General features: G+C 70.2%; 106 protein-coding genes, 2 tRNA genes and 3 pseudogenes (2 of these 111 cut by a window edge). 66 read left to right on the top strand and 45 right to left on the bottom strand.

Features of this window, described 5'->3' with window-relative positions; translation table 11 throughout:
• The 11 genes from nadD to QSK34_RS13605 all read left to right on the top strand — a co-directional run.
• Positions 1 to 483, top strand: partial view of a nicotinate-nucleotide adenylyltransferase gene (gene nadD, locus QSK34_RS13655; protein WP_161478721.1) — the 3' portion only. Its footprint begins 117 nt before the window's first position; 483 of the gene's 600 nt are visible here — the last part of the coding sequence; its start codon lies off the left edge, out of view; its stop codon occupies positions 481 to 483.
• An 80-nt stretch (positions 484 to 563) separates the two neighbouring features.
• Positions 564 to 965 carry a ribosome silencing factor gene (gene rsfS / locus QSK34_RS13650; protein ID WP_030454810.1) on the top strand — a complete coding sequence of 134 codons (402 nt, stop codon included), beginning with the start codon at positions 564 to 566 and terminating at the stop codon, positions 963 to 965.
• Positions 962 to 1603, top strand: a complete 642-nt coding sequence (locus QSK34_RS13645) for a histidine phosphatase family protein (protein WP_161478722.1) — start codon at positions 962 to 964, stop codon at positions 1601 to 1603. The genes rsfS and QSK34_RS13645 overlap by 4 nt, the downstream gene beginning before the upstream one ends.
• A gap of 51 nt (positions 1604 to 1654) precedes the next feature.
• Positions 1655 to 3370: an ABC transporter ATP-binding protein gene (locus QSK34_RS13640; RefSeq protein WP_285583884.1), complete on the top strand. Its 1716-nt coding sequence runs from the start codon at positions 1655 to 1657 to the stop codon at positions 3368 to 3370.
• Positions 3367 to 5151, top strand: coding sequence for an ABC transporter ATP-binding protein (locus QSK34_RS13635; protein WP_285583874.1), 1785 nt, complete (start codon positions 3367 to 3369; stop codon positions 5149 to 5151). Before QSK34_RS13640 ends, QSK34_RS13635 begins: the two co-directional genes overlap by 4 nt.
• A 39-nt stretch (positions 5152 to 5190) precedes the next feature.
• Positions 5191 to 6285: a carboxylate-amine ligase gene (locus QSK34_RS13630; RefSeq protein ID WP_285583862.1), complete on the top strand. Its 1095-nt coding sequence runs from the start codon at positions 5191 to 5193 to the stop codon at positions 6283 to 6285.
• Positions 6286 to 6356: 71 nt separating this feature from the next.
• Entirely contained in the window at positions 6357 to 6707 is a 351-nt protein-coding gene (locus tag QSK34_RS13625; RefSeq protein WP_285583856.1) for a hypothetical protein, read from the top strand.
• Entirely contained in the window at positions 6704 to 7096 is a 393-nt protein-coding gene (locus QSK34_RS13620) for a hypothetical protein (protein WP_285583835.1), read from the top strand. The genes QSK34_RS13625 and QSK34_RS13620 overlap by 4 nt, the downstream gene beginning before the upstream one ends.
• A gap of 31 nt (positions 7097 to 7127) precedes the next feature.
• Positions 7128 to 7700, top strand: coding sequence for an SRPBCC family protein (locus tag QSK34_RS13615; protein WP_285583830.1), 573 nt, complete (start codon positions 7128 to 7130; stop codon positions 7698 to 7700).
• A 123-nt stretch (positions 7701 to 7823) separates the two neighbouring features.
• On the top strand, positions 7824 to 9242 hold the full coding sequence (locus QSK34_RS13610; RefSeq protein WP_285583825.1) for a CynX/NimT family MFS transporter: 1419 nt from the start codon (positions 7824 to 7826) through the stop codon (positions 9240 to 9242).
• Positions 9133 to 9855, top strand: coding sequence for an alanyl-tRNA editing protein (locus QSK34_RS13605; protein ID WP_161478730.1), 723 nt, complete (start codon positions 9133 to 9135; stop codon positions 9853 to 9855). The genes QSK34_RS13610 and QSK34_RS13605 overlap by 110 nt, the downstream gene beginning before the upstream one ends.
• A 640-nt stretch (positions 9856 to 10495) precedes the next feature.
• Here the strand turns inward: QSK34_RS13605 and sigJ are convergent.
• Together sigJ and QSK34_RS13590 are read right to left on the bottom strand one after the other, a co-directional pair.
• Positions 10496 to 11359: an RNA polymerase sigma factor SigJ gene (sigJ, locus tag QSK34_RS13595; protein WP_285583821.1), complete on the bottom strand. Its 864-nt coding sequence runs from the start codon at positions 11357 to 11359 to the stop codon at positions 10496 to 10498.
• On the bottom strand, positions 11356 to 11967 hold the full coding sequence (locus QSK34_RS13590; protein WP_285583818.1) for a hemerythrin domain-containing protein: 612 nt from the start codon (positions 11965 to 11967) through the stop codon (positions 11356 to 11358). Before QSK34_RS13590 ends, sigJ begins: the two co-directional genes overlap by 4 nt.
• A gap of 62 nt (positions 11968 to 12029) precedes the next feature.
• On the opposite strand from QSK34_RS13590, the gene QSK34_RS13585 reads away from it, so the two are divergent.
• Together QSK34_RS13585 and QSK34_RS13580 are read left to right on the top strand one after the other, a co-directional pair.
• Positions 12030 to 12812: a MarR family winged helix-turn-helix transcriptional regulator gene (locus QSK34_RS13585; protein ID WP_285583816.1), complete on the top strand. Its 783-nt coding sequence runs from the start codon at positions 12030 to 12032 to the stop codon at positions 12810 to 12812.
• Positions 12809 to 13267 carry a DnaJ family domain-containing protein gene (locus QSK34_RS13580; RefSeq protein ID WP_285583813.1) on the top strand — a complete coding sequence of 153 codons (459 nt, stop codon included), beginning with the start codon at positions 12809 to 12811 and terminating at the stop codon, positions 13265 to 13267. Before QSK34_RS13585 ends, QSK34_RS13580 begins: the two co-directional genes overlap by 4 nt.
• Here the strand turns inward: QSK34_RS13580 and QSK34_RS13575 are convergent.
• Positions 13253 to 13912, bottom strand: a complete 660-nt coding sequence (locus QSK34_RS13575) for a slipin family protein (RefSeq protein ID WP_285583811.1) — start codon at positions 13910 to 13912, stop codon at positions 13253 to 13255. The two genes, QSK34_RS13580 and QSK34_RS13575, sit on opposite strands and share 15 nt — an antisense overlap.
• A 379-nt stretch (positions 13913 to 14291) precedes the next feature.
• Here QSK34_RS13575 and QSK34_RS13570 point away from each other — a divergent pair.
• Positions 14292 to 14364: transfer RNA gene (locus QSK34_RS13570), tRNA-Ala, on the top strand.
• Between the two features lie 391 nt (positions 14365 to 14755).
• On the opposite strand, the gene QSK34_RS13565 is transcribed toward QSK34_RS13570, so the two are convergent.
• Positions 14756 to 15514 carry a neutral zinc metallopeptidase gene (locus tag QSK34_RS13565; protein WP_157519378.1) on the bottom strand — a complete coding sequence of 253 codons (759 nt, stop codon included), beginning with the start codon at positions 15512 to 15514 and terminating at the stop codon, positions 14756 to 14758.
• Positions 15515 to 16216: 702 nt separating this feature from the next.
• Between QSK34_RS13565 and QSK34_RS13560 the strand changes: the two genes are divergently transcribed.
• Positions 16217 to 16645 carry a hypothetical protein gene (locus tag QSK34_RS13560; protein WP_285583806.1) on the top strand — a complete coding sequence of 143 codons (429 nt, stop codon included), beginning with the start codon at positions 16217 to 16219 and terminating at the stop codon, positions 16643 to 16645.
• A gap of 169 nt (positions 16646 to 16814) precedes the next feature.
• Here QSK34_RS13560 and QSK34_RS13555 read toward each other — a convergent pair whose 3' ends face one another.
• Both QSK34_RS13555 and QSK34_RS13550 read right to left on the bottom strand, forming a co-directional pair.
• Positions 16815 to 17042: a hypothetical protein gene (locus QSK34_RS13555; protein WP_285583804.1), complete on the bottom strand. Its 228-nt coding sequence runs from the start codon at positions 17040 to 17042 to the stop codon at positions 16815 to 16817.
• Between the two features lie 144 nt (positions 17043 to 17186).
• A complete protein-coding gene (locus tag QSK34_RS13550) occupies positions 17187 to 17636 on the bottom strand; it encodes a hypothetical protein (RefSeq protein WP_285583802.1) in 450 nt (149 codons plus the stop codon).
• Between QSK34_RS13550 and QSK34_RS13545 the strand changes: the two genes are divergently transcribed.
• Positions 17635 to 18156 (top strand): DUF2199 domain-containing protein, encoded by a 522-nt coding sequence (locus tag QSK34_RS13545; RefSeq protein WP_353051384.1) that lies wholly within the window; start codon positions 17635 to 17637, stop codon positions 18154 to 18156. The genes QSK34_RS13550 and QSK34_RS13545 overlap by 2 nt on opposite strands.
• A gap of 491 nt (positions 18157 to 18647) precedes the next feature.
• Here QSK34_RS13545 and QSK34_RS13540 read toward each other — a convergent pair whose 3' ends face one another.
• The 4 genes from QSK34_RS13540 to QSK34_RS13525 all read right to left on the bottom strand — a co-directional run bounded on the left by QSK34_RS13540 (position 18648) and on the right by QSK34_RS13525 (position 22385).
• Positions 18648 to 19616 carry a DUF1996 domain-containing protein gene (locus tag QSK34_RS13540; RefSeq protein ID WP_285583800.1) on the bottom strand — a complete coding sequence of 323 codons (969 nt, stop codon included), beginning with the start codon at positions 19614 to 19616 and terminating at the stop codon, positions 18648 to 18650.
• 143 nt (positions 19617 to 19759) lie between these two features.
• Entirely contained in the window at positions 19760 to 20425 is a 666-nt protein-coding gene (locus tag QSK34_RS13535; RefSeq protein WP_285583798.1) for a LuxR C-terminal-related transcriptional regulator, read from the bottom strand.
• Positions 20425 to 21588 carry a sensor histidine kinase gene (locus QSK34_RS13530; protein ID WP_285583795.1) on the bottom strand — a complete coding sequence of 388 codons (1164 nt, stop codon included), beginning with the start codon at positions 21586 to 21588 and terminating at the stop codon, positions 20425 to 20427. The genes QSK34_RS13535 and QSK34_RS13530 overlap by 1 nt, the downstream gene beginning before the upstream one ends.
• Positions 21589 to 21596: 8 nt before the next feature.
• Entirely contained in the window at positions 21597 to 22385 is a 789-nt protein-coding gene (locus QSK34_RS13525; protein WP_285583793.1) for a hypothetical protein, read from the bottom strand.
• A gap of 321 nt (positions 22386 to 22706) precedes the next feature.
• Here QSK34_RS13525 and QSK34_RS13520 point away from each other — a divergent pair, with 321 nt between their 5' ends.
• Positions 22707 to 24125, top strand: a complete 1419-nt coding sequence (locus QSK34_RS13520) for an SDR family NAD(P)-dependent oxidoreductase (RefSeq protein WP_285583790.1) — start codon at positions 22707 to 22709, stop codon at positions 24123 to 24125.
• A gap of 217 nt (positions 24126 to 24342) precedes the next feature.
• On the opposite strand, the gene QSK34_RS13515 is transcribed toward QSK34_RS13520, so the two are convergent.
• A complete protein-coding gene (locus QSK34_RS13515) occupies positions 24343 to 24696 on the bottom strand; it encodes a hypothetical protein (RefSeq protein ID WP_161478746.1) in 354 nt (117 codons plus the stop codon).
• A gap of 665 nt (positions 24697 to 25361) precedes the next feature.
• Between QSK34_RS13515 and QSK34_RS13510 the strand changes: the two genes are divergently transcribed.
• Together QSK34_RS13510 and QSK34_RS13505 are read left to right on the top strand one after the other, a co-directional pair.
• The gene (locus QSK34_RS13510; protein WP_285583786.1) at positions 25362 to 26399 is read left to right on the top strand and encodes an aldo/keto reductase; all 1038 of its coding nucleotides are present in this window, start codon (positions 25362 to 25364) and stop codon (positions 26397 to 26399) included.
• Positions 26400 to 26753: 354 nt separating this feature from the next.
• Positions 26754 to 27428 carry a TetR/AcrR family transcriptional regulator gene (locus QSK34_RS13505; protein WP_285583784.1) on the top strand — a complete coding sequence of 225 codons (675 nt, stop codon included), beginning with the start codon at positions 26754 to 26756 and terminating at the stop codon, positions 27426 to 27428.
• A gap of 1 nt (position 27429) precedes the next feature.
• On the opposite strand, the gene QSK34_RS13500 is transcribed toward QSK34_RS13505, so the two are convergent.
• Entirely contained in the window at positions 27430 to 27879 is a 450-nt protein-coding gene (locus tag QSK34_RS13500) for a carboxymuconolactone decarboxylase family protein (protein ID WP_285583782.1), read from the bottom strand.
• 83 nt (positions 27880 to 27962) lie between these two features.
• Here QSK34_RS13500 and QSK34_RS13495 point away from each other — a divergent pair, with 83 nt between their 5' ends.
• The 3 genes from QSK34_RS13495 to QSK34_RS13485 all read left to right on the top strand — a co-directional run bounded on the left by QSK34_RS13495 (position 27963) and on the right by QSK34_RS13485 (position 32707).
• Positions 27963 to 28835, top strand: a complete 873-nt coding sequence (locus QSK34_RS13495; protein ID WP_285583781.1) for a sigma-70 family RNA polymerase sigma factor — start codon at positions 27963 to 27965, stop codon at positions 28833 to 28835.
• Between the two features lie 347 nt (positions 28836 to 29182).
• Complete coding sequence (gene abc-f / locus QSK34_RS13490; protein WP_285583778.1) at positions 29183 to 30829, top strand: ribosomal protection-like ABC-F family protein; 1647 nt, start codon at positions 29183 to 29185, stop codon at positions 30827 to 30829.
• Positions 30830 to 30910: 81 nt separating this feature from the next.
• Complete coding sequence (locus QSK34_RS13485; protein ID WP_285583776.1) at positions 30911 to 32707, top strand: ABC-F family ATP-binding cassette domain-containing protein; 1797 nt, start codon at positions 30911 to 30913, stop codon at positions 32705 to 32707.
• Positions 32708 to 32770: 63 nt separating this feature from the next.
• Here QSK34_RS13485 and QSK34_RS13480 read toward each other — a convergent pair whose 3' ends face one another.
• Positions 32771 to 32992 carry a hypothetical protein gene (locus tag QSK34_RS13480; RefSeq protein WP_081898676.1) on the bottom strand — a complete coding sequence of 74 codons (222 nt, stop codon included), beginning with the start codon at positions 32990 to 32992 and terminating at the stop codon, positions 32771 to 32773.
• Positions 32993 to 33478: 486 nt separating this feature from the next.
• On the opposite strand from QSK34_RS13480, the gene QSK34_RS13475 reads away from it, so the two are divergent.
• The 5 genes from QSK34_RS13475 (at position 33479) to QSK34_RS13455 (ending at position 41175) form a co-directional block, all read left to right on the top strand.
• Positions 33479 to 34759 carry a cellulose binding domain-containing protein gene (locus QSK34_RS13475; protein ID WP_285583771.1) on the top strand — a complete coding sequence of 427 codons (1281 nt, stop codon included), beginning with the start codon at positions 33479 to 33481 and terminating at the stop codon, positions 34757 to 34759.
• A gap of 290 nt (positions 34760 to 35049) precedes the next feature.
• Positions 35050 to 36087, top strand: a complete 1038-nt coding sequence (locus QSK34_RS13470) for a ketoacyl-ACP synthase III family protein (RefSeq protein ID WP_285583769.1) — start codon at positions 35050 to 35052, stop codon at positions 36085 to 36087.
• Complete coding sequence (locus tag QSK34_RS13465; protein WP_161478752.1) at positions 36084 to 36335, top strand: acyl carrier protein; 252 nt, start codon at positions 36084 to 36086, stop codon at positions 36333 to 36335. The genes QSK34_RS13470 and QSK34_RS13465 overlap by 4 nt, the downstream gene beginning before the upstream one ends.
• Positions 36335 to 37378 carry a ketoacyl-ACP synthase III family protein gene (locus QSK34_RS13460; protein WP_285583766.1) on the top strand — a complete coding sequence of 348 codons (1044 nt, stop codon included), beginning with the start codon at positions 36335 to 36337 and terminating at the stop codon, positions 37376 to 37378. Before QSK34_RS13465 ends, QSK34_RS13460 begins: the two co-directional genes overlap by 1 nt.
• 20 nt (positions 37379 to 37398) lie before the next feature.
• Positions 37399 to 41175, top strand: coding sequence for a type I polyketide synthase (locus QSK34_RS13455; protein ID WP_285583765.1), 3777 nt, complete (start codon positions 37399 to 37401; stop codon positions 41173 to 41175).
• 55 nt (positions 41176 to 41230) lie between these two features.
• Here QSK34_RS13455 and QSK34_RS13450 read toward each other — a convergent pair whose 3' ends face one another.
• Together QSK34_RS13450 and QSK34_RS13445 are read right to left on the bottom strand one after the other, a co-directional pair.
• Positions 41231 to 41698 carry an NUDIX hydrolase gene (locus QSK34_RS13450; protein ID WP_285583763.1) on the bottom strand — a complete coding sequence of 156 codons (468 nt, stop codon included), beginning with the start codon at positions 41696 to 41698 and terminating at the stop codon, positions 41231 to 41233.
• Positions 41698 to 42303, bottom strand: coding sequence for a DUF3885 domain-containing protein (locus QSK34_RS13445; protein WP_285583761.1), 606 nt, complete (start codon positions 42301 to 42303; stop codon positions 41698 to 41700). Before QSK34_RS13445 ends, QSK34_RS13450 begins: the two co-directional genes overlap by 1 nt.
• Positions 42304 to 42400: 97 nt before the next feature.
• Here QSK34_RS13445 and QSK34_RS13440 point away from each other — a divergent pair, with 97 nt between their 5' ends.
• The 3 genes from QSK34_RS13440 to QSK34_RS13430 all read left to right on the top strand — a co-directional run bounded on the left by QSK34_RS13440 (position 42401) and on the right by QSK34_RS13430 (position 44338).
• Positions 42401 to 42862 carry a DUF1203 domain-containing protein gene (locus QSK34_RS13440; RefSeq protein WP_285583759.1) on the top strand — a complete coding sequence of 154 codons (462 nt, stop codon included), beginning with the start codon at positions 42401 to 42403 and terminating at the stop codon, positions 42860 to 42862.
• Between the two features lie 61 nt (positions 42863 to 42923).
• Positions 42924 to 44135, top strand: a complete 1212-nt coding sequence (locus tag QSK34_RS13435; RefSeq protein ID WP_285583757.1) for a cytochrome P450 family protein — start codon at positions 42924 to 42926, stop codon at positions 44133 to 44135.
• On the top strand, positions 44135 to 44338 hold the full coding sequence (locus QSK34_RS13430; RefSeq protein ID WP_161478757.1) for a ferredoxin: 204 nt from the start codon (positions 44135 to 44137) through the stop codon (positions 44336 to 44338). The genes QSK34_RS13435 and QSK34_RS13430 overlap by 1 nt, the downstream gene beginning before the upstream one ends.
• On the opposite strand, the gene QSK34_RS13425 is transcribed toward QSK34_RS13430, so the two are convergent.
• From QSK34_RS13425 to QSK34_RS13405, 5 genes are all read right to left on the bottom strand, one after another.
• Positions 44319 to 46220, bottom strand: coding sequence for a HelD family protein (locus tag QSK34_RS13425; protein ID WP_285583754.1), 1902 nt, complete (start codon positions 46218 to 46220; stop codon positions 44319 to 44321). The two genes, QSK34_RS13430 and QSK34_RS13425, sit on opposite strands and share 20 nt — an antisense overlap.
• A 136-nt stretch (positions 46221 to 46356) precedes the next feature.
• Positions 46357 to 47091, bottom strand: coding sequence for a coiled-coil domain-containing protein (locus QSK34_RS13420; protein ID WP_285583752.1), 735 nt, complete (start codon positions 47089 to 47091; stop codon positions 46357 to 46359).
• A gap of 71 nt (positions 47092 to 47162) precedes the next feature.
• The gene (locus QSK34_RS13415) at positions 47163 to 47777 is read right to left on the bottom strand and encodes a hypothetical protein (protein WP_285583748.1); all 615 of its coding nucleotides are present in this window, start codon (positions 47775 to 47777) and stop codon (positions 47163 to 47165) included.
• 292 nt (positions 47778 to 48069) lie between these two features.
• On the bottom strand, positions 48070 to 49536 hold the full coding sequence (locus tag QSK34_RS13410; protein WP_285583746.1) for an ATP-binding SpoIIE family protein phosphatase: 1467 nt from the start codon (positions 49534 to 49536) through the stop codon (positions 48070 to 48072).
• Positions 49537 to 49543: 7 nt separating this feature from the next.
• A complete protein-coding gene (locus tag QSK34_RS13405; protein WP_285583744.1) occupies positions 49544 to 50212 on the bottom strand; it encodes a class I SAM-dependent methyltransferase in 669 nt (222 codons plus the stop codon).
• Between the two features lie 181 nt (positions 50213 to 50393).
• Here QSK34_RS13405 and QSK34_RS13400 point away from each other — a divergent pair, with 181 nt between their 5' ends.
• Positions 50394 to 51122 carry a tyrosine-protein phosphatase gene (locus tag QSK34_RS13400; protein ID WP_285583742.1) on the top strand — a complete coding sequence of 243 codons (729 nt, stop codon included), beginning with the start codon at positions 50394 to 50396 and terminating at the stop codon, positions 51120 to 51122.
• On the opposite strand, the gene QSK34_RS13395 is transcribed toward QSK34_RS13400, so the two are convergent.
• Complete coding sequence (locus QSK34_RS13395) at positions 51109 to 51879, bottom strand: DUF817 family protein (protein ID WP_285583740.1); 771 nt, start codon at positions 51877 to 51879, stop codon at positions 51109 to 51111. The two genes, QSK34_RS13400 and QSK34_RS13395, sit on opposite strands and share 14 nt — an antisense overlap.
• Before the next feature lie 82 nt (positions 51880 to 51961).
• Between QSK34_RS13395 and QSK34_RS13390 the strand changes: the two genes are divergently transcribed.
• The gene (locus QSK34_RS13390; protein ID WP_285583738.1) at positions 51962 to 52951 is read left to right on the top strand and encodes an ADP-ribosylglycohydrolase family protein; all 990 of its coding nucleotides are present in this window, start codon (positions 51962 to 51964) and stop codon (positions 52949 to 52951) included.
• 192 nt (positions 52952 to 53143) lie between these two features.
• Positions 53144 to 55834, top strand: coding sequence for an RICIN domain-containing protein (locus QSK34_RS13385; protein WP_285583736.1), 2691 nt, complete (start codon positions 53144 to 53146; stop codon positions 55832 to 55834).
• A 123-nt stretch (positions 55835 to 55957) separates the two neighbouring features.
• Here QSK34_RS13385 and QSK34_RS13380 read toward each other — a convergent pair whose 3' ends face one another.
• Positions 55958 to 59269 (bottom strand): 3-keto-alpha-glucoside-1,2-lyase-like domain-containing protein, encoded by a 3312-nt coding sequence (locus tag QSK34_RS13380; RefSeq protein ID WP_285583733.1) that lies wholly within the window; start codon positions 59267 to 59269, stop codon positions 55958 to 55960.
• 313 nt (positions 59270 to 59582) lie between these two features.
• Here QSK34_RS13380 and QSK34_RS13375 point away from each other — a divergent pair, with 313 nt between their 5' ends.
• Positions 59583 to 59921 carry a hypothetical protein gene (locus QSK34_RS13375; protein WP_062349121.1) on the top strand — a complete coding sequence of 113 codons (339 nt, stop codon included), beginning with the start codon at positions 59583 to 59585 and terminating at the stop codon, positions 59919 to 59921.
• Positions 59922 to 59925: 4 nt separating this feature from the next.
• On the opposite strand, the gene QSK34_RS13370 is transcribed toward QSK34_RS13375, so the two are convergent.
• Positions 59926 to 61029, bottom strand: coding sequence for an epoxide hydrolase family protein (locus QSK34_RS13370; protein ID WP_285583729.1), 1104 nt, complete (start codon positions 61027 to 61029; stop codon positions 59926 to 59928).
• A gap of 98 nt (positions 61030 to 61127) precedes the next feature.
• On the opposite strand from QSK34_RS13370, the pseudogene QSK34_RS13365 reads away from it, so the two are divergent.
• Together QSK34_RS13365 and QSK34_RS13360 are read left to right on the top strand one after the other, a co-directional pair.
• Positions 61128 to 61831: pseudogene (locus QSK34_RS13365) on the top strand (IS5 family transposase); the annotation flags it as partial.
• Positions 61832 to 61917: 86 nt separating this feature from the next.
• The gene (locus QSK34_RS13360; protein ID WP_285583727.1) at positions 61918 to 62496 is read left to right on the top strand and encodes a hypothetical protein; all 579 of its coding nucleotides are present in this window, start codon (positions 61918 to 61920) and stop codon (positions 62494 to 62496) included.
• A gap of 62 nt (positions 62497 to 62558) precedes the next feature.
• On the opposite strand, the pseudogene QSK34_RS13355 reads toward QSK34_RS13360, so the two are convergent.
• Positions 62559 to 62979: pseudogene (locus tag QSK34_RS13355) on the bottom strand (IS5 family transposase); the annotation flags it as partial.
• 275 nt (positions 62980 to 63254) lie between these two features.
• Between QSK34_RS13355 and QSK34_RS13350 the strand changes: the two are divergent.
• The 3 genes from QSK34_RS13350 to QSK34_RS13340 all read left to right on the top strand — a co-directional run bounded on the left by QSK34_RS13350 (position 63255) and on the right by QSK34_RS13340 (position 66280).
• Entirely contained in the window at positions 63255 to 63872 is a 618-nt protein-coding gene (locus QSK34_RS13350; protein WP_285583725.1) for a neutral zinc metallopeptidase, read from the top strand.
• Between the two features lie 486 nt (positions 63873 to 64358).
• Positions 64359 to 64556: a hypothetical protein gene (locus QSK34_RS13345; RefSeq protein ID WP_285583723.1), complete on the top strand. Its 198-nt coding sequence runs from the start codon at positions 64359 to 64361 to the stop codon at positions 64554 to 64556.
• A gap of 260 nt (positions 64557 to 64816) precedes the next feature.
• Positions 64817 to 66280 carry a hypothetical protein gene (locus tag QSK34_RS13340; RefSeq protein WP_285583721.1) on the top strand — a complete coding sequence of 488 codons (1464 nt, stop codon included), beginning with the start codon at positions 64817 to 64819 and terminating at the stop codon, positions 66278 to 66280.
• 186 nt (positions 66281 to 66466) lie between these two features.
• Here the strand turns inward: QSK34_RS13340 and QSK34_RS13335 are convergent, their stop codons facing one another.
• Positions 66467 to 67267 (bottom strand): transposase family protein, encoded by an 801-nt coding sequence (locus tag QSK34_RS13335; RefSeq protein WP_285583719.1) that lies wholly within the window; start codon positions 67265 to 67267, stop codon positions 66467 to 66469.
• A gap of 720 nt (positions 67268 to 67987) precedes the next feature.
• On the opposite strand from QSK34_RS13335, the gene QSK34_RS13330 reads away from it, so the two are divergent.
• Both QSK34_RS13330 and QSK34_RS13325 read left to right on the top strand, forming a co-directional pair.
• Positions 67988 to 68212, top strand: a complete 225-nt coding sequence (locus tag QSK34_RS13330) for a hypothetical protein (protein WP_285583717.1) — start codon at positions 67988 to 67990, stop codon at positions 68210 to 68212.
• 253 nt (positions 68213 to 68465) lie between these two features.
• Positions 68466 to 68840 carry a hypothetical protein gene (locus QSK34_RS13325; RefSeq protein WP_285583715.1) on the top strand — a complete coding sequence of 125 codons (375 nt, stop codon included), beginning with the start codon at positions 68466 to 68468 and terminating at the stop codon, positions 68838 to 68840.
• A gap of 487 nt (positions 68841 to 69327) precedes the next feature.
• Here QSK34_RS13325 and QSK34_RS13320 read toward each other — a convergent pair.
• Both QSK34_RS13320 and QSK34_RS13315 read right to left on the bottom strand, forming a co-directional pair.
• Positions 69328 to 69400: transfer RNA gene (locus QSK34_RS13320), tRNA-Ala, on the bottom strand.
• 273 nt (positions 69401 to 69673) lie between these two features.
• On the bottom strand, positions 69674 to 70255 hold the full coding sequence (locus tag QSK34_RS13315) for a rhodanese-like domain-containing protein (protein ID WP_353051383.1): 582 nt from the start codon (positions 70253 to 70255) through the stop codon (positions 69674 to 69676).
• A gap of 72 nt (positions 70256 to 70327) precedes the next feature.
• Between QSK34_RS13315 and QSK34_RS13310 the strand changes: the two are divergent.
• Together QSK34_RS13310 and QSK34_RS37765 are read left to right on the top strand one after the other, a co-directional pair.
• Positions 70328 to 71245 (top strand): annotated as a pseudogene (locus QSK34_RS13310) (DJ-1/PfpI family protein); the annotation flags it as partial.
• Positions 71246 to 71315: 70 nt separating this feature from the next.
• Positions 71316 to 71495 carry a DUF6203 family protein gene (locus QSK34_RS37765; RefSeq protein WP_353051382.1) on the top strand — a complete coding sequence of 60 codons (180 nt, stop codon included), beginning with the start codon at positions 71316 to 71318 and terminating at the stop codon, positions 71493 to 71495.
• Here QSK34_RS37765 and QSK34_RS13305 read toward each other — a convergent pair.
• Positions 71449 to 71793: an STAS domain-containing protein gene (locus QSK34_RS13305; RefSeq protein WP_285583711.1), complete on the bottom strand. Its 345-nt coding sequence runs from the start codon at positions 71791 to 71793 to the stop codon at positions 71449 to 71451. The genes QSK34_RS37765 and QSK34_RS13305 overlap by 47 nt on opposite strands.
• Before the next feature lie 133 nt (positions 71794 to 71926).
• On the opposite strand from QSK34_RS13305, the gene QSK34_RS13300 reads away from it, so the two are divergent.
• From QSK34_RS13300 to QSK34_RS13275, 6 genes are read left to right on the top strand one after another with little or no spacing between them, the layout of a single operon-like run.
• Positions 71927 to 72766 carry an STAS domain-containing protein gene (locus QSK34_RS13300; RefSeq protein WP_161478779.1) on the top strand — a complete coding sequence of 280 codons (840 nt, stop codon included), beginning with the start codon at positions 71927 to 71929 and terminating at the stop codon, positions 72764 to 72766.
• The gene (locus tag QSK34_RS13295) at positions 72766 to 73131 is read left to right on the top strand and encodes an STAS domain-containing protein (RefSeq protein WP_285583708.1); all 366 of its coding nucleotides are present in this window, start codon (positions 72766 to 72768) and stop codon (positions 73129 to 73131) included. Before QSK34_RS13300 ends, QSK34_RS13295 begins: the two co-directional genes overlap by 1 nt.
• Positions 73128 to 73526 (top strand): ATP-binding protein, encoded by a 399-nt coding sequence (locus tag QSK34_RS13290; protein WP_285583706.1) that lies wholly within the window; start codon positions 73128 to 73130, stop codon positions 73524 to 73526. The genes QSK34_RS13295 and QSK34_RS13290 overlap by 4 nt, the downstream gene beginning before the upstream one ends.
• Positions 73514 to 74476, top strand: coding sequence for an ATP-binding protein (locus QSK34_RS13285; RefSeq protein WP_285583703.1), 963 nt, complete (start codon positions 73514 to 73516; stop codon positions 74474 to 74476). Before QSK34_RS13290 ends, QSK34_RS13285 begins: the two co-directional genes overlap by 13 nt.
• Positions 74473 to 76113, top strand: a complete 1641-nt coding sequence (locus tag QSK34_RS13280; protein WP_285583701.1) for an ATP-binding protein — start codon at positions 74473 to 74475, stop codon at positions 76111 to 76113. Before QSK34_RS13285 ends, QSK34_RS13280 begins: the two co-directional genes overlap by 4 nt.
• Positions 76106 to 77647 (top strand): SpoIIE family protein phosphatase, encoded by a 1542-nt coding sequence (locus QSK34_RS13275; protein WP_285583700.1) that lies wholly within the window; start codon positions 76106 to 76108, stop codon positions 77645 to 77647. Before QSK34_RS13280 ends, QSK34_RS13275 begins: the two co-directional genes overlap by 8 nt.
• Here the strand turns inward: QSK34_RS13275 and QSK34_RS13270 are convergent.
• Entirely contained in the window at positions 77602 to 78597 is a 996-nt protein-coding gene (locus QSK34_RS13270; RefSeq protein ID WP_161478785.1) for a GlxA family transcriptional regulator, read from the bottom strand. The genes QSK34_RS13275 and QSK34_RS13270 overlap by 46 nt on opposite strands.
• 72 nt (positions 78598 to 78669) lie before the next feature.
• Between QSK34_RS13270 and QSK34_RS13265 the strand changes: the two genes are divergently transcribed.
• Together QSK34_RS13265 and QSK34_RS13260 are read left to right on the top strand one after the other, a co-directional pair.
• On the top strand, positions 78670 to 79944 hold the full coding sequence (locus tag QSK34_RS13265; RefSeq protein ID WP_235966165.1) for an MFS transporter: 1275 nt from the start codon (positions 78670 to 78672) through the stop codon (positions 79942 to 79944).
• Positions 79941 to 80633 (top strand): peptidyl-tRNA hydrolase, encoded by a 693-nt coding sequence (locus tag QSK34_RS13260; RefSeq protein WP_285583693.1) that lies wholly within the window; start codon positions 79941 to 79943, stop codon positions 80631 to 80633. Before QSK34_RS13265 ends, QSK34_RS13260 begins: the two co-directional genes overlap by 4 nt.
• Here QSK34_RS13260 and QSK34_RS13255 read toward each other — a convergent pair.
• Complete coding sequence (locus QSK34_RS13255; RefSeq protein WP_285583691.1) at positions 80630 to 81616, bottom strand: DUF3616 domain-containing protein; 987 nt, start codon at positions 81614 to 81616, stop codon at positions 80630 to 80632. The genes QSK34_RS13260 and QSK34_RS13255 overlap by 4 nt on opposite strands.
• A gap of 221 nt (positions 81617 to 81837) precedes the next feature.
• Here QSK34_RS13255 and QSK34_RS13250 point away from each other — a divergent pair, with 221 nt between their 5' ends.
• From QSK34_RS13250 to ftsH, 3 genes are read left to right on the top strand one after another with little or no spacing between them, the layout of a single operon-like run.
• Positions 81838 to 82623 (top strand): hypothetical protein, encoded by a 786-nt coding sequence (locus tag QSK34_RS13250; protein ID WP_285583688.1) that lies wholly within the window; start codon positions 81838 to 81840, stop codon positions 82621 to 82623.
• Between the two features lie 56 nt (positions 82624 to 82679).
• The gene (locus QSK34_RS13245) at positions 82680 to 83174 is read left to right on the top strand and encodes a DUF1269 domain-containing protein (RefSeq protein WP_161478789.1); all 495 of its coding nucleotides are present in this window, start codon (positions 82680 to 82682) and stop codon (positions 83172 to 83174) included.
• A 27-nt stretch (positions 83175 to 83201) separates the two neighbouring features.
• Positions 83202 to 85145, top strand: coding sequence for an ATP-dependent zinc metalloprotease FtsH (gene ftsH / locus QSK34_RS13240; RefSeq protein ID WP_285583684.1), 1944 nt, complete (start codon positions 83202 to 83204; stop codon positions 85143 to 85145).
• Here ftsH and QSK34_RS13235 read toward each other — a convergent pair.
• The gene (locus QSK34_RS13235; RefSeq protein ID WP_285583682.1) at positions 85115 to 85948 is read right to left on the bottom strand and encodes a CPBP family glutamic-type intramembrane protease; all 834 of its coding nucleotides are present in this window, start codon (positions 85946 to 85948) and stop codon (positions 85115 to 85117) included. The genes ftsH and QSK34_RS13235 overlap by 31 nt on opposite strands.
• Positions 85949 to 86189: 241 nt before the next feature.
• Here QSK34_RS13235 and QSK34_RS13230 point away from each other — a divergent pair, with 241 nt between their 5' ends.
• Together QSK34_RS13230 and QSK34_RS13225 are read left to right on the top strand one after the other, a co-directional pair.
• Positions 86190 to 88094 (top strand): sensor histidine kinase, encoded by a 1905-nt coding sequence (locus QSK34_RS13230; protein WP_285583680.1) that lies wholly within the window; start codon positions 86190 to 86192, stop codon positions 88092 to 88094.
• Positions 88091 to 88720: a response regulator gene (locus tag QSK34_RS13225; protein WP_161478793.1), complete on the top strand. Its 630-nt coding sequence runs from the start codon at positions 88091 to 88093 to the stop codon at positions 88718 to 88720. Before QSK34_RS13230 ends, QSK34_RS13225 begins: the two co-directional genes overlap by 4 nt.
• Here the strand turns inward: QSK34_RS13225 and QSK34_RS13220 are convergent, their stop codons facing one another.
• Positions 88721 to 89851, bottom strand: a complete 1131-nt coding sequence (locus tag QSK34_RS13220) for a methyltransferase domain-containing protein (RefSeq protein WP_285583678.1) — start codon at positions 89849 to 89851, stop codon at positions 88721 to 88723.
• 134 nt (positions 89852 to 89985) lie between these two features.
• Between QSK34_RS13220 and QSK34_RS13215 the strand changes: the two genes are divergently transcribed.
• A complete protein-coding gene (locus tag QSK34_RS13215) occupies positions 89986 to 90558 on the top strand; it encodes a DUF937 domain-containing protein (protein ID WP_268903145.1) in 573 nt (190 codons plus the stop codon).
• Here the strand turns inward: QSK34_RS13215 and QSK34_RS13210 are convergent.
• Complete coding sequence (locus QSK34_RS13210; protein WP_285583674.1) at positions 90555 to 92408, bottom strand: CASTOR/POLLUX-related putative ion channel; 1854 nt, start codon at positions 92406 to 92408, stop codon at positions 90555 to 90557. The two genes, QSK34_RS13215 and QSK34_RS13210, sit on opposite strands and share 4 nt — an antisense overlap.
• A 108-nt stretch (positions 92409 to 92516) precedes the next feature.
• On the opposite strand from QSK34_RS13210, the gene QSK34_RS13205 reads away from it, so the two are divergent.
• The gene (locus QSK34_RS13205) at positions 92517 to 93113 is read left to right on the top strand and encodes a Maf family protein (RefSeq protein WP_285583672.1); all 597 of its coding nucleotides are present in this window, start codon (positions 92517 to 92519) and stop codon (positions 93111 to 93113) included.
• 8 nt (positions 93114 to 93121) lie between these two features.
• Here QSK34_RS13205 and QSK34_RS13200 read toward each other — a convergent pair whose 3' ends face one another.
• Positions 93122 to 93430, bottom strand: coding sequence for a helix-turn-helix domain-containing protein (locus tag QSK34_RS13200; protein WP_285583668.1), 309 nt, complete (start codon positions 93428 to 93430; stop codon positions 93122 to 93124).
• Complete coding sequence (locus QSK34_RS13195) at positions 93430 to 93786, bottom strand: type II toxin-antitoxin system RelE/ParE family toxin (protein ID WP_285583666.1); 357 nt, start codon at positions 93784 to 93786, stop codon at positions 93430 to 93432. Before QSK34_RS13195 ends, QSK34_RS13200 begins: the two co-directional genes overlap by 1 nt.
• A 107-nt stretch (positions 93787 to 93893) precedes the next feature.
• Here QSK34_RS13195 and QSK34_RS13190 point away from each other — a divergent pair, with 107 nt between their 5' ends.
• On the top strand, positions 93894 to 94700 hold the full coding sequence (locus QSK34_RS13190) for an EI24 domain-containing protein (RefSeq protein ID WP_285583664.1): 807 nt from the start codon (positions 93894 to 93896) through the stop codon (positions 94698 to 94700).
• On the opposite strand, the gene QSK34_RS13185 is transcribed toward QSK34_RS13190, so the two are convergent.
• Positions 94647 to 95420, bottom strand: a complete 774-nt coding sequence (locus tag QSK34_RS13185; protein ID WP_285583662.1) for a DUF4326 domain-containing protein — start codon at positions 95418 to 95420, stop codon at positions 94647 to 94649. The genes QSK34_RS13190 and QSK34_RS13185 overlap by 54 nt on opposite strands.
• Positions 95421 to 95529: 109 nt before the next feature.
• On the opposite strand from QSK34_RS13185, the gene QSK34_RS13180 reads away from it, so the two are divergent.
• Positions 95530 to 96621, top strand: coding sequence for a DUF4192 domain-containing protein (locus QSK34_RS13180; protein WP_285583659.1), 1092 nt, complete (start codon positions 95530 to 95532; stop codon positions 96619 to 96621).
• Positions 96622 to 96653: 32 nt separating this feature from the next.
• Here QSK34_RS13180 and QSK34_RS13175 read toward each other — a convergent pair whose 3' ends face one another.
• Positions 96654 to 96995: a hypothetical protein gene (locus QSK34_RS13175; protein ID WP_062334982.1), complete on the bottom strand. Its 342-nt coding sequence runs from the start codon at positions 96993 to 96995 to the stop codon at positions 96654 to 96656.
• Between the two features lie 199 nt (positions 96996 to 97194).
• Between QSK34_RS13175 and QSK34_RS13170 the strand changes: the two genes are divergently transcribed.
• Entirely contained in the window at positions 97195 to 97740 is a 546-nt protein-coding gene (locus QSK34_RS13170; RefSeq protein WP_285583656.1) for a DUF1707 and DUF4870 domain-containing protein, read from the top strand.
• A 141-nt stretch (positions 97741 to 97881) separates the two neighbouring features.
• Here QSK34_RS13170 and QSK34_RS13165 read toward each other — a convergent pair whose 3' ends face one another.
• The 4 genes from QSK34_RS13165 to QSK34_RS13150 form a co-directional block, all read right to left on the bottom strand.
• Positions 97882 to 99402: an ATP-dependent DNA ligase gene (locus QSK34_RS13165; protein ID WP_285583653.1), complete on the bottom strand. Its 1521-nt coding sequence runs from the start codon at positions 99400 to 99402 to the stop codon at positions 97882 to 97884.
• Positions 99403 to 99484: 82 nt separating this feature from the next.
• On the bottom strand, positions 99485 to 99859 hold the full coding sequence (locus QSK34_RS13160) for an FKBP-type peptidyl-prolyl cis-trans isomerase (RefSeq protein ID WP_285583651.1): 375 nt from the start codon (positions 99857 to 99859) through the stop codon (positions 99485 to 99487).
• Positions 99860 to 100017: 158 nt separating this feature from the next.
• Complete coding sequence (locus QSK34_RS13155) at positions 100018 to 100656, bottom strand: YflT domain-containing protein (RefSeq protein ID WP_285583648.1); 639 nt, start codon at positions 100654 to 100656, stop codon at positions 100018 to 100020.
• A 62-nt stretch (positions 100657 to 100718) separates the two neighbouring features.
• Complete coding sequence (locus tag QSK34_RS13150) at positions 100719 to 102158, bottom strand: GuaB1 family IMP dehydrogenase-related protein (RefSeq protein WP_161478800.1); 1440 nt, start codon at positions 102156 to 102158, stop codon at positions 100719 to 100721.
• A 64-nt stretch (positions 102159 to 102222) separates the two neighbouring features.
• Between QSK34_RS13150 and QSK34_RS13145 the strand changes: the two genes are divergently transcribed.
• On the top strand, positions 102223 to 102684 hold the full coding sequence (locus tag QSK34_RS13145) for a GyrI-like domain-containing protein (RefSeq protein ID WP_161478801.1): 462 nt from the start codon (positions 102223 to 102225) through the stop codon (positions 102682 to 102684).
• On the opposite strand, the gene QSK34_RS13140 is transcribed toward QSK34_RS13145, so the two are convergent.
• Positions 102666 to 103325: a nitroreductase family protein gene (locus tag QSK34_RS13140; RefSeq protein ID WP_285583645.1), complete on the bottom strand. Its 660-nt coding sequence runs from the start codon at positions 103323 to 103325 to the stop codon at positions 102666 to 102668. The two genes, QSK34_RS13145 and QSK34_RS13140, sit on opposite strands and share 19 nt — an antisense overlap.
• Positions 103325 to 104437, bottom strand: a complete 1113-nt coding sequence (locus tag QSK34_RS13135; RefSeq protein ID WP_285584010.1) for a CaiB/BaiF CoA transferase family protein — start codon at positions 104435 to 104437, stop codon at positions 103325 to 103327. The genes QSK34_RS13140 and QSK34_RS13135 overlap by 1 nt, the downstream gene beginning before the upstream one ends.
• 85 nt (positions 104438 to 104522) lie before the next feature.
• Between QSK34_RS13135 and QSK34_RS13130 the strand changes: the two genes are divergently transcribed.
• From QSK34_RS13130 to QSK34_RS13120, 3 genes are all read left to right on the top strand, one after another.
• Positions 104523 to 105506, top strand: a complete 984-nt coding sequence (locus QSK34_RS13130) for a 2-hydroxyacid dehydrogenase (RefSeq protein ID WP_285583643.1) — start codon at positions 104523 to 104525, stop codon at positions 105504 to 105506.
• A gap of 135 nt (positions 105507 to 105641) precedes the next feature.
• Complete coding sequence (locus QSK34_RS13125) at positions 105642 to 106991, top strand: FAD-binding oxidoreductase (protein WP_502875452.1); 1350 nt, start codon at positions 105642 to 105644, stop codon at positions 106989 to 106991.
• Positions 106992 to 106998: 7 nt separating this feature from the next.
• Positions 106999 to 108258 carry an SAM-dependent methyltransferase gene (locus QSK34_RS13120; RefSeq protein ID WP_285583642.1) on the top strand — a complete coding sequence of 420 codons (1260 nt, stop codon included), beginning with the start codon at positions 106999 to 107001 and terminating at the stop codon, positions 108256 to 108258.
• A 54-nt stretch (positions 108259 to 108312) separates the two neighbouring features.
• Here the strand turns inward: QSK34_RS13120 and QSK34_RS13115 are convergent, their stop codons facing one another.
• A complete protein-coding gene (locus tag QSK34_RS13115; protein WP_285583640.1) occupies positions 108313 to 110838 on the bottom strand; it encodes a PQQ-dependent sugar dehydrogenase in 2526 nt (841 codons plus the stop codon).
• A 131-nt stretch (positions 110839 to 110969) separates the two neighbouring features.
• Positions 110970 to 112493, bottom strand: coding sequence for a long-chain-fatty-acid--CoA ligase (locus QSK34_RS13110; RefSeq protein ID WP_285583638.1), 1524 nt, complete (start codon positions 112491 to 112493; stop codon positions 110970 to 110972).
• Between the two features lie 94 nt (positions 112494 to 112587).
• Here QSK34_RS13110 and QSK34_RS13105 point away from each other — a divergent pair, with 94 nt between their 5' ends.
• A protein-coding gene (locus QSK34_RS13105; RefSeq protein ID WP_285583636.1) for a GMC family oxidoreductase crosses the window boundary here: on the top strand, positions 112588 to 112867 show its 5' end (the start). 1262 nt of this gene lie beyond the right edge of the window; only the first 280 of its 1542 coding nucleotides appear in the window; the start codon lies at positions 112588 to 112590; the stop codon falls past the right edge of the window.

Raw genomic sequence — 112867 nt, 5'->3', positions numbered from 1 at the left:
GTCGTCTTCGTCCCGACGGGCCAGCCGTGGCAGAAGGCCGACCGCACGGTCTCGGCCGCCGAGGACCGCTACCTGATGACGGTGATCGCGACCGCGTCGAACCCGCGCTTCTCGGTCAGCCGGGTCGACGTCGACCGGCCGGGGCCGACGTACACGATCGACACGCTGCGTGACATCGCGGCGGCGTACGGGCCGGAGACCGAGCTCTACTTCATCACCGGCGCCGACGCGCTGGCCCAGATACTCGGCTGGCGCGACGCCGAGGAGTTGTTCACGATCGCCCACTTCGTCGGCTGCACCCGGCCCGGCCACACCCTGCACGACCCGGGGCTGCCGACGGGCAAGGTCAGCCTGATCGAGGTGCCGGCCCTGTCGATCTCGTCGTCGGAGTGCCGGGAGCGCGTGGCCGCCGGGCAGCCCATCTGGTACCTGGTCCCCGACGGCATCGTCCAGTACATCGGCAAGCGGGGTCTTTACCGATAGGGCGGCAATAGGCTTGAAGAGCCCCCCGAGGGGTGGGCACTCTGGGATCACATCCCCGTCATGGAGGAACAGACCACATCGTGACCGCATCTGAACGATCGATCCAGCTCGTTTCGGTCGCCGCCGAGGCCGCGGCCGACAAGCTCGCCGACGACATCGTCGCCTACGACGTGAGCGACCGGCTGGTGATCACCGACGCATTCGTCGTCTGCTCCGCCTCCAACGACCGCCAGGTCCGCGCCATCGTCGACGAGATCGAGGAGCGCCTGCGCGTCGACGCCGAGGCCAAGCCCGTCCGCCGTGAGGGCGAGCGGGAGGGCCGCTGGGTGCTGCTCGACTACATCGACATCGTGGTCCACGTGCAGCACGAGGAGGAGCGCCACTTCTACGGTCTGGAGCGCCTCTGGAAGGACTGCCCGGCCATCGCGCTGCCCGAGAGCGTCGCGCAGGCCGCCGCCCAGCGGGCGCGGGGTGAGGGGTGAGCCGGCGGATCGTCTGCCTCCGGCACGGCCAGACCCGCTGGAACGTCGAACACCGCTTCCAGGGTCACACCGACATCCCGCTCGACGAGACCGGGGTCGCCCAGGCGGCCCGGTCGGCCTCCCTGCTGGCCGCGCTCAGGCCCACGAAGATCGTGTCGAGCGACCTGAGCCGCGCCCACGACACCGCTCTGGCGCTCGGCCGGGTGACCGGCCTGCCGGTCACCGTCGACAAGGAGCTGCGCGAACGCGGCGGCGGTGAGTGGGAGGGCCTGACGGGCGACGTCCTGGCGGCCCGCTGGCCGGCCGAATACGCCGTCTTCGAGCCGCCGGGCGGCGAGACCGAGGTCGAGGTCGCCGCCCGGGTGTCGGCGGCGATCCTCCGCTGGTCCGAGGAGATCGACGACGACGGGCTGCTCGTGGTCGTCTCCCACGGCGCCGCGCTGCGCCTGGGCATGCTCGCCGTGCTGGGGCTCCCGCGGGAGTTGTGGCACACGCTCGGCGGGCTCGGCAACTGCTCGTGGTCGCTGCTCAAGCAGGGCCGCAAGGGCTGGCGGCTCGGCGAGCACAACGCCGGCACCCTCCCCGAACCCGTGATCAGCGACGACAAACCGGAGTTCCAGGACGACGGCACGCGATAGTGGCCTCCCGGGAAACGGGCTGAGCCTGTAGTCCTTGGGACTATGCACTTGTTGTCCCTCTGGCGACTCAAGTCCTACCTCCGGCCCTTCGCAACCGTCGTCATCGTCAGCTGGATCGCCGCCGTCGCCGGCATCGCCGCCGGGCTCGCGATCCCCATGGTCGGCAAGGAGATCATCGACGGGCCCATCGCCCGCGGTGACCTTGCCGCTCTGATCCCCCTCGGCCTGCTCGCCCTCGCGCTGGGCGTGGTCGAGGCGGTCATGATCTGGTTCCGCCGCTGGACGCAGGGCGTCGCGGTGTTCGGCGTGGAGACCGCCCTCCGCGACGACCTCTACGCCCACCTCCAGCGGCTGCCCATGAGCTTCCACGACGAGTGGCAGTCGGGACAGCTCCTCTCCCGGGCCACCACCGATCTGGGCACCATCCGCCGCTTCGTCGGGTTCGGCGCGCTGTTCCTCGTCATGAACGTCATCCAGCTCGTCGTGGTGACGGTCCTCCTGCTCAACCTCTACTGGCCGCTCGGCCTGCTGGTCGCCCTCGCGGCGGTGCCGATCATCGTGGTGTCCAACCGGTTCGAGCGGCGCTACCGGGCGATCTCCCGCACGCTCCAGGACCGCCAGGGCGACCTCGCCACCCACGTCGAGGAGTCGGCGCTCGGGATCCGCACGATCAAGGCATTCGGCCGCGGGGCCCACGTCTTCTCCCGGTACGACGACCTCGCGGTGACCGTCAAGGAGACCGCGCTGGGCAAGGTGCGGCTATCGTCCCGGTTCTTCACCTTCCTGGAGATCGTGCCCAGCGTCACCCTGGCGCTGGTGCTGCTGCTCGGGGCGACCGCCGTCGGCGGGGGAGCGCTGACGCTGGGCGCCCTGGTGGCGTTCACCTCGTTCGTGCTGCAGCTCGTCTGGCCGGTGTCCTCGCTCGGGTTCATCCTGGCCATGGGCCAGGAGGCGATGACCGCCGCCGACCGGGTGCTGGAGGTGCTCGACACCGAGCCCGCCATCGTCGGCGGCACGCTCGTGCTCGACCGGCCGCGCGGGCACCTGCGGTTCGAGGGCGCCGGGTTCCGCTTCCCCGGGGCCGACCGGCCCGTGCTCGACGACGTCTGGCTGGAGGTCCGGCCCGGCGAGACGCTCGCCGTGGTCGGGGCGACCGGCTCGGGCAAGACCACGCTGACGGCGCTGGTGCCCCGGCTCCTCGACGTCACCTCGGGCCGGGTGACCGTCGACGGTCACGACGTCCGCGACCTGACCCTGCCGTGCCTGCGGTCGATCGTGGCGACGGCGTTCGAGGAGGCGACGCTCTTCTCCATGAGCGTGCGCGAGAACGTGACGCTCGGTCACCGCGACGCCACCGACGCCGAGGTGCGGGCCGCGCTGGAGGTGGCGCAGGCGACCTTCGCCTACGACCTGCCGTGGGGGCTCGACACCCGGATCGGGGAGCAGGGCATGTCGCTCTCGGGCGGGCAGCGGCAGCGGCTCGCGCTGGCCCGCGCGGTGCTCGGGCGGCCCCGCGTCCTGGTGCTCGACGACACCCTGTCGGCGCTCGACGTCGAGACCGAGGCGCTGGTCGAGGACGCGCTGCGCCACGTGCTGGCCGACGCGACCGGGATCGTGGTCGCCCACCGGGCCTCCACGGTGCTGCTCGCCGACCGAGTCGCCCTCCTCGACGGCGGGACGATCACCCACGTCGGCACTCACCGGGAGTTACTGGCCCGGGTGCCGGGGTACCGGGCGCTCCTGGCGGCGGAGGAGGTGCTGAGTTGACCGACTGGCGCGGCGTCGCGGCGGAGAACCGCGACGACCTCGACGAGGCGGCCGACGTCCTGCTCCGGGCCCGGTCGCGGCGGCTGCTCGGCGATCTGCTGCGCCCGCACCGCCGGGCGATCGGGCTGCTCGTCGTGCTGATCGTGGTGGCGAACGCGGCGGGGTTGTCGATCCCCTACCTGGTGAAGGTCGGCATCGACGTCGGCATCCCGCAGGGCCCCCGCACCCTGCTGCTGATCGTGGCGGCGATCCTCGGCTGCGCGCTCACCCAGGCGCTGACCCGGCAGGCGTTCCTCCGGTTCTCCGGCCAGATCGGGCAGGAGACGCTGCTGGAGCTGCGGCGGCGGGTGTTCGCGCAGTTCCAGCGGTTGTCCCCGGCCTTCCACGAGAAGTACACCTCCGGGCGGGTGATCTCGCGGTTGACCTCCGACGTGGAGGCCATCGCCGAACTGGTCGCGGGCGGCTTCGACGGGCTGATCACGGCCGTGCTGACGCTGTTCGGCACGGCCGTGATGCTGCTGGTCCTCGACGTGCGGCTCGGACTGGTCGCGCTGGCGCCGTTCCCGGTGCTGTTCCTGATGGCGCGCTGGTTCCGGCGGGCCTCCCTGGTCACCTACCGGCGCAGCCGCGAGGCGGTCGCCGGGGTGATCGTCCACTTCGTGGAGTCGATGACCGGCATCCGGGCGGCCCAGACCTTCCGCCGCGAGGACCGGAACCAGGAGATCTTCGAGGAGCTCGACGAGCGCTACCGGGCCGCCAACCTGGCCGGCATGCGGCTGATCGCGCTGTTCCAGCCGGGCGTGAAGCTGCTCGGCAACGTCACGATCGCGGCGGTGCTGGTCTACGGTGGCTGGCTGGCCGTGCACGGCGAGGTCACCGTCGGGGTGCTGGCCGCGTTCCTGCTGTACCTGCGCCAGTTCTACGAGCCGATGCAGGAGATCTCGCAGTTCTACAACACCCTCCAGTCGGCGGGGGCGGCGCTGGAGAAGTTGTCGGGCGTGCTGGAGGAGCGTCCCGGCGTGCCCGAACCCCTGGTGCCGGTGCCGCTGCCGGCCCCCCGGGGCGAGGTCAGGTTCCGGGACGTGCGTTTCCACTACCACCCCGACGTCCCGGTGCTGCACCGGCTCGACCTCGTCATCCCCGCCGGTCAGACGGTCGCGGTCGTGGGTGCGACGGGAGCCGGGAAGACGACGCTGGCCAAGCTGATCGCCAGGTTCTACGACCCCGTCACCGGCGCGATCACCCTCGACGGCGTCGACCTGCGCGATCTCTCCGAGGAGGAGCTGCGCCGGGCGGTCGTCATGGTCACCCAGGAGAACTACCTGTTCGGCGGCAGCGTGGCCGACAACATCCGCTTCGGGCGGCCGTCGGCGTCCGAGGCCGAGGTGGAGGCGGCCGCGGCGGCGGTCGGCGTGCGGAGGTTCGTCTCCTCGCTCGACGGCGAGGCCGGGAAACGGGGCGCCCGCATGTCGGCCGGGCAGCGGCAGCTCGTCGCGTTCGCGCGGGTGTTCCTGGCCGACCCGGCCGTGCTCATCCTGGACGAGGCCACCTCCAGCCTCGACGTCCCCAGCGAACGGCTCGTCCAGCGCGCTCTGCGGACCGTGCTGACGGGCCGGACCGCCCTGATCATCGCCCACCGGCTGTCGACCGTGGAGATCGCCGACCGCGTTCTCGTGATCGACGGCGGCCGGGTGGTCGAGGACGGCCCGCCCGGCGAGCTGATCGCCGCCGCGGGCCGGTTCGCGGGCCTGCATCGCGCCTGGCTCGACAGCTTGACCTAGTTCGCACTCATTCACCGGATGATGGGTAGATCACGTCTTATGACTCGCTTGGTGGCGCTGGGCGTGGAAGAGGAATTCCACGTCGTCGACCTCGTCAGCCGCCGGCTGACCCCACAGGCCCATGTCGTCCTCGACGGCCTCCCCGACAAGAGTTTCTCGGCAGAGCTCCAGCAGGCCGTCGTCGAGACCAACAGCACCCCGACCCCCGACCTGGCCGCCCTCCGCGCCGACCTGGTCGACCTGCGCCGTCGCCTGATCGCCAGCGCCGAACCCCACGGCCTGGGCATCCTCGGTTCCGGCACCGCGCCCCTGCACGGCACCGGCGGGTTCGCGCTCACCGCCGACGAACGCTACGAATACCTGCTCGACAGCTACCAGTTCATCGCCCGCGAGCAGTTCATCTGCGGCGGCCAGGTCCACGTGGAGATCACCGACCGCGACCTGGCCGTGCTGGTGGCACAGCGGGTGCAGTCATGGCTGCCCGTCCTGCTGGCCGTCTCGGCGAGTTCGCCCTACTGGTTCGAGACCGACAGCGGCTATGCCAGCAGCCGGGCCATGGCCTGGCAGCGCTGGCCGACCGCCGGGCCGCTCGGGCCGTTCCGGTCGGCGGCCGAATACGACCAGGCCGTCGCCGACCTGGTCACCTCCGGGGTCATCGACGACCCGGGCATGGTCTACTTCGACATCCGGTTGTCGGCGCACGTGCCGACGATGGAGCTGCGGGTCTGCGACTCGGTTCCCCGGGTCGACGACATGGTCCTGCTGGCCGGGCTGTTCCGGGCCCTGGTCGTCCGGGAGACCGACGCCGTCGAGGCCGGGGCCCCGCCCCGGTTCGAGCAGCGGCCCGCGCTCCTGCGGGCGGCGACCTGGCGGGCGGCCCGCTCCGGGCTGGGCGGCGACCTCATCTCGCCGCTCACCGGGAAACCGAGCCCGGCCGGGCTGCTGCTGGAGACGTTGCTGGAGGAGCTGCGCCCGACCCTGGAGGCGCTCGGCGACTGGGAGACGGTCTCGGCGCTGGCCCTGGAGGCGGTGCGACTCGGCGGGTCGGCGGCGCGGCAGCGGGCGGCGTACCGAAGGAACGGGCAGGCCACCGACGTGGTCGATCTGCTGCTGCGGGAGACCGCCGAGGGCTGACCAGATCCTGGTGCGGCCGGCGATCCTGCCGGCCGCACGGACCGGCACAGGCCACCGGTACCCTGCTGGGCATGTTCTCCGCCTATTCCGGATGGGTGATCGGCGCGGCCCTGCTGCTGGCCGTCGTCTCCCTGGTCACGGCGATCCGGAACCGGCCCATGGGGGTGCTCGTCCTGGCCGGGCTGGTCCTGGTCGAGCTCGCTCTCGTCGTGCAGGCCGTGATCGCCTTCCCGAAGGCCGGTCAGGTGACCGAGCAGGCCACCTTCGTCGGCTACCTCATCGGCACGATCGTCATCCCGCCCGCGGCGGTGTGGTGGGGGAAGGCCGAACGCACCCGGTGGGGGCCCGCGGTGATCGCCGTGGCCGCCTTCACGGTCGGGGTCATGACCGGGCGGCTGCTGCAGTTGTGGGACATGCCGTGACGACGCGGGTGAACACCGGTCCTGGCCGGGTGCTCGTCGCGGTCTACGGGGTGTTCGCGCTGGCGGCCTCGGCGCGCGCCGGGGTGCAGATCGCCACGAAGTTCTCCGAGGCGCCGCTGGCCTACTCGTTGTCGGCGTTCGCGGCGCTCGTCTACATCGTGCTCACCGTGGCGCTGGCCAGGGGGAACGGGCGGCTGGCCCTGGCCGCCTGCCTGATCGAGCTGGCCGGGGTGCTGGTCGTCGGGACGCTGTCGATCGTCGACTCCCAGGCGTTCCCGCACGCGACCGTGTGGTCGGGCTTCGGCAGCGGCTATCTGTTCATCCCGCTGGTGCTGCCCGTGATCGGTCTCGTCTGGTTGTTCAGAACGCGCAGACTCGGGCAGGTGTGACCGTTCCCCGACAATCCAGGAGGAACGGCTAGTGAGCACGATCGAGAACACCGTAGACGTGGATGTGCCGGTCCGGACCGCCTACAACCAGTGGACCCAGTTCGAGTCCTTCCCCGAATTCATGGAAGGCGTGGAGTCGGTCAAGCAGCTCGACGACCGGCGGACGCACTGGGTCGTCGAGATCGCCGGCGTCCGGCGCGAGTTCGAGGCCGAGATCACCGAGCAGACCCCCGACCACCGGATCGAGTGGCGGTCGCTGGAGCGTCCCCGCCAGTCCGGCACGGTGACCTTCGAGACCCTCGGGGCGGCGGCCTGCCGGGTCACCCTGCGGATGGAGTACGACCCCGAGGGGTTCACCGAGACCATGGGCGACGCGCTGCAGATCGTCCGCCTGCGGGTCAACGGCGACCTCAACCGGTTCAAGGAGTTCATCGAGTCGCGCGGCGGCGAGACCGGCGGCTGGCGCGGCGACGTCGGCGACCGGCACGAGCCCGGCGGCACCCTGCCGGGCGACACGTCCCTGCCCGCGCCCGGCGCGACGCCCCGGCCCCACGGCAACCCCCGCTACGACGAGGGCCCGCCGCTGACCCCGCCGATCGCCTGATCCCCGTGGGCGGCCCTGTGGGGCCGCCCACTTTTATTACAACCAGTTTGCCTAACTGGACAAAAGGGTCCTAAACTTTGTCGAATCATAGGATGATTCGATGAGTGGGGGATTGAGTTAGGCATGGCAGCGATCGCCGCCCGCCGAAGTCGTACCGGATCGATCGCCTGGCTGGTGGCCGTGGGGATCGTGCTCGCCGCGCTGAACCTGCGTACCGCGGTCAGCAGCGTGGGCCCGGTGCTCGACCAGATCAGAGACTCTCTCGGCATGTCGGCGGTGACCGCGGGGGTGCTCACCACGCTGCCGGTCCTGTGTTTCGCCGCCTTCGGCGCGGTGACCCCGGCCCTGTCCCGAAGGGCCGGGGAGCACCGGCTGCTGGTGGCCGCGCTGGTGCTCACCGGCGTGGGCCTGCTGATCCGGTCGATGGTCGACGACGTCGCGGTGTTCCTGCTGGCCAGCGCCGTCGCGCTCGCGGGGGGCGCGATCGGCAACGTGCTGATCCCGACGCTGATCAAGCGGCACTTCCCGGCCCGGCCGGGGCCGCTGACCACGTTGTACTCGGTCGGGCTCGCGTTCGGCACGATGATCTCGGCCGCCGCGACCGTGCCGATCCAGAAGGCCGCCGACGGGAACTGGCACGTCGCCCTCGGGGTGTGGGCGGCGCTGGCGGCCGTGGCGGTCATCCCGTGGCTCGCGCTGCTGCGCACCGAGCCCGAGCGCGGGACGGCCGCCGGGATCAGGCCGGGGGACCTGCTTCGCAACCGGCTCGCCTGGGCCATGGCCGGCTACTTCGGGTCGCAGAGCCTGATCGCGTACGTCATCTTCGGCTGGTTCCCGCAGTTCCTGCTGGACCACGGGTTCACCGGCGAGCAGACCGGAACGGTCATGGCGATCTTCGCTGCGGTCGGCATCCCGGTCTCGCTCGTGGTGCCCGCCCTGGCGACCCGGATGCGCGACCAGCGGCCGCTGATCCTCGGGTTCGTCGCGATCTACGTGATCGGCTTCGCCGGGCTGCTGACCGGCCAGGCCATCGTGGTGTGGACGCTGGTGCTGTCGCTGGCCATGGGATCGTTCCCGCTGGCCCTGGCGCTGCTGGGGCTGCGCACCCGGACCGCCGAGGCCACCGCCGCGTTGTCGGCGTTCGGGCAGAGCGCCGGCTATCTCTTCGCCGGGGCCGGGCCGCTCGTGGTCGGCGTGCTCTACCAGCTCTCCGGCGGCTGGACGCTGCCCTTCGCCCTGCTCTTCGTGGTGGTCGCCGCCCAGGCGGTCACCGGATGGTACGTGGGCGGCGATCGGGTCCTGGACGCCGTGCCCGATAATGACAGTCATGGACCTTCGCGCATCGACCCAGGTCACCTATCCCAAGGGCGGGCTGACCGGGTCGTCGGAAGTGGTCGCGCGGGTGCCGCTGGGGGGCGGCCACGGAGTGATCGTGGCCCGGACCCCCTTCCACCCACTCGACCACGCCTGGCCCGACCAGCCGGCCGACACCGGTCTGCTCGCCGGGGCCCGGGTGGTCGACTGCCAGACCGGTGCGACTGACGGCCAGACCCTCTACATCGGCGACGAGATCCCCGTGAAGCGGGGCGCCGAGGGGTGGCACTGGCTGGTCGTCCACATCATGGAGGAGCCCATCGAGGGCCAGGTCGAGTTGTGGGTCGACCCCGACCGCCGGCACGGCCTGTCGGCCGGCCACACCGCCTGCCATCTGACGGCGCTGGCGCTCAACGAGGCGCTGGCGCCGCTCTGGCGCAAGGAGGCCCGCGCCGACAGCCTCGGCCACCCCGACTTCGACCAGCTCGCGATCACGTCGTCGCGGATCCTCAACCACGGCAGCCGCGACGTCTACCGGCTGGGCAAGTCGCTGCGGCGCAAGGGCTTCGACCCCGCCGGGCTGGACCTCCCCGCGCTGACCGAGCAGGTGGGCGAGCGCCTCAAGGAGTGGATCGCGGCCGACGCGCCCGTCTGGGTCGACTGCCCCGACGAAGACCTCACCGCCCGCCGGACGTGGCGCTGCCTCCTGCCGGGGGCGGAGGCGTCGATCCCCTGCGGGGGCACCCATCTGACCAGCACGGGGGAGCTCAACGCGGTCGCGGTGGAGTTCGCCCTCGACGGCGACGAACTGGCGATGACGACCCGGGTCGCCCGCTCTTAGCGGGTTTTCGGGCGGGAAATAAGGGTGGCCGCCCGAGGCGACCTGACCTCGCCTCGGGCGACCACGCATTAAGCCTAGGCCATGGGAGGTGGATCGGGCCAATCTGCCCCCATCCTTTACGTCATCTGGCGCGTTTTGCCAATCGACTCGACCGTCCGGCGGGCCGCTTCGAGGCCGCTGTTGACCGCCACCTCGCCCAGCAGACCGGGGGCCGCGACGCTGTCTCCGGCGAGCCGGACGCCCTCTCTCCGGTGGATGGCCGGACGGTCCCGCCAGGTGAATCCCGGCAGGTCAAGGGCGCCGGTGCGGCTTGTCGCGAGGGCGTCCCTGCGCCAGGTGACGCGGTCGCGCCAGCGGGGGAGACCGGGTCGGCGAGCCGCTCCAGACGGGCGAGGCCCGCCGCCCTGCCCTCACCCGGACGCAGGGGCGGCTGGAGCTGAACGAGGCTCTCGTTCTCGGGCGCGAGAGTGGGGTGGGGGAGGAGTACCGTTCCAAAAACCGCCCTCGTCGAGATCGGAGATCAGGAAGACGTCGGCGGGGTCCCGCCTGAGGCCCAGGTCGAGCCGGTGGCCCCAGCTCTCGAAGCTCTCGTGTACGGGAGCCTCCCGGCCCCGTCGTGCACCCGTGGACGGGCACGACCTCACAGATGTGACATCTTCTCCGGGTTGGCGATGACGTAGACCGTCTGGACCATCCCGTCGGCGACGAGCAGCGAGAAGACCGCCGCCGTCCGCCCGTCGGCGTGGACGACGACCGCCGGGCCCCCGTTCACGTCGGCGATCTCGAGGCTGAGCTCGGCGGGCACGCCATCGAGGAAACGGCTGACGCCGCGCTCGGAGGCGATGGCGATCAGGAACCTGGCCACGTTCGCGGCCCCGGCGAGGATGTTCCGCGGCGCCTTGGCCTTGCCGCCGCCGTCGCCGACCAGCGTGACGTCTCTGGCCAGCAGGGCGGTCAGCCCGTCGAGGTCGCCCCCGGCGGCGGCGCTGACGAACCTCTCGGTGATCTCGCGGCGCTCGCCCCGGTCGACGTCGTAGCGGGGCCGCCGCTCCCTGACGTGCTCGCGGGCACGTTTGGCGAGCTGCCGGACCGCCGCCTCGTCGCGGCCCAGGACGGCGCCGATCTCGGCGTGGCTGTAGCCGAAGGCCTCCCTGAGGACGAAGACCGCCCTCTCCAGCGGCGAGAGCGTCTCCAGGACGACCAGGAGCGCCAGCTCGACCGTGTCGGCCAGCTCCGCCTCCTCGGCGACGTCGGGGGTGCTGACGAGCTCGGGCAGCCACGGGCCGACGTAGGCCTCGCGGCGGGTCTTGACGTGCCGCAGCCGGTCGACGGCCAGGTTCGTGGTGACCCGGACGAGATAGGCGCGCTCGTCGTCGGCGTGACCCTCGGGGACCTGCGACCAGCGCAGCCAGGCCTCCTGGACGACGTCTTCGGCGTCGGTGACGCTGCCCAGGATGCGATAGGCGACCCCGAGCAGGACCTTCCGGTGCTCAGTGAAAGTCATGACCCCGTAGACGTATCAGCCGGGCCGGATGTGACACGAATCGTGCGGTATCCCGGAAGCCAGTCGTCGCGGTAGGCCGTCCTGATCGGGCCGGGCAGGGAGTTCAGGACGCGGTCGGCGAGGTCGTCGGCGGCGGAGTCGAGCAGCCAGGGCAGGTACCGGGCGGTGTCGTCGCCCACCCGCCGGCGGTGGAGCGCGCCGAAGCGGGCCCACTCCTCCTCGGGGAGGGTGGCGGCGATCAGCGGCAGGGTCTCGTGCTCCTCGTGCCGCAGGTGGGCGGTGAGCCGGTCGCGCAGGACGGCCACGTTCTCGGCCAGGTCGCCGGGGCCGCTCGACTCGACGGCGGCCAGGGCGGGGTCGATGACCGAGTGTTCGGCCTCCATGGCGTCGAGGAGGGCCAGGTCGGTCTCGGGGACCACCTTGCGCAGGGCGGGCCACAGGGTGTCGTCCTCGGACGTGTGGTGGACGTGCAGGTAGGTGGTGAACAGTTCCCAGGTCACGGTGGCCTTGAGCAGGCCGTCGGGGGTCTCGGTGAGGCGGGCGACGCGGTCGAGCTCGCGTCTGAGGGCGTCGTGGAGGGCGTACATCATCGTCATGTCGATGCTCATGTCGCGGACTTTATTATCAACATGCTTAACCGTCAACGATTTAAGTGTCTTATGCTGTCGAGGTGCGGGAGTACATCGGTTATCTGCTGCGGAGCCTGTACGCCCGCCTCGCGTCCGACGGCTCGGGCCCTCGCGACCACGTGATCCTCGACACGCTCGCCGACCAGGCCGCCGGGTCGCAGCAGGAGCTGGCCGAACGCCTCGGCATCAACCGGACGATCATGGTGAAGCTGATCGACCGGCTGTCGGACGAGGGCCTCGTCGTCCGGACGGTGAACCCCGCCAACCGGCGCTCCCACGTGATCTCGGTCACCCCCAAGGGCCGCGAGACGCTCGAAGGGCTGCGCGCCACCATGGCCGCTCGCGACGGCGAGCTCACTGCCGCCCTCACCCCCGCCGAACGCGAGCGCTTCACCGAACTGCTCGGCCGGCTCGCCGGCTCGGCCGGCAGCACCGAACACCTGATCTCCCGGGCCCACTTCGAACTGCGGCGCCGGGGCGACGCCCTGCTCGCCCACACCGGGATGAAGATGCGCTTCGTCGGCCCCCTCATGACCATCGGGCGGCTCGGCCCCTGCCCGCAGCAGCGCCTGGCCGAGGCGATGGGCTACACCGAGGCCGCCGCCGCCCAGGTCGTCGACGAACTCGCCGAAGCCGGCCTCGTGGCCCGCGGGCAGGACCCCCTCGACCGGCGGCGATACGCCCTCGAACTCACCCCGCTCGGCATGGAGCGGCTCGAAACGGCCCAGGCGTCGGCGGATACGCTGCAAGGAGAGGTGATCGCCGCCCTCGGGGGCCCCGCCGAGGGCGAGGAGTTCAGGGAACTGCTCCGGAGGCTGGTGTGACCGACCGCAAGCCCGTCGGGATGAATTTCGAGACCTGGATCGACCGCCAGATCCGCGAGGCGACCGAGCGCGGCGAGTTCGACGACCTGCCCGGCACGGGCAAACCGCTGCCCCGCCGCCGCGACGACGAGATGGGCTGGATCAAACGCAAGCTCGATGAGGAAGGCCTGGAGTTCCCGCTGCCCGGCGGCCTGGGCCTGCGCCGCGAGGCCGAGAAGGTCAGGGAGGCCGCCGCGGCGGCCCGGTCCGAAGACCAGGCCCGCACCCTGGTCGCCGAGATGAACGACCGCATCAGAGACGCGGTACGCCACCCCATGGCCGGACCGCCCGTCGTCGTCCCCCTCATCGACGAGGAGGAAGTCATCGCCGCCTGGCGGGCCGCCCACCCGCCCGCGCCGCCTTCCGCGCCGCCGCCCCCGCCACGTTCCCGGTGGCGCCGCCTACTCGGCCGCTGACCGCTGCACGCGGGGGTCGATGACCAGCGTGGTCGACCGCTCCGCCGCCACCTGCAGCGTCCGGAGCTGCAGCAGCGCCGGGTGCTCTTCGAGCAGCCGGGCCGTGTTCGCCAGCGAACGCAGCGCCGCCGCCTCCGCACGGGCCTCCTCCAGCACCGCCTTGCCGCGCTCCCGCGCCACGACCGCGTCCATCGCCGCCCGCCGCAGCTCACCCGGCAGCATCAGGTCCCGCATCCGGAAGTCGGTGACCTCGATGCCGAGGGGGGCGACCTCGGCGCGTACCGCGTCGAGATCGAGCGTCGCCCGATCGGCGATCAGCGACTCCAGCTCCACCTGGCCTATCTTCGCCCGCAGGCCTTCCTGCAGCGCCGCGTAGAGCACCGGAACCGGCTTCGCCACCCCGTTCGTGAACGCCACCGGGTCGCTCACCAGCCACGACGCCGTGGCCGAAACCCGGACCGAGACGCCGTCCCGCGTCAGGACCTCCTGGCCGGGGACCTGCAGGAGCTGCGGCCTGACGTCGACCGTGACGTGGGTCGTCCGGCGGGGGTTGTAGCGGTGACGGCCCGGCCCCAGGAGCCGCTCGAACCGCCCGTCGTGGAAGGCCAGCACGCGCTGCCACTCCATCACCGTGATCTTCGCCATCTGTCCGCTCCCCCCTTTTCGAGACGCCTCATCGTGAGGACGGCCTCCGGCGGGGCGTCACGGAGCCACGGGCGGGGGCGTCCCCGTCCAGGACGGGAGCCCGCAGAGCCCAGGCGACCGCATCGAACACGACCCGCCGGAGGTCGTCGCAGGGAATCGAACCCAAGGTCTTGACGACCTGCCAGAGAAGGAGGTGCGACGCGATGCGGGGAACGCGACCCGGCGATACCCGGGGCGCCCCTGACCTGCCGGCACCACGATCAACGGTAGGGGGTGGGATGTCGGGTATGCGAAGGGATTTCGGGGGACGCGCTCGCGTTCACCCCTCGTTCCGGAATCCGCTATGCTGGCACAGCACTCAGGCGCCAACGAGTGCGGCGGGGCTATAGCGCAGCTGGTAGCGCACTTCCATGGCATGGAAGGGGTCTGGGGTTCGAATCCCCATAGCTCCACTCGCTCGGGACGGCCCGTGGTTGTTGCCCCTTCGGGGCAGCTGCCACGGGCCTCTCTCGTTTGTGCATACGGGGGGACGACCCCCCGAACCCCCCGATACGAGAGGGCTTCGCCCCCTCGCGCTCCCCTTGGCCGCTCTGCGGCCCTGCGTCGCTTCGCTCCGGGTCGCTCTCGCTCCTTGCGAAGGGCTCCGCCCCTCGCGCTCCCTGGACAGGCCTCGCTTCGCTCTGTGCTGGTCTCACACCAAGTCGGTCAAGAAGCCGATGCCTTCTGGCTGCGTCCCTCAGGACTGAAAGCTCTCCTTGCTGGCGACTTTCATATGATCCGGCCACCCTCGAAATGGGACAGGGCAGGGTCGTCGGCTCGGGATGGCGAGTGTCGATATTCGCGCTAGCTGACTCGCTTCACCGGGGCCGAGAACGTGTTGCATGCTGCGGCGGAGCGAGTGCTGAACGCCCGTTTCGCCCAGTATTCGGCGTTGTCCTGCTTGCCCTTGTTCAAGCCCAGCGCATGATGCATGTTGGCCAGCACCCACAGAACGTAGTCTGGGTCGCGGCCTTCGGCGGTGTAGCCGAGAGAGTCCCAGACGCTGCCGAGGAAGGCGGCCGCGAAACATGTGGTCTGCATTTCCATTCGGAGACCCACGGCCTGCTTGTCGCGCTTTGGTGCCTTTTCAAAAGCTTTCTGGGTGGCGGGAAGTATGCCGGTGAGTTCCTGGATGTGGTAGGCGTAGGCGCGCGCAACGCTCAGTAGGAGGGTCGGCCGGTTGAGCTCGTTTCTCCGTGACCTCACCGGGGACCAGATATGGATCGTCTTGGTCTTTCGGCAATACACACCAGTCGTCGCGTACGTTTTTCCGGAAACCCCACATGCCTTGACGCGGTCGCCGTCCTTGACGATGAGCTTGGCGCGCTTGAAGGGGATCTTCGCCTTGGCGAGCAGTGGCCGCCAGGCCCGTTCGAGGCAGGTCATCGCGTTCTCGGCCAGACGTTGCGTGGTGCCGAAATCGCCCATGTAGGCGTCTTCGGTGCAGGTGACCACGGGCAGTGCACCGGCTTTGTAGATCGGATTCTTGGTGAGTGCCTCTGGACCGGACGGCACCGATGCCACTAGCGAGACGGCTATCGCGGCATTAAGGATCAAGGTCATATCGGCGGATCTTAGCGATCAAACGTCCCGATCACGAGATTGCGGGGAGGTTGTTTTCACGGATGTGGAGGGATGGATGATCGGCCCACTGGTGTGCGGAATTCTCTCCGTCGGCACGTCGAATACTCGGCGCAAACCATCTACCTGGTCTTTTGGCTCCACAGGTTATGGGACGGCTGATGGTTGTCGACCCTTCTGAACCACGTGCTGCAAGCCACTTCCCGTTTGCGGGGGCGACCTCACCACCCCCCGGGCGCCAGAGGGCTGCGACCACGCTGCCCCTGCACACTTCGCGGCCCTGCGTCGCATTCGCCCAGGGGTCCTGCCGCTCCTCTACGAGGGGCTCCGTCCCGCTTCGCTCGTTCTCGACTTTCCCGGAGGATCCGCCCCTTGCGCTCCCGGGACTGGCCTCGCTTCGCTCGGGTCGAGCTCGCTGCGCTCAGGGGCGCTTGGGCTTGGCGATGACTCGGGACCGGTCAGGGGAAGGGGGCTGAGCTGGTCGAGGGCGCCGCAAACGTTGCGAAACTCGGGGTTGTTGCCCGGCGGATCGGCAATTGCGGTGATCTTTTCGGCGGCTATTTGGACTGACGTGCGCGGGCGTCGCTCAAAGCGCCTCGTCGCATGACGCGACGCTGCCGACCGATGCCGATCAGCAGGGGTGGCGACTGGCGGAGATGACGTACCCGCCGAGATGATGAGACCGTGCCGAACCTCGACTTTTACGCTGCTGAAGACGATTGGGCCGCGGTCATCGAGGTCGTTTTCGACATTGGCTTGTTTCGCGTTTTCGAAAGAGCCTCGGAGCCTGGCCGGGAGTTGCGGGAGTTTCACGACCCTCTGGACGTTCCTGACAGTCGACCAGCGCGGCACCTGGCCCTGTTCGTCGTGGGATCAGGGCCGGATCCCGTGGCCAGGCGGGTCGACCGGCATCCTGGTGATACGACCTTCCACTACGTGTACGAAGGCCGGGGCATTGTGCAACTCGACTACGGCGGGCTGTACGGACCGCACGAGTTGCGATCGACCCATACCAATCACAATACGGAGAAGCGGGCCTTCGCCTGGGCCGCTGCTTTGCCGTCGCTCGGTGATCCGGCCGCCTCAACCGGATCATTCGGCGGATGGCGGTGAGCAAGATCGGCTCCAGGCCGGTTCTGCCCCATGCTGCACGGCTCATCGCAGACGCCGGTTTGCATTACGAGTACGGCCTTGGGGTCCATGCCTCTCCGCTGCGCGAGGTGATCCCCGGTTGATCAAGCACCCCTTGCGTCGCGAGCCCAAGGTGATCATGCACGGCTTCTCAGGAGTCCGCTTGGTCCCCGGCCTCTTCCGCTCTCAGTTCCCGAAGGTTCTTGGCGATCACGGTCACATCGCCAAGTCTGCCGGCGGTGACGGCGAGGACCAATTCCTCGGCGGGATCGGTACCGATGAGGGTCTTGCCGTTCAATTCCAGGAAGACGACGGCGCAGGTCCAACCGCGCTTCGTGAGCAGGTCGATGCGGCGCCCGGCCGTGCGACATTCCCTCATCTGAGGTAGATCGCGCGGCCCGCAGGAGGAGCGCGGCACCCCCACGTGAGGGCCGCGCATCTCCGCACAAGTAGCTCTGACCTGTGACATCTGTCCGTGCGAGCTGCACACCCTACGGCGGTCCGGGCGCTGACTTCGTAGGGCTCAGCGCTGTTCGAACAACCTCAAGAATTCCAGTAGCTCGTCGTTGCCGAAGGAGTTCCTGCCTTTCCTGGACGTCGTCTCCCGATAGGTGGCTTCGGCGAACTGGTACGCCTGGTCGAGCGGCACGCCCTGAGCGCGTTGCAGAGCCACCAGCGCCGTGATGAAGGCGGAGCTCTCTCCGCCGTAATGACGTTCATTGGCCATTGCAGGATGGTATTGCCCCTGCCGAACCTCGATTACGAGGCCCTTGGTAGCGCAGCCGCTACCCGTTACGGGACCGCCGCTGTTCTCGCGCATGTTCTTTCCGTGCTTGGCTTTCGCGATCGGGGACGTCCGTTCCTCCTGCGGTTGCCACGTAGGCGATCTGGTGCCCGAACGCCGGCAGCTCGGATTGAGCGGATGGGCAGCCGTGAAGAGCGGTGATTTGCCTGGGCGGTAGCCTTCCGGCATGTCGAGTGTCCTGGAGTTCACTTGCTCAATGTGCGGAGCGACGCATGGTGGCCCTCCGCTGGCTTACGCGGCGGAGGCGCCTGCCCACTGGAGGCCGGAGATGGAAGCCGATCCGGATAGTGAGCTGGCGTCTGATGCATGCGTGATCCATGGGCAGGCGTTCTTCCTCCGGGGCGTGATCGAGATCCCGGTCATCGGCGTGGACGACGTCTTCGCATGGGGAGTGTGGGTGTCGCTCAGCCCGGAGAACTTCGCGCGGATCGGCGAACTCTGGGAGACCCCGGGCAGGGAGAGCGAACCGCCGTATTTCGGGTGGCTCTCCACCGAACTGCCGATCTATTCGCGGTCGACGATCAACCTCAAGACCAACCTGCACACGCGTCCCCTCGGGCAGCGACCGTTCATCGAACTGGAGCCGACTGATCACCCTTTGGCGATGGAGCAGCGTGCGGGAATCAGCCTCGCTCGGGTGCGGCAGATCGCCGAGGTCCTGCTTCACTCCGACGGATCCGCCGGATGACGACGTCCTCTGCGGGACCGGGGAGAGCTGAAGGGGAAAGCCTGCTCGCGATTCCCGGACGGACAGTGATGTTCGAGTAAGTGGGCGCTCGCTCCACTGCTGGAATGGATGGCTCGTGGTTGTCACCCCTTGGGGACGGCTGTCACGGGCCATTTCGCATACGAGAGGGCTTCGCCCCCTCGTGCTCCCTGGACTGGCCTCGCTTCGCTCGAATCATGGATTCAAACCGGGCCAGAAACCGGATGATCCGCCCTTCGGGCTCCCGGGATCGGCTTTCATGTTTTCCCGCAGGTGGCCGGGGCGCTTTTGGCGGCTGGCATGTTTGGGTCACCTGCCTTTCGAGGCCGACCCGTGAGGTCACGGGGGAGCCAAACGGGAGCCACTTCGCGCAGACCTGGACTTCTCGCCGGCGGTCCCTGCGCGCGAACGGCGTACCCCCGATGGGATACGCCGTTCCGAAGAAATCGAGCGCGGGGGCGCCGCGGTTTTCGTCAGGGCTTGTGCTGGTCGATTCCGTAACCGTTGCACTGTCGCCCGCCGTTGATGCAGTGTTTCACCAGCTCGGCCTGCCGGTTACCCGCCCACGCCTCCATGAAGTCGTAGTGGAAGGAGTAGCTCGCGCCGGAGGAGTAGGCGAGGCCGTCGGTCTTCCCCCCGGGAAGCTTGTAGGGGACCTTGATCTCCAGCATCGGCAGCGGGACCGGGAACGCCGCCGGGCAGAGACCCTTCACCGGGTAGGCCATGTGGCTCTTGTGGTCGGACGAGTCCAGGTCGCGGCCGTTCCAGCAGCTCGGGGCCTTCAGGCGGACGATCAGCGAACTGCCCGACGGGCAGGACTTCGGGAAGGTGGTGAAGGTGCCGCCGCCGCAGGTCCACGTGCCCTGGAAGTCCGCGGCGGAGGCCGTGCGCATGTCGCCCACGATCAGCCGGAAACCGGCGGGGAAGGGCTGGACCGTGCGGTAGTCCTTGACGCCTGACTTGTAGTACGTCGTCACGATCGTCGGGTCCACCACCTTGCCGTTCTGGTACAGCGTGGGGATCCAGTAGGCGGACTTGTCCATGGTGTCCTGGCAGCTCGACCCGCCTGCCAGCAGGGAGGCCCTGGTCGACTTGGCGTTCGTGGTCGGATTCCCGGCGAAGGTGTGGTTGTGGGCCGCGCCCGGTAGGCCCGGATAGACGATCGGGTCGTCGGACAGGTGGTGGGTGACCTTGCAGTTCGCGTGGATCTCGCGGTACTGGGCGAACGGCGGCGGCCCGGAGAACGTCGGGACCGGGAGCGGCTTCGCCGTGGGGAACGGCGAAGCCACCGCCGCCGGGGCCGACCGGTGCGAGGCGTGCGCGCTCGCGGTGGCGGCCGAGGCCGGGATCAGGAACGGGCGTGCGGCCAGCAACAGGCCCGCGGCGAGCAGAGTCGTCCCCGCTGCCCGGCTCCATCGGCGCCGCCGGGTGTGGTCTGACATCGATTTCCCTTCACGCTGGAACACTTGGGCGCTGCCGGCGGATGCGAATCGCGCGGCGGCGGGTCGAACGTTAGCCACCCGGCCGCCTGCGGATTTAGGCAGAAAGTCCCGTACGGGCTGAGCGTCATGGCCCAATTCCCGGGTCAGGCGCTCCCGGTCCAGACCAGGACGGCCTCGGTCCTGCTGCTCACGTTGAGCTTGCCGAAGACGCTGTTGAGGTGGTTCTTCACGGTCTTCTCCGTCAGGCCCAGACGGATGGCGATGGACGCGTTGCTCAGCCCTTGGGCCAGGAGATTGAGCACCTCGCGCTCGCGCCTGGTGATCCCGAATCTCGTCTGCACGGTGTGCCGTCGCTCGGCCCGTTCGCGTTGCTCCTGGTCACGCTCGGCCTGCCCCCGTACGAGCGAGGTCGCGACCGACGCGGCCACCGGTGAGAGCCAGCCCCGGCCCTCGGCGACGGCCAGCACGGCGCGCAGCAGCTCCGGCGGATCGAACTGGCCGTGCACGAGATAGCCGCGCACGCCGCCGCGCAGCATCGAGGCGATCACGTCTTCGGTGTAGTCGCTGGTCAGCGCCAGCACCTTCGTGTACAGGCCCATCTCGCTCACGACCGAGAGCCCGTCGGCGATGGGCATGCGATGGTCCAGCAAGGTCACCGTGGGGCGCAGACGGCGTGCGGCCGCGAGCCCCTCGTGCCCGTTGCTCGCCTCGCCGACCATCCGGATCCGGTCGTCGGCGACCAGGAACGCGGACATGGCGGCGCGGACGATCGGGTTGTCGTCGACGATCAGTACGTCGATCACGTCCATCACTCCAGTGGATCGAGCGGCACGCGGACCGTGACCACGGTGCCCGCCCCGGGGTAGGACTTCACCCGCAGGTGGCCGCCGACGGCCCGGGCCCGTTCCGCCATGCCGACAAGGCCGAAATGTCCCTGCGACTGTAACCGTCCGAGCTCCTCGGGAACGACGAAGCCGATGCCGTCGTCGGCGACGATCAGCTCCAGGAGGTCACCGGACTGGATCAGGCGGATGGTGACGTGGGAGGCGAAGGCATGCCGCTGCACGTTGGTCAGCGCCTCCTGGAGAACGCGGACGATCTCGTACCGGACGGCGACCCCCGGCTCGGCGCACGCCACCGTCACCCGCGTGGCGACGCCCGCGTCGTGCTGCCAGGCTCGCGAGACCCCGTGGACGGTGTCCTCGAAGGATCGGTCCGGTACGTCCCCGCGCAGCCCCTCCAGCAGTTGCCTGGCCTCCCTCGCGGCCACCTCGGCGCCCCGGGAGACCGTCTCGGCCAGCTGTTCGGCCAGGGCGGGGTGACGGCGCAGGGACGACGGGAGCGCCAGGGCGGCGAACGACACCCCGCGCAGGGTCTTGCTGACGGAGTCGTGCAGCTCGCGGGCGAGACGGGCCCGTTCGTCGGCCGCCGCGGACCGCTGCGCGGAGGCAGTCACCTCCACCGTCAGATCGACGTAGCGCACCAGCGCGGAGGCGGCCACCGCCCCGCCCATGCCCGCGAGCACGCTGAGCATCGGAAACGCCATGACGAACGCGGCGACGTCCGGCGAGTACGGCGCCGCCCGCAGAGCCCAGGCCGCGGCGGCGAACCCGAAGGCGGCCTGGACGGCCCAGATTCCCAGGGCGCGCATGCCGAGCAGCGCCCCGGCCAGCGCCGCGGACCCGGCCGCGAAGCAGAAGTACGCCATGCCGCCCTTGCTCAGCAGCAGGATGCCCGTGGCCGCCAGCCAGTCCACTCCGATGACGGGCAGCGCGCGACGGACCACGGCCGGATGCCGGGTGAGCACCGTCACCTCGGCGACCGTGGCGAGCACGGTCACGGCGATCACCGACACCACCCGCCAGAGGTCGGCCACCAGCAGCAGCCCGGCCCCCGCGGAGGTGAGCACGACCGCGGCCCTTCCCAGCATCACCGCACGGCAGATGGCGGCCGGCGCGACCAGCGGATCCACGCCGCATCTCACCTCCCCAATGCGATGTCGTCGAGGTAGAACTCGTACGCCTGCGGGAGCTGCTCGCTGGCGATGGCGAGGTCGATCCGGCGCAGGCGGCCGGGCGACAGGGTGCCCACGTGCACCACGAAGGAAGTCCAGCGCTCCGGGGGCGCGTGGAGCGTCACGGTCGTGGCGCCCGCCCGTCCCGCCGAGGGTGAGGCGGACAACCGGAGGATGGTGCCGTACTGCCGGCCGCCGTAGACGCGCAGGCGCAGCCGCGTGTTCGCGCCGATCAGCACGGGCGAGCCCGCCAGCAGTGTCACGGTGGCGGGCTGATCGCGGGTCTTCACCCGTCGCTGGATCCTGACGGCCGCCTCTTCACCGTCGGGCACCGGACGGCCGGGGTCGACGTTCGTCCCGCTTCCGGACGCCTGCCATCCGGTCCCGAGCGCCGACGCGTAGATCGAGCAGGCCGGGACGGGCGTGACCTCCACGACCCCCGCACCCCGCGAGGCGGTGCAGGAGGGCACGCGCGGGCGTCCGGGCGTGGCGGTCGGACGCGTCGGGCTCGGACGCGGGGTGGCCGCGCTCCTGCCGCCGTTGGGTGTCGGTGCAGGGGGGGCGGTGGTCGGGACCCGGCTGGACGCCGGGCTTACCCGCGCGCCGGACGCCTCGGCCTGGTCGTCCTGCCGGGGAATCAACAGGGGTGGGACGGCGACGGCGACACAGATCACCACGGTGACGAGCAAGGCGTACCGTGTCCGCTGGCCGAGACGGCGCGGAGGGCCGCTGATCGGCCGCCGACCGGCGCTCATCGCCGACCTCCTGCCCCGACATCACCAGGAGTCACATCCACGTCCTTGCTGCGCAAATCAGAGTAAGACATCTTCGGCCACAACCTGGTCATCGTGTGCCGACATCCGTCCCGATTGGGCAGGTGAGCGCGCCCGTCCCGGAAACTGGGCCCACCCGCTCCCGGCTTCTGGGACTTTCGGCCCAGGCCGGCATCGCTCTGCCACTCAGGCGGTGGCGAGCTGGACGCCCTCGCATCGACCGCCAGTCGCGCGGGACAAGCCCGATCATTGGGGTCACGTCGGCTTGTGTTCGAGCGCGCTCGAAGACATAGCGTCCCCGCCATGACGACACAGACCTGGATCATCACCGGCGTGTCCCGTGGGTTCGGACGCGCGCTGGCGGAGTCGGCGCTCGCGGCGGGTGACCATGTGGTGGCCGCGGTGCGCAGGCCCGAGGGTGTGGCCGATCTGGCGGCCGAGTACCCGGGCAACTGCCTGATCGCGAAGTTCGACGCCCGGGACATCGCCGCTGCCGGGGGCCTCGTGCGCGACACCCTCGACCGTTTCGGTCGGCTCGACGTGCTGGTCAACAACGCGGGGCGCGCCGTGGTCGGAGCGGTCGAGGAGGTCAGCGACGCGCAGTTGCGCGCGTTGATGGATCTGCACCTGTTCGGGCCCGCCGCGCTCGTGCGGGCGGCGCTGCCCGCGATGCGTGAGCGGGGCAGCGGGACGATCGTGCAGATGAGCAGCCAGGGTGGACGGACGTCGTTTCCCGGCGTGTCGGCGTACTCCGCGTCGAAGTTCGCCCTTGAAGGCTGGTCCGAGGCTCTGGCCGGGGAGGTCGCGCCGTTCGGGATCCGGGTGATGGTCGTCGAGCCCAGCCGGTTCAGGACTGGCTTCAACGGGGGCGACGTGCTTGAGTTCGCCGAGCCGTCCGCGACCTATCGTGACCTGCTCGCGGACGTCCGTGCGGACATGGCCGGGGCCGACGGCCGCCAGGAAGGCGACCCGGCGCGGGCGGCCGAGATCATCGTGTCTCTCGTGCACAGTGACGAGGTGCCGCTGCGGCTGCCGCTCGGGCGCGAGGCGGTCGAGCGTGTCTCGTGTGCCTACCGGCGCGGCCTGGACGAGGTCGAGCGGTGGGCCGAGACCGCTCGCAGCGCCGATTTCGAGGGTGTCTCCGCATCGGTACGGCCATCTAGGCTCGTGGTCATGGCGACCGACGATCTGATGACCAGGGCGCTCGAAGCGCTTGGAGACGACGGTCCGCTGTCGGTCGAGGCGATTCACCGGCTCGCCGACCTGGGTGATCTACCCGAGGCGATGACGATCGCCGAGGTCGCCGACCTCCTCGACATCTCGCCCCACACGCTGCGCTATTACGAGCGGGCCGGGCTGGTCGAGGTGGCCCGTGACGGTGGTGGTCACCGCGTCTACGACGCCGCGGCGGTTCGGCGCCTGGTGTTCCTCACCCGGATGCGCCTGTCCGGTATGCCGATGCGGGACCTGCGGCACTACATATCGCTCGTCGACGCCGGAGGGCACACGGTGCCGGAGCGGCTCGACGTGCTGGTCGAACATCGCGACACCATCCGCCGCCGGATCCGTGAGCTGACCCTTTCCCTCACGGCGGTCGAATACAAGATCGCCACGTACGGGGGCTCGGCCGGGCCGGACGTTCAGGCCCTCGGCGCCACCACCGCTACCGACCGCACGGCACTACCGGACGAGCCGCTTCGAGGGCCACTTCCGGCAGGCTGAGGCCATAGGCCCGGAACGTGGTTCGAGTAGGCGGCCATTGGGTGCGAACGCCCGGAACAGCCCGTGGTCGTTGCCCTTCAGGGGCGCCGGCCACGGGCCGTTCTCGCTTGTGCACATGGGGGACGACCCCCGAAACAGGGCTTCGCCCTTTCGCGCTACCCCTGGCCGCTTACGCGTCCCGGTGTCGCTTCGTTCGGACCGGCGTCGTGGGGGCTGGTCAGGTGTTCTTCCAGCCGGAACTCTTTCCCCCACGCCAGACGGCCTCGATCGCCACGATCGTCGTGCCGGCGGGCGCGTTCCCGACGCCGCACCCGTCCGCACTGCCGTTCCCGTCGGCGACGTCCTTGATCTGGCCGTTGGAGAGTCTCATGCGGCCGTAGACACCCACGTTGTCGGCCAGCATGTCGCAGGCGTAGAACACCGTGTGGATGGAGTTGACCGAGGCCGATCCGGCCTTGATGTTCCGGTTGTCGTAGACGGTGGCGACCGTCACGTGGGCGGACGCGGGCGCGGCGAGCGCCAGCACGCCGATGGCGCTGACGGCGGCCAGGGCTGAGGTTACCGCTCTCAACGGGATCTCCTTGTGAATTGTTCGCCGTGATTTCTGACGGGGTCAGATTTCGGCTCCGGACTTTCCGGTTTCGGAATTGCTGCGGATCTCGGCCGAGCCTGCCGTTGAGATCTATATTTTTCCTACATTCGTCATATAGGCGTGCGTGTTCCCTCTTCGCGACCCTCTACGGCATGCCTGTGACCTGCTGATGCTCCATGGATCACCGCATGGGTGCGGTTGCCGACGCCCTCCGTAGCGTCATCCGGCCACCCGCGGTGGAGACATTCGCCCGTCTAATCAAGGAGAAGGGGAGCGCTGTATTCGCGTTCCCAACTTCTGGCATTGGGGCGCCGACCTAACGAGGTGCCGGCGCGGGTCGCGGCGTCCCAGCGGCAGTGCTCTGCGGCGGGCCCGCCGGCGGCTGACCGGAGACGACGCCGGTGTGCTGCTGTCGTGAGACCCGGTCCCGCAGAGGTCGGAGCCACAAGGGCGTGACACCGGTGAACCACCTGACGGTGGAGTGGCGTTCGTGTGCCCCCTCCTCCCGTCGAGCTGATCGGCGCGCCGGACTCCCTTGGAGTGACGCTCCTCACCGGCCGCGAACTGGACAGGAGGCCAGTGGCCTCATAAGTTGAAGGGAGTTAAGAGTCCACTGGCCTCTTATTTGGGAAGGCGGTTCAACCATGGACGTCGGTGTCGCACGGGTGCGGCTGGGCGGGTCCGGGATCTCGGTTCGGGCCGTCGGGCTGGGACTGATGGGGATGTCGCAGTTCTACGGAGCAGCAGATCCGGAAGAGTCGGTGGCCACGATCCGGGAGGCCGTCGAACTCGGGGTGGAGTTGCTCGACACATCCGACTTCTACGGGGCGGGCAGTGCCGCGCCGGGGCGTCCGGTGGCCGGTTTCGGACACAACGAGGAACTACTCGGCCGGGCGTTGCGTGGACGGCGTGACCGGGTGGTCGTGGCGACGAAGTTCTCGGCGCGGCCGGGTGCCGACGGTCACAGCTTCTTCGACGGGCGGCCGGAGTATGTCAAGGCCGCCTGCGAGGCGAGTCTCCGGCGGCTCGGCACCGATCACATTGATCTGTACTACTACCACCGGCTCGATCCGCAGGTGCCCGTCGAGGACACCGTGGGGGCGATGGCCGGGCTCGTCGCCGAGGGCAAGGTCAGGGCGATCGGGCTCAGCGAAGTCACCCCGGACCTCCTCCGGCGCGCCCATGCGGTCCATCCCGTCGCGGCGCTGCAGAGCGAGTACTCGCTCTGGGAACGTGGCGTCGAGACCGAGGTGCTACCCGAATGCCGGCGGCTCGGCGTCACGTTCGTGCCCTACAGCCCCCTGGGGCGGGGCATGCTGACCGGCGCATTCGGGCGCGACGCCACGTTCGGCGCCGACGACTTCCGGTCCACACTGCCCAAGTTCCAGGGCGGCAACTTCGAGCACAACCGGCGGCTGGTCGAGGCGCTGCGGGAGTTCGCCGTGGGCACGAACGGCACGGCCGGGCAGGTCGCGCTCGCCTGGCTACTGGCTCAGCCGCATGACGTCGTCCCGATTCCCGGCGCCAAGCGCATGGCGTACGTGCGCGAGAACTTCGCGGCCACGTCGGTCCGGCTGAGCGCCGACGACGTCGCTTACCTGGGCGCGATCTTCGACCCGGCGCGGGTGGAAGGCGGCCGGTACGGGGCCCGGTACACCCTCGGGGAAACGAGGAATCCCTGACCTGCGCCGACCAGTTCGCGGATCGCCCAGCACATCCCCGCCGAAGTGGCGAAGGCCGTCGCCTTCCTTCTGTCCGAGGAGGCGTCGTACGTCACCGGCGCCCCGCGGACCGGGCCGCGCGCTCGCCGAGGCCGTCCTGGACGCCGGCCACGCAGGGACGCCGTCGAGGTCGCCCGGAACGCGGCCGAGGCACTCGCCGCCTCCGACGCCCGGTGGCGGCATGTCAGTGCGTCGGTGTGACGCCGGATGCCGGTCTACCCTGGGGTGCGACTTTCGGGCGGCCCTGGCGGGTGCCGGGACGGCCGGAAGCGGTGCCGGGTGCGGGCCGTGAGCGAGGTTCGCGGGGAGGCGACGATGACTGACCGGGCGGCGGGTTTCCAGCGGGCACGCAGTGCCGAGCAGCGCGAACTCCGCAGGGAGGCCATCCTCGACGCGGCGGCGCGACTCTTGATCGAGATGCCGGTCAGCGACGTCAGCCTGCGGGAGCTCAGTCGCCGGGTCGGCCTGTCCAAGACCAACGTCGTGCGCTACTTCGAGACCCGGGAGGCCGTCTTCTTCGAGCTCCTCAACCGCTCCCTCGGGAAGTGGATCGAGGAGCTCCCCGGCGACCTGGCGTCCGCCGACCCGTCCTCAGCCGAGGCGGTGACCGACGCCCTGGCCCGCTCTCTCGCCCGCCGCACCCTGCTGTGCAACCTCCTCAGCGCGCTTGGCTCAGAACTCGAACGCAACATCTCCGTCGAGTCGGCCCGCGACTTCAAACTCGCGCACATCCGCCTGCTCGACTCGCTGGCCGCGCTGCTGCACCGGCACCTTCCCGCCCTCGCCCCCGCCGCGGCCCGCGAACTCGTCTCCGTCACCGTCGTCTGCACCGCCGGTCTTTGGCCCTTCGCCCACCCCTCGGCCACCGTCGCCATCGCCCAGCAGGACCCCGCCTTGGCCAACACCCAGGTCGACTTCCCCAGCCGCCTCGGCCGCCTCCTTCACCTGGCCGCCACCGGCCTCCTTGTCCTTCCTGGCACGAAGGCCTAGCTCACCAGCTCTTGCCGGCCTGCTCCCGCACCGTGCGGTTGATCCGGTTGAAGAAGTTGGTCAGCGCGATCTCCAGAGTGAGGGCGGACAACTGCGTGTCGTCGAAGTGGGCGGCGGCGGCGTCCCAGATCTCGTCGGTCACGCCCGGCGCGCCGTCCTGGATCCGGGTGGCGGCCTCCGTCAGCGCGAGCGCCGCCCGTTCCGCCTCGGTGAAGAACGGCGTCTCGCGCCAGGCGGCGACGTTGTGCAGCCGCTCGTCGGTCTCCCCGTGCTTCTTGGCCGACGCGACCCCGGCGAAGACGCACGGGCTGCACCCGTTGATCTGGCTCGCGCGCAGATGCACCAGTCCGAGCAGGCGCGGCTCGACGCCACCGGCGTGGATGGCCTTGTAGAGGTGCTGGACGGCTGTCGTCACGTCGGCGTTCGGCCGGCTCTTCATGCGTGCTTCCATCGGTGCCGCTCCTATTTCGGTTACCTTTGCCCGTTCGGGCACGTCATGACCTATGACGGAGCGGATCCGAGGAAGGTAACAACATGTGCGAAACGAGCCCGGCGGACTCGGTGGGCGCGGCGTTCGAGGCCCAGCGCGAGCGGCTGCACGCGGTCGCCTACCGCCTGCTCGGCTCGCACGCCGACGCTGAGGACGTGGTCCAGGAGGCCTGGTTGCGGCTCTTCCGGCAGGACGCGGAGACCATCGACAACCTCGCCGGCTGGCTGACCACGGTGGTCGGCCGGATCAGTCTCGACGTCCTGCGAGCACGGCAGGCCCGCCCTGAGGCGTCCTGGGACCATCTCGTCGTGACGGTCGACGACGGTCCCGCGCCGGACGACGACATGGTGCTCGCCGACTCGGTCGGGTACGCGCTCCTGATCGTCCTGGAGTCGCTCCGGCCGAGCGAGCGGCTGGCGTTCGTGCTGCACGACCTGTTCGCGGTGCCCTTCGAAGAGATCGGCCGGATCCTCGGCAAATCCACCGACGCCACCAAGATGCTGGCCAGCCGTGCGCGCCGGAAGGTGCAGGCCACCGAGCGCCCGGCGGCCGCCGGGCGGGAGCAGCGCGAGGTGATCCAGACGTTCCTGGCGGCGGCCCGCCACGGCGACTTCGAGGGACTGCTGCGTGTGCTCGACCCGGAGGTGAGGCTGACCGTCGACAGCGCCGACGGCGTGGTGGTCGTCCTCGGGTCCACCAAGGTGGCCACCGGCGCGTCGTCGCGCGTCGCCGGCGGCGCGGCCGTGCGAGCACGGGCGGTGCTCGTCAACGGGCTGCCCGGATTCATTTCCTGGCGTGCGGACGGAACCCCGCTCTCCCTCATGGCGTTCACCGTCGCCGAGGGGCGCATCATCGCCATCAGGAGCGTCACCGACCCGGCCAGGCTGGCGTCGACGGACCTGCCGGATCCCGACTGAGGGAGCGAGGCCAGTGCGGGCTCGCGCAGCCGAGGCCGGGCACCCGTGTCCGCCGGTTCACCCGGATGGGCGTCGGTGTTGACAGGGCCGCAGGTCTTTGGCAGCCTGTTGGCGGTTCGTCCCCGAATCGCCTTTTCGGCGATGGTGCCCCTCCGGGACCCGGACCTCTGTGTGATCAGTGACCAGGAGACCAGACATGGTGGTTGACGACGACATCTCCGGCTGAGACCGGAACTGATCGGCCGCAGGCACGCGCGCGTTGACGCCGCCGCCGTGGCCGCTTCGTCGTTCCCCTGTTTCCTGCTGGGCGGCCCCTGCGCGCCCGCGTTCACGCATGAGGTTTTCGCATGTCCGACGCGTTCGTCGTCTGTTCCAACCTGTCCTTCTCCTGGCCCGACGACACCCCGGTGTTCCAGGATCTCTCCTTCACCGTCCCGGCCGGCCGGACCGGTCTCGTGGCGCCCAACGGCGCCGGGAAGAGCACGCTGCTCCGGCTCGTCGCCGGGGAGCTGACGCCGGCGGCCGGGTCGGTCACGGTCGGGGGAGTGCTGGGGTATCTGCCTCAGACGTTGCCGCTCGCCGCGGAGCTGACCGTCGCCGAGGTGCTCGGCATCGCTCCGGTGATCAAGGCGCTGGACGCCATCGAGTCCGGAGACGCCAGTGAGGAGCATTTCGCCACGATCGGCAACGACTGGGACATCGAGGAGCGCACCCGTGCCCAGCTCGACCGGCTGGGGCTCGGTGACGTCTCGTTCGACCGGCCGCTGCGCACCTTCAGCGGCGGTCAGGTCATCTCGCTCGGGCTGGCGGCGCAGTTGCTCAAGCGGCCCGACGTGCTGCTGCTCGACGAGCCGACCAACAACCTCGACCTCGACGCCCGGCGCCAGCTCTACGCGGTGCTCGACGGCTGGAGCGGGTGTCTGCTGCTGGTCAGCCACGACCGGGCGCTGCTCGACCGGATGGACCGGATCGCCGAGCTCCACCAGGGCGAGGTCCAGTTTCACGGCGGGAACTTCACCGAGTACGAGGAGGCGGTGCGGGCCGCCCGGGAGGTGGCCGAGAAGAACGTGCGCAACGCCGAGCAGGAGGTGAAGCGGGAGAAGCGGGAGTTGCAGCAGGCCCGCGAGCGGGCCGAGCGCCGGGCGAGCAACGCCTCCCGCAACCTCAAGAACGCCGGGCTGCCGAAGATCTTCGCCGGGACGATGAAGCGGAACGCCCAGGAGTCGGCGGGGAAGGCCAACGAGACGCACACCGCCCGGGTCAGCCAGGCCAAGGCGCGGCTGGACGAGGCGGGGCGCGCCCTGCGCGACGAGCAGAAGATCACGCTGGAGCTTCCCGGGACCAACGTGCCGGCCGGGCGCACGATGTTCGTCGGGACGAACATGCAGGTCCACTACGGCGGGCGGGCCCTGTTCGCCGGGGAGGGCGCCGACCTGACGATCCGGGGGCCCGAGCGGATCGCGCTGACCGGGCCGAACGGGGTCGGCAAGTCGACCCTCCTGCGGGTGATCGGCGGAGAGTTGGAGGGCGGCCAGACCCGGCGGGCCGACGGTCGGGTCGCCTACCTCTCCCAGCGGCTCGACCTGCTGGACCTCGACCGGACCGTGGCCGAGAACCTGGCGGCGTTCGCGCCGGGGATGCCGCAGGCGCAGCGCATGAACCTGCTCGCGCGCTTCCTGTTCCGGGGGTCCCGCATCCACCTCCCCGTCGGGGCGCTCTCGGGTGGCGAGCGGCTGCGGGCCACCCTCGCCTGCGTCCTGTACGCAGAACCCGCGCCCCAGCTCCTTCTGCTGGACGAACCGACCAACAACCTCGACCTGGTCAGCGTCGCCCAGCTGGAGAGCGCGCTGGCCGCCTACGAAGGGGCGTTCGTGGTGGTCAGCCACGACGAGCGGTTCCTCGCCGAGATCGGGGTGGACCGCTGGTTGCGGCTCTCCGAGGGCCAGCTGCTGGAGACGGGCGCCGCTCCGGGCCGCGAGACGACCTCGCCGTAGGGGACGGGCGGGCCGCGCCCTTTCCGAGGCGCGGCCCGGACCCGCCCATGCCCGCACGTCCGATCTCCCTGGCGGTTTCGCATGTCCCCTTCGGCTCTGCTCGCCCATGATCTCGTCCGCACGTTCGGCGCCCGGCGGGTTCTCGACGGCGTCTCGCTCACCGCCGCCCCCGGTCACCGGATCGGCCTGATCGGTGAGAACGGCGCGGGGAAGTCCACCCTGCTGCGGCTGCTGGCCGGGGTGGACGAACCCGACTCCGGCAACGTCGTAAGGCCCGCCGACCTGGGCTTCCTGCACCAGGAGATGCCGTTCGACGCCGCGGCGACGATCGCCGACGTGCTCGACGACGCCCTGCGCGAGGCCCGCGACGTCCTCGCCGAACTCGACCGGCTCGCCGCGGCGCTCGCCGACGTCCCGCCCGACTCTCCCGGCTACGGCGACCTGCTCGGCCGGTACGGCGAACGGCTCGACCACGCCCAGGACCACGAGGCCTGGGACGCCGACCGGCGGGCCGAGATCGTGCTGGCCGGGCTCGGTCTCGCAGGCGTGCGGCACGATCGGGCGCTCGGGTCGTTGTCGGGCGGGCAGCGGGGACGGCTCGCGCTGGCCGCGCTGCTGGTGCGGCGGCCCTCGGCGCTGCTGCTCGACGAGCCCACCAACCATCTCGACGACGCCGCGACGGCGTTCCTGGAGGAGCAACTCCGCGGCCTGCCCGGCGTCGTCGTGGCGGCCAGCCACGACCGGGCGTTCCTCGACGCCGTCTGCACCGACGTGCTCGACCTCGATCCGGCGATGGGCGGGCCCGTGCGGTACGGCGGGAACTACAGCGCCTACCAGGCCGAGAAGCGCGCGGAACGGCAGCGGTGGGAGCGGCGCTTCGCCGAGGAGCAGCAGGAACTCGCCGAACTGCGCCGGTCGGCCGCCGTCACGGCGCACCAGGTCGCGCCCGGCCGCGTGAAGCGCGACAACGAGAAGATGGGCTACGGCCACACCAGCGGCCGGGTGCAGAACCAGATCTCCCGACGCGTGCGCGACGCCACCCGGCGGCTGGAGGAACGGGAACGCGCCCAGGTCCCGGAGCCGCCCCAACCGCTGCGCTTCCACGCCACCGCGCTCACCGCCGACTCCACAAAGCCCGCCGGGTCCGAAAGCGCCGGCCCCGGCGAGTCGATTCGGTCCGGCGACTCCCGTGGGCCCTCTGAGTCCTTCAGGTCCCGCGAGTCCATGGGGTCCGCTGGCTCCCGCGAGTCCGATGGGTCCTTTGAGTTCCGCGAGTCCTCTAAATCCCGCGAGTCCGCTGGGTTCGTGGACGGGATGTTGTTGTCGCTGCGCGACGTCCACGTGCCGGGTCGGCTCACGCTGGAGTGTCTCGACGTGCCGGTCACCGCGCGGCTGCTGGTCACGGGACCGAACGGAGCGGGGAAGTCGACCCTGCTCGCGGTGCTGGCCGGGCGGCTCGACGTCCAGGGCCAGGTGCGGCGGCGGAGCGGGGTGCGGGTCGGGCTGCTGGCTCAGGACACCGTGTTCGACCGGCCGGACCGTACCGTGCGGGAGACCTACGAACGGGCGCTCGGTCCCGGGCGTGCCGCGGCGGTGCCGCTGGACTCGCTCGGCCTGCTCGGACCCCGGGACCTCGGACGGCGGGTGGGGGAGTTGTCGGTCGGTCAGCGCCGGCGGCTGGCCCTGGCGCTGCTCGTGGCGGACCCGCCCGAGCTGCTGCTGCTCGACGAGCCCACCAACCACCTGTCTCCCCGGCTCTGCGACGAGCTGGAGGAGGCCATGGGCGCGGGCCCCGGGGCGATCGTGGTCGCGAGCCACGACCGGTGGTTGCGCTCCCGCTGGCCGGGCGGCGAGATCCGGTTGTGCGCGTCACCCTGAAGGAAGGCCGACGGTGACGGCGGTGTCCTTCCCGACACCGCCGATACTGGTCGTCGTGATCGGTCACGCGTAGAGGAAGTAGTAGCGGTAGCGGCCCTCCCACACGCAGGAGTAGTCGTCCCACCAGTCCTGGGCGACGCCGTGGGCGCCGATCCGCTCGCACTCGGCCGACGTCCTGAAGACGCCGGACAGCTTGTCGGCGGCGTGGGCCGGGGTGGCGCCGATCATCACGGAGGCTCCGAGAACCACGACGGCCGAGACGAGAACTGCGCGTGCCTTTCGCATTCGTCCTCCTGGGAACGTGGAGATCATGAGGGCGGACATTATCACTCACCGCGCGTTAGGAGAATTGTCACGGTTGAATCCGGGCGCGGTGAGACGTGAAAGTTTCATCGAAAGGGCCGTTGAGGTGGCGTTTGTTCGCGCGTATTCACGGTCGGTGAAACAGATATTACTTTCCGGGGGCTGTCCAATTCTGTACTCGGCGGCCTTGGAAGGCCTCGCAGGTGCGTATCCGACGGCCCGTCCAGAGCATGCATGATCTGTACGTCTTCGCGCCGTGTCGAGGCGTATGGTCCGGTTTATACCGCTCTGAAAAACGGCTTAAGAATATTTTGACCATCGCGACATATGTGTCATATCGTCTCCCCGCCCATATCGATGGAAGCCGCGACACTCGTGCAGGACGTCGCTGCCGGGGGGAGCGGCGATCATCCGACCGACCGGAGTCGCACTATGCAAGCTCGAATACATATGGCCACGGTTGTCGGCATGGCGATGACCATGCTGGCCGCTCTTGGCGTGTCGGTGGCGCTCGCGCCGCCGGCGCACGCGCAGGTGATCTCCGACATCGCCTACGCGCCCGCACAGCCGGCCGGTAGCAGGGGGCACCTGCTGGACATCTACCTTCCGTCCACCGGGATGACGCCCCGGCCGCTGCTGATCTGGCACAGCGGCTCGGCGTGGACGAGCGATGACAGCAAGCCCCTCGGGGCCGAGATCGCGGCCGTCTTCAACCCGCTGGGCTTCGCGGTGGCCGTCGTCAACGTCCGGTCGAGCGCGCAGGCGATCTTCCCGGCACAGGTGCACGACATCAAGGCGGCCATCCGCTATCTGCGTGCCAACGCCGCCACCTACCAGCTCGACACCAACCGCTTCGCGATGGCGGGCGACTCGTCGGGCGCGTGGCTGACGCAGATGGCCGTGTTCTCGGGCGGCGTGACCGCGCTGGAGGGGACCGTCGGCACCACCGGCGTCTCCAGCGCCGTGCACGTGGGCCTGTCCTTCTACAGTCCGACCGACTTCCTGCAGATGAACGCGCAGAACCTGCCGACCGGGGGGCTCGACCACAACTCGCCCGCCTCGCCCGAGTCGCTGCTGGTCGGCTGCCCGATCCAGACCTGTCCGGCCGCGGTGGCCGCCGCCAACCCGATGACCTACGTCGACTCCGGCGACCCGCCGCTGCTGTTCCTGCACGGCCAGGCCGACTTCCTGGTGCCGCACGGGCAGAGCGTGCTGCTCTTCAACCGGATCAAGGCGCAGTGCGGCAACGCCACGTTCGTCTCGGTCCCGGCCGCCGACCACATGATGGTCCAGATCATGGACCCGGCCCAGTACGGCAACGAGACCGTCCGCACCACCGCCAACTGCGGCGAGACGGTCAGCACCGGCACGCTCAATCCGAGCTGGCCCAACTTCACGACCTGGCTGCGCAGCGGCCTCAAGCTCGGCAACGCCTGCGAGGTGACCTACTCCACCGGCGTCTGGAACGGCGCCTTCAACGGCGGCGTGGTCGTCAAGAACACCGGCGCCAGCCCCGTCCAGAACTGGACCGTGTCGTGGACGTGGTCGGGCAACCAGCAGATCACGAGCGCCTGGAACGCCACGGTGACCCAGACCGGCGCCCAGGTCACCGCGCGGGACGCCGGCCACAACTCCTACATCGGCCCCGGCTCCAGCCAGAGCTTCGGCTTCTCGGCCACCGCCACCGGCACGAACGCCATTCCGGCCCAGTTCAAGATGAACAACATCGTCTGCACGCGAGTGCCCTGATGACGACCCGCCGGGCCCGACCCGAATGGCGACGGCCCGGCGCCCTTTGATTTCGTAAAAAACCGCGCCGTGCAGTCGGGGACGCATTTCCGAAACTCAACACGTACTGTCGGGTTTACTTAACGGAATGTCGCCGACCAGAAACGTTGATTTATCCGACGGTGCGCCCCTAGTGTTGCCCCTGGCGGCCCGCCGGCCCATTTCCCGCCGTTTTCGCTGAACGGCCGAGGTGCTGATATCCCGGGCCCGCGATCTAATTCGGACGCTTCCTTTCTTGAGTTAGGGGACGTGTGCGTACACCCAACATGTTCGTCAGGAGTCTCGGCGTCTACGTGCCGGAAAGCGTGAGCGTCGAGCACGCGGTCCGCGAGGGCTGGTATCCGGCCGAGGAGGCCGAGAAGTTCCGGCAGATCGGCGCGGCGGTGGCCGGTGACATGCCCGCCCCTGAGATGGCGCGGCGCGCGGTCGTGGACGCCTATGAGCGCTGGGGCGAGTCGTCCCCGAAGGAACTCGACCTGCTGCTCTATCCGTCGGTGTGGCACCAGGGCCCGAACGGCTGGCAGCCGCAGCACTACCTCCAGAAGCACCTGCTCGGCGGCCCGGTGCCCGCCTTCGAGATCCGCAGCGGCTGCGTCGGGATGATCAGCTCGCTGGAGCTCGCGGCGAGCTACCTGATGGCCGTGCCGGAACGGCAGACGGCCATGGTCGTCTCCTCCGACAACCACGGCACCCCGCTGGTGGACCGCTGGCGGATGACCCCCGGCGCGCTGATCGGCGACGCCGCCGCGGCGCTCCTGCTCGGCAAGGACCACGGCATGGCCCAGCTCCTGTCGGTGAACGCGACCGTGATCCCCGAGGCCGACGCGGTCAACGACGGCGCCTACCCCCTCTTCCCCCCCGACGCCACGGTCGGCGTCGGCCTGAGCTTCGGCGACCGGCACGAGGAGTTCCGCCAGCGGCTGCTCAAGAAGCAGGGGACCGGCATCCACCTGACCATCCAGAAGACGATGATGCAGCAGGTCGAGCAGACCCTCGACGAGGCCGGCATCGAACTGTCCGACATCACGAAGGTGGCGCTGCCGCACGGCCGCCGCGAGGACCTCGACGGCCAGATGTCCTGGCTCGGCATCGACGAGGACCAGACGACCTGGGACTACGGGCGGCGCGTCGGCCACTGCGGCGCGGTCGACCAGTTCATCGCCTTCGAGCACCTGCTCGCGACCGGCGGTCTCGTGGCCGGCGACCACCTGCTCATGGTCGGCTTCGGCTCCGGCACGTCCTGCGCCGCCGCAGTGTTCAAGGTCATCAAGGAAGGGCCGCGCGCATGACCGAGCTCAACCGCAGACTGGTCGACTTCATCCAGGAGAACCTCGTCCAGGAGGGCGACGACATCGTCGTCGACGAGACGACCCCGCTCCTCACGTCGGGCCTGCTCGACTCGCTGCGCACGGCGCGGCTGCTGAACTTCCTCCGCAAGGACGTCGGCGTGCCGATCCCCGCCGCCAAGCTCGACTCCGAGAACTTCCAGGACGTCGCGACCATCGCGGCGATGGTCAGAGAGCTCGAAACCGTCTGATGCGCTACGCCGACACGTACATCAGCGGGGTGGGGGCCTTCGTCCCCCGGACCGTCGTCAGCGTCGAGAAGGCCGTGGCCAAGGGGTGGTACCCGGCCGAGGAGGCCGAGCTGCACAACCTGGCCGGGGCGGTGGTGGCGGGTGACGTGCCGGCGCCGGAGATGGCGCTGCACGCGGCGCGGAGCGCGCTCAAGCGCAGCGGGCGCGCGCCCGCCGACCTCGACCTGCTCCTGTACGCCTCCTCCTGGCACCAGGGACCCGACGGCTGGCCCCCGCACTCCTACCTGCAGCGCCAGCTCGTCGGCGGCGACGTGCTCGCCACCGAGATCCGGCAGGGCTGCAACGGCATGTTCCTCGCCCTGGAACTCGCCGCCGGCCACCTGGCCGCCGTGCCCGGCCGCCAGGCCGCCCTGCTGGTCGCCGCCGACAACTACGGCACCCCGCTGATGGACCGCTGGCGGATGGGCCCCGGCTACGTCGGCGGCGACGCCGCCAGCGCGCTCGTGCTCACCAAGCAGCCGGGCTTCGCCCGGTTGACCTCGGTCTGCACGACGACCGTGACCGAGGCCGAGGAACTGCACCGGGGCAGCGAGCCCCTGTTCCCGCCGGGCGTCACGGTCGGCCGCAAGATGAGCTTCGCCGCCAGGAACGAGCAGTTCCGGCAGCAGGTCATGTCCAAGGGCGAGGCCACCGCGGCGCTGTTCAAGATCCAGCGGGCGCTGATGGAGGTCGTCGAGCGCGCCCTGGACGAGAGCGGGATCAAGCCCGCCGACCTCACGCGGGTGGCGTTCATGAACTACTCGGAAGAGATCGTCGAGCAGCGGTGCATGACCATGCTCGACCTGCCCATGTCCCGCTCGACCTGGGACTACGGCCGCACCATCGGCCACTGCGGGGCCAGCGACCAGGTCCTGTCCCTCGACCACCTGCTGCTGAACGGCCAATTGGGTCCCGGCGACCACCTGCTGATGCTCGGGACCGGGCCGGGAGTGACCGTCTCCAGCGCCGTGATCAAGATCGTCGACAATCCTCCGTGGGTCTGAACCGAAGGGAACCAACGCAGATGGCCGAACCAGTCGCGGTGATCGGGATAGGCTGCCGCCTTCCCGGTGACGTCCACTCACCGGACGAGTTCTGGGAGCTGCTGTGCGCCGGCCGGAACACGACCCGGCCGCTGCCCGCCGACCGCTGGCGCCGGGACGAGAACCGGAGCCCCGAGAACGCCGCCGCGCTGCGCGACGCCGTGCGTCACGGCAGTTTCCTGGACGACATCGAGGGCTTCGACGCCGAGTTCTTCGGCCTGTCGCCCCGCGAGGCCGAACTGATGGACCCGCAGCAGCGGATCCTGATGGAGACCGCGTGGGAGGCCCTGGAGCACGCCGGCCTGCCGCCCCACGAGCTGCGCGGCACCGACACCGGCGTGTTCGTCGGCGTCTGCACCGGCGACTACGGCGCCCGCCTCCTGGAGGACCTGCCCCAGATCGAGGCGTGGACCGGCATCGGCGCGGCGACCTGCGCCGTCGCCAACCGCATCTCCTACTCCCTCGACCTGCGCGGGCCCAGCATGGCGATCGACACCGCCTGCTCGGCGTCGCTGGTCGCGCTGCACCTGGCCGCGCAGAGCCTGCGGCTCGGCGAGAACGACGTCGCCCTCGCGGGCGGCGTCAACCTGGTCGTCACCCCCGGCCAGACCCTCACGCTCGGCACGGCCGGCGCGCTGGCCCCCGACGGCCGGTCGAAGTCGTTCGACGCCTCGGCCGACGGCTACGGCCGCGGCGAGGGCGTCGGCGTGGTCGTGCTCAAGCGGCTGTCGGACGCCCAGCGCGACGGCGACCGGATCCTCGCGCTCGTCATCGGCAGCGCCGTCAACCAGGACGGCCACACCCAGGGCATCATGGCCCCCTGCGGCGAGGCCCAGGAGCACGTGATGAACCGGGCCTGCAAGCAGGCCGGCGTCGCGCCGTCCACGGTCGACTACGTCGAGGCCCACGGCACCGGCACCCGGCTCGGCGACCCCCTTGAGGCGGGCGCGCTCTCCTCGGTGTACGGAGCCGGGCGGCCCGCCGACGACCCGTGCCTCATCGGCTCGGTCAAGTCGAACATCGGCCACCTCGAAGGCGCGGCCGGCATCACCGGCGTCATCAAGGCGGTGCTCGCCCTCCACCGGGGCTCGATCCCGCCGAACGTGCTGACCAGCCTCAACCCGGCCATCCCGTGGGAGACCTCCGGCCTGCGCGTGGTCACCGAGCAGTCGGCCTGGCCGGTCCGCGACCACCCCCGCCGGGCGGGCGTCTCCAGCTTCGGCTACGGCGGCACGGTCGCCCACATCGTGCTCGAACAGGCCCCCGCGGCCCCGGCGGTCCCCGCGGCCGAGACGGCGGGGGAGCGGCCGTTCCCGCTGTCGGCCGCGTCGGAGAAGGCGCTGCGGCAGTACGCCGGCGTGCTCGCCGACCACCTCGACAAGGGCGCCGACCTGGCCTCGGCCGGGCACACCCTCGCACTGCGCCGCACCCATCTGCCCCGGCGCGCCGTCGTGCTCGGCGCCGACCGCGCCGACCTGACGGCCGCGCTGCGGCGGCTCGCCGACGACGTGCCGGCCGAGTCGGTCATCACCGGCGACGTGCTGCCCGACCTCGGCCCCGGGCCGGTCTGGGTGTTCTCCGGCCAGGGTTGCCAGTGGCGCGGGATGGGCCGCGAACTGCTCGGCGTGCCCGAGTTCGCGTCGCTGGTCGACGAGATCGACCCGATCTTCGTCGAGGAGATCGGCTTCTCGCCCCGCCAGGTCCTGACCGACGGCGACCTCGACACCATCGACCGCGTCCAGACCATGATCTTCGTGATGCAGCTCGGCCTGGCCCGCATGTGGACCGCCCACGGGGTCACGCCCACGGCCGTCATCGGCCACTCCGTCGGCGAGCTCGCCGCCGCGGTGACCGCCGGCGCGATGAGCGTCGCCGACGGCGCCCGCCTGATCTGCCGCCGCTCGGCGCTGCTGCGCCAGGCCGAGGGCAAGGGGGCCATGGTCATGGTCGACCTGTCCTTCGAGGAGGCGTGCGACCGGCTGGCCGACCGCACCGACCTGGTGGCCGCGATCTCCTCCGCGCCCGGCTCGACCGTGTTGTCGGGCGACGTCGACGCGGTCGAGGAGGTGCTCGACGACTGGCCGGCCGAGGGCATCGTGACCCGGCGGGTCGCCTCCGACGTCGCCTTCCACAGCCCGCAGATGACGCCGCTGGCCGTCGCCCTCGCGGGCGGGGTCGGCGACCTCTCGTTCGGGCCGGCCAAGATCCCGATGTACACGACCGCGCTGGCCGACCCCCGTTCGGCCCCCGTTTTCGACGGCGCGTACTGGGCGGCCAACCTCCGCGACCCCGTCCGGCTCGCCGCCGCGACCACGGCCGCCGCGCAGGACGGCTACCGCGTCTTCCTGGAGATCTCCCCCCACCCGGTGGTCGCCCACTCGGTGACCGAGACCCTCTCGGAGCACGGCTTCGAGGACGTCTTCGTCGGCACGTCGCTGCGCCGCAACCAGCCGGAGCCGGCGACCTTCCTCGCCTCGGTGGGCACCGCCCACTGCCACGGCGTCGAGGTCGACTGGACCCGCCTGCAGCCGTCGGGCGGCCTGGCGGACCTGCCGCCGTACGCGTGGCAGCACCGCCGCCACTGGCGCGAGTCGTACACGGAGACCGACAACCGCGGCCACGACGCCGGCTCCTACACCCTGCTCGGCGCCGCAACCACCCTCGCGGGCAGCCGCACCCGCGTCTGGAAGACCAGCGTCCAGGACGCCAACCGCCCCTACCCGGGCAGCCACGCCCTCAACGGCGTCGAGATCGTGCCGGCCGCCGTGCTGGTCAACACGTTCCTGCACGCCGCCGAGGACGAGGACGTCACCCTCACCGACGTCGAGATGATGCACCCGCTGATGACGGCGGAACGCCGCCAGATCCAGGTCGTGCACGAACCCCCGGCCGTCCGGCTCGCGGCCCGCACCCCCGCCGGCCCCGACGAGCCCGAACCGGCCTGGCTGGTCCACGTCACCGCGAACGTGGCCGCCCCCGGCCAGGTCAAGCCCGACGTCCTCCCGGACGCCGGCGCACTGACCCCGATGGACCCGGGTTTCGTGCACCAGCGCCTGGCCACGGTCGGCGTCCCGTCGACGGGTTTCGACTGGACGATCGAGACCCTCCTCGGCGGCGACGGCGCCCTGCGCGCCACCGTCCGCACCGGCGACGCGCACAGCTGGGCCCCCGCCCTGGACGCGGTGATGTCGGTCGCCCCCTGCGTCTTCCCGGGCGACCCGGTGCTCCGCATGGTCGTCCACATCGACGAGATGGTGCTGACCGGCACACCCCCCACGACGGTGATCATCGACGCGGCCGTGGACCCGTCGGCGGAGGACACCGCCCGGGCGGTCATCGCCGACCTCGACGGCCGGGTCGTCGGCCACCTGACCGGCCTGCGCTACCCGGTGATCGACGCCCCCCTCCAGGCGGAGGAGGACCTCGGCGGCCCGGCGGAGTCGTTCGCCGGCGTGGCCCCGGAGGACCTGCGCGAACGCGTCCTGCCGGAGATCCGGGCGGAGATCGCGACGGTCATGCGGCTGGGGCCGGAGGACCTGTCGATCCGGCGCCCGCTGGTCGAGCAGGGGCTCGACTCGGTGATGACCATCATGGTCCGACGGCGGCTGGAGAAGCGCTTCGGCTGCCGCCTGCCCACGACGTTGTTGTGGCAGCAGCCGACCATCTCCGCCATCGCCGACCACCTGGTGGAACTCCTTCTGGCGGCCGTACCGGAGACGGAGAAAGAGCCCGAGATCGCGCCCGTGTTCGGAGGCTGAGAAGCGGCCCGGGGGATCCGATCCCCCGGGCCGCCTCAGCGGTCCACGCGGGTCGTCACCCCATGACCAGCAGACCCAGGGTCAGGTCGATGATCTGGGCGCCTTCCGGCGGCGGGCCGGTCGTGTCCCACCATTGGATGCCGCCGATCTCTTCGTTGGGCGTGAAGTCGTCGTGGCGGGCCGGAACCTCGGCGGTGTAGACGGCGGCGTACTCCGTGCGGGGTGGGCGGGTGAGCCAGAACCGCGCATACCCGGCGAGATGGAGGTCGGGCAGGCGCAGGCCGCTCTCCTCGTGGAGTTCGCGTACGGCCGCCTCGTGTGGCCCTTCCCCGGGGTCGATCCCGCCGCCCGGGAGTTCCCACTGCCGCCGGTAGCGGTCGAAGACCAGGAGCAGGTGGTCTCCGCACCGGATCACGACCAGCGACGCGGGCATCGGCGCGTCATCCGGTTGGCCGAGGGCGGCCGGCACGAAGGCGGTCATCGCGTCGCCCGTCAGCTCGTCGAGCGCCAGTGGCCGGTCCATCACAGGCCTTGCGGGTGGTCCGACAACCACTCCCGGTGCGCGGCCTTGAGGTCGTCTCGCGTCGCGGAGTCCTCGAGGATGCAGTCGGCGCCGCCGTCGTAGGGATGGAAGACGCGCCGCATGTCCAGGTCGGTGATCATGACATTGCCCATGGCGTCGTCGGCCACGGCCCTGAGCAGGGCGTCGAGGGAACCCGGACGCCGGGTCCGCCGGGTCACCAGCAGGTGGGAGTACGAGGGGAACTCCTCGTCGGGGGCGTCGTCGGTGACCGTCATCCACAGTCGCGCCCCGGGGTTCAGGGTGACCGGCTCGGGATAGCGCAGGGGTTCGCCGAACGTGGGATGGTCCGTGAACGCGGTGGTGATCACGTAGACGTCCCGGTCGCCGAACAGCTCCGACAGCACGGTCTCGTACCGGTTCAGCAAGATGGTGTACTCGTCCGCTGTGTCCGGGTAGCGCTTGGATTCGGGCAGGCTGTGGAACCGGACCCAGCGCGAGTGGCACGCCCACTTGAGCTCATGGGCGACCGGCAGGCACTCCGGCCGGTTCGTCCGCCAGGTCCCGGTGAGTTCGGGCCAGGGGTCGCGCACGCACGTCCACGTCATCGGGACAGCGTAGGAGGGCGAAAGCTCCGGCCGCGAGCGTATTGCCGCGTCCGATCGCCGCCGGAACCCTCGGCCGGTACGCCCCCACGATGGACCCATGAACCTCACCGTCTCGCCCATCGAGCCCTCCGTCGTCGAAGCCCTCCTCGTCACCGACGACGCCGGGCACGCGCCCCGGTTCTCCGTCGACCGTGACGGCGGCAGCCCGTTGCGCTGCTGCCTGACCCTGGCGCGGCCCGGCGAGCGGGTGGCGTTGCTCAGCTACGCCCCGGTCCGGCGGTGGGCCGCCGACCCTGGGCCCTACGACGAGCTGGGGCCGGTGTTCGTGCACGCCGGACCCTGCGCCGGGCCGGACGGCGACGGGTGGCCCGCGGCGCACCGGGGGGTGCCCCGGGTGCTGCGGGCCTACGACGGGCGGGGGCACATCGTGGGCGGCCGGACGGTGCCGGCCGAGGGTGATCCGGAGCGGGTGGCGGGGGAGTTGCTCGCCGGAGACGGCGTCGCGGTCGTTCACGTCAGGGCGGTCGTGTTCGGCTGTTTTCAGTTCTCGGTCCGCTGAGTTCTCGGAATGGTTTTTCGAATGTACGATGCGGGCGACCTGATCAACGTAAGGAAACCGCATGTCGAATACGGTCGTCCCATTCGAGTTGTTCAGTCCCGACTATTTCCGTGACCCTTATCCGGCGCTCGACTGGCTGCGGGCGAACTCCCCGGTCCACCGATACGTCTTCCCGGTAGGCGACGTCCCCATGTGGGTCGTGACCAGGTATGACGACGCGATGGCGATCCTCGGCGACACTCGTTTCAGCACGGCCGAATGGCGCGGCAGCGCCGAATTCCAGGCCTCCGGGCTGTCCGTCAGCGCGGGCACGGTTCTTTCCCAGACCGTGCCCAGTCTCGACCCGCCTCAGCACACCAAAGTGCGCCGCTGCGCCATGAGCGCGTTCACGCCGCGAAGCGTCGAGCGGTGGCGGGAGGACATCCGGCGAATCGTCGACGAGACGACAGAAGATTGGGCGCCGGGCCAGGAAAGGGATCTGGTCACGGAGTTCGCGGCGCTGATCCCGTCCCAGGTGATCTCGACGCGGCTCGGGTTCACGCTGGAGCGGCGGGAGCAGCTCGCGGGCGACGTCGACCTGCTCATCTCCACCGACCCCGCCGACTTCCCGCGCATCCCCGCCGCGCGGGAGCGCATCATCGCCTACGGGCGCGAGCTGGTGGCGCTGAAGCGGGCCGAGCCGGGTGACGATCTCACCTCCGCGTTCATCCGGGCCGCCGACGAGGAGGGGCGGATCACCCAGGACGAGCTCGACGCGATGGTGATCATCATGATCATCGCGGGGGTCGGCACGACCAAGATGTTCCTCACCAACGCCGTCCTCGCGCTGCTCGACCATCCGGGCCAGCTCAAGCTGGTCGTCGACGACCCGGCGATCCTGGCCGGAACGGGGATCGAGGAGCTGCTCCGCTACGAGTCGCCCGTGGCCTCGACGCCCTGGCGGTTCCCGACCGAGGACGTCCGGATCCGCGACCAGGTCATCGCCGCGGGGGAGCCGGTCATGGTCATGGTCGCGGCGGCCAACCGCGACCCCGGCGTCTTCGACGACCCCCATCGGCTCGACCTCACCCGGACCGGCGTGCGGCATCTCGGGCTCGGGCACGGCATCCACAACTGCCTCGGCGCCGCCGCGGCCCGGCTCATCAGCGAGATGGCCCTGGCCACGCTCGTCGGGCGGTTCCCCGGCCTGCGGCTGGCGATCCCGCGCGAGGAGGTGCGGCGTCACGAGGTCTGGGCGCTGAACGACTACCGCGCCCTGCCGGTGATCCTCTGATGGGCCGGCGTCTGGAGGTCGACCGGGCATCGTGCTTCGGCACGGGGCTCTGCTCGGCGACCGCGCCGAGGTTCTTCACCCTCGGGCCCGACCACGTCGCCGCCGTGACCACGGGGGAGCTCACCGATCCGGACGACATCGCCCTGGCGGAGGAGGTGGCGGAGTGTTGCCCGCGCGAGGCGATCAGCCTGCGTCCGGCGTGACCACGATCAGTCGCCGGGTGGCGCGGGTGAGGGCGACGTACAGATCCCTCGGACCCGACTCGCGGTAGGCCTCGATGGCGGCGGGGTCGACGACGAGCACCGTGTCGAACTCCAGCCCCCGGGCGTCGGGAGCGGCGACGACGATCGCGCCGCTCCCCTCCAGCGCCTCGGTCAGGCCGGGCGGGGCGATGACGCCGACGAGGCCGTTGCCCTCCTCGGCGACCAGGGTCCGGACGGTGTCCAGGCCTCCGGTCACGGTGCGCGGGGGCCGGCCGTGGCGGACCGACCGCGACGGCCGCTGGCCCGGGGCGACGCGGGCCAGCAGCGGGGTCGCGCAGGCGAGGATCTCGGCGGTGGTGCGGTAGTTGACCGTCAGCGTGTGGTGGACGAAACGCGCGCCGACGGCCTCGGCCCAGGAGCGGATCGTGGTGGCCGAACCCGACTGGGCGAAGTCGCCCACGACCGTCATCGACCGCGACGGGCAGCGGCGCATCAGCATCCGCCACTCCATCTCGGTGAGCTCCTGGGCCTCGTCGACGACGATGTGGCCGTACACCTCCTCGGGCGGGCCGTCGACCAGGGCGCGGGCCTCGTCGAGCAGCGCCAGGTCGGCGCGGGTGCGGGCGGCCCCGCCGAGCAGGTCCTCCGGGCGCAGGCGCGGCCACACCGCCTCGGTCGCCTGGTCGACGGCCGGGTCGTCGAGGAGCTGCTCGCGGACGGCGTCCCAGTCGAACTCCGGTTCCGCCGCGGGGGCGTCGTCCAGGCCGAGGGACCTGAGGTCGCCGGCCACCGCCTCGTCGAGGTCGACGCCGAGCATGGCCGCGACCTCGGCGTCGAGCTGGGCCAGCGTGTCGGCGGTGCGCCGCTCCAGCAGGTCGACCAGGGCGTCGACGACGTGCTCCCGGAACACCTCGCGGGCCGGGTTGTGGGCCAGGCCTCCGAGGGTGGCGTGGCGGCGGGCCGCGTCCACCTCGGCCGGGGTCAGGACCAGCGTCTCCTGGCCGACCTTGACCTCCAGCGGGACGCCGCGCGGCTGCCGGGCGCGCACCCGCTCGGCCAGCGCCGCCGCCCTGCCCGCGGCGCCCTTCTCCCTCGCGGCCTCCTCGGGTTCGGTCGCGGCCGGGGTCGCGCCGACGAGGTCGGTCAGCGTGGCCATCCGGACGTCGTTCTCCCCCAGCGACGGCAGCACGTCGGAGATGTAGTCGAGGAACCTGCTGTTGGGGCCGTACACGAGCACGCCGCGTGCGGCGACGGCGGGGAAGGCGTAGACGACGTAGGCGGCGCGGTGCAGCGCGACCAGGGTCTTGCCGGTGCCGGGGCCGCCGTCCACGACGGTGACGCCCCGGTGCGGGGAGCGGACGATCGCATCCTGTTCGGCCTGGAGGGTCGAGACGGCCTCATGCATGCGGCCGGTCCTGGCCCGGCTCAGCGCGGCCGTGAGAGGGCCGTCGCCGACCACGTCGCCGGGGGCCGGGGCGGAGCCGTCGAGGATCTCGTCGCTGACGTCCACGACCCGGCGGTTCCGCAACCGCAGGTGGCGGCGCCGGCGCAGGCCCATTGGGGCCGCGGGGGTGGCGGCGTAGAAGGGGCGGGCGGCCTCGGCCCGCCAGTCGACCAGGACCACCTCGCCGTCCGGGGAGCGTAGGCCGACCCGGCCGATGTGGAGGGAGTGCCCGGCGGGGGTGTCGATGCGGCCGAAGCACAACGCGTACTCGGCCGCCTGCAGCTCGCCGAGCCTGCGGGTGAGCCGGGACACCTCGACGTCGCGGGTGTGCGGGTCGTCGGACGTGGTCAGCACGCGCTCGCGGGCGGCCAGCGTCTCGGCGACGGCGGCGTCGAGGCGGTCGTACAGGCCGTCAACGATCTGCTGTTCGTCGTCCACCCGCCCAAGTATGGAGACGGGGGATACGGAAGGTAAGGCTTGACTTACTTTGTGGTGTCCATCGGGACGGCTTCTCCGCCCGACGGCCGGATCGAGCGCAGACTCTAGGGCGGAGAACTGCGGACCATGCCGGCCGTCAGCTGGTGCGCACCAGGCGCAGGAAGGCCTTCAGCCCGGTGATCAGCTCCTGGTTGTCGCTCAGCCCGTCGACCGTCTCGTCGAACTTCCTGGTCATCGTCGTGATCCGCCGGTTCAGGTCGTGGTCGGCGTCCTCCAGGATCGACCGCGCCGCCGCCAGCTCGCCGCGCACCTGCCGCAGCTCCTCGGTCAGCGTCTCGATCGACGCCTCCAGCGTGGTCCGCGCCTCGACCAGGTCCTTGACGTCGCCGCGCAGCGTCGCCACGTCCTGGCGCGGGTAGTGCAGCTCCTCCATCAGGGTGCCGACCCGGTCCTTCAGGTGGGTCAGGTAGGCGCCGGTGGGCCGGAACAGGGTCGCCAGCAGGTAGAAGCCGGAGAAGTAGTAGCCCACGTACTCCCCGGAGAAGTACGTGACCACCGCGATCACCGCCGCCGAGACCACATGCCCGAGCACCGCCAGCCGCAGCATGCGCTTGGCGATGCCCCGGGCCTCGTCCTCACGGGCCTGCGGCACCTCGATGCCGCGCTCCCGCGACAGCTGGGTCTCGTGGACGACCCTGCGGGCCGAGAAGTACAGGTTCCACGGCACCGTCAGCAGGATCAGCAACCAGATCAGGCTCACCGCGCCGACGCCGATCGCCAGGACGGTGCTGGGGGCCACGCCGGTCGAGAAGGTCAACCAGGCGGCGAATATCGCGAAAGTCAGGGAAACCAGGAAAATCCACCATTTCATGCCTCAAAGGATCTTCCATGGGCGCGCTCCCCAGCACCGTTTTCGTACTCAGACTGAGTGGGGAATCAGTACTAGTTCCGTCGCAGAACCCAGACACCGTCGGCGTCCACGGTCACGAGGCGGGTGCCCTGGGTCAGCAGGACCTTGCCCCGGTACTTGCCGATCTTGTTGATCAGCAGGTCGGGGTAGTCGGTGAGGCTCTGGAAGCCGTACACGATGAAGTTGGACGCGCCGTTGTGGGTGGCGTTCATGGTCCGCAGGCCCTTGGTCGGAGTGAGCTTGAGTACCTGGGATCCCTCGCCGCGAATCGTCGCGGAGCACCAGCAGCGGGCCTTGCTCACGGGCTTGAACGTGGCGGTCCAGGGGCCGTCGGCCTGGATCTGGAGGCCGGCGGTGCCGGGGGTGGCGAAGGTGTTGGACCCGTTGTAGAGGACGGTGCCGGACCAGTCGCCGATCTCGTTGACGAGCAGGTCGTTCCTCTTCCCCTTGGGATTGATCGTGTGGACGATGAAGTTCGACTCCCCGCTGTGGTTGAACGTGATCAGGCCCGGGGTCTTGGTCGCCTTGATGCGGATGACGTCGTCACCTTCGCCCCGGAACGTCTTGTCGGCATGTGCCGGGAGCGCGGCGACCCCCACGAGCGAGGTCGCGGCCAAGAGGAAGACGGTCAGTAATCGGCGGAACACCACATCTCCTTCGTTTCGGGTGATACGTCGGTGAACTATCGGTGCGCGCGTTTGAAACGTTCCATAATCCGGCCCGGCGAGGGCCGGGCTCATGGCAGGTCTGCGTGGAGCCCGAGCCGGGGGACCCCGTCGTCCCCCACACGTTCCGGCTCGGCCGCGAAGCGGTGGGCCCAGAGGCCGTCACGTGGCTCCAGCACCGAAATCGACCCGCTCCCGGCCAGCGGAGCGCTGCACGCCGGCGCGAGGAATCCTGGTAAGTGGAGGTCGAGGTTCTCGTCGCGGACGAGGCGGGTCAGGTCCCCTTCACCGCGAGACTGAACCAGACCGTCTTCCCGCCCGCCACGCGGCTCGTGCCCCATCGGTCGGCGAGCTGGTTCATCACGAACAGCCCGCGTCCCTCCTCGTCGTGGCGGCCGGGTTCGCGGAGCCTCGGCAGGCGGTGGTCGTCGTCGCTGACCTCGCACAACAGGCTGTCGGTGCGCAGGAGCCGTACCGTGATCGGGCGGGCCGTGGCCCGCACCGCGTTGGTGACCAGTTCGGAGGCCAGCAGCTCGGCCGTCGGGATGAGGCTGTGCAGGCCCCATCCGGCCAGGGTGCGCCGCACCAGCCCGCGCACCCGCGACGGGGTCTGCGTGTGCGGCTCCAGCAGCCACTGGGCGACGTCCTCGCTGGGGATGCCGGTGAACCGGATCGCCAGCATGGTCACGTCGTCGCGGGCCGGCGCGGCCGGGACCACGCTCGCGCAGACCTCCTCGATCGGCCGCACCCCGGCCAGCCCGCGCCGCAGGCGCTCGACGCCGACGCCGATGTCCTCGCCGCGCTCCTCGACCAGGCCGTCGGTGTAGAGGACGAGCACGCTGTCGTCGTCGGCCGCGATCTCCACCGTCTCGAACGCGTTGCGGCCGAGCCCGATCGGGGTGCCCGCGGGCGGCTGGAGCACCTCGGCCTTGCCCTCGGCGCTCACGAGGATCGGGGGCAGGTGGCCGGCGCTGGCGATGGTGCAGCGGCGCAGAACGGGGTCGTACACACAGTAGACACAGGTCGTGATCGTCTGGGCGGCCAGCCGCTGCGCCATCTCGTCGAGCGACTGCAGCACCTGTTCGGCCGGCAGGTCCAGAGAGGCGAGCGTCTGTACGGCGATGCGCAACTGCCCCATGATCGCCGCCGCGTCGAGGCCGTGACCCATGACGTCGCCCACGACCAGGGCCACCCGGGAGCCGGGCAGCGGGATGACGTCGAACCAGTCGCCGCCCACGCGCGCGGCGGCCGGCTGGTAGCGGAACGCGATCTCCAGACCGGGCAGAGAGGGAGGCTGCCCAGGCCGGATCCCGCGTTGCAGGATCTCCAGCGTCTCCAGCTGGCGGCGGTGCAGTCGGCCGTGGAAGATCGTCAACGCCACCGGCACCGCCAGCTGCCCGGTGACCAGCACGTCGTCCTGGTCGAACTCGCCGCGTTCACGATCCCGCGCCAGCACCGCGCACCCGATCGCCTCGCCATAGGCCCGCAGCGGCACGGTCAGCAGCCGCCCGCCCACCAGTTCGGGAACCGTGGCCGCCGGATCGCCCGACCAGCGCGAGGGCAACCGCCCCCGCGGATCGAGCCGGTGCACGGCACCCCCGTCGAGGTAGACGGCGGCGGCGTCGGCCAGCCGGGGCACGGCCGCCTCGCAGAGCAGCCGTGCGGCCTGCTCCGGGTCGAGGCAGTCACCGATCGCCCGTGCCGTGTCACCGAGAAAAGCCAGACCCTCGGTGTCGATCACTGCGCCGTCAGAACTGGTTCCGTCGGCAGTTGAGGAACAGCTGGATCTCCGGCGGCGCCTGCGTGGTGGCCGGCGCGTAGGAGATGTCGGTCTCGACGGCCACGGTGAACCCGGTCTCCTCGACGAGGGCCCGCAGGTCTTCGCGCAGGTAACCGGTGACCCGGACCGGAGCGCCGAGGAACTGGAAAGGCACGTCGTCGAGGTCGATCTCGACCATGCTGAGCGCCAGCAGCCCACCGGGCACGATCACGTCGTGGATCTTCTGCAACGCCGTCGCGATGTCGGCCCGCGGCAGCATCAGCAACGAGAAGAACGCCACCACCGCGTCGAAGCGCCCGAGCGAGGAGTCGATCTCGGTGACGTCGCGCTCCAGGAACGTGCCCTCGGGCACGTTCTTGCGCGCCAGGTCGAGCATGACGGGCGAGATGTCGATCCCGGTGACCTCGCAGCCCGCGTCGGCGAACTGCTTGGCGGTCGGCTCTCCGGTGCCGCATCCGACGTCGAGCACCCGGGCACCCGGCTGGAGCTGCTTGATCAGCCACTCCCCGGCCGCGATCTGCCCCTCCTTGTGGGGAAAGGCGTCGTCGTACCGTGACCCGATGCGGTTGAACGCCTCGGCCTGCATAGCCCGGTATTCGTCGCGACTTTGAGCCGAACCGGATTCAGTTGTCATCATGCCGCCATATGGGAGATCGCCGACTTCTGCCCACCAAGTGATAGGCCCTCCGGGCTCACAAGTCAAGATATATCTGCGTTAAATTGACATTTCACGCAAGCGACCTGCGATAACAACGTTGACTTGACGTGTCGGACAGGTCAATGCTGCGAGTCAGATAAATGTCGGTTTATGGTCGGCAATGCCCCTTGACGAGAAAGGACCCTTCGTGCCCCATCTGTCCTGGGAAGGCTGTCACAACACGCGAGACCTGGGAGGTCTCCCACTTCACGACGGCGGCCAAACACCGTTCGGCGCGCTGATCCGCTCGGACAATCCCGAACGCCTGACGGCGGCGGGCTGGGCGGCCGCCGTGGCCCATGGAGTGCGAACCGTGGTCGACCTCCGGGAGGTGAGCCGCCTCGACCTCCGGCCCGCCGACGTGACGACGGTCCGAATCGACCTCGACGACATGGCCGACGAGGTGATCTGGAACCACATCCGCGACAACGAACTCGACGGGACGCCTCTCTACTACCGCTACTTCCTCGAAGCGAAGCCGGCGCAGTGCGTGGCCGTGGCGACGGCGGTGGCGCGGGCGCCGGAGGGCGGCGTGCTGATCCACTGCGAACTGGGCCGCGACCGGACCGGCCTGATCGCCATGCTCCTGCTGTCACTGGCGGGAGTGACCCCGGAGGCCATCGCCGAGGACTACGCGTTGAGCACCCTGCGACTGGTGCCGCTGTACGCGGCATGGGGGATCGCCGACCAGACCGCGGAGATCGAGCAGATCCTGCGCACCAAGGGAACGACTCTGAGAGCCGCCGTGTACGACGCCCTCGACGGCTTCGACGCGGAGAAGTACCTCCTGGCCGCAGGCATGGACCCCGCTGACGTGACGGCGCTGAAGACCCGCCTCACCCGGCCCTGACCCGCCGCTCCCGCGCGGCCCGCCAAGAGGCGACGATCACGAAGCTGACGGTCACCAGCAGCGCCCACGCCCCGATCTTCCCCGTGTGGACGAGCCGCCAGCCGTCCCGCTGATGCGGGTACTCCCACGCGCCGAAATAGGTGGCGACGTTCTCCGCCACCCAGAGGAAGAACCCGGTCAGCAGCAGCGCCGGGGCCAGCGGCAGCCGATAGCGGTGCCCGCCCACGGTGAACCACACCGCCGTCCCCCAGGTGACGACCACCAGCAGCACCGCCAGCGGCACCCGCAGGTCGACCCACCAGTGGTGGGTGACGAAGTTGACGTAGATCGCCACCGCGAGGAGCGTCACGGGCCGGGCCCGGTAGGCGACCAGCCGCAGCGACAGGATGCGCCAGGCCGCGCAGACGTAACTCCCGACGGCGGCGTAGAGGAACCCGCTGTAGAGCGGCACCCCGAAGAACTTGGTGTAGGCGTCCTCGGGATAACTCCACGACCCGAGCCGCACCTTGACCAGCTCGAACGCCAGCCCGACCACATGGAAGCACCCGATGACGGCGACCTCCTCGGTGGTCTCCCACCGCATGACGCGGAACACCACGGTGAGCGCGAGGGCGTACAGGAGCAGCGCGTCGTAACGCGGCACGGGCAGGGGCAGCACCGACGAGAGGGCCAGCCCCGCGAACAACCCCACCGCGAACCCGCACGCCTTCGCCTCGGCCCACGCGAACCGGACCAGCTGCGCGACGAAGAACCTCACGCCGCCATTCGATCCGCCGACCGGCACGAGGTGGCGATGATGGTGGGGAGATCATGTGCGAAATCGGTGGAGGACGCGGCATATGGATCGCAGGGAGCGTGCCGCCGGTGCGATCGTCGGCTCGGCGGTGGGCGACGCCCTCGGCGCCCCCTTCGAGTTCGGCCCTCCGGGTGTGTTCCCGGCCCCCGGCGGCGGGAACGAGATGCGCGGAGGCGGCGGCTGGGACCCCGGCGAGGCCACCGACGACACCCAGATGGCCGTCCACGTCGCCGAGTCGCTGCTGGAACGCGGTGGCCTGGACCTTCCCGACGTCTTCGCCCGATTCCAGCGCTGGGCCGCCGACGACCCGAAGGACATCGGCCTGCAGACCGAGGACGTGCTGACCCGAGGCCTGCCCTGGGACCAGGCCGCCGCGGCCCACTACCGCACCAGCCCCCGCGCCGCGGGCAACGGCTCCCTCATGCGGGCCGCTACCTCGGCGGTCTACTTCGCCCCGGCCGGCCGCGCGGCCACGATGGACGCGGCTCGCCGCCTCTCCGCCCTCACCCACGGCGACCCGGCGGCAGGAGAGGGCGTCGCCGTCTTCCACGATCTGCTGCGCGTCGCCCTGACCGGCGCCGACCCGCTCAAGGCCCTGCCGCGGACGCTGGCCGCCGTCGACCCCGCCCACCGCGACCGCTATGCCGCGGTCACGGCCGAGGAGTGGCACCCGAGCATGGCGACGGAGCTCAACGGCGCCGTCTGGCCCTGCCTCGGCTCCGCCCTGTGGGCCGTGCGCACCACCACGGGATACGAGGCAGCGGTGGCCGCCGCGATCAACCTGGGCGGCGACACCGACACGGTCGCCGCGGTCACCGGCGCCCTGGCCGGAGCCGTCCACGGCCTGCCGGCGATCCCGGCCCGCTGGACGGCGCTCCTGCACGTCCCCCTCCCCGGGGGCGGCGGCCGAACCCTGCGCCTGCCGGAACTCCTGGACCTCGCCGACGCGCTCAGCCGGGGCCCGTGGTGCCGCCGTGAAAGTTTCATGGGCGGCGGCGACTCGCTCGGCCGGGACCGCGCGGATCGCGGCTGATCCCCCGCAAGAGCGGATGAGGGGGTGCCTGCCCCCGAATTGACACCTGTTGCCAGACACCCCTCTTGATGCAACATTACCTCAGACGTCAGTCGGCATACGTCATATGTTTGGGTGTTGCGGATTCTTCGTCGACGTGGCACGGGGCGGACGACCTCGCGACAGGTGAAGAACCAGCGAAAGGAAAAGAGCGTGAAGTCAGTCTTATCCACCACCGGGAAGGTGTTGGCGGCGCTCGCGGTGTTCGCCGCCGCCGTGGTGCTCCCGAACATGGCGGGTGGGGTGGCCTCGGCGGCGACCCAGGCCACCTACTACGTCGCCCCGGACGGCAACGACTCCAACCCGGGCACGATCGCGTCGCCGTTCAAGACCCTGCAGCGCGCCAGGGACGTCGTCCGCACGGTGAACGCCAGCATGACCGGTGACATCTACGTCTACCTGCGCGGCGGGACGTACCCGGTCACCAGCACCATCGACTTCACGCCGGCCGACTCCGGCACGAACGGCTTCCGGGTCATCTATGCCGCGTACCAGAACGAGACGCCGGTCCTCAGCGGCGGCGTCCAGGTGACCGGCTGGACGCAGCACAGCGGGAACATCTGGAAGGCCCCGCTGAACCGCAACAACAAGCTCCGCGCGCTCTACGTCAACGACAAGCGCGCGTTCATGGCCTCCAAGACCATCAGCTCCGGCGGATGCACCGGCACCTACAACGTCACGGCCGGCCAGGCGTCGTGGGCGTGGGAGTCGGGTTCGCAGTGCGCCGGGTCGCGGTACAGCCTGAACGACTTCCCCGCCGTCGCCACTAACCAGGACGACATCGAGATCGAGACCGGCACGACGTGGACCACCGCCATCGTCGGCGTCCGCACGGTCACCTCCGACGGCTCGAACCGCATCGCGACGTTCCAGCAGCCGGGCGCGGCCATCGCGCAGGGCGCCTTCAACGGCAACGCCCAGGTCGGCGGCAGCCACAAGGTCATGAACGCCTACGAGTTCCTCGACCAGCCGAACGAGTTCTTCTTCGACAAGACCACCAAGACGCTGTACTACTACAAGGCCAGCTCCGACAACATGTCGACCGCGAGCGTGGTCGCGCCGAACAACGTGACGACCCTCATCAAGGTCGCCGGCACCTCCACGAGCGCCCGCGCCCGGAACATCACCTTCTCGGGCCTGACGGTGCAGCACTCCGACTGGAACCTGTTCAACGTGGCCGGCTCGGTGCTCAAGCAGGCCCAGCAGGGCAACCTCGGCGCGCTCGCGTACGCGAAGCAGAACTTCCACGCCTACTACTACCGCAACGTCGACACGGCGCCCGGCATGATCCAGATCGACAACGCCGACGGGCTGCTGCTGCAGAACAACCGCATCCAGCACACCGGCGTCGACGGCATCAGCATGGTCAACGACGTGGTGAACACGCAGCTGATCGGCAACTACACCAACGACATCGCCGGATCGGCCGTCGTCGTCGGGCATCCCCAGCACGTCTACATCGGCGACTACACCTCGTCGAACCGCGAGAAGTACCCCGTCGCGGTCGAGGGCGCCCCCAAGAACATCGAGATCAAGAACAACTACCTCTACGACAGCGCGGTGCTGTTCTACGGGCACAGCCCCGTCTCGGCCTACTTCGCCGAGGGCCTGTCCGTCCAGCGCAACCGCATCGAGAAGGCCCCGTGGTCGGGCGTCACGCTCGGCTGGGGATGGTGGAACTTCGACGGCTCGTCAGGCTCGATCGCGCCCAACCGGCCGACCACGACGGCGAAGAACAACACCATCAGCTACAACCACTTCATCGACACGGTGCAGCGCCTGAGCGACACGGCGCCCGTCTACACGCTGGGCAACCAGCCGGGCACCACGATCACCAACAACTACATGCAGGGCGTGCCCTCGGGTCACAAGTACGGGCTCCACCCGGACGAGGGCTCGGGCAACATGGTCTTCCGCGACAACGTCCTGAGCGTCGACAAGAACATCACCTGGCTGATCAACTCCGACGACTTCGGCCGCAAGCACGACCTGAGCATCACGCAGACCTACGGGCCGATCAACAAGGTCTCCAACAAGAACCTGCCGAACAGCACGGTCCACGACATCATCGTGTCGTCCGACTACGTCTGGCCGGCCCCGGCCTACACCATCGCCGTGAACTCCGGGCTCGAGGACGCCTACCGCGGCATCATCCCGCAGAGCAACCTGTCCCTGCCCGACTACGTCCTGCCCGCCAGCACGTACACCGGCAGCGGCCAGACCTCGATCCCGATCCGCAGCACCGGCGACGCGTCCAAGAGCGTCTGGCTGGCCCCGGCGGGCACCACGACCTTCACCGCCGGTCCCACGATGACCAGGGCGGGCGGCACCGCGACGTCCATCGCCGTGCCGACCACCAACGGCGAATACCGTCTCTTCGTCGTGGACGCCCAGGGCAACCGCTCGGCGGCGTCGGCGTCGCTCGTCCGGCAGGGCAGCGGCGGGAGCAGCGGCGGCGGCCAGCAGATCGTCGGCGCCCAGTCGAACCGCTGCGTCGACATCACCGGCGGCTCGGCCACCAACGGCGCGCAGGCACAGCTGTGGGACTGCGGCACCGGCACCAACCAGCGGCTGACGTACACCTCGGGCAAGCAGCTGCAGGTGTTCGGCAACAAGTGCCTGGACGCCTCGGGCCAGGGCACCACCAACGGCACCCAGGTGATCATCTGGGACTGCAACAACCAGACCAACCAGCAGTGGAACGTCAACTCCAACGGGACGATCACCGGTGTCCAGTCGGGGCTCTGCCTCGACGCCTTCGGCGGCGGCACCGCCAACGGCACGAGGATCATCCTGTGGGCGTGCAACGGCGGCCCGAACCAGCAGTGGAGCCTGCGCAACTGAGGTTGTCTCCAAGACCAGGTCGCGGACGGTCACTCCCGGGCCGTCCGCGGCCTGCCGCAGGAAAAAGGGGCTCCGGTCAGACCGGAGCCCCTTCTCTTCTGCTGTGGCTAGACCGACGTCACGTCAGGAGACGGGCTCGATCCAGACGTTGCGGAAACGGGGGTTCTCGCCCGCGTCGCCGTGGTCCTGGAGGCGGATGCCGCCCAGGGCCGCGCTTTCGGCGATGTGGTCGCCCGTGCCGCCGTCGACGGCCACGTCGTCGTGCACGACCTGGCCGTTCCAGACGACCGTCACCCGGGCGTTGTCGACCTTCGCGCCCGTGCTGGTGTAGCGGGCGGCGCGGAAGGTGATGTCGTACGTCTGCCACGTCCCCGGAGCGGTGGCCATGTTGCTGGAGGCCGCGCGCTTGTTGTAGATCGAGCCCGCGCCGTTGATGAGCGGCGCGGGGTCACCCGAGGACTCCAGAACCTGGACCTCGTAGCGTTCCTGGAGGAAGACGCCGCTGTTGCCGCGCTGCTGACCGGTCACGTTCGGCGGGTAGTCCGGCACCAGCCACTCGACGTGCAGCTTGAAGTCGCCGTAGATCTGCCGGGTGCGGATGTCGCCGCCGAGCGACTCCACCGAGCCGTTGGCGATCGGCCACGTGGCCTGGCCGCCCGCCCGCTTCTCGAACGCGGCCAGGCTGGAGCCGTCGAACAGGGTGACGCGCTCGGCCCGCGACACGGTGAGGTGGTCGAGGTTGACGTTCCCGCCGTCGCCGGAGTCGAACTTGTACGTGATCTGGTTGGTGCCCCGCACCAGGTTCAGCGGCTCGGTCTGGACGGCCCAGCTGTTCCAGCCGCCCGAGGAGGCCAGGCGCATCTGCCGGACCTTCTCGCCGTTGACGTACACGCTCAACGACCTGGTGGTGTCGGCCGCGTAGCGGAGGCCGACGTTGTGCGGGCCGGTCGTGTCGGACCACACGGAGAACGACGTGCTCGCGCCCTGGTTCCAGTAGCCGTCGACGAAACCCTTGTAGGTGTAGCCGGGGTGGTCCTTGTTGGCCTTCGCGCCGCCGGCCAGCGTGGCGTTCTCGGCCTCGAACACGCGCTGCGCGGCCACGGTGATGTGGTCGAGGTTGACGTGGCCGGTGTCGCCGGCGTCCACCTTGTACGTGATGAGGTTGACGCCCTCGTTGAGGGTCAGCGGTTCGACCCGTGTGGCCCACTGCTCCCACGTGACCGTGCTGGGCAGCGGGACCTGCCTGATCTTGGTCCCGTTGACGTACACGCTCACGGACTTGTTGCCGGGCGCCGGGTTCGGGCCGTTGGAGTAGCGCAGGCCGACGTGGTAGGTGCCGTCCCGGGGGACGGTCACGGCGAACTGCGTGGCCGCGCCCTGGTTGCCGTATCCGGCGACGAAGCCGCTGCCCGTGTAGCTCAGGTGGTCGGTGGCCAGGCCCGCGCCGCCGCTGTGCGAGGCGCTCTCGGCCTCGTACACGGTGTCGCTCTCCAGGCCGTCGACCAGCGTGTTCAGCGTGTACCAGGCCTCGGTGCTCCACAGCGGCCGACCCGACGCCGAGGCGAACGGGCGCGGCGAGCGCAGGTGCACCACGCGGTCGGCCTTGAGGCCCGCGATCTTCAGCGTGACCTTCTTCTTGTCGGCGGACAGGTCGGCCGAGGTGACGGTCAGCGGCTCTTCGTCGACCTTGGGGCCGCCGTAGGTGGAGGACGCGGCGTAGCGCCACTGGGTGATCTGGTACTTGGACGCCAGCGACGCGGCGGTCTCGTCCGAGAGCGGCTGCGTGTACTCGACCTCGAAGCCGCCCGCGATCGCGCGCATGCGCAGCATCTCGAAGGCGGTGTCCTCACCGGGGGTCAGCTTCTGCAGGCCGTAGTTGAGCTTGCCCGCCTGGCCCCAGTTGCCGCCGGCGCCCAGGCCGCCGGCGTAGACGGCGCCGTCGGGCCCGAGGCTGATCCGGTTGACACCGGCTTCGAGGCCCTGGGTGAGGCGGAAGACCGCGCCCTGGTACTCGCCGTTGACCTTCTCCAGGTAGCCGCGCTGGATGCCGCCGTACGTGACGTCGCCGAACAGCATCTGCCCGGCGAACCGGCCCTCCTTCACCAGCAGCGGCGTGCTGGGGGAGTTGGCGATCTCGTTGTGCGGCAGCCACAGCACCGGCTTGGTGACGGCGTTGTGGTCGAACCGGCCGTCGGGGTTGGTGTAGTGGTTGAAGAACCGGCCCGGCTTGACGTGCACGAGCTTCGAGGCGGGCAACCAGCCGCCCTGGTTGTCCATGACGAACAGGTCGTCGTTGGGACCCCACGCGAGCCCGTTCGGGGTACGCAGGCCTCCGGCGATGTACTCGACCGCGCCGGTGTCCTTGTTGACCTTGATGGTGGTGCCCCGGTCGGACGCGGGCTGCGGGTCGGTGGTCGCGCCGCCGTAGTTGATGGCGACCGACAGGTTCAGGTAGAAGTGCCCGTCCCGGTACAGCATGCCGAACGCGAACTCGTGGAAGTTGCCGCCGAACGGCCAGGTCGCCACGGTCCTGAGGTTGTCGGCGACGTCGTCGCCGTTGGTGTCGTTCAGCTCGACCAGCCGGGACTTCTCCGACACGTAGAGCTTGCCGTCCACGTACTTGATGCCCATGGGCTCCTGCAGCCCACTGGCGATCTTCTTCGTGGTCACCTGCGCGGCCGAGGTCGCGCCGATGACGTTGTCGAGCAGGTAGACCTCGCCGAGCTTGTTGTCCGTCCCGCCCCAGGTGGTGATCGCCAGCCGGTCGTCGGGCAGCCAGTCCATGCCGGTCACCTGCGGCTGGAACCCACTGGGCCGCAGGTCGGTGAGGGTGAAGTCGGGGTGGACGGAGGTCAGCGGCAGCCCGTCGCCGGGGGAGTCGGCGCCGCTCTCGCACTCCTTGCGCCCGGGGCCGGTGACCCGCACGACGTCGGCGTCGGTGCTCAGCACCGAGTTGGGCACGAGGGTGAACTGCGCCGAACCCGGGGGCCGCCACTCCAGCTTGAGCTGCTGCCCGTACAGGTGCTCGAAGTGGTCGATGCGCAGCGCGTGGTAGCCGGTGGTCAGGTTGATCGCGCCGTCGACGGCGATCGCCCCGTGCCGCCCGTCGTTGGTGATCACGACGGTGTCGTCGATGCGCAGCCGGGAGCCGTCGTCGCTGGTGAGCCGGAACTCGTACGCGCCGGCGGTGGCGATGGAGATGTTGCCGACGACCTCGGTGACGAACATGTCGGTCAGGCCGAAGTCGGCGTCGGACGTCCAGTCGATCGTGGGCATGAGCTTGTCCACGTTGGGCGTCTGACCGGGCTTGAGCGTGCAGAGCTTGGACAGCTCGACCTGCACGTCATAGGTGCGAAGGGTGACGCCCGGCTCCTGCGGCGGCACCGCCGCCCGCGCTTGCGCGGGCACGACGAGGCACGAGAGCGCAGTGAGCACTGAGGCGGATAACAGGGGTATTTTCCGCATGGCCAGTCCCATCTCGGTGAGGGAGCCGCGGTCAGGGCGGCGCAGGGGGGTTACGGCACCGCCGATATGGCCGACGTGACGGCGGATGCCGGTTGTTGTAACACGGGCGTATTAATGCTGCTCTGCGCCGTAATATAGAGCGTGTTCGTCGGCTTGCCCATAGCCTTTTGCCGGAATCGGCAAAAGTTGTGACCTCTTCGACAGAAGACCTCAGGAGGCAGCCGGTCGATTGAGCAGCCCCCTACTCATGCGCCGACACCGGTGTTCCCGCCAGTCTCGGTGCATGCCACAACACATCCGCAAGTACTGGGGACCGCTCAAGGGACGGGTCCCGCTCAACTTCAACTGGGGTGCGATCAACGTCAACTCGATCGTGCACGTCGCCGCCAGCGAGTACATCCCCGAGTCCGACCCCGACGCCCACGGCGGCTTCGCCGACGCCAACCACCAGCGCTTCATCGGCTCCGCCAACGTGACGGTCTCCAACATCGCCCCCCACGGCCCGCCGTGGGACGCCAACCAGGGCGTGACCTTCGTGGTCAACGTCGACTGGCCCCACCCGATCCCCATCGTCACCGACATCACCGTCTTCGACGAGGGCCCGATCGAGATCCAGAACTAGCGGTTCACAGGCTCCGGAAGAAGTCCCGAAGATCCTGTACGAGCACCTCCGGCGCCAGATGCGCCGCGTAGTGGCCGGCGGGCTCCTCGTAGGCGTGCCACGACCGGATGTCCGTGTGGTCGCGCTCGGCGAAGGTGCGCATCGACACGAAGTCGCCCCTGAACATCGCCAGCCCGATCGGCGCCGTGGTCGGCCCGGCCGGCGCCTCGGCCCTGGCATCCTCGTAGTAGAAGCGGGTGGCCGAGGTCGCGGTGCCGGTCACCCAGTAGAGCATGACGTTGGTGAGGACGAAGTCACGGTCGAGGCCCTCGCCCATGAGCTGGGCATGCCAGCCGAGCAGCCCGGCGGGGGAGTCGGTGATGGCGTACGAGAGGGTCTGCGGCTGCTGCGAGTGCAGGGTGTTGAACGACATCTTGTTGTCGCGGAACCAGGAGAGGACCTTGAGCGCCTCCTGCTCCTCCGGCGTGATCTTCGCGAACTCGGCGGGGTCACCGGACGGAAACGAGTAGATCTGCGTGACGTGCACGCCGACGACGTGCTCGGGATCGACCCGCCCCTGCTCGGGCGCGACGAGCGACCCGGCGTCGTTGCCCCCGGTGCCATAGCGTTCATAACCCAGCCGCCGCATCAGCTCGGCCCACGCCCTGGCCGTCCGGAACCGGTTCCACCCCCGCTCCCGGGTAGGCCCGGAGAACCCGAACCCGGGCAACGAGGGAACGACGAGATGAAACGCCTGCTCCCCGGCCGGCGGCTCGGTGAGCGGCCCGATCACGTCGAGGAACTCCACGACGGACCCGGGCCACCCGTGGGTCAGCAGCAGCGGCAGCGCGTCCTGGCGTGCGGAGCGGACGTGTAAGAAGTGCACGTTCTGCCCGTCGATCTCGGTCGTGAACTGCGGATGGGCGTTGAGTCGAGCCTCCCAGGCGCGCCAGTCGTAGGCGTTTCGCCAGTACTCGGCCAGCTCCTTCACGTAGGCCACCGGCACCCCGTAGTCCCATCCCGTGCCGGGGATCTGGTCCGGCCACCGGGTGCGGTCGAGCCGGCCGCGGAGATCGTCGAGGACGGCCTGAGGGATGTCGATCCGGAACGGGGTGATCTCTTCGCTCATGAGCGCAACGCTACGGGGCCTTGCGGGGTGGCGTCCCTGCTGGAAACCTCGGCGCGCTTAGACCGTGACTCATTTGGGTTGTGGTTGTTGGATCGTTCGTGGATGCGTTCTTTAAGCGGCTGGTGCCCGACGAACTGTGGGAGCTGTTTCATCGTGTGGTTCCGCCGGTGCCGACCCGTCCGCAAGGTGGCGGGCGGCGGCGGGTTCGGGTGATCCTGGCGGCGATCGTGTATGGGGCCATGACCGGCTGCGTTTGGCGGCAGCTTCCGCCCGTTTTCGGCGCCTCCTGGCAGACGGTGCACCGCCGGTTCGCCGGATGGTGCGGCGCACGGGTGTGGGCCAAGCTGTATCGGGTCCTGCTGGACGAGTTCGGTGCTCGCGGTGAACTGGACTGGTCGCGATGCGCGATCGACTCCGTCAGCGTGCGAGCGGTCAAAGGGGGGAGCTGACCGGTCCGGATCCTGTCGATCGCGGCAAGAAAGGATCGAAGATCCACCTCATCACCGAACGGACCGGTCTGCCGATCTCGGTCGCGATCAGCGCCGCCACTGGTGCGCGGCATCCCGGCCATCCGCTCACGCCCATGGGCTCACGGGACCGCGCCGCCGCAAGCCCGCCAAGCTGCACGGCGACAAGGGCTATGACTACTCCCATGTGAGGGCATTCCTGCGCGGGCGTGGCATCGTCCCGCGCATCGCCCCGCGCGGGATCGAGTCCAGCCAGCGGCTGGGTGGTGGAGCGGACCGTCTCCTGGTTGGCCGGGTGCCGACGATTACACCGCCGCTACGAGCGCCGCGCCGACACTCGTCTGAGCGGGGTTGCCGGGTCACCGCCCGGCAACCCCTTCACGACCCGACACAAGTTCACAACCCGACACAAGGCGGCATCATGCTTCCCGTGCACGACCAGTGGGACCTGCTCGTCGAGCATGACCTGAGCTACTACTTCCATGGGCTCTGGGTCGAAAGCGACGACCAGGAGGAGGTGGCGAGACTTCTCCGGGTGGACGAGAAGACGCGGCAGGAGTGTGATCTCGGCACACTGATCGACCTCTACCAGGGACGACCGGCGGACACGGTCTGGCTCGGCCCGCACGCGCCGGGCTGGACACACGTCCTCGCCTTCGGCCTCTATCCCTATCACCCCGCCATCCGCAACCTGGGGAAGCGGCGGGTCTTCCAGGTCCGGTACGACGACGACCGCTACCTCCTTGAGGGGCTGTATCTCTACTACGACGGCCGGCAACTCGGCTACGCCGGGCCGCCGGACGAGGAGGGACACATGGATCTCCCCGATTACCTGGCCTATACCGACGGGCTGGAACTCGGCGAGGACGACCGACGGAACCTGCACCTCATGTTGTGCATGGCGGGCCGGGTCACGGGACGTTTTCTCGATCAGGAGTGGTTCACATCCACCCGCACCATGTACCGCATCCCCGACGGGACCTGGCCGGAACCCGGGTGATGCGCCCTGTCAGGGCAGGGCGGCAGCGCTCGATGTAGGGCGCGGTCCAGTAAGACGGTGACTCATTTGGTGAGGCGGCGGTAGCAGATGAGGGCTGCGGCGATGGCGACGAAGGAGGCGAAGTGGTCGGCGCGGCGTTCGTAGTGGCGGTGTAATCGTCGGCACCCGGCCAGCCAGGAGACGGTCCGCTCCACCACCCAGCGGTGGCGGCCGAGCCGCTGGCTGGACTCGATCCCGGGCCGGGCGATGCGCGGGACGATGCCACGCCCGCGCAGGAACGCCCGCACGTGGGAGTAGCCGTAGCCCTTGTCGCCGTGCAGCGTGGCGGGCCTGCGGCGGCGCGGTCCCGTGAGCCCATGGGTGTGAGCGGATGGCCGGGATGCCACACACCAGCGGCTCCAACGCCAGGCTGTCATGGGTGTTGGCGGCGCTGATCGCGACCGAGATCGGCAGACCGGTCCGTTCGGTGAAGAGGTGGATCTTCAGCCAGATCGATGATTCGGCCCTGGAAGGAGTTTCCTCAGGTCAAGCCAGGCGTTGAAACCATTGATGCGTATCCGTCATCGTTCCCGCATCTGTGAAAAACGCCATATTGGCCTCTGCGTGCGGGCGTCTGCAATGGAGTCCCATCCCCTCCGAACATCGGGACCTCCATGCGCATCCGATCGGCGGCCCTTGCCGCACTCCTGACATCGTCCCTGCTCATAGCAACTCCAGCGAGCGCGGCCCCGCGCGTTCCCGACGACATCAACGCCGACATGACCACCGCGATCAACGTGACGAACGCCTATTGGGCCCGCAACTGGACCAGCTTCTTCACCGGTACCTATCAGCCTCCCAAGGTCTTCGGCTCGTTCCGCCGGGGCGTGCGGCAGCCGCCGGCCTGCGGCGGTAGCCGCACCGGCTTCGGCAACGCCTTCTACTGCCTGCCCGGCGACTTCATCGCCTGGGACTTCGACCTCATGGCCGGCGGTTACCGATCCGGTGACGCCTGGGTCTACCTCGTCATCGCCCACGAGTGGGGGCACGCCGTCCAGGCCAGGATCCAGCGCTCACTCGTACCCCGCGCCCAGGAGTTACAGGCCGACTGCTTCGCCGGCGCCGTGCTGTTCGGCGCCGCGGCCCAGAAGACGCTCCTCTTCGAGGACGGAGACGTGGCCGAACTCCGCGCCGCCCTGCGCCGCATGGGCGACCGCACCCCATGGACTGACGTCGGCGACCACGGCTCCGCCGAGCAACGGATCTCCTTCTTCACCCGCGGCGCCGAGGGAGGCGTCCGCGCCTGCCTGCCGACGGCGTCCCGGCTGTCGAGGTATACAATCAGGCGCGACCCGATTTGTGGTGCTGCTGCGCGCGGTGAACCTCGGCGGTCATGAAGAGACCTCTGTGCCGTACCCGCGCGCAGTGTGCACCGATCTCATGTACGGCGACGTTCAGATCTATCTGTAAAACGGCGACGTCGTGTGCACCGCCGACGAATAGAAAGGCCGGGACGGTCGCGAGCGGGTTCACTCACTCGTCTTCCTGGCAGCAGGGGGCGGAGCCCATTTCAGAAGCGCAGCGACCCGGAGCGCCACGGCCGATCCACGTTTAGCTGTAGCCACCGCCGACCATGATCGGATGCATTACGGTTCACCATCATGAGACGAAGGTGGGGATGCCTGACAGCCGCCTTGGTGCCGCGGCCGGCTTATTCTTCTTGATCATGGTCCCTGCCGGGTGCGACGATGCCCGTCTCGACGCCTTGTACCAACAGGCGATCCACTACCTGCATCCGCCGAATACGCATGCTCCACAATAGGCATGACGTGACATCCGGCCCCAATGTGTAAGGAGGAAGCGGGGACTATTGTGAATATCGGGTGAGGATTACGCTGCCGACCTCTTTGTCGCCGCAGGAAATCCGTGACTACTACGGAAAGGCCAGACTAGCAGGCGCGCGGCACGACGTGATGATCTCTCTCTATTTCAGAGATCTCGACGCCGGCGAGAGCCGGTTCATTGTCGAGTTCATCGATTCCTACCGCAACCCCTGGGACTGGCTTTGCGGCGGCCTCTAGCCCGCTGTTCCGCCTGGGCCGATGGCGACATTTCATTCGCCGGTCGAGGTAGCGGGCAAGTACTCGAGCACTTCACCGCAGCTCAACACCCTCTAGCGGATCGGCTACTCCTCCCCGCACTCCAGCACGCTGCGCCCGGAGCTTTCTACGCGCCGCCGCGCGGAAGTGAAGGTCGCTATCACGCATGCCCTCTGTTGTGAGGATTGTGAAATCAGTAGCTTTCCCGTTCGACCTCGTGCACACCTGCGTACTATTTCCCCGTGATTGCATCGATTGTCTTCCTTTTGATAGTGGTTTTGGGCATCCCTGCAACGTTCGTATGCGGTGCCGTGATCTTCGCAGCGCGATCGGCCCCTCGCGACCGACATGCCCATGTGGGTAGAAACCGCCTGGTCGTTGGGGCGATCTTGTCGGTGTTCGGTCTCGTGGCGATGGCCCTCATCGCGTGGTCCACCCATGAAGACCAGCACTATGACGACTTCGGGTCAGCGCTGACTGCTCTGGCGGGCGTGATGGCTGGCGCGCTGCTCATCTTCGGATTGGGACCCTTCATTCCATGGCTGCTGCTAGTACTCGGGCGAAACGCCTCACGGCTGCCGCCCGCGTTTCGGCCGGCAGTCCGTCCTCTGGCCGACAGGCCCGCCCGGACAGCCGCCGGCGTAACGACGACGATGAGCGCGATCGCCGTCGCGATCGCCGTGGTGATCATCTCGGTTGCCGTAACGGCGAAGGCCAGGGCGGAGTATCGGCCTGAGGGCCGACTGGGCGCACTCGTGGTGGAAGGGTTCTCCCCGGACCAGGCGGCCACCGTGCGGGCGGTCATCAGGCAGGAGTTGTCCGGCGCACCCATCGCAGAGAACAACGGCCAGCGCGAACTCGGCCATATCAGCGTGGAGACCTCCGACTATTCCTACTGGGCCGAAACACACATAGGTGACCAGGCGCTGCTCCGCTACCTCACCGGTGATCCGTCAACCCCCTACGACCCGGAAACGGCCGTGGTGATCACGACAGGCGAAGAGGGAGTAACCGACTCAGCGAAGATCCAGTACGCCTTCTTCGAGACCAATCAATCGCCGTCCACCAAGACCATCCCGGCGATCACGGTCAGTCCACCCGAGCCCCGTCTGCGGGCGGTCTTCATCCCCGCGAAGGTTGTGCAGGATCTCGGCTTCCACCTGGAACCGGAGCAGCTGATCGTCGACCCTTCTCTTCATCGAACCTCGGCGATCGAGCGGGAGCGGCTCGAGCGCAGACTCGGGGAGACCGCGCAGATCCATCTTGAGCAGGGTTACCAGGCCCCGACCGGCTGGCTGTACGTCGTAGCGGTGCTGGTGCTCATCGCCCTCGTCGGCGCCCTGGCCACGATCCGCTCTGCTCGTTCGAGGCGCATCCTGCTACGGGCAGGCGGCGGCTCAGTCGCCGCTCTACGCTTCTTCGTCGGCTGCCGAGCGGCATTCAGCGCGGCCCTCGGCACGGCGATGGGCGCCTGCGCCGGGTGCGTCATCGGCCTTCTCCTGGCGTGGCCCATGACCACCCCGATCGATTGGGATCCGGCCCCACGGGCACCGTTCGAGACCCCATGGGCGCTGATCGCCGCTCTGGTCGTCGGACTTCCCGCATTCGCCGCGGCCATCGCGGCCTTCGCCCCTGCCAGATGGCTCACCCGGTCGGACCGCATGTCGAAACCCACGCTTCCGCCCTCTCCCGTATCTGTGCCATAAAAGGGCCGCAGACGCGGTGGGCCGCGGAGAAAACAGCAGCAGGCGATACTCTGCGCCGTGGTGGCGATCGTGAGCCGGTAAACATCCATAAGCCATCGGCGAGGGCGTCCCCAACGTATTCATATGAACTGGGTGTATCGGAACCTCAGCCAGATCTTGTGGACATCATGACGCTAATGGATCAGTTCAATGAGTGAGCCCTTTTCGTCGTGATCGATAGCCGGTTTCGATGTGGTGCAGGACGAGGATGGCCTGGATGATCGTGGTGGCCCGATGAGGGCAGCAGCGGAGCTGGGCGAGGATCTTCCAGGCTTTCAGCGTCGCCACGGCGCGTTCGCCGATCGCTCGGATGCGGGCATGCGCGCGGTTGACGGCCTTCTGTCCGCTCGACAGCCGCGGTCGGTGCCGGTGGCGTTTGAACGGGGTGCGGATCGTCCCTCCCGCGCCTTGATAGCCCCTGTCCGCGAACACCTTCACCCCCGCCCTGGTCAGCGCGTCGACTAAACCGGCAGTGCGGGCGGCCGTCAGATCGTGTACGGCTCCGGGCAGGGCTGGGGAGGCCCAGACCAGGCGTCCGGCTGGGTCGGCGAGCACCTGGACGTTGACCCCGTGCCGGTGGTGTTTGCCCGAGTAGTACGGCTGTTCGTCGGCCAGTCGGTCGATCGGGATGAGCGTGCCGTCCAGAATCGCGTAGGCCAGACGTTGGGTATGTGCCACAGCAGCATGCACGTCATCGGCCAGCGCGGCGAGCAGGCCGAGGGTCTCGCGGACATATCGCCAGGCGGTACTCGTGCCGATCCCAAAACCGGAGGCGAGCCGGGTATAGGTGTCGCCGTTGCGCAGATGGGCCAGGACCAGCAGCGCCTGATGGCTGGAGTTGAGACGGCGCCATCGGCCGCCCAGGCCGGCGCGGTGGGCGCGGATCAGTTCGGCCAGGCGGGTCAGGGTGTGGTTCGACAAGGGGATCGAGGCAGGGTAGGACAGCACTCGAGGCTCCCGGTCGGGGCATCGGGTTTTGGTCGATTTGCTGTCCTACCGGGCGCCTCTTCTCATGTCACCCCGACGCGCCGGACCTGCTGCGACCAGCACAGTCACGATGAAAAAGCCTCAGTGAGATGATTCAGGTATTCGAGTTCGCTCGGACCGGCAGACTCGGTTTCGTCACCCTGGGGATGTCGTTGGATGAGGTTCTGCGGCAGATGGAGCCCCCCGACGGGATGACCGACGGGGCGTGTCCCATATATGCATTCCGGGATGTGCAACTGGGATTTTCTGATGCGAATGTACTCTGGCTTATCATGGTCGAGCCCAGGGGGGACCTCACTTTGCCGTCGCCGATTGGTTCGGGCGGGTCCTGCCTTACGCCGAAGCTATCGCATGTCATGGCATACATGCGAAAAGTGAACGAAGACGTGGAATGGTGTGAGCCATATGTGTCGGGGGAGGAATGGATGAGAGTCTGCCGCTCGGGTGTTAATTTGAGTTTTGATGACGATGGCACCTTGCAGACGGCAGGACTCTCGGATAAAAGATATCTCTCTGAGGTGTGAGTCGATATATCGTCACGGTGGCGGTCGAACTGGGCGACGTCGGCCACACCCATACGAGCCGGCCCAGCCGTAGACACGTCCTCGCTTCCCGTGCCCGACTGCGATCGGCTTGGCCCGCGAACACACCCAACGCTGCCAGGCCGCAGAAGCCGCCAACGTGCTGCTCGAAGCGGAGAGCACGACATCAGACCAGCTTCGCGATCACCACACAAGCATCGAGCGGCCGCCCATGCCTGATAAAGAGGAACTTGCACAACGGATCGGCACCTTGGCCAGCGGCAGTTGCCCCGAAGGGCCAACAACCACCATCCATCTAGTACCTCTGGAGCTAACGCTCGTCTACTCGAACTCGACCGGCCGGATCGAGATCCCTCATGAATGATGCGTCTGGCCCATTGGGTAAGGGCAGTTCCAGCCGATTTGTCGTGAGACGGCTGCTGGTGAGCTGCTCGGATTGGTGCCGATAGTCAGCCCGTCCGAGTGGTCCTGTCGTAACCGCATGGGTCGCAGGTGTGCTCTGCACCGAATAAGCACCAACGCTCCATATCGTCCCCATATATAACTGCTTTGATGGCTGCGTGACGCAGCGAAGGACGCCACGAGCGCACCAGGTCTCCTGGATGCTCGGATGCGGTATGTCCGTGATCATCTCCATTGTGTGCGCGACGTTCGGGACCTTCCTCGATATCCACCTGGTGGCCCGCGCGCAGATCTACTGCGCGGGCAACCTGGACGCCGGCGCGAAATTCGCTAACGCCGTCTGGTCGCTTAGCCGGGTCGTCTTCTTTCCGATCGTCTCAGTACTGTCGGCGTTTGCCGCACAGTCGTTCCACCTGCTGGCCTGGCTACCCTGGGCGGCCCGTCGTTCATGGCCGATCGTGATACTGCTTGTTCTCACTGCGACCGGTTCCTTCGCCGGCCCCGTAGCCATGATCGTGTACGACCTGGCCGCCGAGGACACTCCCGGAGATTGCGTCCTCCCCTGGTGGCCCTCATGGCTCTCTTCATAGACCGGCGATTTATCCGCTCAGTCACGACAGACCCGGATACATCTCGCAGCTCTAGGCGCATAACGACCGTCGCTCATCGCCAACAACAGCGATCGCATATTCGAGCGATACAGCGCCCTCGGTTCTGACGGCATCGAATTCCCGGAAAAGCCGCTGATAATAAGTCGACTAAGGCACCCAAAGTGGGTGCGCATTTCGGAGAAAATCCGCCTTCGGGTTTGCGCACGAATCTGTTCGAGCAAAGCGAGAGCATCCCGAGCGAAGCGAGGCCTTACCAGGGAGCGCGAGGGGCGGAGCCCTTCGCCCGGAGCGAGAGCGACCCGGAGCGAAGCGACGAAGGGGCGCGAAGCGGCCAGGGGGAGCGCGAGGGGGCGAAGCCCTCTCGTATCGGGGGGTTCGGGGGGTCGTCCCCCCGGGTGCAGAAATGGTGAATGGCCCGCGGCAGGTGCCCCGAAGGGGCAACAACCACGGGCCATTCATTCACCAGTGGAGCTAAGGGGATTCGAACCCCTGACCCCCTCCATGCCATGGAGGTGCGCTACCAGCTGCGCTATAGCCCCGAAGGTGTGAGACGAGTCTATCGGACCGAGAAGGGTGCCTGGGACGTGAAAGCGCCCCGACCGGCCCTCTCAGTCGTCATCAAGTCGAGGCCATCTCCCTCCCAAGCCCCGCCCTCCATCCTCTAACTGTGCCCGGCGCCGGCCAGCCAAGAGACAGCGGGAGCCGCCGACGTGAAGACGTCCCCGCCGGCCCGCCGCCCGTAAACCGAACATCAGCACGTGACACCGTCAAGACCCACGTCACACCCCGGCCGCCGCAGGCACCTGCTCCGTTCAACTACACGACCTTGGGAACCCCGCCATGACCACCCTCAGAGCCCGTCTAGTCACCGCTCTCCTCCGCCCCGCCACGTCGCGAAGGCCGCCGACCGCCCCTACGTCCCCCACTGGACGCTCGGCAACCTGAGGTGAACGTCCAGGCAAGGCACACGCGCCCACCAGCGGGTCGACCCCTCGCCTCTCCACCTTCCCGTCCCCCCGCTCCACGGGAAGCCCTTCCCGCGCCCAGTACTCGAACCCCCCGATCATCTCCTTGACCCGATACCCGAGCCGAGCGAAAGCCGCCCCGCCCTGCTGAGCCCCGTTGCAACCAGGCCCCCAGCAGTAAACGACGACGACCTGATCGAACGGCAGCGTCGTGGCGGGAATCTCGCTGACGGGGATGTGCAGAGCCCCAGGCACATGCCCCTGGTCCCAGCTCTCCAGGCTCCGCACGTCCACCACGACCACCCCGGTCACCCCGTGAGCCAGGTCGCGGGCCACGTCGGCCACGTCGGTCTCGACGGCCAGCCGGGCCGCGAAGTGGGCGAACGCTACGGCGGGGGAGGCGGCTGGGGTACGCAGAATCGCTGACATGCCGCAAAGCCTGCCCCACCCACCCCACACCGCAGCAGTGGCGGAAACGCCCCCTTCCGCTAATATCCCGCCATGCCCCACCGCGTCGCCGTCCTGGCCTTCGACGGCATGGCCCCCTTCGAACTGGGCTGCGTCGTCGAGATCTTCAGCGTCGCCCGCCCCGACGGCGTCGAGTGGTACGACCTCACCGTCTGCGCCGAGACGACGAGCCCGCTCAACGTGGTCGGCGGCTTCACCATCACGCCGTCCCACGGCCTCGACGCCTTCGGCCAGGCGGACACTGTCGTCATCCCGGGGGTCCGCGACGTCCGCCACGACGTCTCCCCGGCGCTCGTCGAGGCCGTCCGCTCCGCCCATCGTGCGGGGGCCAGGGTGGTCTCGATCTGCTCGGGCGCGTTCGTGCTGGCCGCCGCGGGGCTGCTCGACGGGCGCACGGCGACCACCCATTGGCGGTACGCCCCCCTGCTCGCGTCCCGCTTCCCCGCCGTGACCGTCACTCCCGACGTGCTCTACGTCGACCACGGTGACGTGCTGACCAGCGCGGGCAGCGCGGCGGGGCTCGATCTGCTGCTGCACGTGGTCAGGACCGACCACGGTCCCACGGTCGCCAACGCCGTGGCCCGGCGACTGGTGATCGCGCCGCACCGGGAGGGCGGGCAGGCGCAGTTCATCGAGACGCCGGTCACCCCGACCGAGGAGGACGCCGTCGGCCGGGCCATGGAATGGGCCATGACCAGGCTGTCGGGGCCGATATCCGTGCGGGAGATGGCGCGGCAGGCGGCCATGTCGGAGCGGTCGTTCCTGCGCCACTTCGCCCGTAAGTCGGGCACCAGCCCGCTCAGGTGGGTCATCGCCCAGCGGGTGGCCGCCAGCCTGCCGCTCCTGGAGGGCACCACGACGCCGGTCGAGGAGATCGCGGCCGCCTGCGGGTTCGACAGCCCGGTCACCTTCCGGCACCACTTCACCCGCGCGATGAAGACCTCGCCCTCGGGGTACAGGAGGGCGTTCCATCTCACGTCATCGGGCCTACCTGCGGGAATCCGGGGCAGGGGCGGTACACATGAAGAGAATTCTGCAGGTGTTCGTGACCCGCTGGTTGTCGAAGACCCCGCTGGGCATCGCCGTTCTGGGGGTCGGCTGGTTCCTCGGCCGGCGTCGCCGCAAGGCGCGGGAGGCCGAGGAGAGCGCCCGGGTCAGACCGGGCCGGCGGCGACAGCCTCAGCGGGCGAGTCGTAGATAGGGATGTGGTCGGCCAGGCCGACCAGTTCCATCACCTTCCGGGGTGAGGGCCGGGGGCCGGTCAGCGCGACGCTGCCGCCCTGGGTCTGGGTGTGGTGGAAGGCGTCGAGGAGCACGCGGATGCCGGCGCTGTCCATGAAGGTCATCTCGGCCAGGTCGAGCACCAGGTGGGCCGAGATCTCCCGGGCCCGCGTGACGGCCTCGTGCAGTTGTCCTGTGGTGGTGGCGTCGACGTCCCCGGCCACGGTGATCACGGCGTAGGCCCCCGACGGAGCCACGTGAACCCGGAGGTTGTCCATGATCTCCCTCTGTTCGTAACCGCATAAGACCTACCACAGGGAGGCCTCTATTCAGAAACATGTCGCAGTACCGGCGACTTCTCTAGGGTGGGGGTCGCGAATAATGCGAATCCGGTACGACTTGGAGGGGCACATGACCTCGGAACCCTTCGGTGACCTCATCGACAGGTGCCGGGCGGCGGAGGACGATCTCGTCCGCCGCTGGCGGGCCGACGTGGCGGCGTCGTTGCGCGGACGGATCTCGGAGCTGGAGCTCGACAAGGAGTTGCGGGAGCTCCTCGACGCCGTGTTGTCGGCGGTGGCCACGGCCGACGGGGCCGACACCCGCTCCGCCGCCTACGGCGAGGTCCGGGCGCTCCTTGTCGACCTGTCCCGGGCGCGGGCCCTCCAGGGGTTCAGTCCGCGTGAGACCGCGATCAGCGTGTTCGCGCTCAAGAGGGCGGTGCGCGAGTCGGTCGAGGTGGGACCGGAGTTCACGGCCTTCTCCGACGTGATCGACGAGCTGGGGCTGTTCACCTTCGAGAGCTACGCGAAGACCCGCGAGGAGGTGATCGCCAACCAGGCCGAGCAGCTGCTCGAACTGGCCACCCCGGTGGTCAAGCTCTGGCACGGCGTCGTCGCGCTGCCGCTGGTCGGCACCCTCGACTCGGCGCGGGCCCAGGTCGTGATGGAGAAGCTGCTGCAGACGCTGGTCGACACCGGCAGCGAGTACGCGATCATCGACATCACCGGCGTCCCGGCGGTCGACACGCAGGTCGCGCAGCACCTGCTGAAGACGATCGTGGCGGCCCGCCTGATGGGCGCCGAGTGCATCATCTCCGGCATCCGCCCGCAGATCGCGCAGACGATCGTGGCGCTCGGCATCGAGTTCGGCGACATCGCCACCAAGGCCACCCTGGCCGACGCGCTGCTGCTGGCGCTGGGCCGCATCGGGGTCGACGTCACCGCCGAGATGTCCAAGCGCGGCCTGTGATGGAGCGCCTACCGATCCTGAAGATCGGCCAGATGCTGCTGGTCTCCATCCAGGTCGACCTGCGTGACGACATGGTCGTCGCGCTCCAGGAGGACCTGGCCGAACGGATCGTCGAGACCGGGGCGCGGGGCGTGGTGATCGACATCACCGCCCTCGACATCGTCGACTCCTTCACCGGCCGCATGCTCGCCACGATCGCGGCCCTGTCGCGGGTGCTCGACGCCGAGACGGTCGTCGTGGGCATGCGCCCGGCGGTCGCGATCACGCTGGTCGAGCTGGGGCTCTCCCTCGACGGGATCAAGACCGCGCTCGACGTGGAGCGTGGCATCCGGCTGCTGAGCCCGGCCGGTGGCACGGCGAGATGACCGCCCAGGAACTTCCCATCTCCGGTGACGCCGACGTCGTCCGGGTCCGCCAGGCGGTGCGCGCGGCGGCCGTCGAGGCCAGGTTGTCGCTCGTCGACCAGACCAAGCTCGTGACGGCGGCCAGCGAGCTGGCCCGCAACACCCTCACCTACGGCGGGGGCGGCGGCGCCGTGGTCGAACAGGTGACCAAAGGGCTGCGCAGGGGCGTGAAGGCCGTGTTCCACGACAAGGGCCCCGGGATCGCCGACGTCGCGCAGGCGCTGACCGACGGCTTCACCAGCGGCTCGGGCATGGGGCTCGGGCTCGGCGGGGCGCGCCGGCTCGTCGACGAGTTCGCCATCGAGACGGCGCCCGGTGACGGGACCACCGTGACGGTGGTCAAGTGGGCCCGCTGACCGACGTGTGGATCGACGTCACGGAGGAGAGCGCGGTCGGCGCGGTCCGCCGCGCGGCCGTCGACCGGGCGGCCGCGGCGGGGCTGCCGGAGCAGAGGGTCGCCGAGGTCGCGATCGTGGCGGCCGAGCTGGCCGCCAACGTGCACCGGCACGCCGGCAGCGGGACCATCCTGGTCCGCCGGGGCGCCGGACACGTCGAGATCGTGGCCGTCGACAGCGGGCCCGGGTTCGAACCGCCGCCGGTCGAGGGTCTGTCGAGCCGGGGCGGGCTGGGCATCGGCCTGGGGGCCATCAGGCGCCTGTCCGACTGGTCCGACGTCTACTCGCGGCCGGGGTCCGGCACCGTCTTCGCCGTCAGGATCGGGGAGGCCGGCCCGCTCGACGTCGCGGGTCTGACCCGGCCGATGCCGGGCGAGACGACGGGCGGCGACGCCTACTCCTGGCGTACCGACGACGAGACGATCACCCTCCTGGTCTGCGACGGGCTCGGGCACGGGCCGCTGGCCGCCTCCGCGGCGGGCGCGGCGGTCCGGGCCTTCGAGGACGCCCCCGCCGGGCCGCCCGCTCAGCTCGTGAAGCACGTCCACGGTGAGATCTCCCACACCCGGGGCGTGGCCGTGGCCGTCGCCCAGGCCCGGGGCGGCACCCTCACCTTCGCCGGGCTGGGGAACATCGCGGCGACGCTCGTCCACCAGGGCGAGCACCGCGGGCTGATCTCCCTGCCGGGGATCGCCGGGCACCGCGCGGCGGCCATCAGGCAGTACGACTACCCCCTTTCTCCCGGGGCACTGATCGTCATGCACACCGACGGGCTGCGGCAGCGCTGGTCCTTCGGCGACTATCCGGGCCTGGTCACCCGCCGGCCCCTGGTGATCGCCGGCGCCCTCCTGCGCGACCTCGGGGTCCGCCGCGACGACGCCGGTGTGCTGGTCGCCAGGATGCCGTCATGACATCCGGCGAGCTGTTGTCGATCGAGGTCAGAGGCGAGGGCGACGTGTTCACACTGCGGCAGCGCGCCCGCGTGGTGGCCGACGCGGCCGGGCTCGACCAGCAGGACCAGGTGCGCCTGGCCACCGCGCTGAGCGAGGTCGGCCGGGAGGTGCTCAGCCAGGCCGGGGGCGCGAGAATAGCCTTCTCCATCGACGGTCCGCTGCGGGTCCGGGTGCGCGGCTACGGCCCGATCAGCCCGTCGGCCCCCGGCTTCGCGGCGGCGTCCCGGTTGGTCGACGAAGTCTCGCGCGAGGGGGAGGACGTCATCCTGAGCAAGGGGTTGCCCCCCGGCCGCTACACCGGCGAATGGCTGCGCGACCTGCGCGCCCGGCTGGCCGGGCTGGCCAAGACGAGTCCGCTCGACGAACTGCGCGCCCAGAACCAGGAACTGATGGCCGCGCTGGAGGACGTCCAGTCGCAGCGCGACGAGCTGGAGGAGACCAACCGGGGCGTGATGGCCCTCTACACCCAGCTGTCGGAGGAGCTCGAACGCACCAACCAGGGTGTGGTGGCCCTCTACGCCGAGCTGGAGGACAAGTCGGCCCGGCTGCGGGAGGCCAGCGAGGCCAAGACCCGCTTTCTGGCCAACGTCAGCCACGAGCTGCGCGCCCCGGCCAGCTCCATCCTGGGCCTGGCCCGCATGCTGCTCGAACTCGGCGAGCCCCTCGACGACGAGAAGCGCCGCCAGGCCGAGCTGATCCGCGAGTCGGGCCGCGACCTGCTCAACCTCGTCAACGAGCTGCTCGACCTGGCCAAGGCCGAGTCGGGCCGGCTCGAACCCGAGGTCGTCGACGTGTCGCTGCGCGGCCTGCTGCGCCGCCTCACGGAGACGCTGCGGCCGATGGCGCGCGAAGGGGTCACGCTGGTCGTCGACGACCCCGACGGCGTGGAGATCCTGCAGACCGACGAGCTGATGCTCACCCAGGTGCTGCGCAACCTGCTCACCAACGGCCTGAAGTTCACCGAGCGCGGCGAGGTCAGGGTCGGCGCCCACGCCGACGGCGACCACGTGCTGCTGCGGGTCTCCGACACCGGGATCGGCATCCCCGGCGAGGAGATAGAACGCATCTTCGAGGAGTTCCACCAGGTCAGAGGCCCCATGCAGGCCTCGGTGACGGGCACCGGCCTGGGCCTGCCCTACGCCCGGAGCCTGGTCGCCATCCTCGGGGGCGAGATGTCGGTCCGCAGCGTGGTGGGCGAGGGCACGGTCTTCGAGGTACGCCTCCCGCGCCTCGACCGCATCCGGCTGGGCCGGGTGGTCGTCGCCGACGACGACGCCGCCTTCCGCACCATGCTGCGCGGCCTCCTCCACGGGGTCGCCGAGGAGATCGAGGACGCCGCCGACGGCTATGCCACCCTGGCGGCCGTCCGGCGGGCCCGTCCCGACCTGCTCCTGCTCGACCTGCGCATGCCCGGCCTGACCGGCGAGGAGATCATCGGGGAACTGCGCGCCGACCCGGCGCTGGCCGGCACCCCCGTCATCGTGGTCACCTCGGCCGACACGGCCGGGATCGACGGCGTGGCCCTGGACAAGTCCCGCCTGACCCGGGGGGAGTTGCTCCGGGCGGTCGGCGAGATCGGAAGACGCGATGCCTGAACGAATCCTCGTCGTCGACGACATCAGCGCCAACCGCTACGTCATCGCGACGTGGCTCCAGCACTCGGGATACGCGGTCGTCGAGGCCTCCTCCGGCGGCGAGGCGCTGCGGCTCGTCAAGGAGTCGCTGCCCGACCTGGTGCTGCTCGACGTCCGCATGCCTGACATGTCGGGGTTCGAGGTGTGTGAGCGGATCAAGGCTGATCCGTACAGCGCGGCCGTGCCGGTGATCCACCTGACCGCCTCGGCGGTCGGGGTCACCGACCGGACCCAGGGCCTGGCGCGCGGCGCCGACGGCTATCTCGTCGAACCGGTCGAACCCGAGGTGCTGCTGGCGACGGTCAACGCCACCCTCCGGTACGCCCGCGCCCGCCGCCAGGCCGAACGCCTGGCCGGGCGGCTCGCCGGGCTCTCCGACGCCACCCTCGCCATCAACATGGCCGGCACCCTCGACGACCTGCTTCGGGCGGCGGCCGACGGCGCGTCCCGGATGTTCGGCGGGCCCGCGACCGTGTTCGCGCCGACCGAGGAGGGGAGCCGTTACGTCACCTGCGACCACGACGGGATGGTCGCGGGCGACTCGCCGCTGCTCGACCCTGGCGGGGTGCCGCGCGGCCCGACGATGCGCACCACCCCCGGCTCCGACTGGGCCGGGGTGCTGGCGCCGTCGGTCGCGGCGGAGGAGGTCAAGGTCGCGCTGGCCCGGGTGCAGGGCCGGCCGCCGGTCGGGGTGCTGGTGGAGGCGGCGCTCGCCTTCGGCGACGACGACGCCCACGTGCTCAGCCAGCTCTCGATGGGCGTGGCGCTGGCGGTGGAGGCGCTGCGGTTGATCGACGAGGAGCGGCGCATCGCGCTCACCCTGCAACGTGCCCTGCTGCCCCGGTCGCTGCCCGAGGTCGAGGGGGTCGAGCTGGCCGCCCGCTACGTCCCGGCGAGCGCGAAGGCCGAGATCGGCGGCGACTTCTACGAGGTCATCGAGATCGGCGGCAAGCTCATGGTCGCGATCGGCGACGTGATGGGGCACTCGCTGCACGCCGCGACCGTGATGGCCGAGATCCGGCACGCCGTGCGCGCCTACGCCAGTGAGGGCCACCCGCTCGACGAGATCCTGCGGCAGGTCAACCTGCTGATGCTGCGCTTCCTGCCGCGTGAGCTGGCCACGGTGGCGCTGCTGCTGCTCACCCCGTCGACCGGCGAGATCGTGATGTGCAACGCGGGGCACCTGCCGCCGCTGCTGGTCTCCGATCGGCGTGCCGACTATCTGAGCATGCCCGGACCGCTGCTCGGCGCCCGGCTGCACCGGCCCGGCGAGGCGCGGTTCACGCTCGAACCGGGCCAGGCGCTGGTGCTGGTCACCGACGGGCTGGTGGAGCGCCGCGACCTGACCCTCCAAGAGGGCATGGCCCGGCTCCAGGAGTTGTCGGGCACCGTCGAAGACGACCTGGAGGCCTACTGCGACCGGGTGATCGACGCGATGATGCGCCCCGATCACGAAGACGACGTCGCGCTGGTGGTGCTGCGCAGGGCGGCCTGAGGCCGGAACGTCTGGCGGTAGGCGATGGGGGAGACCCCGACCGCCGCGTGCAGGTGCTGGCGCAGCGACACCGCCGTGCCGAACCCGGCCTGCCGGGCCACCTCGTCGACCGGCAGCCCGGTCGTCTCCAGCAGCTGGCGGGCGTGCTCGACGCGCTGCCGGTTGAGCCAGCGGGCGGGGGACAGGCCGGTCTCCTCGCGGAACCGGCGGGTGAAGGTGCGCACGCTCATCCGGGCGTGCGCGGCCAGCGCGTTGAGGTCGAGCGGCTCGGCCAGGCGGGACAACATCCAGGCCCGGGTCGACTCGGTCGAGGCCCCCTGGGCGGGCGGCAGCGGGCGTTCGATGAACTGGGCCTGGCCGCCCTCGCGGAACGGCGCGGTCACGCAGCGGCGGGCCACCCGGTTGGCGACCTCGGTGCCGAAGTCGGACCGGATGATGTGCAGGGCCAGATCGGTGCCGGCCGCCACGCCCGCCGAGGTGAGGATGTCGCCGTCGTCGACGAACAGCACCTCGGGGTTGAGCAGCACGCGGGGGTAGAGCCGCCGGAACCGGTTCGCGTTGCGCCAGTGGGTGGTCGCCGGACGACCGTCGAGCAGCCCGGCCGCCGCCAGCACGAACGCGCCGGTGCAGATCGACACGATGCGCTTGCGCCCGGCCACCGCCCTCAGCGCCTCGGCCACGCCGGGGTCGAGGGAGCCCTCGAACGGGAGCCCGCCGTGGACGCCCGGGATGATCACGGTGTCGGCGTCGTCGAGGAGCGACAGGTCGTGGTCGGGCACGATGGCGTATCCGGCGGCGCAGCGGACCGGCCCGCCGTCGGGGGTGCACGTCCGGACGTCGTACAGTTTGCGCCGATCGAAGTCTTCGGCGATGCCGAAGAACTGGCCGGGGACGCCGACGTCCATGGTGGCGAAGTCGTCGAGCACCAGCATGGCGACACGGTGAGGCATGGCCGGATTCTTTCATATGTTGGCTTTCAGGCCACTGGTGGGGTTCGCGGCCCGCTCGGCAGGATGTCCGGCATGACCATCACTCGGGGGGTGACCCGGCCCGCACGCGTGCACCGGGCCTGGATCGTGGGCGGCATCGCCCTGATCGCGATCGTCGGCGCGGCCGGGTTCCGGGCCACGCCCGGCGTCCTGATCACGCCGTTGCAGGAGGAGTTCGGCTGGTCGCGGGGCACCATCGGGTTCGCGGTGTCGATCAACCTGATGTTCTTCGGCCTGACCGCCCCCTTCGCCGCCGCGCTCATGGACCGCTTCGGCATGCGCCGGGTCGTCACCTGCGCCCTCGCGCTGGTCGCCCTCGGCAGCGGCGTGACCGTCTTCATGACCGCGAGCTGGCAGCTCGTGCTCTGCTGGGGCGTGCTCGTCGGGCTGGGCACCGGCTCGATGGCGCTGGTCTTCGCCGCGACGCTGACCCAGCGGTGGTTCGTGCGCAGCCGGGGCCTGGTGACCGGCATCCTGACCGCCGGAGGCGCGACCGGGCAGCTCATCTTCCTGCCGGTGCTCGCGCTGCTGGTGGAGTCGAGCGGCTGGCGGACCGCCGCACTGGTCGTGGCCGGCTCGGCGCTGGCGGTGGTCCCGCTGGTCTTCTTCCTGCTGCGCGACCACCCCGCCGACGTCGGGCTGCTCCCGTACGGCGCCACCGAGCCCCCGCCGCCCCCCGTCCCCGCCACGGTCGGACCGGCCACGCGCGCGCTGCGCAGCCTTCGCGACGCCGCCCGTACGCGATCGTTCTGGTACCTGGCCGGCGGCTTCGCCATCTGCGGCGCGTCGACCAACGGGCTGGTCGGCACCCACTTCATCCCGGCCGCCCACGACCACGGCATGGCCGAGCCGGTCGCCGCGTCGCTGCTGGCCGTCATCGGGATCTTCGACATCGCCGGGACGATCCTGTCGGGCTGGCTGAGCGACCGCATCGACGCGCGGGTGCTGCTGGGCGTCTACTACGCCCTGCGGGGCGCGTCACTGCTGGTCCTGCCCCAGCTGTTCGGCGACTCGGCGCACCCCAGCATGATCGTGTTCATCGTCTTCTACGGGCTCGACTGGGTGGCCACGGTCCCCCCGACGGTGGCGCTCTGCCGCAAGATCTACGGTGACGACGGCCCGATCGTCTTCGGCTGGGTCTTCGCCTCCCACCAGATCGGCGCGGCCTTCGCGGCGACCCTGGCCGGGGTGACCCGCGACCATCTCGGCACCTACGACCTCGCGTGGTACGTGTCGGGCGCGCTCTGCGCACTGGCCGCCCTCATGTCGGTACGGATCGCGCGCGGGGCTGGCAGTATTGGCCGGTGAGCCAATACGTGCTGCCGCTGGTGGTCCGGATCGAACGGGCGACCCCGCCACGGCGTACCGACGCGCTTGAAGCCGCCGCGCTGGCCGTGCTGCGCATGATCGACGACCATCGGTCGGGCGGCGAGGGCGAGTGGGCCCAGGCCGTCCGGGGCTGGGAGAGCCACGGCATCCGCAAGGTGGTCCGCCGGGCCCGCGGCGCCGAGTGGACGAGGGTGCTCCAGCTCCCCGGCGAGACGGTGTCCGCCGGAACCGCGCTGGTCCGCGTCCACCCGCCGGTCCCGCTCGACGGCTGGCCGAAAGACCTGTCGCGGCTGCAGGTGTCCGGCACCGACCTCGACGACCCCGAGCCGCCGGGCCCCGCGGGCGCGCCGTGCGTGTTGTGGATCAACCCCCACCTGGAGATGACCGCCGGCAAGGCGATGGCCCAGGCCGGCCACGCCGCCCAGCTCGCGTGGTGGGCGACCGGCCCGTCCGACCGGGCCGCCTGGCGCGAGACCGGGCTCGCGGTGTCGGTCCGGACCGCCAGCACCTACGACTGGGCCAAGCTCGCCGAGGCCGACCTGCCCGCGGTCCGCGACGCGGGCTTCACCGAGATCGCGCCGGGCTCGGTGACGGTCGTCGCCACCGCGCCGTGGTTGCGCGAAGGGGGTTTCCGCCCGGCGAGCCGGGGCCCGCTGCGCAACCCCTAGATCGTCAGGACGTCGGCCCAGACCCCCTCCGGCGTGAGCCGCAGCGGTGACGGGCTGTCGTGCACGATCATCAGCTGCCCGTTGCTCAGCAGCGCCAGCCCCTCCGGACGGTCGTCTCTCACGCCCGTCGTCAGGTCGGCGACGTGGATGGGCGGGTCGGCGAAGCCGTTGCCGGGCGTCCAGCGCACGATCTTCACCGGGCCGTCGTGGGTCATGGTGGGCCCGGCCAGGATCAGGACCTCGTCGCCGACCGGGCACAGGTCGCGGATGCCCAGGCCGTCGAGGTCGACGAAGTGGGTGCGGTAGCGGGCGTCGCCGACCGGGGCGAAGCGCAGCCGGCTCGCGTCGTGGGGGTCGGGCTCGGGGCGGATCTCCAGGATGACGGCCCAGCCGCGCAGCACCGGCCCGCGCAGGCCGACGAACACCCGTTCGCCGATGACCGCGATGCCCTCGATGTCGACGCCGTTGTCCTTGCCCGGCAGCCGCAGGAACGGCGCCAGGTGGGGGTCGTGTTCGAGCATGTCGGCCAGGTTGCGTCCCGGGCCGCTCAGGATGGCGGCGTGCCGGGAGCCGTCTCTGCGCACCGGCTGGGGCAGGCCGTCGCGGTCGACGAGGGGGAGGCGTACCAGGATGAAGCGGTTCTCCTCGCGCAGGACGGTGGCCAGCCGTTTGCGGGCCTTGTCGCCGTTCTGGCCGGGTTTCACCCGCTTGCGCTTGAGGCTGTGGGAGCCGACGGCCCAGAGCCAGCCGTCGGCGCGGGCCAGGCCCTCGATGTCGGCCTCCTCGTCGGGACCCGCGGGCAGGTCGACGAACTCGGCCAGCCGGAACGTGCGGTGGTCCTGGAAGGCGCCGTCACGCCACGTGAGGCGTTCGACCCCCGCCCACTCGTCTCCGGCGACCCAGAGACACCGGCCGTCCTGGCGCACGGCGGAAAGATCGTGATGGATCGCCGATCCCGGGGCGAACCGGAGCTCTACCTGCACCACGTCATTATGGGCCGCAAACCTCGTTCCCGAAGTGTGATGGCTATCGCACCCGAATTGCCGTGATTTGCCGTACGCTCGCCGACGTGCCACCTGGGGACTATGGGACGAAGGCCACTCCTTCGTACGTTGCGGCGGAAGCGGAGACCAGCCCGTTACCGAAGATCACGATCCCGGACCCTCCACCGCCGCCCTCCACCAAAGGTCTGGGCGATCTGCCCATGCGGCTCGTCTACCGGACCGCCGCCGTCGTCACGGTCGTGGCCGCCGTGGGTGTGGTGACCGCCGCGGTGGTCGTCACCCGTGACGATCCCGGCCAGGCCGCGGCCGCGCCCGCCCCCAAGGCCGACCCGGTCACGGTCGCCGCGACGACCGCCCCTGCGCCCTCGCCCTCTCCGGTGCTCCCGAGCCCGTCGCCGTCCCCCTCGGTCAGCCCGCTCTCGACCGCGATGACCGACGCGCTCGACGACCCCCGCGTGCCCGAACTGCCCGACGCCCAGGAGAAGCTGCGGACCTTCGCGGGCAAGGCCGCCAAGATCCGCGGCTCGATCAAGGACCGGCGTTCGGGCGTGGCCTTCCCCCGCTTCGCCGGCGACTGGGATCTGGCCTCGGCCTCGCCGTTCGCCTCCCGCCAGTTGCTGCCCAAGGTCAAGGGGTCGGCCTACCGGGGCATGCTGGTCTCCTGCCCGGTGCCGATCGAGGTGCAGGACGACCTGAAGGACACCGCCTTCCTGGCGGCCCGCTGGACGCTCAACCACCACCCGGCCGGGGCCACCATCAAGTGGACCTCCGCCGACCTGACCGAGATCGACGACCATCCGGCCTGGGTGCTCGGCTACGACGTCAACTACACGATCAAGGGCGACAAGCGGAAGTCGGCCGCCGCGATCGCGCTCGTGGACGTGCCCGACTCCAAGCCCGCGCTGGTCTTCATCAGCGTCCCGGACAGCCAGAAGAAGAGCTACCGCGACATCAACACGGTGATGAGCAAGATCAAGGTGCTTTAGACGAGGTCCTATCTGGGGAAATATCCCCATATCTGGACTTCGGGGGGAGCTCCATCATGGCTACGTTGATCGCCATCGCGTACGACGACCTCGGTACCGCCGTCAACGTCAGGGACAAGCTGTTCCAGCTGCAGCAGGAACACCTCATCACGCTCACCGACGCCGCCATCGTCGAGCACACGGCCGAGGGCAAGATCAAGATGAAGCCCGCCGTCAACATGGCCGCGACCGGCGCGGCCGGAGGCGCGCTGTGGGGCGGCCTGATCGGCCTCATCTTCTTCATGCCGCTGGTCGGCGCGGCCGTCGGCGCCGCCACCGGCGCCCTCGTCGGCGCCAAGACCGACATCGGCGTCGACGACAAGTTCATGAAGGACGTCGCCGAGGGCCTCAAGCCGGGCGGCGCGGCCCTGTTCCTGCTCGTCGAGGACAGCACGCGGGACAAGGTGCTGCCGCAGGTCGCGCCCATGGGCGGCCGCATCATCCACACCTCCCTGTCCCAGGAGGCCGAGAACCAGCTCAAGGAGGCCATCGAGGCGGCCCGCCACCACTGACGCCTGCCATAGAGCCGAGGAGCCGACGTGGGTGAGCCGCCGAACGACTTCCGGGAGGGCGACCGCGAACGCCCGGACAGCCGCCCCGAGAAGAGCGGGGACGAGGCGAAGCCCTGGCGGTCCGAAGGACTGCCCCCGCCCAGGCCGAACCGCCCGAAGATCAACTGGTGGCGGTTCGCGCTGACCATGGCGCTCACCTACGCGGCCTTCTTCATCGTCAGCTCGTTCTTCGACGGCGAGCCCCGGCAGACGATCTCCTACACCGAGTTCGCCCGGCAGGTGAACGGCGGGAACGTCAAGGACATCTACGCCACCGGCACGTCCATCCAGGGCAACCTGAAGAAGGCGCAGCCGATCCCCGGCGACAAGCAGAAGGACACCTTCACCAAGTTCGCGACCGTGATCCCGGTCTTCGCCGACCAGGAGCAGATCTACCAGCAGCTCACTCAGCAGAACGTGACCATCCAGGCCGAGCCGACGGACGACCAGCGCGGCACCTTCTGGAACCTGGTCCTCTCCCTGCTGCCGATCCTGCTGCTCGCGGGCGTGTGGGTGTGGCTGATGCGGCGGGCCGGCAACATGATGGGCGGTGGTGGGGGGCTCGGCGGGATCGGCCGAAACCGCGCGGCCAAACCGGTGGAGAGCGGCAAGGTCCGGGTCGACTTCAGCGACGTCGCCGGCATCGACGAGGTCGAGAACGAGCTCATCGAGATCGTCGACTACCTGAAGGAGCCGGGCAAGTACCGCCGCCTGGGGGCCAAGTTGCCGAAGGGCGTGCTGCTGACCGGCCCGCCGGGCACCGGCAAGACCCTGCTCGCGCGGGCGGTCGCCGGAGAGGCCAGCGTGCCGTTCTTCTCGGCCAGTGCCTCGGAGTTCATCGAGATGATCGTCGGCGTCGGCGCCTCCCGCGTGCGAGAGCTGTTCGACGAGGCCAGGAAGGTCGCCCCGTCGATCGTCTTCATCGACGAGATCGACGCCATCGGCCGGACCCGTGGGGCCTCGACCATAGGGGGCCACGACGAGCGCGAGCAGACGCTCAACCAGGTCCTGACCGAGATGGACGGCTTCACCGGCAACGAGGGCGTCATCGTCATCGCCGCCACCAACCGTCCGGAGGTGCTCGACGCGGCGCTGCTGCGGCCGGGCCGCTTCGACCGCAACATCGTCGTCGCGCCCCCCGACCAGCAGGGCCGCATCGCGATCCTGCGGGTGCACACCCGCGGCGTGCCGCTGTCGCCCGCGGTGCAGATCCCGGCCATCGCCAAGAGCACACCCGGCATGACCGGCGCCGACCTCGCCAACCTCGTCAACGAGGCCGCGCTGCTGGCCGCCCGCCGCGGCCACACCGCCGTCAGCCCGGCCGACTTCGCCGACGCGCTCGAAAAACTCCAGCTCGGTACGGCCCGCGCCATCGTGATGCCGGAGGAGGAACGCACCCGTACCGCCTACCACGAGGCGGGCCACGCCCTCCTCGGCATGCTGCTGCCGGGCGCCGACCCCGTCCGCAAGATCTCCATCATCCCCCGCGGCCGCGCCCTCGGCGTGACCCTGTCGACCCCCGAAGACGACAGGTACGCCTACGACGAGCGCTACCTCCGGGGCCGCATCACCGGCGCGCTGGGCGGCATGGCCGCCGAGCAGGTGGTGTTCGGCATCGTGACCACGGGCGCGGAGAACGACCTCGAACAGGTCACCTCGATCGCCCGCGGCATGGTCGGCCGCTGGGGCATGTCGCCGCTGATCGGCCCGCTGACCATCCTCCCGACCGAGGGCCCGCCGCAGGCCGCCTCGGCCACCCTGGCCTCCGTCGACGACGAGGCCCGGCGCATCGTCGACGAGTGCTACGCCGACGCCCAGCGCCTCATCTCCGACAACCGCCACCGGCTGGAGGGCATCGTCGCGGCCCTGCTCGACCAGGAGACCCTCGACGAGGCCGACGCCTACGCCGCCGCGGGGCTGACCCGCGACTGACGCCACCACCGGGTGGTCGCCGCCACCGCCACGGCGAGCCCGGCCGTCGTCAGCACCCCGCCCTCGCCCAGCAGCCAGGGCGAGTGCGGCTGCGTCATGGCCTGCCCGACGAAGTAGGTCGCGGCGTTGAGGGTGGCGTGCACGACCAGCACCGGCCAGATCGACCGGGTCGTGAGCCGCAACCAGACCAGCGGGAACGCCAGCACGATCGTCTGCGCGGTGAACCACAGCAGCGCGTAGGCCATCGGCACGCCCGGATCCACCGCCCCCGGGACGAACACCATCAGCGGCACGTGGAACAGCGCCCACGCGACCCCGACCACGACCGCGACGACGTCGGCCGAGTGCCGCTCCCCGAGCCGGGTGACGAGGAACGAACTCCACCCGAGCTGCTCACCCAGCGCCAGCACCAGATAGGGCACCAGCCCGGGAACCAGCCCCACGACGACCGTGAGCAGCGGCGGCAGCGGCAACCCGTGGGTGCCGAACGAGGCCAGCCCGGTGAGCCAGCCCGTGCCGTAGGCGAGCCCGATCCCGATGACGGGGATCGCCCAGGCCGTCAGCAGCGTCCTCGGCGGGACCCGGACGAACCCCCACGGAAACCCGCGCCCCCGGAAGGCGACGGCGGCGGCGATCGCCGGCGCGAACGCCTGCCCGTAGAGCGCGAGCTGTACGGGAACCGGCGCCTCCCCGATGTGGTCGAGGTCGACCCCCTGGGAGACGGCGTAGGCGACGGCGGGGAGCACGAGAACGGGCAGGACGAGGGCGAACGTCGAGAGTTGCCGGGATGTGTCGGTCTTCACGGGTCCAAGCAGACCCGGCGGGAGGTCCCGGCCGCCTGAACGCACGGTCCTCTTGGAGTCCCGCCCAGCTCGCCGAGCCCGCTGACCTGTTCCGCCGCCGGGCCGGGCCGGCGGGCATCGGCGACCGCTGGACCGGAGACACACGGACTCCGCCGAGTAGCCATGTCGCGGAGGCGGGGTCCCGATTCTCCGGGACTCCAGTCCCATTCCATGACCTGCGGATATCCCCGACAATTGCCGCATGCCGACCGTCCGATGGCCCTGGATCGTGCCCGTGCTGTGCGCGGTCGCCGTCGTCGTCGGTGTCGTCCTGACCGCGGGCGTCGCGCACGCCGACACCGACTACCTCGTCCTGGACGCCATCGTCGGCCTCACCTACCCCCTGACCGGCGCGCTCATCGTCACCGCGCGCCCCCGCCACCCGGTCGGCTGGCTTTTCTGCCTCGGCGGGGCCGGGCTCGCGCTCCAGGCGCTGGCCGGGGGCTACGCCGCATTCGGGGAGGCGCACGACTGGCCCGGGACCCTCGCCGCGGGCTGGTTCACGAACTGGGTGTTCCTGACCGGGTTCGGGTCGTTGCTGCTGCTGCCGCTCTACCTGCCCGACGGCCGGCTCCCGTCGAGCCGCTGGCGGCTCCCGGCCGGCCTCATGATCGCCGCGCTGGCGGGGCTGCACGTGGTGCTCATGCTGCGCGACCACATCTGGGTCTGGGGGGTCGAGCGCCCGAACCCCGTCGGCCTCATCGCGACCGACCCCTACGTCAGCACCGCCTTCGCCGTCGTCGTGACGGTGCTGGGCGTCGGCGGCGCGGCGGCGCTGGCCACCCGGCTGCGGCGGGACCTGCGGCGGCTGCTGCCCGTCTTCGCGGCCGTGGTGACGCTCGCGGCGGCGGTGGTCGCCGACGCGCTGCTGGCCGCCCAGCCGCAGATCGGGGTGGCGCTGCTGGCCGTGGCGCTGCCGCTGGTGCCCGTCGCCACGGCCGTGTCGATCTTCCGCTACCGGTTGTTCGACATCGAGGTCCTGCTGCGCCGGACCGTCGTCTACACGCTCCTCACCGGCCTGCTGCTGGCCGTCTATCTCGGCGTCGTCGCCACCGCGCACGCGCTCGTGGCCTCGACCGAGACCCTCGTCGCCACCGCCGTGGTCGCGGTCGCGTTCGCGCCGCTGCGGGCCGCGCTGCAGAAGGCGGTGGGCCGGTGGTTGTTCGGCCACCGCGGCGACCCGGTCACCGCGCTCAACCAGCTGGGTGTACGCCTTGAGGCCGCCGCCGACCCCACCCGCCTCCTGGACGACGCGGCCGAGACGGTCGCCGCGACCCTGCGGTTGCCGTGGGTGGCGGTGGTGTCGGCCGACGGGGTGACCGTGTCCGAGACCGGCCGGAGGGTGGGCGGAGCCGTACAGCTTCCTCTGACGGCGAGCGGGCACCACGAGGGCGAGCTGAGAGCGGCCCCGCGCTCGCCGGGGGAGCCGCTGTCCCGCGCCGACCTGGCCGTGCTCACCGACTTGGCCCGGCACCTGGCGGTCGCGCTGGCGGCGGCCCGGCTGGCGCGCGAGGTGCGCGAGTCCCGCGCCGACCTGGTCAGGGCCCGCGAGGAGGAGCGCCGCCGCCTGCGCCGCGACCTGCACGACGGCCTCGGACCCGGGCTGGCCGCGATCGGCATCGGCCTCTACCTGATCGAGGCGGCGAGCCCCGGCGAGGAGGTCCGGAACGTGCGCGAGCTGACCCAGACGCTGGTCGCGGACGTCCGCCGGATCGTCCAGGGCCTGCGTCCCCCGGCGCTGGACGAACTCGGGCTGGCCGGCGCCCTGGAGGACCTGGCGCTGGACGCGATCGGGCCCGAGGTCACCGTCACCGTGTCCGAGCTGCCGGAACTGTCGGCGGCGGTGGAGGTGGCGGCCTACCGGATCGTCCAGGAGGCGCTGGCGAACGCGCTCAAGCACGCGGGGGCGGGCCGCATCGACATCAGGGCGACCGCCGAGGGCGGAGAATTGACGGTGACCGTCACCGACGACGGCTGCGGCCTGCCCGACTCCCTCGTCGAGGGAGTCGGCAGCGGCAGCATGCGCGACCGGGCGGCCGAACTCGGCGGAACCCTGAGCCGGACCTCGACGAACGGCACGACAGTGAAGGCGGTGCTCCCGCTGTGAAAGTACTCCTCGCCGACGACCACCCCCTCCTCAGACACGGCCTGCGCGCCCTGCTGGAGCAGGTGGGCGGCGCCGAGGTCGTCGGCGAGGCCTCCGACGGCGAGGAGGCCGTCGCGCTGGCCCTGTCCCTGAACCCCGACGTCGTCGTCATGGACCTGGTCATGCCCGGCGTGGGCGGTCTGGAGGCCACGCGGCGCCTCGTCGACCAGCGCCCCGAGATGGGCATCCTGGTGCTGACCATGTCCGAGGACGACGCCTCGGTCTTCGCCGCGCTCCGCGCCGGCGCGCGGGGCTACGTGCTGAAGGGAACGGCCGGCGAGGACTTCCTCTCCGCCGTCGCCGCGGTCGCCAGGGGTGAGGCCGTCTACGGCCCCGGCGTGGCCCGGCGCATCCGCCGTTTCCTGACGACCGGCCCCGGCACCGGCCCCTTCCCGGAGCTGACGCAGCGGGAGCGCGAGATCCTCGACCTGCTGGCCAACGGCAAGACCAACGCCGAGATCGCCAGGGCGCTGTTCCTCAGCCTCAAGACCGTGAAGAACCACCTGACGAGCGTCTTCGCCAAGCTCCAGGTGGCCGACCGCGCCCAGGCGGTGGTCAGGGCCAGGCAGGCCGGGCTCGGCTCGTGATCAGCCGATGGAGGCCGACCAGCGTCCGCGTCTCAGGTGGATCGTGCCGTCGGGGGAGACCGTGACCTCGGCTCCGTAGAGCGGCAGCGCGCCGTGCTGGAGCCAGTGGTCGCGCACGCGGTCGAGTTCGTCCCACAGGCGCCGCGGCCCGCCCTGGTGCACCGTCGCCGGCTGCCCGCCGGCCGACTCGGCGCGGGCCCACGACCCGTCGTCGTGCACCATGAGGGCCGTGCGGACGCCGTCCTCCTCGGTGTGGACGTGCTCGATGCCCGGCACGTTCACCTCCAGCATGCTGCGGATCTCCCAGGCGTCCAGCAGGTTCAGGATCGGGAAGCGGGCGGTCGTCACGTCCTCGCCCTCGGCCACGCGGGCCGCCGCCACCTGCGCGGCCAGGCGGGGCGGGTAGTCGGTGCCGGTTCGTGTGGTCATGAACATCGCCCAGTCGCGCTCGACCACGCCGGTCGCGCCGCCGTCGGGCGTCTTGACGCCGGTGACGATGAGGCTGGTGTCGGTGATCGTGGTCGCGAACCGGCCGCCGGTCGGCAGCGCCGCCAGCCACGCCGCCGGGATCGGCCGGACCGCGACGGTGGCGACGATCCGGTCGTACTCCCCGGGCAGCGGCGTGGTGGCGTCGGCGTTCACCATTCGCGGCCGGTGGCCCAGTTCGGCGAGGCGCTCCGCCGCCACCTCCACCAGGCGGCGTTCGACGTCGATCGTGGTGACCCGGTCGTCGCCGAGCAGCCGGCAGAGCAGCGCGGTGCCGTAGCCGCTGCCCGTGCCGACGTCGAGCACGCGGTCGCCGGTCCCGATGCGGGCGTGCCGGAACATGTTCAGGACCAGCCCCGGCAGGGTCGACGACGACGTGGGGCGGCCGGATGCCGTCTGCCCTTCGGCGGCGTCGTCGGCGTGCAGCTTCCCGATCCGGGTGACCAGGGTCTGGTCGGCGTAGGTGTGCCGGAGCCAGTTCTCCTCGTCGGACGACCCCCGGCAGGCCGTCCACCCGTCGGCGCCCGGCCGCCACCAGGCGGGGACCAGCAGGTGGCGCGGCGTCCCGGCGACCGCCTCGCGCCAGCGGGAACCGGGATGGGTCACGTGGTCGGCGAGACGGTGTGCGTGCTGACGCCAGTCCATGGATCCATCCTCTCGTGCGGCGGAAGCGGTGATTTGGTGCAAAGCAGGCATTACCCCTAAATCGGGCGGGGCAGATCACTCGCGGAACACTTCGAAACGGGGGAGAACCGACCGTGAGTCAGTCGAGTCAGTCGATGCACGAAGAGATCATCTCCAAGCTGGGCCCGCAGGGGATCCAGCAGATGGCGTCCCTGCTGGGGACCGACGCCGAGTCCGCCAAGCCGGCCATCCAGGCCTGTCTGGCCACCGTCATCTGCGGCATGGCCCGCAACTGCGGCGAGCCCAAGGGGGCCCAGTCGCTGCGTGCCGCCATGGACGACCACTCGGCCGCCGAGCCCTTCCGGGACATCGCCGCCCTGGCGAACGACCAGGACGGCCAGCGCATCCTGGCCCACGTCCTCGGGGTTCCCGGCAGCCGTCAGGCCGCCGAGGGCATCGCCCAGTTCATGGGCATGAACTCGGGCGCCGTCACGAAGATGATGGCCATGGTCGCGCCGATGGCGATGGCCATGATGGCCCAGCGGATCGACGCCAACCACATGGACGCCACGGCGATGGCCCGTGAGCTCCGCCGCCAGGAGTCGGCGATGAGCACGAGCAGCTTCGGCGACATGCTCAGCGGTGTCCTCGGCAAGATCTTCGGCGGCGCTCAGGCGCAGGGTGGTGCCAAGCCGAAGAGCAAGCCGCAGCGGGGCCAGCGCGTCTAACGCTCCGCCAGCACTATCACCTTGTCACCGGCCTCGAACACGAGCTCGGCCGACTTGGCAGGGTTGAGCACGACGCCGAAATGGGGGGCCTCGCTGACGCGGGCCGCCCGCCGGTAGCCGATGGCCGTCTCGCCCCTGCGGCGGGCCGACTCGATCACCGTCGCGAACGTGACGGGACGGCCTTCGGTGATGTAGTCGCTCGCCGGTCGCGGATAGATCTCCGAGCCGCGCGAGTCGAAGAGGTAGCCGAACACCTCCGACAGGTGCCGGTTCTCGGCCAGCTGCGCGAGCAGCAGGCCGATGACGGTGTCGCTGATGACGATGTCGTCGGCCTCGGTCACCTCGGCGAGCGCGCGGTTGTTCTCGTCGTGCATCTCGCTGACGATCGAGTACCGCTCGTGCATGACGGTCTGCATGTCGCGCAGTTGCAGCAGCGACATCAGCGTGCGCGTGTCGGCGTGGTGGGGTTCGAAGCGGTCGTCCGACAGGACGATGACGTGCTGGTAGAGGCCGACGCTGAGCGATTCGAGGGCGTAGCGGTCGGTGGTCTCGCACTCCTTCACGTTCAGCGTGAGGTTGCGCAGCCCGCCCAGGCCGGCGCCCGCGTCGGGATGCCCCGCCGCCACGTCGAGCACCGACCCCGGTGCGACATAGCCGTCGAGGTAACGCACGATCGTGCCCGCGCGGCCGTTCCATCCGAGCACCAGTGTGCGCTCGGGTTCCAGCCTGGTACGGCCCGCGCGCACGATCGCCGTCTCGTCGACGGCGGCCGGTCGCGCCGCGAGGTCGATCGTGGAGTCGTCCTGGGCGATGACGATGACGTCGTCGCCTTCGGCGATGACCGTCTCGGTGGACGGGTTGAGCTCGACGCCCGTCGCCCGCCTCAGGCCGATGAGGGTGGCGTTCTCGAACGCGCTGAGCGCCTGGCCGTAGGTCCGGCCCGTGAGCGAGGGCAACCGGCGCAGATAGATCTCGCCGTCGTCGAAGTTGAGCAGGTCCATGCAGACCACCGACATGCCCGACTGGCGCGACGACTGCACGATGAGCCGCGCGGCCGTGTCGTCGGAGTCGACCAGGTGCACGCCGGGCCCGCCCGCCAGCCGCGCGGCGGCCATGTTCCCCGAGTCGGCGATGGCGGCGACGACCGGCGGATGGTCGCCCCGGCGCTTGGCCAGCGCGAGCAGGGTCTTGATGACGTGGGCGTCGGGGTCCTCCCCCGAGGGGGACAACACGACGATCGACCGGGCCGCCCCGAGGTTCATCAGGTCGAGGTCGGCCGACTCGGTGGGACGGCCGGTCCGGCAGACGACGCGGACCCGGCCGGTGTCGGGGATACGGTCGCGGAGGTCGTCCTCCATCGAGACCTTGTCCTTGTCGGCGAGGATCGCGATGACCGACTTCTGCTCCCGGGCCTTCACGAGCTCGGCGACGATCGTGAAGACCTGGTCGGACCAGCCCAGGATGACGGTGTGCTGCGACTCGATGATCCGCGACCGGCCCTTGCGCAGGTCTTCGACCTTGGTCTTGAGCCCGGCCGAGAGCAGGCCGACGAACAGCGAGACGAAGAACAACCCGCCGAGCGAGGCGGTCAGCATGATGGCCAGATAGGGCGCGGTGCCCTGGTCGGAGGCGATCTTCCCGGGGCTGAGCGTGCGCATCAGCGAGGCCCAGAGCGCGCCGGGCACCCCGTTCTCGATCTCGCCCGGCGTCAGCCAGACGGCCAGCATCGCGGCCGCGACGATCAGCGCGGCGCAGAACGCGGCCAGCCAGCCGATCAGTGCCCCGGTGCCCCGCGACATGGTGTTGTCGAACCAGTACCGCGCCCTCTCGCGCACACTCGCCTTCGCCACGTGGCCTCCCCGCCGCCGATCAACCCGGACAAGGTACTCCTCATGACCATCAGCCCGCATATCGGTTGACAAACGTTGAAAACGACTTCGGGACTAAGGTGGGCTGACGTGACCGAGCTCATTCTCGCCTCCGCCTCCCCGGCCCGCCTCGGCGTTCTGCGCGCCGCCGGGCTGGAGCCCAAAGTCATCGTCAGCGGCGTGGACGAGTCGGCGATCACCGCCCCGACCCCGTCCGACCTCGCCCTCGTCCTGGCGAAAGCCAAGGCCAGAGCGGTCGCCGAGACGGTTTCCGGACCGGCCCTGGTGATCGGCTGCGACTCCGTGCTGGAGCTCGACGGGGTGGCCTACGGGAAACCCGCGTCGACCGGCGAGGCTACGGAACGGTGGCTCTCCATGCGAGGCCGAACCGGCCGCCTGCTGACCGGCCACAGCGTGATCGACGTGACCTCGGGCCGCGAGGCGGCCGAGACGTGCGCGACGACCGTACGCTTCGGCACCCCGTCCGAGGCGGAGATCGCCGCCTACGTGTCCAGCGGCGAACCGCTGCGGGTCGCGGGGGCCTTCACGCTCGACGGGCTGGGCGGCTGGTTCGTCGAGGGCATCGAGGGAGACCACGGCAACGTGCTGGGCATCTCGCTCCCGCTCGTCCGCCGCCTGCTGTCCGAACTGGGCGTCGAGGTCACCTCGTTGTGGACGCGGAGTTAGCGCGGTCTTCAGGCGGCGTGGGCCTCGAACCACACCGAACCAAGGTCGTGCCCGGCCGTGAGACGGACGTCGGCGTCGAGCGCCGCCGCGAGAAGCCGGAGCAGCGCCACCGTCGGCGCGGTGCCGCCCTCTTCGATGCACTCGATCTCGTCGGCCGTCATTCCGGCTCGTTCGGCCAGTTCCGGCACCGACAGGCCGAGCTCGTTGCGGCGGTCGTAGAGGGCCTTGCCGAAGGCCAGGGCCTCTCTGATGGCGATCCGCTCAGGGTCCTCGGGCTGTTCCTCGGGACGGACCCATCGGGTGTGGAAGCCGGTCATCACACCTGCCTCTCGAAGATCTCGACGGCGCGCCCGTGGTGGTCGCGCTCGCAGATCTTCTGCGCCCGCACCGCCCGGTCGATCTCACGTTGGTCGTGCTGCCTGGTCTTGCGGAAAACCGTGAGAAGCACGATCTTCCCGTCGGTGGTACACCAGTACGTTACCCGGATCGCCATCCCGTGAAGACGGACACGGAGTTCCCAGACCGGCCCTTCCAGATGGTCCGACCACGGGCCTCCCAGGGAGCTGCCCTTCTCCGCGAGCAGCCCCGCCACTTCGTCGACCCGCTTGTAGTCGCCGTCGCTCAGCGCCGTGAGCCAGGCCCGCACCTCGGCTTCGATCTCGAACCCGTACACGGACCGGAACTTTACTCAGCGTAGTGGATCGGTCGCGAATCGGCGTCGGCGCAACCGTACAAGTCGGTAGATCGCGGTCAGGGCCTGGATTCGCTAGCCTCGCCCTCATGGTCGGTGGTGGGCCGGTGCGCAGGCAGGCCGGTGGGTTCTTCGATGGTGTCGGCTGTTATCTGCGGGGGATCGGGTGGATGGCCCGGCATCCCCGCTGGTGGTTGTTCGGGCTGATCCCGGCGTTGATCGCGTTCGCGGTCTTCGCGGGGCTGCTCGTGCTGCTGGCCGTCAACGCCGCCGACGTCGCGGCCTGGATGACGCCGTTCGCCGACGACTGGGGATGGCGTGACCTCTTCCGCACCCTCGTCGGGGTCCTGCTCGTCATCGTCGGGGCCGTGTTGTCGATCGTGTTGTTCACGGCGGCTTCGCTGGCGATCGGGGAGCCGTTCTACGAGAAGATCTCCGAGCAGGTCGAGGAGAGCCTCGGCGGGCCCGTCCACCACGACGACACGCCGCTCGTGCTGGGGATCCTGCGGTCGGTCAAAGACAGCCTGATCACGCTCTGCTACGTGCTGATGTTCACGATCCCGCTGTTCGTCCTGGGGTTCGTGCCGGTCGTCGGGCAGACCGTCGTGCCGGTGATCGGGGCGCTCGTGTCGGGATACTTCCTGACCGTCGAGCTCACCGCGCTGGCCATGGAGCGCCGTGGGGTGCGGCGCAAGTACCGGTTCGCCGTGGTCAAGGCGAACCGGGCCATGTCGCTCGGGTTCGGCACCGCCGTCTTCGTGACGTTCCTCGTCCCGTTCCTCGCGATCGCGGCGATGCCGTGCGCGGTGGCGGGGGCGGCGATGATGGTGCGCGACCGGATGCTAGTTCAGGGGCCGGGGCAGCCGGCCTTCCAGCCGCCGCCGCGCGGCCTGTAGTTCCGCGATCCCCTCGTCGATCAGGCCGATCCACCTGCGGATCGCCTCGGGGGTGGGCTCGCCGTCGAGCTGGCCCATCAGGTCGCGGACGGCCGTCAGGCGCGGTTCCGGCGTGCGGCCCAGGTTGGCCATCAGGCCGGCGGTGGCGATCTGGCGGTTGGCGTGGTGGCGGGTGAAGCCCCAGCGCTGCCGGCAGTAGTCGTCGAACCCCGCGTAGGTGGCGCGGTAGAGCCGCAGGTCGCGGATGCGGGTCAGCGCCTGGCCGACCCGGCCGAGCCCGCCGACCCCGGCCGCCTCGATCTCGGCCTCGGCCTCGGCCAGCGCGGCCCGTTCGGCCGGGGAGAGCGACGGCCTGGCCACCACGCCCCCGGCGAGCCGTTTGAGCACCTGGCCGTGGCACGGCCCGGGGACGCACCAGCACCCGAGGGCCTTGCCGCGCAGTTCGGGGACACGCGCCAGCAGTTCGGGCCGCCCGGTCAGGTAGGACTCGAAGCGCCGCAGCTGCTCGCCGCGCAGCACGTCGTCCTTCTCGTGGGGGTTGGCCCATTCGCTGCGGGTGTCGATGCGGACGTACAGACCGGCGGTTCTCGCCCACGCGATCAGGTTCGGATGCCCGCGGCGGCGGTTCATGCTGACGATGACCGTCTCCCCGGCCAGCAGGCTCTCCAGCCGGGCCCGCTCGTGGCCGGACCATCCCTCGGTGACCGGAACATCTCGCATGCCCGTCAACGCTGCTCCCCTCGACGCACAACCGTCCCATGCCGCGCGGTTCCTTTTGCGGTTTCCAGAGCTATGCCCACAGCGAACACGGTTTTCCACAGCCGGATCCATGTCCGTTTCCCGCGCCCGGCACGCCGCCACGATCGTCCCCATGCCCATCGCCCACCGGCTCCGCCTGTCGTCCCCGGCCGACATCCTGGCGGCCATCCCCTACCTGCTCGGCTTCCACCCCGCCGACAGTCTCGTCGTCATCGGCCTCGAACACGCCGCCGTCCGCGTCGCGACCCGCTGGGACCTGCCGCTGCTCCCCGGCGCGCTCGACGACCTGCGGCCGCTGCTCGCCCGGGAGAAGGCCGACGCGACCGTGCTCGCCGCCTTCGGCGAGGCGGCCCTGACCGCGCCCGCCCTCGACGACGCCGTGCGTTTCCTGGCGGCGGCCGGCGTCGCGGTCCACGACGCGTTACGCGCCCATGAGGGTCTTTACTGGTCCCACCTGCATCCGTGTCCGCCGGGCGGGATCTGTTACGACGCCGCTTCCCATCCCGTCGCGGCCGAGGCGGTGGTGCGCGGCATGGTCGCGCTGCCCGACAGGGCCGCGCTGGAGCACACGGTCGCGCCCGTGACGGGCGCCGCCCGCGCGGCGATGGACCGCGCGACCGAGCGGGCCGAGCGTGAGGTGTGGGGCTGGGTGGAGAAGGCCGACCCGGCCGCCTATCTGGCCGACGGCATCCGCCGCGTGCGGTCGGCGGTCGAGTGTCACGAACGCGGCGGGAGGTTGTCCGACGACGACGCCGCGCGGCTCGGCCTGGCGTTGTGGCTGATCCGGGTCCGCGACGAGGCCTGGACCCTCATCGACGACCACCCCGCCCACGTGACGTTGTGGCGCGACCTGACCCGCCGGTTGTCACCCGGCCTGGTCACCCCGGCGGCGTCGCTGCTGGCGGCCGCGGCCTGGCGGACGGGCGACTGCGCCCTCGCCACGATGGCGCTCGACCGGGCGCTCGCGGCCGAACCGCGCTACACGATGGCGCTCATCCTCACCGAGGCCATCGCCCGCCTGCTGACCCCCGACGACGTCGGCGAACGCATGCCGACACCGGAACAACTCGACCGTGAGATGGGACCGCCGCTGATGAGCTGGTTCACCCCGCTGCTGCGGAGGATCGCCGACCCCGGCACGGCGCGTGCGACAGGGAGATGACGCGCCGCCTCAGGGAACGGCGAAGGGCCGGTTCAGACTCCGTCGGCCTGGCGGCGGCGTTCGTTGTAGGCCCTCATCCGGGCCGGATAGCCGGTGAGCTGCACGTCGTAGACGGGCAACCGCAGATCGCGGGCGACCTTCTTGATGACGGCGGGGGAGCCCACGCGGCGGCGGGTCCATTCGCCGTCGTGGGCGACCGCGACGGCGGTGGTGTCGGTGGCGAAGGTTTCCGGTTCGACGTAGAACTCCACGCCGATGCGGGACTTGGCGAACTCGATCAGTGACTCGATGTCCTGATCGGTGGCCTCCCGGTCGAAACGCTGCACTTTCGGACCCCGGTTACGCCGCAGTCCGTAGCGGTCACGCCATCTCATACCCCTTGTATACCGTCCGATCGGGCGGCGCGCGTCCCTCTGGGAGATCTCCGGGGCGCGTCGGGGTCATCCCCGATTCTTCGGTGTGACGGTGTCGGCCAGGATGGGAAGAGGCAGACTCGAAAAGACACGTTTCTTCGCAGAAGGGCAGGGTTTCATGGCGACGTCGTTCTCACCCGCAGCGCCGGGGCGCGGACCCGTGCCACCCGCCCACCTCCGCGTCAGCGACGCCGACCGCGAGCAGGTCGTCGAACACGTCAAGCTGGCCTACGCCGAGGGGCGACTCGACAAGGACGAGATGGACCTGCGGCTCGACCACGCCATGACCGCGCAGACCCACGCCGACCTGGCGCCCGTCATGGCCGACCTCTACAACCGCGTGCCCACGCTGACGGCGTACCCGAAGCCCCACGACGAACCGGCCCGCGCCGCCGACGGCACCGACCGCGTGGCGGGCGCCGCCGCCCACCTCATCACCCTGACCGGCCTGTTCGTCGTCGGCCCGCTCATCATGCTGCTGACCGCCGGCCGCACCTCGCCCTACGTCCGGCGGCACGCCATGGAGGCCCTCAACTTCCACCTGACGGTCTTCGGCGCCACCATCCTGCTGCCGTTCACGATCGTGGGCGTCGTCCTGGTGCCGATCTGCTGGGTCCTCGGCATCGTGTTGTCCATCGTCGGCGGCGTCTCGGCCCTGGCCGACGGCGACTTCCGCTACCCGCTGACGGTCCGGCTCATCAAGTAAGAGCTGCTGCTCCGTTACGGCTCCGCCCACCCCGGCACCCCCCGCCGCCTCCGCCCCGCGCCGCACGAGACGCCACCCGGCCGCGCCCGCCCCGCGCCGCGACGGGCAGGTGCCGCGACAGCGTGACCCGCAGGGGGCCTGTCAGGCGGGAGGCAGCAGGGCGCGGACCGCTGAGACCGTGTCGGCGTCCTCCGCGCGCTTGTCGGGCCGGTAGCGCAGCACCCGGGCGAAGCGCAGCGCCATGCCCCCCTCGTAACGCGTCGACCGCTGCACCCCGTCGAAGGCGATCTCGACCACCTGTTCCGGCTTGAGCGGGACCGTCCACTCCGTGGTGGGCCCGTCGGCGAGTTCGAGGAAACGTTCGGTCTGCCACGCGAGCAGTTCGTCGGTCAGGCCCTTGAAGGTCTTGCCGAGCATCACGAACCCGCCCGTCTCCGGGTCGTAGGCCCCCAGGTGCAGGTTCGACAACTTCCCCTCGCGCCGCCCGTGACCCCACTCGGCCGCCAGCACGACCAGGTCGAGGGTGTGCCGGGGCTTGACCTTGATCCAGCCCGCCCCGCGCCGCCCGGCCGCGTAGGCCGTCGCCGGGGCCTTGACCACCACGCCCTCGTGGCCCTTGCGGACCGCCTCGGCGAAGAACTCCTCGCCCTCCTCGGCGTCGCCGGTGACCAGCCGGGGCGTGATCAGCGACGCCGGGACGGCGGCCGTCAGGGCGGCGTGGCGCTCGGCGTCGGGCAGGTCGAGCAGGTCGGCCCCGTCGACGCGCAGGGCGTCGAAGAAGAAGACGCTCAGGGGCACCTCGCGCGGCCCGACCTTGGTCGCCACCCGGCTGGCGGTCACCTGGAAGGGCAGCGGGGTGGCGTCGTCGCGCAACGCGATGACCTCGCCGTCGAGCACGATGTCGGTCGCCGTGAGGCCGCGGACCGCCTCGACCAGTTCGGGCACCTGCTCGGTGATGTCGTCGAGGGTGCGGGTGAACACGCGCACCTCGTCGCCCGACCGGTGGGCCTGGACCCGGATCCCGTCGAGCTTCCACTCGATCGCCGCCGGGCCGCCGATCTTCTCCAGGGCCGCCGTCACGGTGGGGGCGCTCTGGGCCAGCATGGGGGCGACCGGGCGGCCGACCTCCAGGTGGAAGTCGCGCAGCGCCGTCACGCCGCCAGCGAGCGCGGCCGCCCCGACGGCGGGCAACCAGCCGCGGAGCATGAGCGCGCGGCGCACCTCGGCCGAGGGGACGTCGGCGGCCTTGGCGATGGCCTCGATCATGACGCCGTCGAGCGCGCCCTGGCGGAGCTCGCCCGTCAGCAGGCGGCTCAGGAAGGTCTGTTCCTGGCGGGTCGCGGCGCCGAACAACTCGGTGACGAGGGCACGCCGGGCGGCCTGCGAGCCGGGGCCCGACTGGGCCTTGATGCGTTCGAGGAAGGCGTCGATCTGGGTGAGGGTGGCGGTGGCGGCCAGGCGCGGTTCGGGGAGGTCCTGGAGGGAGCGCCAGCCGACGCCGATCTGGCGCTGGGGCAGCTCGCCCGACAGGTAGGCGATGGCGATCTCGGCCTCTTCTGGGCCCACCCGGGCGAGCAGTTCGGCCAGGTGGCGGATCTTCGCCAGCCGGGCCGAGTCGGCCGCGACGGCGGCGGAGGTCCTGGCAAGATCGATCAGCAACACACCGTAATCCTGCCGCACCGGCCCCGCCAACGCCACGGCCCGGTGCCCTCGCGGGGACCGGGCCGTGACGAACGGGCGAACGTCAGCTCACGTCGAGCAGGTCGACGACGAAGATCAGGGTCTCTCCGGGCTTGATGGCCCGGCCGGCGCCCCGGTTGCCGTAACCCAGGTGCGGCGGGATGGTGAGGCGGCGGCGTCCGCCGACCTTCATGCCGGCCACGCCCTGGTCCCAGCCGGCGATGACCCGGCCGCCGCCGAGGGGGAACTGGAAGGTGTCGCCGCGGTTCCACGAGGCGTCGAACTCCTCGCCGGTGGAGAAGGCGACGCCGACGTAGTGCACGCTCACGGTGTGCCCCGGCTTGGCCTCAGGACCGTCGCCGACCACCAGGTCGACGATCTCCAGGTCGGCGGGCGCCTTGCCCTCCGGAAAGTCGATCTCGGGCTTCTCGAGTGCCACGTGGGTCTCCTTGTTTCAAGGCGCGCCGTTCGGTTCGCCCGGACACGCCGGCCGGAGTGACGCGCCGCCCCCGACCGGCCGCCGACCGCTCTGCGGGCCGGACCGCACGACTCTACCGGCACCCCCGAGCGCCCCGCCGGGCGTGTCGCCCGTCGGGGTCACCGGCGCTTGGTGCCCGTGTCCGCCTCGGCGTCCTCGGGACGGCGCTGGGCCGGGATCTCGTGCTCAGCGGTCGTCCCGTCGGTGGTCGCGTCGGTGGTCGTGGGCGGCACCGGGCCGGCGCTCGGCGGGCGCTCGACGACGACGGTGTCCGCGGGGGCCAGGCCGCCCTGGAGGATGGTCTGCGCCCGCTCCCAGACGCCCGCCGTCACCAGGACGTCGTAGCGTCCGGCCACGATCGAGTTGCGGGAGGTGAAGTCGCGGACGCCGCCCTGGAACATGTGGCTGGTGAAGCCGAACGCCGCCCCGGCGATCGCGCCCCACAGGATCGACCACAGGACCAGCGCGACGAAGGAGGTGGTCGTGGTCGTGAACAGCCCCAGGAACAGGCCGACGACGAGGCCGAAGACCCCGCCGCTGACGGCCCCGGTTAACGCCGCGCGGCCGTTGGTGAGGCGGCCGGTGACCTTCTCCTCCATGCGGAGGTCGGTGCCGACGATGGCGAGTTCCTGGACCGGGAAACCGGCGTCCGACAGCGTGTCGACGGTCTTCTGGGCGGCGGTGTAGCGGTCGTAGCTGACGAGCAGGCGCCGGTCCGCCAGAGGCATGGCCGGGCCGTGCGTGGGCGTTTCGTACATCAGAGCCTTCTCCTCAGAGTTCGTGGTGGAAGACCCGCCCTCTACCCGCACGGCCCGTCAAATCACCAGCTCTGGTGGAGCGGCATGCCCTCGCTGTAGCCCGACGCGCTCTGCACGCCCACGACCGCCCTCTCGTGGAACTCCTGGAGGCTGGTCGCGCCGGCGTACGTGCAGGAGGAGCGCAGGCCCGCCACGATGGCGTCGATCTGGTCCTCCACCCCCGGGCGGGCCGGGTCGAGGTACATGCGCGAGGTGGAGATGCCCTCCTCGAACAGCGCCTTGCGGGCCCGGTCGAACGGGGTGTCCTCGGCGGTGCGCAGCTTGACGGCGCGGGCCGAGGCCATGCCGAAGTTCTCCTTGTAGCGGCGGCCGTCGGCGGCGGTGCGGGTGTCGCCGGGCGACTCGAACGTCCCGGCGAACCACGAGCCGATCATCACGTTGGACGCCCCGGCGGCCAGCGCGAGCGCGACGTCGCGCGGGTGCCGCACGCCGCCGTCGGCCCACACGTGGCGGCCCAGGCGGCGGGCCTCGCGGGAGCATTCGAGCACGGCCGAGAACTGCGGGCGGCCGACGCCGGTCATCATGCGGGTGGTGCACATCGCGCCCGGCCCGACGCCGACCTTGACGATGTCGGCCCCGGCCTCGACCAGGTCCCTGACGCCCTCGGCGGTGACCACGTTCCCGGCCGCCACCGGCACCCCCGGGTCGAGGGCGCGCACCGCCTTCAGCGCGGCGAGCATCTTCTCCTGGTGGCCGTGGGCGGTGTCGACGACGAGCACGTCGGCCCCGGCGTCGACCAGTTCCTTGGCCTTCGCGGCGACGTCGCCGTTGATGCCGACCGCCGCCGCGATCCGCAGCCGGCCCGAGCCGTCGACCGCGGGCTGGTAGAGGGTGGCGCGCAGCGCGTTCGTGCGGGTCAGGACGCCGACCAGCCGGCCCTCCTCGTCGACGACCGGGGCCAGCTTGTGCCGCCGGTCGTGCAGCAGGTCGAAGGCCGTCTGCGGGTCGATGCCCTCGGGCAGCACCTGCGGCGAGGGCGTCATCACCTCGCCGAGCTGGGTGAACATGTCGACCCCCTGGCAGTCGGCCTCGGTGGCGACCCCGACGGGCCGGTTGTCGAGGTCGACCACGATGACCGCGCCGTGGGCCCGCTTGGGCAGCAGGGTCAGCGCCTCGCCGACGGTGTCGTGGGCGGTGAGGGTGATCGGGGTGTCGTGGACGAGGTCCCGGCTCTTCACCCAGGAGATCACATCGGAGACGACGTCGATCGGGATGTCCTGCGGGATGACGGTGATGCCGCCGCGCCGGGCGACCGTCTCGGCCATGCGGCGGCCGGCGACGGCGGTCATGTTGGCGACCACGATCGGGATGGTGGTGCCGGTGCCGTCAGGGGAGGACAGGTCGACGGCGAGTCGCGACCCGATGTCCGACCTCGATGGGACCATGAAGACGTCGCTGTAGGTGAGGTCGTACGGCGGGGTCATGTCGTTGAGGAATCGCACGTCTGTCCAGACTACTTGGGTTAAATAAGATTGCGGTGATCACCATTCGTCGAGGGGAACGATCTTGATCATTGCCGACAGGCCTGAGCTGCTCGTCGTGGGTTACGCCACCCGCACGACCAACGAGGCCGAGGCCGACCCGGAGCGTGCCCGGCTGCCGGCGTTGTGGCAGCGCGCCGGGGCGCCGGGCGCCTTCGCGCACGTGCCGGGACGGGTCGACGAGAACATCTACGCCGTGCTGACCGACTACGAAAGCGATCACACCGGGGCATACACCCAGATTATCGGCATAGCGGTTCACACCGCCGCGCGGTTGCCCGAGGGCATGGTCGCGGTGCGGGTGCCCGGGGTGCCGAGCCTCCACCTGGAGGTCCGCGGCCCGCTGCCCCAGACGCTGATCGAGGCCTGGCAGTTCCTCTGGCAGCACCCCGAGCGCCGCTCGTTCACGACCGACCTGGAGGTCCACCACCAGGCCGGCGTCGACCTCTACATCGCGGCCCGGCCCACCTACTCCGAGGCCGGATAGCCCCACAGGGGCTCGTCGGCCTCGAAGCCGACCGGCTCGCCCCACTGGTTGCGGTAGCTCACCTCGTGGACCGGACGCCGGGGGGCCACGCCCCACCTGCCCGTCGGGTAGCCGAAGGTGACCGTACAGGCGAGTTCCCAGCCCTTCCCCTCCGGCACGCCGAGGATCTTCATCGCCTCCGCGGCGTGGAACAGGCCCAGCACCGTGGTGAGGGCGGTGCCGACGCCGTGGCCGCGGGCGGCGAGCTGGGCGCTCCAGACCGACGGGAAGATCGAGCCGCCGCTGGGGTCGTTGCGGGTGAAGGCGAACAGCAGCAGCGGATACTCGGCGAAGTGGTCGGCGAGGTGCTGGGACGACTTCATGACGTTCAGCGACCGCTGGTCTCCGGCGGCCTCGGCGATCTCGCGCTGGCGCTTGTAGTGGCCGGCGTAGAGGCGGGCCAGCGCGTCCTGGTAGAGGGGCGCGAGCCGGTCCTTGACCTGCTGGTCGTCGACCAGCAGGAAACGCCAGCCCTGCGCGTTGCCGCCGCTCGGGGCGCGGACGGCGGCGTCCATGATCTGCTCCTGGACGTCGAGGGGGATGGGGTCGGGCTTGACCCGGCGCATCGCGCGGGTCGTGTAGAGGGCCTCCAGCAGGTCCATCAGGCCAGTACTCCTTGTGCTCGCAGGCGGGTCGCCGTCTCTTCGGGCAGGCCCCACGCGGTCAGGTCGTCGAGGCGGGTGGCGGGGGCCAGGTCGCCGGTCGCGGCGCCCAGCAGGCGGGGCGCGGGGGCCGCCTGCGCCACGCCGCCGACCTCGACGAAGGTGCCGCGCGCGACGTTGTGGGGGTGGTCGGGCGCCTCGGCCAGGTCCAGGACGGGGGAGACGCACGCGTCGGAGTCGGCGAAGACGGCCTCCCACTCGGCGCGGGTGCGCGTCTTGAAGGCCTCGGTGAGCCGCTCCCTGATCTCCGGCCAGTTCCGCGGGTCCTGGTCGGGCATGCCGGGCACGCCGAGACGGGCCACCAGCTCGCCCCAGAACTGGGGTTCCAGCGCGCCGACGGCCATGTACTTCCCGTCTTTGGTCTCGTAGGTGTCGTACATCGGCGCTCCGCCGTCGAGCAGGTTCGTGCCCCTCGGCCCCCAGAAGCCCGACTGGGTGAGCGAGTAGAACATCGAGAACAACACGGCCGCTCCGTCGACCATGGCGGCGTCGACCACCCGGCCCCGGCCGGTGCGCTCGCGTTCGATCAGGGCGAGCAGGATCCCGTACGCGAGCATCAGCCCCCCGCCCGCGAAGTCGCCCAGGAGGTTGATCGGCGGCATGGGCCGCTCCCCGGCCCGGCCGAGCTGGGAGAGCACCCCCGAGATGGCGACGTAGTCGATGTCGTGCCCGGCCCGGGGGGCCAGCGGGCCGTCCTGGCCCCATCCGGTCAGCCGTCCGTAGACCAGTCGCTCGTTGACGGCGTGCAGGTCGGCGGGGCCGATCCCGAGGCGTTCGGCCACGCCGGGGCGGAAGACCTCGATCACCGCGTCGGCGTGCCGGGCCAGTTCGAGGAAGGCGGCCACGCCCTCGGGCGACTTCAGGTCGAGCCCGACCGTGCGCTTGCCCCGGTCCATCACCTCGCGCCGGGGCTTGTCGGACACGGCGGAGACCCGGTCGATCCGCAACACCGAGGCGCCGTGGTCGGCGAGCATCATCCCGGCGAACGGGCCGGGGGCGAGCCCGGCCAGTTCCAGCACCCTGATCCCGGCCAAGGGGCCGCCCGTCTCCATGGTCACGAGGGTCAGTAGAACAACATTCGGCAACGACTCGCAACCCGGTCGTGGCGTGTCGGGCGCGGCATGGCAGGCTGAGCGCATGACCGACTTAGGGCGTCCCTGGCGGTTGCTGGCGCTGCCGCCGCTGCCCGCCGACGCGGTTCGCGGGCTCCTGTCCGGTCTGGGCGACCGGATCGACGTCGTCACCCCCGCGAGCAGGGACCGCGCCGCCGTGCTCGACCTGCTGCCCGAGACCGAGATCGTCGTCGGCGACTGGAGTTCCCAGCTCGTGCTCGACGCCGAGGCGGTGGCGCGCGCGCCGAAGCTGGCGTTCGTCCAGCAGCCCGCCGTCGGGGTCGACGGGCACGACCTCGCCGCGCTCGCCGACGCCGGGGTGCCGCTGGCCAACACGGCCGGGGTGAACGCCATCGCGGTCGCCGAATGGTGCGTGGCGTCGGCGTTCGCGCTGGTCCGGCGGCTCGTCCAGGGCGACGCGGCGGTGCGGGCGGGCGACTGGCCGCAGCTCACCCTCCAGCCGAGGGAGTTGTCGTCGTGCAAGGTCGGCCTGGTCGGGTTCGGCCCGATAGGCGCGGCCTGCGCCCGGATGTTCGGGGCGATGGGCTGCGAGGTGGCCTACTGGTCGCGCTCTCCCCGGCAGGAGACCTACGGCGCCGCCTACCAGGACCTCGACCAGTTGGTCGCCACCAGCGACATCGTGGTGATCGTCGTGGCGCTGACCGACGACACGCGGGGCCTGTTCGACGCCGGCCGGCTGGCGACGATGAAACCCGGCTCGTTCCTGGTCAACGCGGCCCGGGGCGGGATCGTCGACGAGAAGGCGCTGATCGAGGCGGGCAACCTCGCCGGGGTGGCGCTCGACGTGTTCACCACCGAGCCCCTGCCGCTCGACGACCCGCTGCGGTCCGACGACCGGATCCTGCTGTCGCCGCACGCCGCCGGGGTGACCCCGCAGTCGACCACGCGGCTCGTCCAGTGTGTGGTCGGGAACCTCGCGGCGGCCGTCGGCGGAGCGCCCGTCATCAACGTGGTGAACGGTGTGAATCCCGTCGTAAAACGCCGTTGACCAGGTGTGGACAGTTTTCCGGTGCTTAACGTGTCGAGTCTGGTATGCGGGGGTTTAGGGGGATATGGTGCGCTTGGGAAGATCTCTATCACGACTACATATGGGGGTGGCGTCATGCCCGAGCGCATGACCAGTATGACCACCCATAGGAGAGCGGTCGAGCAGATTCGCGACTCCTACGCGGCGATTCCCGACGGCTCGGCCCCACGACTGGCCAAAGCCACCACGAACCTCTTCCGTTTCCGCGAGCCGGCCCACGGGGCCAAGCTCTCGGCGCGCGATCTCGACCAGGTCATCAGCGTCGACCCCGAGACGATGACCGCCGAGGTCCAGGGCATGACGACGTACGAGGACCTCGTCGACGCCACCCTGCCCCACGGCCTGATGCCCTACGTGGTGCCGCAGCTCAAGACGATCACGCTGGGGGGCGCGGTCACCGGGCTCGGCATCGAGTCCACGAGCTTCAAGGACGGCCTGCCCCACGAATCCGTGGAGGAGCTGGAGATCCTCACGGGTGACGGGCGCATCCTCGTCGCACGTGCGGACAACGAGTACGCGGACCTCTTCAACGCCTTCCCGAACTCCTACGGAACGCTCGGCTACGCCCTGCGCATCAAGATCAGGCTCGCGCCGGTCAAGCCGTACGTGAAACTCACGCACCTGCGCTTCACCGACGCGGCCAAGTGCATGCTGGCCATGCAGGAGATCTGCGACCGGCGGGAGCACGAGGGCGAGAAGGTCGACTTCGTCGACGGCACCTACCACTCGCCCGACGAGATGTACATCACCGTCGGCACCTTCGCCGACCGCGCGCCCTACGCATCCGACTACACCGGCATGCGCATCTACTGGCAGTCGATGCGCAGCCGCAGCCGCGACTGGCTGACCGTGCGCGACTACCTCTGGCGCTGGGACACCGACTGGTTCTGGTGCTCCCGCGCGTTCGGCGTCCAGCAGCCGCTGGTGCGATCCCTGATGCCCAAGCGCTGGATGCGGTCCGACGTCTACCGCAAGCTGGTCGGGCTCGACCAGCGTCATGGCATCACCGCCCGAATCGACCGCTGGCGGGGCAACCCCCCGCAGGAGTCGGTGATCCAGGACATCGAGGTGCCGATCGATCGCGGCGCCGAGTTCCTGGACTTCTATGTCAACCACGTCGGGATGACCCCCGTGTGGATGTGCCCCCTCAGGGCGACACGCGACTGGTCGCTCTATCCGCTGGAGACCGGTCGCCTCTACGTGAACTTCGGATTCTGGGGCATGGTGGCCCTGCCCCGGGGCCAGCAGGACGGCTACTACAACCGCGCGATCGAGCAGGCCGTCCACCAGCTCGAAGGGCACAAATCCCTCTACTCGTCGTCCTACTACGAACGCGAGGAGTTCTGGGAGTTCTACAACGGGGAGGCCTACTGGCCGGTCAAGCGGGCGTACGACCCCGGAGGTCGGCTGCTTGACCTGTATGAGAAGTGTGTACGGGGAAGGTGATGCACGCATGACACTCGCCGAGATCTTCGAGAAGGTCGTCGGCACGGGAGCCGGCATCGAGTTCCACGCCTACGACGGGAGCAAGGCGGGCCCGTCGTCGGCCGACATCCGGATCGAGGTCAAGTCTCCCGTCGCGGTGGCCTACCTCGCGCAGGCACCCGGCGAAATGGGGCTGGCCAGGGCGTATGTATCCGGGCACCTCGACGTGCACGGCGACATGTATACGCTGCTCGACCGGATGTGGTCGCTCACGATCAACGATCTGCCGCTTTCGGAGAAGGTCGCCGCCATCCGGGCCCTTGGGCCCAAGCCGCTGCTCATGCGGGTGCCGCTGCCCCCGCAGGAGGTGCGGCGGTCGGCGATGGCCAAACTCGGCAGCCGGCACGCCAAACAGCGTGACGCCGAGGCCATCCACCACCACTACGACGTGTCCAACACGTTCTACGAATGGGTGCTCGGCCCTTCGATGGCGTACACCTGCGCGGTCTACCCGCGCCAGGACAGCACGCTGGAGGAGGCGCAGTTCGCCAAGTTCGACCTGGTCGCCAAGAAGCTCGACCTGAAGCCCGGCATGCGGCTGCTCGACGTGGGCTGCGGCTGGGGCAGCATGGTCCGCCACGCGGCCAAGGAGTACGGAGTGAAGGCGCTCGGCGTGACGCTGTCGAAGCAGCAGGCCGAGTGGGCGCAGAAGGCCATCGCGGAAGAAGGCCTCGGAGACCTCGCTGAGGTGCGATTCTCCGACTACCGCGACGTACCGGAAGGCGACTTCGATGTGGTCAGCTCCATCGGTCTCACGGAGCACATCGGCGCCAACCAACTGAAGAGCTACTTCTCATTCCTGTACGGCAAGCTCAAGCCGGGCGGCAGGCTGCTCAACCACTGCATCACCCGCCCGTCCGGAAAAGAACGCTCCATCAACCGCACCGGCTTCATCAACCGCTACGTCTTCCCCGACGGGGAACTCGAGTCGGTCGGCACGCTGGTCCGCGAGATGGAGGACCTCGGTTACGAGATCCGCCACGAGGAGAACCTGCGCGAGCACTACGCGCTGACCCTCCGCGACTGGTGCAGGAACCTCGACGACCACTGGGACGAGGCCGTGGCCGAGGTCGGCCAGGGCACCGCCCGCGTGTGGCGTCTCTACATGGCCGGCTGCATCGTCGGCTTCGAACGCAACAAGGTCCAGCTCCACCAGGTGCTCGGCGTCAAGCTCGATGAGGACCGCAAGTCCCACGTGGCGCTCCGGCCCGCGCTGAACTGGCCCTGACCGTACGAAGAAGAAGACCCCCGGGCTGCGACGCCCGGGGGTCTTTCCTTTTCTCTAGGAGTTCAGGCTCACCTTGACGATGCGGTCGGAGCCGTCGGGCCGGCCGCCGTTGTCGTCGGCGTTGCTGGTGGTGATCCAGATCGCCTGCTCGTCGGGCACCTTCTCGACCGCGCGCAGGCGGCCGTAGGTGTCGGTGAAGTGGGCGACCGGGTCGCCCGCCTCGGTGCCGGTGAGCGGGATCGCGTAGAGCCGCTTGCCGCGCAGCGCCGCCATGTAGACGACGTCGTCGACGATCGCGATGCCGCTCGGCGACGCCTCGGCCGTCGACCAGGTCTTCTTCGGGTTGGTCATGCCCGGCTCGTCACACGGGCCCTCGCACTTCGGCCAGCCGTAGTTCTTGCCCGGCTCGATCAGGTTGAGCTCGTCGGTCGAGCTCGCGCCCAGTTCGGCCGACCACAGGCGGCCCTCGGAGTCCCAGGCCAGGCCCTGCGCGTTGCGGTGGCCGAGCGAGTAGACGCGGGACCCGCCGGGGTTGCCCTCGGCGGCCTCGCCGGTCTTGGTGATGCGCAGGATCTTGCCGTTCAGCGAGTTCGGGTCCTGCGACAGGCTGGTCTCCTGCGCGTCTCCGGTGGAGACGTAGAGGAACCCGTCGGGGCCGAACTTCAGCCGGCCGCCGTTGTGGTAGGTGCTCTTCTTGATCCCGGTCAGGATCGGCGTGTACGCCGTCAGCGACGTGCCGTCGTACTCCATCTTCGCGACGCGGTTGCCGTCGGACGAGGAGTGCATGAAGAACACCTCCTTGTCGCCGTCGCCGTTCCACCCCGGCGAGAAGGCCACGCCCATCAGGCCCCCCTCACCGCCGGTCCGCACCGACTCCGGCACGGTTCCGGCCTCGGTCCGGGTGCCGTCCTTGTTCACGCGGAAGACCTTGAAGCTGTCCCGCTCGGTGACCAGCGCGAAGTCACCGGTGGGTGACCAGGCGACGTCCCAGGGGACGGTCCACTGCTCGGAGACCACCTCGGGCGTCCCGGGCGCGCCACCTCCGCCGCCGGGAGCGGTGGGCGTGGGCGTCGGGGTGGGCTCGACGGTCGGCGTCGGGTCCACGGGCGGGGTCGGGGTCGGCTCGACGGTGGGCGTCGGGTCGACGGGCGGGGTGGGCTCGACAATGGGCGTCGGGTCGACGGACGGCGTCTCGACCGGAGGAGTCGGCTCGGGCGTCGGGCTCTCGGCCGGAGGCGTGGGCTCGGGGGTCGGAGTCGCCGGAGGCGTCTCGACCGGGGGAGCGGTGCAGGTCGGCGTCGGCGTGGGGGTGACCGGCGTCGTCGGCGTCTCCGAGACGGTCGGCAGGCTGGTCGGCGTCTCGGAGGGAGTGACCGACGGGCTCGGCTCCGGCGTCGTGAACGTCGTCACGGTCTCGGGCACGGGGGTCTCCGCCGGGACGGTCGGACACGGCGGCGGCGGAGTGCAGGTGGGCGTCGCGGTCGGCGTGACCGTCAGGGACGGCGCCGGCTCCGACGGCCCGCTCGACGGGGTCGGGATCGGGATGTCCGGCGTCGGCGCCGGGTCCTCGGGGAAGCCAGGCGGAGTCGGCTCGGGCGTCGGGACCGGGATCGTGGCCTGCGGGACTCCGGGCGCCGTGTCGATCGGCCGGACGACCTCCAGGTCGCACGGCGGCGGCGGTGTGCAGGTCACGGTCGGCGTCGGCTCCGGGGCGGGCGGCACGCTCTCGCTCGGCGTCGGCAGCGGGCCCGTGGTCGCCTCGGTCTGCGTGCGCGCGGCCACACCCGGCATCGCGGAGGGCGTCTCAGAGGGCGTCTCAGAGGGCGTCGCGGAGGGGGTCTCGGAGGGGGTCTCCGAGGGGATCGCGGTCGGGGTCTCCGACGGCGGGACCGAGGGGGTGGGGTCCGGGCTCCAGGTCGGGCACGGTTCCGGGACGACGCAGCCGTCGTCGGGCAGGGTCGGCTCCGGTGCGGGAGGCGGGGTCTCGCCGCCCGGCGGCATCGGGCTGACACATGGTGTCGGCGTGGGTTCCGGCGTCGGCTCAGGCGTCGGTTCCGCCGTGGGCGGGGCCGTGGGCGCCGGGGGGACCGGGAACAGGGTGATGCTGTCGAGGTGGGGGTTGCCCCGCCTCGTGGTGGCGACGATCCGGATCGACGACTCGCCCTCGGGCAGGTCGACCGCCAGGGCGAGGGTGCGCCACCAGCGGGACGGCCGGAACCGCACGTCCTCGGCGACGACCTCCTCGTTCACGACGAGGTCGGCCTGGAGGGTGCGGCTGGTCAGATAGCGGATGTGGACGTGGTTGTTCCCCGCTGCCAGCGGGGTGACCGTCCACTCGACGAAGTTGCCGCGGCGGTCGGCGCCGTTGACGTAACCACGCCCGGTGTAGCCCCAGACTCGTTTCTGGACCACGCCACGGGATATGGCGGCCGTCTCGGCCTCGTACCGGATTCCCTTCACATAAGGTGTCGTGCGTTTCGGTGGTGTCTGCGTACTGGCCGTGGACACGGGCACCATCACCGATCCGGTGATGAGTGCGCCGGTCACGAGCAGCAGTAACGAACCGGTGAGCGCGCGCATGGAGTTGTCTCTCCCCGACATCGACTACGGCGGCACGCGCGCTCCCTACCCGCTTCGCCAGGACGGAATCATCCAAAATCCGGCACTGAACGGCCGCGCCGGAATGGAACCGGCGCGGCCCGCGGTGCGTCTCAGCGCAGTTCGCGCTTCAGGATCTTGCCCGTCGCGGTCATCGGGAGGGCGTCGCGGAACTCGACGACGCGGGGGTACTTGTACTGCGCCATCATCTCCTTCCCCCACCCGACCAGCGCCTCCTCCGTGACGGTCGCCCCGGGCTTGAGGATGACGTAGGCCTTGATCTCCTCGCCGAGCGACTCGTGGGCGACGCCGACGACGGCGGCCAGCGAGACGGCCTCGTGGGTCATCAGCACCTCCTCGATCTCCCGCGGATAGACGTTGAAACCACCACGGATGATCATGTCCTTGGCGCGGTCGACGATGAAGTAGTAGCCGTCCTCGTCGCGGGTGGCGATGTCGCCAGTGCGGAACCAGCCGTCGTTCATCACCTCGGCGGTCGCCTCGGGCCGGTTGTAATAGCCCTTCATGACGTTGTGGCCGCGGATGGCGATCTCGCCGATCTCCTCGGCGGTGTTCCAGGCGGCGTCGATGAGCTTCATCTCGACGCCCCAGATCGGGGTGCCGATCGACCCGGCCTTCGCCACCTTGCCCGGCTGGTTGAACGAGGCGACGGGGGAGGTCTCCGAGAGCCCGTACCCCTCCAGGATCGGCACCGAGAAGGTGGTCTCGAAGTCCTTCAGCACCTCGACCGGCAGCGCCGCGCCGCCCGAGCAGGCGGTCTTCAGCGTGGTGGGCACCTGCCCGCCGCCGGCGTGGACGGTCGTCAGCAGCGCCCAGTACATGGTGGGCACCCCCGCGAACAGGGTGACGCCCTCGGCGTTCATCAGCCGCAGCGCCTCGACCGGCTCGAACCGGGGCAGCAGCACCAGCGTGGCCCGCCGCCGGAAGCCGCCGTTCATCACGACGGTCTGGCCGAACGAGTGGAACAGCGGCAGCGTCGCCAGATAGACGTCGTCGCCCGCCGAGGGGAACATCGTGTCGGCCACCATGGCGTTGAGCAGCATGTTCTGGTGACTGAGCTCGGCGCCCTTGGGCTGCCCGGTGGTGCCGCTCGTGTAGAGGATGACCGCGGTGTCCGACGGGTCGGTCTGGACGGGCTCGAACTCCCCGCTCATCCCGCCGAGGGCGGCCCAGATGGTCTCGCCGAACTCCGACTCGGTGGCCAGCGGCGTCGCGGGCAGCACGAAGAACATCTCCGCGCCGGACGCCTCGAACCCGGCCCTGCCGCGCTCGCCGAGGGGCAGCTCGGGGGTGCCCTCGAAGCAGAAGAACGCCTTGGCGTCCGAGTCGTCGAGGTGGTAGGCGATCTCGCGCCCCTGCAACAACACGTTCAGCGGTACGACCGTCGCCCCCGCCTTCAGGATGCCGAAGTAGACGAACGGGAAGTAGGGGGAGTTGGGGCACGCGAGGGCGACCTTGTCACCCCGCCCGACGCCACGCGACACCAGCAGGTTGGCCACCTGGTTGGCCACGGTGTTCACGAACGAATAGGACAACCGCAGGTCACCGAAGACGACGGCGGTGCGGTCGGGCGCCTCCCGGGCGCTGTCCTCCAGCACGATCGACAGGTTGAGCATGGGCCACATCCTCGTTGGGGGATCGACATACCTACCGGTACGTAGCTCACCATAAAACCTTGTCGGGCCGGGGTGTGAGGAGTAAGTACGAGGGATGGAGTTCGACTACGTCATCGTCGGAGCGGGTTCGGCCGGGTGTGTGCTGGCCGCCCGGTTGTCGGAGCACCCGTCGGTCACCGTGGCCCTGATCGAGGCCGGCGGCAGCGACCGCAAGCTGGAGGTCCGCATGCCGGCGGGCTTCAGCAAGTTGTTCGGCACGAGCTACGACTGGAACTTCACCACCACCCCGCAACCGGGCCTGTCGGGCCGGGAGATCTACTGGCCGAGGGGCCGCATGCTGGGCGGCAGCTCATCGATGAACGCCATGATGTGGC

The sequence above is a fragment of the Herbidospora sp. NBRC 101105 genome (assembly GCF_030269205.1).
GTDB lineage: Bacteria > Actinomycetota > Actinomycetes > Streptosporangiales > Streptosporangiaceae > Herbidospora > Herbidospora solisilvae.
This window is presented reverse-complemented; position numbering and strand designations above follow the sequence as displayed.

Coding starts and splice junctions, on each gene's coding strand:
- QSK34_RS13480 (WP_081898676.1), bottom strand. CDS start 32,992: ATGCGAAAGGCACGCGCAGTTCTCGTCTCGGCCGTCGTGGTTCTCGGA.
- QSK34_RS13440 (WP_285583759.1), top strand. CDS start 42,401: ATGAACCTCACCGTCTCGCCCATCGAGCCCTCCGTCGTCGAAGCCCTC.
- QSK34_RS13610 (WP_285583825.1), top strand. CDS start 7,824: ATGGCAGCGATCGCCGCCCGCCGAAGTCGTACCGGATCGATCGCCTGG.
- QSK34_RS13375 (WP_062349121.1), top strand. CDS start 59,583: ATGCCACAACACATCCGCAAGTACTGGGGACCGCTCAAGGGACGGGTC.
- QSK34_RS13445 (WP_285583761.1), bottom strand. CDS start 42,303: ATGACGTGGACGTGCGTGCGCGACCCCTGGCCCGAACTCACCGGGACC.
- QSK34_RS13200 (WP_285583668.1), bottom strand. CDS start 93,430: ATGACCGGCTTCCACACCCGATGGGTCCGTCCCGAGGAACAGCCCGAG.
- QSK34_RS13270 (WP_161478785.1), bottom strand. CDS start 78,597: ATGCCTCACCGTGTCGCCATGCTGGTGCTCGACGACTTCGCCACCATG.
- QSK34_RS13590 (WP_285583818.1), bottom strand. CDS start 11,967: ATGAGCATCGACATGACGATGATGTACGCCCTCCACGACGCCCTCAGA.
- QSK34_RS13180 (WP_285583659.1), top strand. CDS start 95,530: ATGTCCGTTTCCCGCGCCCGGCACGCCGCCACGATCGTCCCCATGCCC.
- QSK34_RS13215 (WP_268903145.1), top strand. CDS start 89,986: ATGCACGAAGAGATCATCTCCAAGCTGGGCCCGCAGGGGATCCAGCAG.
- QSK34_RS13520 (WP_285583790.1), top strand. CDS start 22,707: ATGACGACACAGACCTGGATCATCACCGGCGTGTCCCGTGGGTTCGGA.
- QSK34_RS13280 (WP_285583701.1), top strand. CDS start 74,473: ATGACATCCGGCGAGCTGTTGTCGATCGAGGTCAGAGGCGAGGGCGAC.
- QSK34_RS13370 (WP_285583729.1), bottom strand. CDS start 61,029: ATGAGCGAAGAGATCACCCCGTTCCGGATCGACATCCCTCAGGCCGTC.
- QSK34_RS13510 (WP_285583786.1), top strand. CDS start 25,362: ATGGACGTCGGTGTCGCACGGGTGCGGCTGGGCGGGTCCGGGATCTCG.
- QSK34_RS13565 (WP_157519378.1), bottom strand. CDS start 15,514: ATGACCTTGATCCTTAATGCCGCGATAGCCGTCTCGCTAGTGGCATCG.
- QSK34_RS37765 (WP_353051382.1), top strand. CDS start 71,316: ATGAAGAGAATTCTGCAGGTGTTCGTGACCCGCTGGTTGTCGAAGACC.
- QSK34_RS13325 (WP_285583715.1), top strand. CDS start 68,466: ATGTCCGTGATCATCTCCATTGTGTGCGCGACGTTCGGGACCTTCCTC.
- abc-f (WP_285583778.1), top strand. CDS start 29,183: ATGTCCGACGCGTTCGTCGTCTGTTCCAACCTGTCCTTCTCCTGGCCC.
- QSK34_RS13315 (WP_353051383.1), bottom strand. CDS start 70,255: ATGTCAGCGATTCTGCGTACCCCAGCCGCCTCCCCCGCCGTAGCGTTC.
- QSK34_RS13290 (WP_285583706.1), top strand. CDS start 73,128: ATGACCGCCCAGGAACTTCCCATCTCCGGTGACGCCGACGTCGTCCGG.
- QSK34_RS13220 (WP_285583678.1), bottom strand. CDS start 89,851: ATGGACTGGCGTCAGCACGCACACCGTCTCGCCGACCACGTGACCCAT.
- QSK34_RS13230 (WP_285583680.1), top strand. CDS start 86,190: ATGCCGACCGTCCGATGGCCCTGGATCGTGCCCGTGCTGTGCGCGGTC.
- QSK34_RS13295 (WP_285583708.1), top strand. CDS start 72,766: ATGGAGCGCCTACCGATCCTGAAGATCGGCCAGATGCTGCTGGTCTCC.
- QSK34_RS13360 (WP_285583727.1), top strand. CDS start 61,918: ATGCTTCCCGTGCACGACCAGTGGGACCTGCTCGTCGAGCATGACCTG.
- QSK34_RS13450 (WP_285583763.1), bottom strand. CDS start 41,698: ATGGACCGGCCACTGGCGCTCGACGAGCTGACGGGCGACGCGATGACC.
- QSK34_RS13625 (WP_285583856.1), top strand. CDS start 6,357: ATGTTCTCCGCCTATTCCGGATGGGTGATCGGCGCGGCCCTGCTGCTG.
- QSK34_RS13630 (WP_285583862.1), top strand. CDS start 5,191: ATGACTCGCTTGGTGGCGCTGGGCGTGGAAGAGGAATTCCACGTCGTC.
- QSK34_RS13175 (WP_062334982.1), bottom strand. CDS start 96,995: ATGAGATGGCGTGACCGCTACGGACTGCGGCGTAACCGGGGTCCGAAA.
- QSK34_RS13185 (WP_285583662.1), bottom strand. CDS start 95,420: ATGCGAGATGTTCCGGTCACCGAGGGATGGTCCGGCCACGAGCGGGCC.
- QSK34_RS13275 (WP_285583700.1), top strand. CDS start 76,106: ATGCCTGAACGAATCCTCGTCGTCGACGACATCAGCGCCAACCGCTAC.
- QSK34_RS13460 (WP_285583766.1), top strand. CDS start 36,335: ATGCGCTACGCCGACACGTACATCAGCGGGGTGGGGGCCTTCGTCCCC.
- QSK34_RS13390 (WP_285583738.1), top strand. CDS start 51,962: ATGGATCGCAGGGAGCGTGCCGCCGGTGCGATCGTCGGCTCGGCGGTG.
- QSK34_RS13130 (WP_285583643.1), top strand. CDS start 104,523: ATGACCGACTTAGGGCGTCCCTGGCGGTTGCTGGCGCTGCCGCCGCTG.
- sigJ (WP_285583821.1), bottom strand. CDS start 11,359: ATGACTTTCACTGAGCACCGGAAGGTCCTGCTCGGGGTCGCCTATCGC.
- QSK34_RS13550 (WP_285583802.1), bottom strand. CDS start 17,636: ATGCCGGAAGGCTACCGCCCAGGCAAATCACCGCTCTTCACGGCTGCC.
- QSK34_RS13115 (WP_285583640.1), bottom strand. CDS start 110,838: ATGCGCGCGCTCACCGGTTCGTTACTGCTGCTCGTGACCGGCGCACTC.
- QSK34_RS13465 (WP_161478752.1), top strand. CDS start 36,084: ATGACCGAGCTCAACCGCAGACTGGTCGACTTCATCCAGGAGAACCTC.
- QSK34_RS13265 (WP_235966165.1), top strand. CDS start 78,670: ATGACCATCACTCGGGGGGTGACCCGGCCCGCACGCGTGCACCGGGCC.
- QSK34_RS13485 (WP_285583776.1), top strand. CDS start 30,911: ATGTCCCCTTCGGCTCTGCTCGCCCATGATCTCGTCCGCACGTTCGGC.
- QSK34_RS13430 (WP_161478757.1), top strand. CDS start 44,135: ATGGGCCGGCGTCTGGAGGTCGACCGGGCATCGTGCTTCGGCACGGGG.
- QSK34_RS13350 (WP_285583725.1), top strand. CDS start 63,255: ATGACCACCGCGATCAACGTGACGAACGCCTATTGGGCCCGCAACTGG.
- QSK34_RS13135 (WP_285584010.1), bottom strand. CDS start 104,437: ATGGAGACGGGCGGCCCCTTGGCCGGGATCAGGGTGCTGGAACTGGCC.
- QSK34_RS13505 (WP_285583784.1), top strand. CDS start 26,754: ATGACTGACCGGGCGGCGGGTTTCCAGCGGGCACGCAGTGCCGAGCAG.
- QSK34_RS13125 (WP_502875452.1), top strand. CDS start 105,642: ATGACCACCCATAGGAGAGCGGTCGAGCAGATTCGCGACTCCTACGCG.
- QSK34_RS13545 (WP_353051384.1), top strand. CDS start 17,635: ATGTCGAGTGTCCTGGAGTTCACTTGCTCAATGTGCGGAGCGACGCAT.
- QSK34_RS13575 (WP_285583811.1), bottom strand. CDS start 13,912: ATGGCGAAGATCACGGTGATGGAGTGGCAGCGCGTGCTGGCCTTCCAC.
- QSK34_RS13455 (WP_285583765.1), top strand. CDS start 37,399: ATGGCCGAACCAGTCGCGGTGATCGGGATAGGCTGCCGCCTTCCCGGT.
- QSK34_RS13250 (WP_285583688.1), top strand. CDS start 81,838: ATGCGGCTCGTCTACCGGACCGCCGCCGTCGTCACGGTCGTGGCCGCC.
- QSK34_RS13110 (WP_285583638.1), bottom strand. CDS start 112,493: ATGCTCAACCTGTCGATCGTGCTGGAGGACAGCGCCCGGGAGGCGCCC.
- QSK34_RS13405 (WP_285583744.1), bottom strand. CDS start 50,212: ATGATGACAACTGAATCCGGTTCGGCTCAAAGTCGCGACGAATACCGG.
- QSK34_RS13500 (WP_285583782.1), bottom strand. CDS start 27,879: ATGGAAGCACGCATGAAGAGCCGGCCGAACGCCGACGTGACGACAGCC.
- QSK34_RS13540 (WP_285583800.1), bottom strand. CDS start 19,616: ATGTCAGACCACACCCGGCGGCGCCGATGGAGCCGGGCAGCGGGGACG.
- QSK34_RS13120 (WP_285583642.1), top strand. CDS start 106,999: ATGACACTCGCCGAGATCTTCGAGAAGGTCGTCGGCACGGGAGCCGGC.
- QSK34_RS13155 (WP_285583648.1), bottom strand. CDS start 100,656: ATGTACGAAACGCCCACGCACGGCCCGGCCATGCCTCTGGCGGACCGG.
- QSK34_RS13190 (WP_285583664.1), top strand. CDS start 93,894: ATGGTCGGTGGTGGGCCGGTGCGCAGGCAGGCCGGTGGGTTCTTCGAT.
- QSK34_RS13400 (WP_285583742.1), top strand. CDS start 50,394: ATGCCCCTTGACGAGAAAGGACCCTTCGTGCCCCATCTGTCCTGGGAA.
- QSK34_RS13245 (WP_161478789.1), top strand. CDS start 82,680: ATGGCTACGTTGATCGCCATCGCGTACGACGACCTCGGTACCGCCGTC.
- QSK34_RS13535 (WP_285583798.1), bottom strand. CDS start 20,425: ATGGACGTGATCGACGTACTGATCGTCGACGACAACCCGATCGTCCGC.
- QSK34_RS13525 (WP_285583793.1), bottom strand. CDS start 22,385: ATGAGCGCCGGTCGGCGGCCGATCAGCGGCCCTCCGCGCCGTCTCGGC.
- QSK34_RS13305 (WP_285583711.1), bottom strand. CDS start 71,793: ATGGACAACCTCCGGGTTCACGTGGCTCCGTCGGGGGCCTACGCCGTG.
- QSK34_RS13555 (WP_285583804.1), bottom strand. CDS start 17,042: ATGAGGGAATGTCGCACGGCCGGGCGCCGCATCGACCTGCTCACGAAG.
- QSK34_RS13420 (WP_285583752.1), bottom strand. CDS start 47,091: ATGAAATGGTGGATTTTCCTGGTTTCCCTGACTTTCGCGATATTCGCC.
- QSK34_RS13435 (WP_285583757.1), top strand. CDS start 42,924: ATGTCGAATACGGTCGTCCCATTCGAGTTGTTCAGTCCCGACTATTTC.
- QSK34_RS13300 (WP_161478779.1), top strand. CDS start 71,927: ATGACCTCGGAACCCTTCGGTGACCTCATCGACAGGTGCCGGGCGGCG.
- QSK34_RS13140 (WP_285583645.1), bottom strand. CDS start 103,325: ATGGACCTGCTGGAGGCCCTCTACACGACCCGCGCGATGCGCCGGGTC.
- QSK34_RS13475 (WP_285583771.1), top strand. CDS start 33,479: ATGGCGATGACCATGCTGGCCGCTCTTGGCGTGTCGGTGGCGCTCGCG.
- QSK34_RS13495 (WP_285583781.1), top strand. CDS start 27,963: ATGTGCGAAACGAGCCCGGCGGACTCGGTGGGCGCGGCGTTCGAGGCC.